Below are 115,343 nucleotides of genomic sequence, written 5' to 3' on the forward strand. Positions count from 1 at the left end.
GCCGGAATTTTGTAGCTTGCCGGGCCGCTGGTCATTAAGCGCCCTTTTTCATTCCACACCAATTCCTCAGTCGTCAGCCAACCCACACCTTGTATGAAGCCGCCTTCTATCTGGCCAATATCTATCGCAGGGTTTAGCGATGCGCCAACATCATGCAAAATATCAGTACGTAGAATTTTGTACTCGCCTGTTAAGGTATCGACAACCACTTCTGAGCATGATGCACCATAAGCAAAGTAATAGAATGGGCGACCGCGAGCTCTTTCATGATCATAATGAATCTTCGGTGTGCGGTAGAATCCCGTACTCGACAGCGATACTTGGTTGAAATACGCCTGCTGGACAAATTCAGCAAATGGGATCAATTGGTCGCGTACTTCCACCACACCATTGTTGAATATGACTTCTTCTGGGGTCACTTTGTAGTGATTTGCAGCGAAATCAACCAAACGTGCTTTAATCGTCATCGCCGCATTTTGCGCTGCTTTACCGTTCAAATCCGTACCCGATGACGCTGCGGTTGGCGAGGTGTTTGGTACTTTGTCGGTATTGGTTGCCGTGATTTGAATTTGGTCAATATCGACACTGAACTCTTGCGCGACAATCTGCGCCACTTTGGTATTCAAACCTTGCCCCATTTCTGTACCACCGTGGTTCAGGTGAATACTGCCATCGGTATAAATATGAATCAGCGCACCGGCTTGGTTTAAGAACGTTGCGGTAAATGAAATACCAAACTTCACAGGGGTTAATGCAATCCCCTTTTTCAAGATTGGACTATTGGCATTAAATTCCGCTATTTCTTTACGGCGTTTTTGATATTCACTGGTTTTTTCTAGCTCTTCTGTGATGTCAAGTAAGCAGTTATCTTCTACTTTTTGATAGTAGTGAGTGGTATCTCGCCCTTCTCCGCCGTAGTAGTTTGCTTTACGAATTTCCAGCGGATCTTTACCGAGATAGTGGGCAATTTCATCCATGATGTGTTCAATGGTCATCATGCCTTGCGGGCCACCGAAACCACGGTAAGCGGTATTGGAAGCGGTATTGGTTTTACAGCGATTACCCACTACCTTGGCATCACCTAGGTAATATGCATTGTCCGAGTGGAACATTGCGCGGTCGACAATTGAATGTGATAAATCAATCGAATAACCACAATCACCTGAATTGATTAATTCTGCGCCATGAATGCGTCCATCCTCATCAAAGCCAATACGATACTGGTTATAAAATGGGTGACGTTTACCGGTCATGATCATATCGTCATTACGCCACAAGCGAATCTTGGTCGGCTTTTGAGTCAAGCTCGCAATTACCGCGGCAATACAAGCTGGCGCATTGGCTTGGGTTTCTTTCCCTCCAAAGCCACCGCCCATACGACGCATATCTACCACGACTTTGTGCATCGCAACGCCCAATACTTCTGCCACCACTTTTTGGATTTCAGTTGGGTTTTGCGTTGAGGTATAAACGATCACCCCACCATCTTCGGCAGGTACGACGCTACTGGCTTGGGTTTCTAAATAGAAATGCTCTTGACCACCAATATTTAGCTCGCCTTCTAATACGTGTTTGGCTGAGGCAAGCGCACCTTGGTAATCACCACGCTGTTGCACATGGGTTTCATGTACGAAGTGTTTTTTCTCGAGCGCTTCTTTAACATCTAAAATAGCCGGTAATGGTTCGAATTCAATCTCAGCCGCTAAGGCCGCTTTACGTGCGGTTTCCATATCTTTTGCTGCCACCGCAATGATCGGTTGGCCGTAATATTCCACGACCCCATCTGCTAATAATGGATCGCCAGGAAATACTGCACCGATATCCAACTCACCCGGCACATCTTTACTGGTGATGGCAATTTCAACACCCTCAAATTCGTAACAAGGATCGGTATTGATGCTGACAATCTTGGCATGCGCTTCGGTGCTTAAACGGCAATAGACATGCAGCTGATTTGGGAACTCTAAACGGTCATCAATATAAACCGCTTCGCCAGACACTTGCTTATCGGCACTATCATGTTTAACGGCTTTACCTACGCCGGTTTTCAGATCTTGATTATATTGTGCGAGTAGCTCGTCATAGCTTAATTTTGGAGAATGATTAGACATAAGACGTGACCCTCGTTTCAATACTATGTTTCTTAAAGTTATGACTGTTTTGCTGTGACATGACCTTGGTTTGTTGCTCTAGGAAAAAACGTAGAAGCATATTGCAGGCGGTTTTAGAGCGATATTCTTTACTGGCCCTAAAATCAGACAGTGGCTCAAAATCTTGATCTAACTGCACCATAGCTGCTTCGACAGTGGCTTTATCCCATGCTTTTCCTATTAAAGCTTTTTCACATAACTCGGCCCGCTTTGGCGTTGCTGCCATTCCGCCAAATGCCACGCGAGCATCCATCACCACATCATTTTCAATGGTGAAATTAAACGCTCCACAGACTGCAGAAATATCATCATCGATGCGCTTTGATAATTTATAGGCGCTGAAAAACTGCTGCTTATTATTATTTTCAAGATCATCAGGCTTAGGAATAATAATTTGTTCGATAAATTCAGATTCTTGCTGAATCGTTACTTTGTAATTAATAAAGTATTCATCAATTTGAATTTCTCGAACCTGCTGCCCTTTTCGTAATTTCAGGCGGGCATTAAGCGCAATAAGGAGAGGGGGCGTGTCACCAATAGGAGACGCATTGGCAACATTGCCCCCAATAGTGCCTTGGTTACGTACTTGTAATGATGCAAAGCGATGCAGTAGGTGACCAAAATCAGGATAATATTTGGCTAGTGTGGCGTAACAATCGCTAATCGGCATATTGGCACCAATCACGATATCTTGTTCAGTTTCATGAATAGTTTTCATATCCGTAACGCCAGTAACGTTAATCAGTGTTTCAATTTCACGGTGGAATTGCGTAACTTCTAGAGCGAGATCAGTACCACCAGCGACCAGTTTTGCTTTTGGATGGCGATCATACAATTCGGCTAATTCATCAATGGTCGTTGGTGAGAAACTCGTTAAATTGCCCAATACTAACGGTGCGGTTTTGGATTCAATCTTCTCAAGTTTGGCGATGGTTTTTTGCTCAAGTTCGGCAAATTGATCAAGCAAAGGTTGGTCTGAACTTAGCGATAAAGCTGCATCAACAATAGGACGATAACCAGTACAGCGGCAAAGGTTGCCTGCCAATGATTCCATCACATCTTCTTTATCCGCACTTGGTTTGTTCTTACTCAAAGCAAACATCGACATAATAAAGCCCGGTGTACAGTAACCACATTGCGAACCATGAAAGTCCACTAATGCCTGCTGTACTGGGTGCAGTGATTGTTTGTTTTTAAGATCTTCGACCGTAATTAATTGCTTTCCGTGTAATGATGACACAAAGGTCAAACATGAATTGACACTACGGTATTGCAACTTGCCATCCACAAGCTCGCCAAGTACCACAGTACATGCGCCACAATCACCAGAACCACACCCTTCTTTGGTGCCAGTTTTATGTAACTCGGTACGTAAGTAATTTAACACTGTCATATTTGGTGAAATATTGGTTTCACGCTTCAGTGTTTGATTGAGTAAAAACGTAATCAAAGTGCTTCTCCTGTGCTCACTTATTCGCTATTGGAGAACGGTTTTTTATCGTGCCGTTTAACCTATAGCTCACTTCCTTTGCATTAAGTATTGGATTTCTTGACTCAATGGTCAAGTTTTGGCGATCACATTTTTTAAACAATTTTGCAACACTTTGATTTTAAGATATAAAAAAACCGCTGATAGACAGCGGTTTTGTTGACTACTCGATTTTTAATCAATATTACAATTCTGAAACCGTTTGATGTTGTGCTTTTGAAGCATTCACCAACAACACACCAACAACCAGAACAATAGAACCACATAATAAGAACAACATACGTCCTGTCATTTCATTTGGTAGTAGCGCCATTGCTAAGACACCAAAACCAGCAATACAAATTAATCGACCTAACATAGAACGCTGTTTAGTATCTAAATTATGTTGCTCCTCGCCGCTTGAAACAACCGGGGTATTCCAGTTTTCGAATAGTCTTTCTACTTCAACTTCACGCTCTGGAGTGCGACCTCTGTAAAAAAGCATCGTCAGTAGGAAGAAACCACCAGTAAAGACAACATGTGCAGCAAGGCTTATTGCTACTTTCAAGTCAGACCATTCACGCCCTGTTAAAGCTTGATCTAAGCCTAAAAAGCGTTCTACATCATGAGCTTGTAACGAGATGCCAAAAATCCAAGAAACGATACCGCCGACAATCAAAGTTGTCCAAGCTGACCAATCTGGTGTTTTACGGATCCACATACCCAATAGAATTGGAATCAACATTGGGAAACCAATCAAAGCACCAACATTTAGAACGATATCAAATAGACTTAAATGACGTAATGAGTTAATGAACAAACCAATTGCAATAATGATAAAACCCATTATTACGGTAGTTGTTTTACTCACCATAACCAACTCTTTTTGAGAAGCATTAGGGCGCACGATAGGACTATAAAAGTTCATTACGAAAATGCCTGCATTACGGTTCAAACCAGAGTCCATTGATGACATGGTTGCCGCAAACATAGCTGACATTAATAGGCCAACCATTCCTGCTGGCATCACATTTTGAACAAAGGCAAGATAAGCTGCATCACTCCCTACCGAAGCATAATCAGTGGCAAAGTTAGGCATAAATGCACCAACATACCAAGCAGGTAAGAACCAAATGACAGGGCCAATAATCATCAATACACAAGCAAGACCCGCTGCTTTACGAGCATTTTCACTGTCTTTTGCACATAAATAACGATAAGCATTAATCGAATTATTCATCACGCCAAATTGCTTGATGAAGATAAACACAACCCAAAGAACAAAGATGCTCATATAATTCAGATTGTTACCAACGAAGAAATCACCTTGGAAGTTACTTACAATGTTAGTGACACCACCACCTTGGAAGTAGGCTGCAACGGCACAAGTAATAGTTACCGCCATGATCACCAACATCTGCACGAAATCAGATGCAACAACCGCCCAAGAGCCGCCAGTTACAGACATCAGCATAAGCACTAAGCCAGTAACGATAATAGTGGCTTCCATTGGGATATCAAATACAGCCGCAACAAATATTGCAAGACCATTTAACCAGATACCTGCTGAAATCAAACTGTCTGGCATTCCACCCCAAGTAAAAAACTGCTCTGAAGTTTTACCAAAGCGTTGGCGAATAGCTTCAATACCTGTAACAACACGAAGTTGGCGGAATTTTGGTGCAAAATACATGTAGTTAACGAAGTAACCAAATGCGTTTGCTAAGAATAAGATAACAACAACAAAGCCATCGCTATAAGCACGCCCTGCTGCACCAGTAAAAGTCCAGGCAGAAAATTGAGTCATGAAGGCAGTAGCACCTACCATCCACCATAACATCTTACCTCCCCCCCTAAAGTAATCACTAGTAGAGGTAGTGAAAGTACGGAACATCCAACCAATCGCAATTAAAAAGAGGAAGTAGGCAGCAACAACAATAGTATCGATAGTCATTTTTTTGGGCCTTTAAAATAATTAAATTAACTGATTGCTAGACTACCTACTTCACCAACCATTTTGTAGTACAAATAACATTAAACATGATCTAGTGCATATTTTTAATGTGCGGTAGATCAATGCATGAAAACAAAAATATCAATACCTTACAAATATGTGTGAGGCAACCTTCATAAAATCAAACATTTATTGTATTACAAATATAAAGAGGATCATTTTAGGAAATATCGATGTATTGACATAAAAAATCCGATATCAAATGGTTTTTGATATCGGATTCATCATGAAGTTAAGCTTAAGCGAGTTAAAGAAAGTTGAAACCAGAATAAATACGCCAAACGAGAATGAAGCAACTCAATCAATACAATCCATCACTTGTCGTATAAGCACTTGTTTATATTGAAGAGTTTATTTAAAAACAAATTGGCCAAAAATAGTGGAAACATATCTCCTTAAGTGTTGCTTGCTGAATAAACGCCACAGCCTTTTAAGATCATTGAGATTAAAAACTGTGCTGCTTCATCATAATCTTTGCGGACCAATTTCTTTTTGTTCATCACCCGACAAATCTGCCAACCGAAGTCCGCATACGTTTGCGTCGCCGCCCATATAGTAAACATTAAGTGGTGTGGAGAAACCGCATCCATTCTGCCCTGCTCAATCCATGACTGAAACTTAGTAATGATCATTTCAGACTGCTGTTGCAATTCATCTTCAATATCTTTGGGTAAAGATTTTCCGCCCGACATCACTTCATTAGCAAATACTTTGGAAGCATATGCATGATCGCGAGAGATAATCAGTTTGGTCTTAATATATTCGGTTAACGCTTCGATAGGATCATCAAGCTCTTGAATAGGCTTGGACGATTGCAGTAAGGGCACAGTGACACTTTCAAGTACCGCACGATAAAGGTTATCTTTGGAATTGTAGTAATAATAGATATTTGGCTTAGGGATGTTGGCTTCTTTGGCAATATCTGCCACTTTGGTTGCCGCGTAGCCATATTTGGCAAAATGCTGGCTGGCCGCTTCAATAATGACGCTTTGATTTCGTTCTCTCACCTTTGCCACTTAGTCACTCCCGTCTTGTTACCAAAATCCGTTGTGATTAGTGTTTTATCATAGCGAGCGAGAAATTCATCCTTTTTTTCCAATCCATAGCTAGAAATGGAGATGTAACCAGAAATACGCTTTACGTCACTTGATGTCTTATGTGTCTGAGTATAGGAATGGGATTAAAAAGTCCCGAGCGGCATCATTACCTCATTAATCCGTCGCACACAAAACTAAGATTAATTTTTCAACCACTCGGGGCGCACTAAAGGAGACAAAAAGTGCGGTAAAAACTGAGTCCTTGCGGAATGAAAGGTTTATTCCCAAATACAAACCAAACATGCCAGTTAAATGCAAACACTCAGCTATACCCTTCGTAATTAAAGCTGCAGCTTTGTTGCCAGCGTTCATTCACCTCAATCACATAGGCAAGCTATGCTCATGAGGATTCATTCACTTGTCGCCTCGCTGCAACTCCAATTACTTTGGGTATATAACGAAAATAGAAATTCAAAGGTATCTAAAGCCGATTCCTCTAAATACCAACAATACTACTCACCACGAATATTATGTTTGCCGCGTGCTTCAATGGCTTTGATTAAGGCAGAGTGATCCCAGTTCGAACCATCCATCTCAGCACACTCGCCAAACAATTGTTGAGCGGTTGCAGTATTCGGTAGATCAAGACCTAATTGCTCAGCGCCGGTTAACGCAAGGTTTAAGTCTTTTTGGTGAAGTGCGATTCTAAAGCCTGGGTCGAATGTGCCTTTCACCATACGCTCGCCATGTACTTCCAAAATCTTCGAGTTAGCAAACCCCCCCATTAATGCATTACGTACGCGCGCAGGATCCGCACCGGCTTTTGAAGCAAAGACAAAGGCTTCGGAAACTGCTTCAATATTTAACGCGACGATAATTTGGTTGGCAACTTTACAGATTTGACCTGCGCCATTATCGCCCACTAGCGTAATGTTTTGTCCCATCACTTCAAATAGAGGTTTGGCACGTTCAAAGGCCGCTTCACTACCACCGACCATGATCGTTAGCGTGGCATTAATTGCTCCCACTTCACCCCCCGAAACCGGTGCATCTAGGTACTCGGCGCCACATTCTTTAATTTGTTTAGCAAACTCTTGAGTTTCAATTGGCGCAATCGAGCTCATATCAATCACTAGTTTACCTGCTGATAAACCTTGTGCGATACCATTGTCACCAAATAGTGCATCGGCAACATCTGGCGTATTTGGCACCATAGTAATAATCACATCAGCTTGCTGTGCGGCTTCTTTACCGCTGTGTACAACGGTCGCACCGCCATCGACGAGCTCTTGAGGTGGCGCAACAAAGTGGTCTGAAACCACAATCGAGTAACCAGCTTTCTGCAAGTTAACCGCCATTGGTTTGCCCATGATACCAGTGCCAATAAATGCAATTGTTGGTGTAGTCATAATCTCATCCTTAAAATTTATTTTTTATGTTCAGTAAATTCAATTACGCCATTTCTTTTAGCCAAATTAGCCCTTCTTGAGTGGTCGTCTTCGGCTTATATTCACAACCAATCCAACCGTCGTAACCGATGGTATCTAAATGGTTGAACAAAAATGGATAGTTAATCTCGCCAGTACCCGGTTCATGTCGACCTGGGTTATCCGCCAATTGAACATGTTGAATTTGGCCAAGATGTTCACTTAAGGTTGGCGCTAAATCGCCTTCCATGATTTGCATGTGATAAATATCGTATTGGAAATTCAAATTATCACTGCCTACCTTCTCAATGATGTCGAGAGCTTGCTTCGTATTGGTTAAGAAAAAGCCCGGAATATCACGAGTATTGATCGCTTCAATAATCAAGCTGATGCCATTTTCTTTCAGTGCTCCAGCGGCAAAGCGTAAGTTGCTCACAAAGGTTTCTTCTGCTTGCTGAGCTGTCACACCATCTGGCACGATACCCGCAAGGCAGTTGACCTGGCTGCAATCGAGCGCTTTGGCATATTGAATCGCTTTAGTGACGCCTTGTTGGAATTCTTCTACTCGACTTGGATCCACCGCAATACCGCGATCACCCGCGAGCCAATCACCAGCCGGTAGGTTGAATAACACTTGTTTTAGCTGGTTTGATTCCAATACACCTTTGATGGTGCTAGCTTCAAAATCATAAGGAAATAGGTACTCTACTCCCTGAAAACCGGCTTGTGCGGCTTGTTCAAAGCGTTGTAAAAAATCCACTTCGGTAAATAGCATTGATAGATTTGCCGCAAACTTAGGCATATCCTTCTCCTTTTTCTGCCACTAAAAATAGATATTCAAGCATTGAAGAAACTGCCAATGTGACAGCCCTTCAATGGTGTTATTATTGGTTAAAAGTAATCGCAGTTGGGGCGTCGCCTTGCTCCCCAGCTAAGCTTTCAAACTCATTAATGCCGTCGATTTCCACACCCATTGCGATGTTGGTCACGCGCTCTAAAATAAATTCCACCACCACTGGTACACGGTGTTTTTCCATCAATTTCTTCGCTTCTTCAAACGCGGCTGGTGCATCTTCAGGAGTACGAACACGAATCGCTTTACACCCTAGCCCTTCCACCACCGCCACATGATCGACCCCATAACCTTCCATTTCTGGTGCGTTTTGGTTTTCAAAAGCAAGCTGAACACAGTAATCAATATCGAACTGACGCTGCGCCTGACGAATCAACCCAAGGTAAGAGTTGTTCACGACCACATGGATATAAGGCAGATTGAACTGCGCACCGGCGGCTAATTCTTCGATCATAAATTGGAAATCGTAGTCACCTGAAATCGCCACAATCGGACGGTTTGGATCGGCCGCGCGAACCCCTAGCGCAGCTGGAATCGTCCAACCTAGTGGGCCTGCTTGACCACAGTTGATCCAGTGACGAGGTTTATACACATGTAAGAACTGCGCCGCAGCAATTTGCGACAAACCAATGGTGCTGACGTAACAAGTATCTTCACCAAACGCCTTGTTCATTTCTTCATAAACCCGCATTGGCTTCATTGGTACTTCTTCAAAGTGAGTTTTACGTAGCATGCTTGATTTGCGTTCGATACACTCACCAACCCAGCCAGAACGATCTTTTAACTTGCCTGACGCTTGCATTTCTTTCGCTACCTCTAAGAACAGCGTTAATGCGGATTTTGCATCAGACACAATGCCTAAATCCGGGCAGAACACGCGGCCAATTTGCGTCGGTTCAATATCCACATGGACAAATTTACGACCTTGGGTATACACATCAACCGAACCGGTATGACGGTTTGCCCAACGGTTACCAATACCCAATACAAAATCAGACGCCAGCATGGTGGCATTGCCGTAACGGTGCGAGGTTTGTAGCCCAACCATGCCTGCCATCAGCTCATGATTATCTGGAATACTGCCCCAACCCATTAGCGTTGGAATAACCGGAACATTTAAGATCTCGGCAAGTTCTTGCAATTCAGCACTCGCGCCAGCGTTAATCACCCCACCACCAGACACAATCAAAGGCTTGTCCGATTCAGTTAACATCGTCAGCGCTTTTTCTACCTGGCTGCGGGTTGCGGTTGGTTGATACGGCTCAAGCGGCTCATAGGTATCAATATCAAACTCGATTTCAGCCAGCTGCACATCAATCGGTAAATCGATTAATACTGGGCCCGGACGCCCTGATCGCATAATGTGAAATGCTTGCTGGAATGCTCGTGGCACTAGCGCAGGCTCTAGAACGGTCGTCGCCCATTTGGTCACTGGTTTGGCAATGGATTCAATATCCACCGCTTGGAAATCTTCTTTGTGCAAACGAGCGCGTGGAGCTTGACCGGTAATACATAAAATTGGAATCGAATCTGCTGATGCCGAATACAAGCCAGTGATCATATCGGTGCCCGCTGGGCCAGAAGTACCGATACACACGCCAATATTTTTATCATTGGTACGGGTGTAGCCTTCTGCCATATGTGAAGCCCCTTCCACATGGCGCGCTAGTACATGATCAATACCACCAATTTTTTTCATCGCTGCATAAAATGGGTTGATTGCCGCACCAGGTACACCAAATGCGATATCCACCCCTTCTCTTTTTAATACTTCCACTGCAGCTTCAATCGCTTTCATTTTAGCCATAACTCAAGTCCCTTTTAATATTGTATACAATTAAAAATACACTATTCAGTCTAGACGCGACAATTTGAATTGTGCAAATAAAAAACAAAAATATTTTTAAATAAAGTGCTTATATTGAGTTAAACCACTGCTTACAAAGCAATTAAAACTGATCCGACCAAGTCTTGTACATTTTGTTTAAGTGCACAAAACGTTAAATAAACTTTGATCTTTTGTGAAAACGAGGATATACCTAGACAAGAAATAAAACATTAATGTACACAATATTGTTTAAATAAACACAAATACAAGAAATATGTAGATAAGATTCATATCAATCAAATTAATGAGTTGATCATTAGTGAGATTGGTATTCAAAACTCAAAATCGCCCCAACGCTTTTGGGTTTACCCATATTGACTGCTCGTACATGTTCATAAAGGAGACGATTATGCACAGCACTGAGGACCGAGAAACAGACATGCAATCCCAGCAATCGCGCGCGATTAATGTGGTTGGTGAATTATCCACAGAACAACAAAAGGCCATTCTTTCAGAACCTGCTTTGGATTTTCTGAATGCCTTAGTGACAACGTTCAGCGCGCCATTAGAGCAAGCGCTACACCTACGACGTGAACGTCAAAAACAATTTGATGCTGGCGAACTTCCTGATTTCCGTGAAGACACCAAAAACATTCGCGAAGATAAAAGCTGGAAAGTCGCTCCGATCCCAAAAACATTACAGGATCGTCGGGTCGAAATCACTGGCCCTGTTGAGCGCAAGATGGTGATTAACGCCCTTAATTCAGGGGCAAAAATCTTCATGTGCTGTTTTGAAGATGCATCTTCTCCAACATGGGAGAACATGCTAGATGGGCAAGTCAATTTACGTGATGCCAATGCTGGCACCATCAGTTACTACGATGAGAAAAAAGATAAACAATATGATCTCGTTGCAGAGCCTGCGCAGTTACTGGCTCGCCCTCGTGGCTTGCATCTACCTGAACGTCATATTGAATATAACGGCCAGCCAATCCCAGGTTGTTTAATGGATTTTGCTTTGTACTTTTTCCATAACTACCAAACCCGCGCCCAACAAGGCGAAGGTGTGTACTACTACATTCCTAAGCTAGAAAGTATGGAAGAAGCCAAGTGGTGGGATGATGTATTCCGCTTTACCGAAGAGTACTTCAAAGTAGACATCGGCACGATTCGCGCGACAGTATTAATTGAAACTCTTCCAGCAGTATTCCAAATGGAAGAAATGCTGTATGTGATGCGTGAACATATTGTAGCAATGAACTGTGGCCGCTGGGATTACATCTTCAGCTACATCAAAACATTGAAAAACCATAAAGACCGCATCTTGCCAGACCGCCACAGCGTAGGTATGGACAAACCGTTCTTGAACGCTTACAGCCAACTATTGGTGAAAACTTGTCATGCTCGCGGTGCACTCGCAATGGGCGGTATGTCAGCATTTATTCCAAATTCCGACCCTGCGGTTATGCAGCAGGTGTTGACCAAGGTAGAAGAAGATAAGAACCGTGAATCTTCTAACGGTCATGATGGTACTTGGGTTGCTCATCCGAAGTTAGTGGATGTGGCAATGGAGATTTTTGATAACAAATTGGGTGGGCAAGTCAATCAAATGGATTTTGACAGCAGCCATGTAGGTAACATTACTGCAGAACAATTACTCGCGCCATGTGAAGGACCACGTAATGAAGAAGGCTTACGTAAAAATATTCGTATCGCGCTTTATTACATTGAAGCCTGGATCAGCGGTGTAGGTTGTGTACCAATCTACGGCCTAATGGAAGATGCGGCAACGGCAGAAATCTCTCGTGCCAGCATCTGGCAGTGGATTAAACACGGCGTGAAACTAGACGATGGCCAAGTGGTAACAGAGGAGTATTTCCGAACTCTGTTGGCAGAAGAATTAATTACGATTAAACAAGAAGTTGGCGAGCAACGTTATGCTCAAGGACGATTTGAAGAAACGGCCAAGATGTTCGATACCTTATCGACCCAAGACGATTTTGCAGAGTTCTTGACTCTACCGAGCTACCCGCTTCTTTGTTAATAACCACAACTTGCCCCCTCGACTTTAACCGAGCCTTTAAAAGCCGAGGGTGGTAAGTTTTATTAATGAGGATCCTGATCATGAGTTTGACACTGCAACAAGCATTAAGTATTACCCAAGGTGCGTTTAGCACCGCATTAGACTTAAAAAGTGCTCCACTCACTGTGGCTGTTTTAGACAGTGGTGGTAAACTGGTTTCCCTACAACGGCAAGACGGTTCTAGCATGATGCGGCCTGATATTGCCATAGCAAAAGCGTGGGGAGCCCTTGCATTAGGATGCTCATCAAGAAAATTGGCGCAAGATGCCGATGCCCGACCAGCCTTTATTTCAGCCATCAATGTGCTAGCTCATGGTAATATGGTTCCTGTGCCAGGCGGTGTGTTAGTTCGCAATGAATCAAACCTGGTTTTGGGCGCAGTTGGTATCAGTGGCGATTTATCAGATTTAGATGAAAAATGTGCTCTGGAAGGCATTTTGCATGCAAAGTTGTATTCACCTGACACTTAGATAAACTATGGTCTATAATGTACAATCTATGGACGTTGTTATTATTTGTGTTGTTAACGCCCACCACTTTTCAGCAGATTAGACCATGACTAAATTAAGTAAGTTATCGAATACCAAAATTCAAGCGAAAGCCAATAATCAAACCCAAGATGATGTGGTGTACTGCCACATCTTTGATGCAATTCTAGAGCAACGCTTACCCCCTAGCACCAAGCTTAATGAAGAATCGTTAAGTGAAATCTTTGGTGTTAGCCGAACCATTATTCGCCGTGCATTATTACGTCTCTCTCTAGAGCAAGTCGTCGATATCAAACCTAACCGCGGCGCGACAGTTTCAGCTCCAACCATAGATGAAGCGACCCAAATTCTAAAAGCACGTGAAATTGCAGAACTTGCAGTAACAGAACTAGCAACCGAAAACTGTCACCCTCAACAGATGCAAGTTTTACGTAATCTCGTGACTAGTGAAGATGAAGCAATTGCCAATGGTGATATTGGTCGTGGTATTCGTTTATCTGGTGAGTTTCATATCGAACTAGCTAAAATGGCAAAAAACGCGCCGTTATTGCACTTCTTGCGCAGCCTAGTTTCTCAAACCTCACTATTGATTGCTCAGTATGAAGGCAGTAATAACAGCAACTGTTCTCAAGATGAACACACCAACCTACTCAATGCCATTGAAGCTGGTGACAAGCAAACCGCTATTCATCTAATGGAACATCACTTACAGCACATCAAAGCCAACCTGAACTTAACCGATGATGCAACCTCAAGTGATTTACATGTAGTGTTCTCAAATGTGATTCGCTCAAGAGCATAATCAAGCGTTTGCTTAGCAGCATTCAATAAAATGATTAAAGGCAGAGTTTAATCGCTCTGCCTTTAATCATTTTGTAGAGAAGTATAAAGAATCATGCTGGTTGTCTTTGGCTACTTACTGAAACTTACTTTTATACAGAAACCGAGTCAATGGCTTTGCAAATTAGCATTTAACGGATTAGCTGATATATAGGAAAGTAAAACACGAACGAAAACCAATTGCTTTAATTCCGTTTAGATGTCTTGTTAGCTTTTGACAACGTAACGGCTTGATATAGCAATTCGGTTCCATAAATTGATTACAACAGATAACCACTGAATAGCAGATAATTCCTTTTCAGATAAATATTTAGCGGCCTCATCATAAACATTATCTGGTACTTGCTTAGTGCTTATTAAGGTGATTTCTTCTAACAACGCAATACTCGCTCGCTCTTTCTCGTTAAAGTAATGGGTGTCACGCCACGCAGATATAATACTTATTTTATCAAAATCAACTCTCTCTTTTTCTGCATCTCGGGCATGTAAACGAATACAAAAAGCACAACCATTAATTTGAGAAGCACGAAGCCTGAGTAAATGAGAAAAACCTATATCGATTCCAGCCTCTTGCAGTAATTTTTCGAGCTCCTTTTCCATCATCACCGCTTGTTGGTACATATTAGGGCATGCTTTACCAATATTAATTCTATCGGTCATAATAAAACTCCTTAAGTTTGGATAAAAAGCTAGACATAATGACTCCCACGAAAGTGCTATCCTCCAATGTCGTGGCTTAGCGAAACCAGAGCCATCACTCGTTTGCTAAAAAACTAAATTAGGAGGCTAGCATAAATAACGATACCACCCTTTTTATTGAGTTAGATACCCATAAATCCTTCACTCAAGTCGCACTTTTAAAAGATAATTGGAGTAAAACGCGTGAGGAATTATGGTTTTTTACGAGGCAATGTCGAACATTACGACGGAAAATCCAACTATTGTTCATACCTAATTCTGCCCCATCGCTAGCTGAACCTAGTATTTTACGGAGCAAAGTCTCTCGGCTTTGCTCTTGCTGTCAGCATGAATGCCATGCGTTGGGATCACTCGAACGAGTTAGCCGAAAGGCGAAAATATAAGGATAATGGCGACCACTATAAAATGGAGGGCTAACCAAAGAAAGAAATCCATTTCAAATATTCAGCACGTGATAAGTAGATTCCTGCTCTCGCCTAGGTTCGGCTGGAATGACGGTTTCAAAAGATACTCACCACGGACTGATTTATTGAGATAAAAATGAAAATAGCTGCGACAAAGACTAGCTCTTCCCCTTGATAGATGAAGCCACTTGGCAGCAGAAGTTAGTATAAGGGGAAATGGGAGCTACTTTTTGAGGGATTACCAAAGCAGATTCGACTCACCAAGAATCAAGAAAACCTCTTTCGAAATTCTCGTGGCGTTAACCCAACAATATTGATAAAAACCTTTCGACATGCACTAATATCTTCATAACCTACTTGGTTAGCTATCCATTCAAATGAACGATTTGTACTTTCCAAATAGTCGCATGCATTTTGCACTCTGAGACGCTGTAAATATTGATTTGGATTGTATCCCGTCGCCTTTAGAAACCGTCTTTGCATAGTACGTTCAGTTAGGTTCACTTGCTTCGCTAATTGATGTATCGATAACGGTGCCGTATAACTTTGATGCATTATTTGCTGAACCGAAACAATCATTAAATCGCCATGAGCAAACGATGGTTTAAATTGTTGATAATAACTCTGTTCTCTATGCGCGGTGTCGATAACAAGTGTTTTACCAAGTAGGCTTACAACCCTAGGAGAGGAATATTTAGAGATAAGCTCAAACCCGAGATCTAACCAAGACATCATACCGCCGGCTGTAACTATATCACCATGATCAATTAATATCTTATTGCTGTTAAGAGGTATTTCCGCAAACATTTTGGTAAATGTGTCTGCTAAGGCCCAATGGGTAGTCGCATCTCTTTTATCAAGCAAGTTAGTTGCAGCAAGAATAAACACCCCCGCACAAGCAGATGATAGAACGGTGCCTTTAGAGTACTGCTCTCTGAGCCAATCAATAAGTTTAGCTTCAGGAGCTAAGTAATAATCATCTATGGATGCAGGTGGTAGCAAAACAACCGTATAAGGACCTTCTATCAGCTCATCATGTGAAATAATGACAGGCTCAAATAAGACCTCAATCCCTTGCTCCCGACAAACTCTACTTGCAAGCAAAAACATCTCTTCAAGACCATAAACCGCTGACTTCAATACTGAAGGATATTCACAAATCCCAATGGATATTTTTGTCATACGACTCTCCATGCTTGTCGATTTTTGCCTTTTTTATGTCATTTTAACCTATAAAAAAAGTGCCGCAAATAGATCATAGTTTCCCTTAACCAACAGTAAAAACAACAGGAAATTAAAAATGAACAAAATTGCATTACTTATAATTGATGTACAAAATGATTACTTCTCTGGAGGTAAGTTTCCATTATGGAATACAGATAAAACATTGATAAACATTAAAGAAATAATTGTTAAAGCTAACCGGAAGCATGTTCCGGTCTTTCTTATCCAACATTTATCTTCGGCCCCCAAAGGAATGGCACCTTTCTTTGAAAAAGGTAGTGAAGGAGCAAATATCCACCCGGAAATAGTGGCGATATGCCCGAATGCTGAAATCATATACAAACAACATGCAGATAGCTTTTATCAAACTCATTTAGAGGAATCCTTGAAAAAGTTTGATATCAAGGAGTTACTGATATGCGGAATGATGACACAAAATTGCGTCACGCATACTGCTATATCAAAAAAAGCAGAAAAATATAAAGTTTCAATTATTGAAGATTGTTGCACGACTACAGATGCAATGATTCATAAAATTGCTTTGAATGCAGCATCACCTCGCATACCCCTGGTTACGTTTACTGAAGTGTTATAAAAATAACCTTATGAAAGTATATTGAAACATCACTGGTACTGGTTGCTAGTGAGTTTCAGCTCTATCGCACAATGGGACGTAAATGGTCTCACACATTGTCCTAGGTGAATGAAGATACAAGGCCTCACTTTCACGTCAGTATTATTAGTGTAATCGATTCCGGAATAACAAGATTGGGAGTCATTTAATCTTTAGATCATAAAATAATTAACCAAGTCAGAACTTCCATTCTAGCAAAAGAAGATCTGACTCGGTTTTATTCATTTTTAGCCGAACAACTTACTCCAAATACTTGGATTACGCTTGTCATGGTATTCCACACGAAGATCATCAACTTGGCGTAATTCTTCTTTAGCCTGCTCAAACTCACCAGCATCAAGATGCGTTTCGACGCTATCTAATGTTGTGGTCAATTTATTAAAGCCTTCTAAGTACAATTCTTGTTTTTCTGATGAGTAAGAGCCTTGTTTAGCTTGATTGACTAGCGCAGTCAGTTTTTCAACGGGCGCTTTCATCTCGTCAATATTCTGCGCTTTTGCGGCATGATTAAATTCAATTTTCATTTCTTTCATTGTCGCTTTCAGGTCAACCCCAGAAGCATACACATTAGCGGTCAATAATAAGGCAATAAATGGAATTAACTTTTTCATTTACAGTTTTCCTAGTATTTAAATACAGTCAGCAGTGTAACGAAAGCCGTCCGTTAGGCACAAGCAAAAGTTACGGTTAAAAGGAGTAAGTCTCTATTTCATATAACTATTTATCTTAAATCGCCCCCAAACTTTCTCAATAACGACAACACTCAGCACGCTAATGATGGCGGCGAGGCAAGTTGAAGCAAAAACATCTTGTGGCCAGTGCATACCTAATAACATACGGCTCGTTCCCATGCTTAAACCCCATAGAAATACCATGATATTTAAGCTTGTTGCGCCAGAGAGAAGTAAGTAATAGCTGGCGATTAACGCTAAAGTAATCGCAAAAATAGTGTGGCCTGATGGAAAAGCAAAACCTACTTCATGTGCCCAGTGATGTTGCAAACTATTGGAAACATTAAGTGGTGGATTGGTATTTAATTGCTGAGGATCAGATTCACTACGGTATTGCTGCAATGCTATTTCAACATTCGCACTACGTTGCTTGTTTTCTTGTTGATAAAAAGTGCTTAAATCAATGGGAGAATCAGTTTGCTGACTAAGCCAAGTAAAATTAGGTCTTGGCTCTTCAAAGTATGATTTCAAACCATGATTAAACGTAAAACTAATTGTTAAGCCAAACAAAGTGGCAAGTACCATTTTCTGCCAGTGAAGCTTGTTCATAAACTTAAAGCTGATCGCCCAAAATACAACGACTGTTAAAATTGCATACGGAGCCGTGCCTGTTGATGTAAGGGCATAAAGTAAATTTGCAAACCAACTCGATAAATCTAACCAAGGAAACACTTGCTGGCCAGTTAACAGCAACCCACTAGGAACTACCACTAAACCTAACCATATTAACGCTAAACGAACATACACTGGATATTGAGATACCACATACACCTCTTAATTAAAAAACGGCTACACAGATAAGCTGAAACATGACCAAGCTAGTAGAGTAAAAAAACACAAACGACTTTTAATAAATAATCTGCCCATATTATTGACTAGATATAAGCTTAAAGGTTTACTTTTTACTCGTAGAATTGCAGCTTCTATGTTACGAAATATTTCTTTGTTACTTATTCCATTTACTAGGGTTTGTTGAACTAGTCTTTTTTGGGGAGGGAGGTAGTTGCACCACCTAATCGCAGTGATGGTTCGAATAGCATGCTCGTTAATACGCGTTATTTTGCCAAAGTACTGGTGCAACGATTGTGAGTGGCTTAAAACGAGTAGTGATTAATCGATCGTTGCTCGTAATTTGAAACCAATACCGAATTACGAGCAACGAAATAAAACAGATTAACGACTAATCCAAACCGCTTCTTGCTCTACCTTCACTTGCCAGGTTTTCACTTGGATTTCCGGTTGTTCAACACATTGCCCATTCTGTAAATCAAAATGTTGTTTATACAAAGGCGAAGCCACACATGGCGTACCTTTAACATCACCGACAATGCCTCGGCTTAACACAAAGGCTTTACCAATCGGATCCCAATTATCAATCGCAAACACTTGTTCTGATGTTTGTGTTTTCTCTGATGGTAAATAAAACAAGGCAACTTGCTGATCATCCACCATAGCACCCGTACCTAGGTAAGCATTCAATTGATTTAACTCACATACTTTATGCCACATAATTAGGCTCCTACTTTTTCTGATTGTTGCTCATCCATGCTAACTTTTGATTCCGCTTGCGTCTCCGTCGCATCAATAAAAGTGGTTGGAATACGTTGTTCGCGAATACGTTTATAAGTCATCGGCACGCCATATTCGCCTTCTTCTTTATTGATAAATGGACGGAATTTGGCACGCTTAATTGGATTCTCAACCGCGGTTTTCCATTCACACTGGTAGGTATCAACGACTAACTGCATTTGTTCTTCTAAAGCATCGCCTAAGCCTAAAGAATCTTCGATCACCACCTGTTGTAGATACTCTAGGCCACCTTCTAGATTCTCTAACCATACCGAAGTACGTTGCAATCGGTCAGCGGTTTTAACGTAGAACATTAATACTCGGTCGATATATTGGATCAGTTGTTCCTTGGTCAGATCGACAGCAAATAAATCTGCGTGACGTGGGCGCATGCCGCCATTACCGCACACATATAAGTTCCAGCCATTTTCAGTGGCAATCACACCAATATCTTTACTTTGCGCTTCGGCACATTCACGGGTACAACCTGAAACCGCCATTTTGATTTTATGGGGCGAGCGTAAGCCTTTGTAGCGATTCTCAAGTTCAATCGCCAAGCCTATCGAATCATCAACCCCATAACGACACCATGTAGAACCGACACAAGATTTCACGGTACGTAATGATTTACCGTAGGCATGGCCCGTCTCAAAACCCGCTTTAATCAGCTCTTCCCAAATGTCCGGTAATTGGCCCATTTGCGCGCCGAATAAATCCACACGTTGGCCACCGGTGATCTTGGTATAAAGGTCGTATTTCTTCGCCACTTCCCCTAGAGCGATCAGTTTATCTGGGGTAATTTCGCCCCCGGCAATACGCGGTACTATTGAGTAAGAACCATCTTTTTGTAGGTTGGCCATAAAGGCATCGTTGGAATCTTGCAAGCTATGATGGATAGGATCCAAGATATGCTCATTCCAAAGTGAAGCAAAAATCGAAGCTGCAGTTGGCTTACATAAATCACAACCTAGTCCGTGACCATGCTCAGAAAGTAATGTATCGAAGTCTTTAATTTCTTCCACTTGGCATAAATGGAAAAGCTCTTGGCGAGAATATTCAAAGTGTTCACAAACATGGTTATTCACTGCCATCCCCATGTTCGCTAATTCATTATCCAGCACAGTTTTCACCATGTTGCTACAACCGCCACAACCACTACCTGCTTTGGTGCAAGATTTCAGTGACGCTAAGTCGTGACTACCCGCATGGATCGCTTCTACCAAGTCGCCTTTCGTGACGTTATGACAAGAACAAATCAACGCATTATCTGAAACTTCGCCGGATAGCATAGCGGTATCAAATAATAGATGGGCGGCATGATCAGGCAGTGGCGTGTCATTCAGGTAGCATTGCAACAAGGCGTCATAATCCGTGTTATCACCGACCAAAATAGCGCCTAATAGTTTGTCACCTTCCGCATTGACCACCAGCTTTTTATAACTGCCAGCAACCGTATCTTGTAGCACCATTTCTTGCGCGCCTTGAGTCATCATTTGTGCGTCACCAATCGAAGCCACATCGACACCAAGCAGCTTTAATTTGGTGCTCATATCTGCACCTTTAAAGCTTTGCGTTGGAATGACGAAATCGCTCAATAAACGACCGCAAGCCACGCGGGCCATTTGATAACCCGGCGCCACTAAACCAAAGATTTTTTGCTCCCACAACGCACATTCACCAATTGCGTAAATGTTCGAATCATTGGTTTGGCAATCATCATTGATCACAATACCGCCACGCTCACCAATCGCTAGTCCTGCCTGACGTGCCAAAGCATCTTGTGGACGAATACCCGCAGAGAATACCAAGACATCGACTTCAATAAATTCACCATTTTTGAAATTCAAACGGTGCTTAGCGGTTTCTCCGTCAGTAATCGAAGTCGTTGCCGTATCAAGGTGAACATGCAGACCAAGTGATTTAATTTTGTCTTCCAATACCCCACTGGCACCAGCATCTAACTGTACAGGCATCAATCTTGGTGCAAACTCAATGACATGAGTATCCACGCCTAACAAACGCAATGCATTGGCGGCTTCAAGCCCCAGTAAGCCACCACCAATCACTGCGCCAGAGCTGGATTTTTCACAAGCTTGGCGAATTTCAGTTAAATCATCCAGCGTTCGGTACACAAAGCATTGCTCACGATCATTGCCTTCAATCGGTGGCACAAAAGGATAAGATCCCGTTGATAGCACCAATTTGTCATAAGCTAACACGTCTTCATCATCCATCACTAAACGTTGGTTATCGGTATCCAGTGTGGTGACTTTGCTGCCTAAGATCAGGCGAATACCATTTTGTTGATACCAATCTTCACTGCTCAGTAATAAATCTTGATGGCTTTGACCGGAAAATACTGAGGATAAATGGACTCGATCATAAGCAACAAAACGTTCTTCACCGATCACGGTAATGGTGTAATGCTCGGTGGCATTAGCTTCCACTAAACGCTCAACAAGGTGATGCCCAACCATACCGTTACCCACGATAACCAAGTTTTGTTTAGTGCTTGGTGAGCGACTCATTAGATTATTCATAGCATACTCCTTATGCGCGTTTGATATCAGAGGCGAAGGTCACTTTCGCACTACTTGATTTAGAGGATGTTGGTTTAGAAGACGTTGGTTTAGAAGACGTTGATTTAGAAGAGGTTGAAATTGAAGCAGATGGCTCAGATTGAGGCATTGGGTGCAATTGCTTCTCATATAAGAATTTCAATACCGACTGACGATAGCCTTGATATTGCGGATCGTTGGCAAGTTCAACGCGATTTCTTGGGCGCTCTAGTTGAATATCCAACACCTCTCCGATAGTGGCAGATGGGCCGTTGGTCATCATGACAATCTTGTCAGACAGCAAGACTGCTTCATCCACATCGTGAGTGATCATAATGATGGTGTTACCTAGGTCGGCTTGAATTTTCATTAATGAATCTTGCAGGTGAGCACGAGTTAATGCATCTAACGCACCAAAAGGTTCATCCATTAATAGCACCTTAGGTTGCAACGCTAACGCACGGGCGATCCCGACACGTTGCTTCATACCACCAGAAATCTCATCTGGCTTTTTATCTGCCGCATGGTGCATTTGAATCAATGACAAATAGTGATCGGTTTGCTCTTTGATCCACGCTTTTCCTTTTTGTTGTTTGTGGGCGCTTTGCTTATGCGCAACTTGCTTAACTGCCAATTCCACATTTTGATAAACAGTCAGCCAAGGCAATAGTGAGTGGTTTTGAAACACTACTGCGCGTTCAGGCCCCGGGCCATCGACTTCGCGGCTATCCACAATTACGCCACCATCGGTTGGCAGAGTCAGACCCGCCACTAAATTCAGCACGGTCGATTTACCGCAGCCTGAGTGCCCAATCAGTGACACGAACTCGCCTTTTTTAATCGTTAAATCTACCCCTTTTAGTGCGATAAAATCGCCTTTAGGGGTTGGGAATCGCATGCCTAGTCGGGTTAACTCGACCATCGGACGGTAATATTTATTCTCAGGAAGAATTTCGTCTTCTTTTAACTGCTCATTGATTTTTAATGCTTCCGATACATTCATCTTATTTTCTCCATCCTGAAGATTATTGTTAAACATGTTGGTGGTTAAATGGCACAGAGTTATCTCAGTTCTTGTTTCTTATCCCATGAGATTTTCTTCTGTAGTAACAACATGCCCTTATCAAACAGTAGGCCGATAAAACCAATCACAATCACTGCCACCATGATGCGGCCTAATGAATCCGAACTACCATTTTGAAATTCATCCCATACAAACTTTCCTAAACCTGGGTTTTGCGCCAACATTTCCGCCGCAATCAAAACCATCCAGGCGATACCAATCGACAAACGTAAACCAGTGAAAATCATTGGCACAGCTGAAGGAAGAACGATGGTTTTCACATGTTGCCACCAAGACAAACGCAGCACTTTGCTCACATTCAATAAGTCTTTATCGACATTGTTTACCCCAACCGTGGTGTTAATTAGCGTTGGCCAAATACAACACAGGCAGACGGTTAATAATGAGTTGATGAAAGCCTTATCAAACATAGGTTCGTCACTCACATAAGTGGCACTCACCACCATAGTAATAATGGGTAGCCAAGCTAATGGGGAAACAGGCTTAAGCAGTTGGATCACCGGGTTAAACGCTTGATATAAAGATTGATTCAATCCCATTACAATCCCGACAGGAATCGCGATGACCGTTGCGAGTAAGAAACCCGCGGCAACCGTCAGTAAACTAGTGGCGATTTGATCAAAGAACGTCGCTTTGCCTGTATAAGGTCGAATGCGTACTTCGGCATTCGGATCTTTAGCAAGCTTGGCTTCATTACGCGTTTCTTGCCGATCGTAAAAAGCCTGCTCTTTCTCACGGCTAGCAAAGTGTTCATCCACTAAACCGGAAAACTGTTGCGCGGTTTCATAAGGCCCTGGTAAGGTTCCTAACGAAGTTTGTACTTGTTTCGCGGCTAAGCTCCACATTAAAAGAAACACCACAATCCCCACGGTAGGCAATAACCATTTTTTCGCTTGAGAAATCGAAGCCTGGCTTGAGTTGTATGGCAATAATGAAAAAACATTGTTCTTCTTTTTGGGTGATATCACTGCTGAATTCGACATAACTTTTCTTCCTTGAATTTGTTGTTCATCGTCTAGGGCATGCTGACCTTTGATGATTAGATCGTATCTTTATCTTTCAGACCGATTGGGAACTTTTCTAAATACGCATTTGGCTGCTTACCATCGAAAGTAATGTTGTCGATAAAGTGTTTTTGCGGCGCTTTAAAGCCATCACTAGAGTTAAGATCTGGGAAGTCAGAAGCTTTAAACGTGCCATCATCAATCAATGATTGAGCCGCTTGCTTGTAGATATCTGGACGGTAGACTTTTTTGGCGATGTCCATGTACCAAGAGTCCGGTTTGTATTCAGGGATTTGTCCCCAGCGGCGCATTTGTGTCAGCGTCCAGACGGCATCACTGTAATAAGGGTAAGTCGCGTTATGACGGAAAAAAACGTTGAAATCAGGGATGTCACGCTTGTCGCCTTTTTCATATTCAAAGGTGCCGGTCATTGAATTCGCAATCACAGCTTTATCGGCTCCGACATATTCACTACGCGCCAGAATGCTTACCGCTTCGTGACGGTTTTTGTTGTTTTCTTCGTCTAACCAATAGGCGGCGCGGATCATGGCGCGAACTACACGTAAGTGAGTATTCGGGTATTTTTCTGCCCATTGTTTTGAAACCCCGAACACTTTCTCTGGGTTGTCCTGCCAAATCTCATAATCAGTCACGACAGGAACCCCAATGCCTTTAAATACTGCTTGTTGATTCCAAGGTTCGCCTACGCTGTAACCATGAATCGTACCGGCTTCCATAGTGGCTGGCATTTGTGGTGGAGGCGTCACGCTAAGCAAAGCATCTGCTTGTAATGTTCCGCTGTTATCGCCTTTATCCGGTGCGTAGAAACCTGGGTTAATCCCACCCGCCGCTAACCAATAACGCAATTCATAGTTGTGGGTTGAGACAGGGAAAACCATGCCCATTTTGAAAGGCTTACCTTCACTGTTGTATTGCTGAATCACGGGCTTTAACGAATCGGCTTTAATCGGGTGAGCGATTTTTCCATCAGCATCTTTTGCTAAGTTTGGTTTCATTTGATCCCAAACATCATTTGAAACCGTGATGGCATTACCATTTAAATCCATACTAAAAGCGGTGATGATGTCGGCTTTGGTGCCAATACCAATGGTTGCACCAATCGGTTGACCGGCAAGCATGTGCGCCCCATCAAGCTCACCATCAATCACACGATCCAGTAACACTTTCCAGTTCGCTTGAGATTGCAATGAAACATACAAACCTTCATCTTCGAAATAGTGCTTTTCATACGCGACAGCGAGCGGTGCCATATCGGTTAATTTAATAAAACCAAAGGTAAGATCTTCTTTTTCTGGCTCTCCAATGGTCACTTTAGCTTGTGTGATTGGGCTAAAAGCCAGTGAAATTCCAACGGCAAGCAATGAAAGTGTTTTCTTCATGTACGACTCCCTGTCTACATTTTTTCAATAAAAAAGGCGCTACCGATCCTAAGATCGCTAGCGCCTTTGCTATGTATTTGTTGATGACTGACCTACCGCCATTGATAGCTCACTTCATCGATAATTTTAATTTTTCTTCTACTTATGAATAATCCAATTTCCATGCCAACTTTTTGTATTTAAGTATTTCAGTGAGTTAGCTTATATTCGAATAAATCATCATCCGTTTTGATTTTTTATGGTGCAAGTTTGCACTCGTTATATCCATACAAAAAATAGATCTACTATTAAAGGCTAATGCTTTTCCTTAGAGATTAATGTTTTCTAATGTGGCAATCAGGTTTTTAGCCACTTGGCCTAAGGTTTGGCTATTCTTCATCGCCGATGTACGAAGGGCTTGATAGGCTTGCTGTTCATCTAAATGATGCAGTTTCATTAGCAATCCTTTCGCTTGATCGACATATTTTCGGTCTTCTAACTTTTGGTTTAATTTTTGAATTACTTGAGTTTGTTTGATCGCATTTAATCGCACATTTTTGGCGTATTGAACCCATCCCAACAGACTTCCTTCCGTTGAAGTAGATAATAATGCATAGCTATTTGACCCAACAAGGTAATGAGCATCATCGTGATTAAGTTGTTGAGTTAACAGTAAAAGAGGGATTGATTTTTTATCGGAAAATTCAATAGCACACACAAGCTCAGCACAAGGCTTTTGCCAAGCCATGATCAAACAAGCATTAGGTTGGTTTAGCACTCGTTCAGGAAGCTGCTTTAAAGCGCAGACCGTAATATCTTCAAAATCTTGTGCCAGTTGAGCGCACAATTTTACCTGCTGCTCAGTACGATCACAGCAGATAATCAATGGGGTGTTTTTGGTAATTAATAAAGATTCGGAATCAAATAAAGATTGAGCCATGACGTTGCATCCTTGCAATAGTCTAAATATCACTCTTTAATACAAAGCAACATACATGCCCATCACATAAAAAACTGCTTACAAAACAACAAAATAACTCTAAAGTGGTAGGCGTGCGTTTTCTTTTAGTTCTGCCATTAACTCATCACGTAAGGCAACCACTTCCCCCACCACAATCAGCGCCGGTGTTAGCCCTTTCAAACGGATAGCCAACATAGGGAGTTCATCTAACGTTGTGATATACGTTGTTTCTTTGGCACTGCATCCATTACCGATAACCGCGACTGACGTGTTTGAGGCTAAACCAGAAGATAGTAGACCTTGTTGAATTGAGTCTGCTTGCTCAAGTCCCATATAAAAGACCACAGTTTGCCCTGAACTCACCAAACCTGACCATGAGTTAAATGCCCCTTCCATAATGCGCCCAGTCACTAAGGTCACACTACGAGAAACACTACGATGAGTCAGAGGAATTTTTGCAGAAGCGGCGCAACCTATCGCGGCGGTAATACCAGGGATCACATCATATTGAATCCCTTGTGCAATTAAAGCTAAAGCCTCCTCACCACCACGACCAAAGATAAACGGATCGCCACCTTTCAAACGAACCACTTGCTTGCCTTGCTCGGCTTGTTCAATCAAAATCTGGTTAATTTCGTCTTGCTTCAAACTCGGTTGGCCACAACGTTTACCAACATAAATTTGTTCACAATGCTCTGGGATCAAATCTAAAACTTCATGACCCACTAAACGGTCAAACACTACCACATCGGCTTTTTGAATGGCTTGATAGGCTTTAATAGTCAACAGCTCAGGATCGTTTGGCCCCGCACCTACCAATAGTACCTTGCCCTTTTTATTTCCCCCGGATGGTTGAGCCTTGTTCATTGTTAAATGGTGAATGTCTTGCGGTGGTTTAAATCCTTCGACAGCGCGATTCACTTTACGACTATGCTTTATAATTTGATTGTTCATCGTACACTTCCTTGTGTCATTCTAGGGGTTATTGGGTTATCGAAACCACATCAATCGATTGAGATAAGTAGCCTTTGACTTCTGGAAGACAAGAGCCGCAATTTTTGCCACAACTTAATATGTTTTGCAGTTCTCTTAACCCCATATTCGGTGCTTGCTCAAGCTGATCGAGAATGTCTTGCTCAGTCACTCGAAAACAGCTACACACCAATTTACTCACTTGTCCGCCTTTGGCGCTGAGTACAGATAACAAGCCACCTAGATTAAATTTTTCGCGAATAAAAGGTTGCAAGGATTCGGCTTGCAGTTCGATCGGCTGGCTTGAAATCATCACTATTCCAATCACCGTTTTAGACACTAAAATCACAACTAGCCATGAATCTTGTTGGTCTAACACCAAGTACTGACTATTGGGATATTGTTGTTGAACTAAGCGTTGAATGTCCGACTTAGTGATCGCGTGTATATCAGCAAATCGCCATACCCCTCGTTGATACAAGGCATTAGAACGCGTTTGATTAAAGTCTACATGTTGCAAACTTTTATAAGGCCAATGGGTTTGCGATTGCTCATCATCACTCAAATCTAACCCGATTGATAAGCCATAATGACTCACTGGCAATGCGGTAATCCTCACTCGTTGAGATTTAAACGCTGGCTGCCCTGAATGCGGATCGGCGAGGCTGGCTAAACTAGCATTAACTTGGCTTTGCCCTCCAAACTTTCCTGCCCAATGCATCGACATGAAGGCTTGATCTTGGGTTAAGCCTGCATCAACCGCTAAACGAGCGATTAAGCTATTTTTATTAAGATCTGTCTTATTAATATCCACTTCATTGCTATTCGTTACATTGTTAACAGAATAGTTAGGATTTTGTATCTGAACCAGTGCGCCCGTTTGCAATTGAGCTTGCTCTGCGGCAATCGGATTAAGATACAGCCTCGGCTCCACTTCACTGGCAGCCAGATGACTGATGTGTCCGGTACGAGTCATGGTATGCCATTGGTCTCGTTGACGACCACTATTCATCCACCATGTGTTTTCACTGTGACGAGCGATGTTGATCTCAGCGGCAAGCACCAAGTTCGCTTTGCCATTGGCCGTCGGGAAAGACAACTCTTGAGCCTGATTGGCTGGGCTTTGCTTATCTTGCAATACAGGCTGACCATTTAAAGGCCAAGCTTGCGGCTGCCAATTGGCGTATTCTTCATCACTCATCTGGCTCAAGCTGGATAAATCGAATTTAAAAGGGCTGTCTCGATTGATACCAGATAATGCCGCGTATTCCCGAAACACATCCGCCGCGGATTCAAACTCAAAGCCCGATGTCACGCTATGCTTTTCGAAAACACCAAGCTTTTGGCATAAAGCTTTACCCACTTCGGCTAGCATCCACCAATCGGGTTTTGCCTCTCCCGGTGGCGCAGCAAATTGTCGTTGTCTGGTTAAACAACGCTCTGAGTTGGTGACCATGCCTTGTTTTTCTCCCCAACCGGCCGCGGGTAAAAGGACATCGGCAAATTGAGCAGTGTCAGTATGAGAGGTAATATCGGATACCACGACATAATCACATACTTCTAAAGCGCGTCTGACTTGCTCAGTGTTCGGCATAGAAACGGCAGGATTCGTTGCAATGATCCACAAGAATTTGATCTCACCTTGCTCAACCGCATTAAACAAATCGATAGCTTTTAAGCCGGGAGCGGTCGCAATATTCGGTGCTTGCCAAAATTGTTCAACTTGCTGAATCGATTCCTGATCAAAACCACGGTGTACGGCCAATTGATTAGCGAGTCCACCGACTTCACGGCCCCCCATCGCATTAGGTTGCCCCGTAATTGAAAATGGCCCACAACCTTGCGCGCCAATTTTCCCCGTCACTAAATGCGCATTAATGATGCAATTGGCTTTGTCAGTACCTGATTCTGATTGATTGACTCCTTGGCAAAAGAGTGTCATTGCGGTCGGTGATTGGGAAAACCATTGATAGAAGGTTTTAACGAATACCGGATCGAGTTTCAGTTGCTGGCTAATCGCATCAATCGAATGGCTTTGTTCAGATAAGGAAGCTTTAAGTTCGTCAAATCCATTCACATATTGTTCGATAAATGATTCTTGAGTTGCACCATGTTGAATAAGGTAGTGCAATAACCCATTAAATAACGACACATCTCCGTCATTGTCAATTTGTAAGTGTAAGTCGGCTTGCTCTGCGGTAATGGTTTTACGTGGATCGATCACCACTAGTTTCACATTTGGATTGGCTTCTCTGGCTTGTTGAATTCGACGAAATAAAATCGGATGCGTCCAGGCAGTATTGGCCCCAACAATCACAATTAAATCAGTATGATCAAGATCTTCATAACTGACAGGCACGATGTCTTCCCCAAAAGCGCGAACGTGAGCGGCCACCGCTGAAGACATGCACAAACGCGAGTTGGTATCGATATTGGCGCTACCAACAAAGCCTTTCATCAGCTTATTGGCGACATAGTAGTCTTCGGTTAATAGCTGACCGGAGACATACATGCCGACGGCTTGAGGGCCATATTTTTCGATGGTGCGGTGCAATTTGTCTGCAATGTTCTCAATCGCATTTGACCACTCGATCTGCTCATCGTTTATTCTTGGGTAGAGTAAGCGAGATGGCATGTCCAAACTTTCTGCCAATGCCGAGCCTTTAACACACAAAGCGCCTTTATTAGCTGGGTGTGCTTGATCGCCTACAATCTGGTTTTTATGATTGATTTCTACGCCACAACCCACGCCACAATACGGACAAGCTGATTTAATGCATTCCTTTGCCATACTTTTCTTTACCATAATAGGCCCTCTCGGTCAGAACCCCTGAAATAATTCAGATACAAAACGAAAAACGCCTCTTAGATCGTCATCACCAAAGTGAATCCAAATCTAAGAGGCGTCTTTGCCTGTTGCGAATCAGGTTTTCTGAATATCAAATGTTATTCATTGATTATAAATAAGCGAATTTCATGCCAAATCACAAGGAAACTATAAATAATTGTTTTAAATGGTAAAAATAATTAATTTACCGATCTTATTTTGATTCGTGCACCATTAATGTTCATTAAAAGTAAAAAATACACCAAAGAAGGTAGCTTCAATGGGGTATCGGTTGTTCTTAATGATGAACTATTATACTCACTCATAAAGGCATTATGTTGAACATACAACCTTGACACAATGTCACTTGAACTCGCTCCATTCTCACTTTGAGCTTTACGTTACATCAAGCAAAAGCTTATTGAACCACTTCCAATGAATCCGCATCAATAGACGTATTATTCCAATCTTTTTCCACTTCACCGCGTATAATGATGGTATTTTCTGGCGTCACAGTACGGCCAAACCAAAGATCATCATCGATCTCCACCGAAATCTCACCGGTTGCATCTTGGAACATGTAATCTTCATCACCTAAAGACATGGTTAAATTACCGGTTAGCTCAACCTTAGTATCATCACTCGCATTTAAAGCGCTGATTACATCTCGAATAATACGTTTTGATTTAGTTGGCCCCTGAAAGCCGCCTTTACTTTGCTGGGCAACAGGTGTTCCATCTGCCGTCACAAGATGATTTTCGGCTAATACTGGTGCTGTGGCAAAACTCAATGCACATACTAATAATAATTTTTTCATCAAAATCCCCTTACTAAAACTGGTTAAAGTGCTTTTCGCCCTTTCAATAACATCATCTTGCATCAACAAACGTGAAGGAAATGTGAAAACTCTTACACAACTCTGATCAGCACACCGCAACTAAAAAGTAACACTCCCCACCCTTATTCAACTTTTTCGAACAAGTTGATGCATTTCTTATACTCAACCGCTGACCACTCCTACACTAAAATTACCTCATTCATTATTCATTAAGCCCTTAGGTCGTTATGTCTCAAACTCAATTTCGTGAAATTCGCTTAGTTATGCAATCTCAACCTACCTCCGATGGAGATGGGGTGAAAATCCAACGAGTTGCAGGCTTTAATAACAAGCACTTTTCGCCATTTCTAATGATGGATGAATTAAAAGCTGACGATCAAAAAGACTATGTAGGTGGATTCCCTCCTCATCCTCACCGTGGTATTGAAACATTGACTTATATGATAAATGGGCATTTTCAGCACAAAGATCATATGGGTAATGTCGGTGAATTGCGCAGCGGTGGTACTCAATGGATGGCAGCAGGACAAGGTGTAATCCACAGTGAAATGCCAATTATGGAAGAAGGTCAATTGCATGGTTTTCAAATTTGGATAAATCAGCCGGCTCGCGACAAAATGCAACCAGCGAAGTACTTTGACTTTCAGCCGGAAACAATCACTGAGAAGCTATTTTCTGAAGGCAACTTACTGCGCCTATTAGCGGGAGATTTAACAATAAATAATGAAGCCCTCAAAGGCCCACTGACAGATACCGGTGTACCGGCTAGCGTTGCTGACTGGAAAGCTAAAGAAAACAGTGAAATATCATTAACGATTCCGAGCCAACATAATGCCATGATCTATGTGTATAAAGGCGCAGTAACCGTTTCGGGTAAAACATTAAAACAATCAGGCTTTGCGATACTGCCGGCTTCGAGTGAGCAAGGTGAAGGGCTAGATGAAATAAGGTTGCGCGCCAATAGCGATAGCGGTTTGCTGATTTTTACCGGTGAGCCAATCAATGAACCTGTCGTGCACTACGGCCCATTTGTTATGAATACAATGAATGAAATAAACCAAGCGATCAATGATTACCAATCCGGCAAGTTTCATCAATATTAATGAGTCATTTCACGCTCATATAGATTGTGCTTCTGATTCGCATCAGCCCGTAAGGGATATAATAAGCCACTCCCTGCTTTCCCCTTATAGCAGGGATTTTTTTGTCTTAAATAAATCGATAAACACTAGATTTTCACACTAAATGTTGTGTCACTAAATTACAGGCAACTGAGGCATTTATAGCACGAATTATTTCATACATTGAATTAATTCAGAATGTGTGACAAAGATCACTATTAATATTGGACTTAGTCATAATAAGTTAAATTTAGTGATATTGATCACAATAAATATCACCACCAGACACCGCAAAAACGTGACCTATATCACACCACGTTTTATTAAAAATGCTTGTTTTGTATTTTGTAATAAAATTACAATCAAATTTTGTGATTAAGATCACATAAAAATTAAAAAAATGACACCCAATGGAGACACCGATCACAAAAAAAGCGTTATCAGTTCATTAATTAATTTGTGTGGTAAATTGATTATGTACTAACAATCAATGCGGTTTTCGCGAACCGTTTACAACAACAAAATAATTAAGAACATCAAACGGGAGTCGTTATGATATCACCTGATGCTAAGATCAAGATACAAAATTTTGGTCGTTTCCTCTCTAACATGGTTATGCCCAACATAGGTGCGTTCATCGCATGGGGCTTTATTACTGCCTTATTCATTCCAACTGGCTGGTTTCCAAACGAGACCTTAGCTTCTATGGTTGGCCCGATGATTACTTACCTGCTTCCCTTATTGATAGGTTATACCGGTGGTAAGCTTGTCGGTGGTGAGCGTGGCGCAGTAGTCGGTGCCATCACAACAATGGGTGTCATCGTTGGAACCGATATTCCAATGTTTATGGGAGCAATGATTGTTGGTCCGATGGGCGGCTGGGCAATTAAAACCTTTGATAAACGCGTAGAAGGTAAAGTTAAAAGTGGCTTTGAAATGTTGGTTAACAACTTCTCAGCCGGCATTATTGGTATGGTTTGCGCAATCATTGCCTTCATGTTGATTGGTCCTTTTGTAAAAGTGCTATCAAGCGTTTTAGCTTCAGGCGTTCACTTTTTAGTTAATGCTCACCTACTTCCCCTTACTTCTGTTTTTGTTGAACCTGCAAAAATCCTATTCTTAAATAATGCCATCAACCACGGTATTTTCTCACCACTAGGTATTCAACAAGCATCCGAAACAGGTCAATCTATTTTCTTCCTAATTGAATCTAACCCAGGTCCTGGTTTAGGCATTCTTTTAGCTTACATGTTCTTCGGCAAAGGTACGGCAAAACAAACAGCTGGCGGCGCCTCTATCATCCACTTCTTTGGCGGTATCCATGAGATTTATTTCCCATATATCTTGATGAATCCACGTCTAATTTTAGCCGCTATTGCCGGTGGTATGACGGGTGTATTTGTTCTGACTATCTTTGATGCGGGTATTGTATCTCCTGCTTCTCCTGGCTCAATTTTCGCCATTCTATTAATGGCACCTAAGAGCTCAATGGTTGGTGTATTGTGCTCTATCTTCTCAGCGACAGCGGTCTCATTTATTGTGGCAACACTGCTAATGAAATCACAACGAGAAACAGAAGAAGATGGTGATGAATCAGCTCTTGAAAAAGCCACGGCTGATATGAAGAACATGAAAGCTTCATCAAAAGGTCAAAGCACGACGGCAATCCAAAATGACCAAATTAATATGGCGGATGTTAATAAGATTATTGTCGCTTGTGATGCTGGAATGGGCTCAAGTGCAATGGGTGCAGGATTGCTTCGTAAGAAAGTTCAAGAAGCAGGTCTAAATATTGACGTTACGAACATGGCTATCAATAGTTTACCTGAAGGTGTTGATATCGTTATCACTCATAGAGATCTAACTGACCGTGCTCGTAAACAAGTCCCTAATGCTTACCATATTTCATTAACTAACTTCTTAGATAGTGAAACATATAATCAATTAGTGTCAGCTTTATTAGCTGAACAGCAAACCAATAATACTAATAATGTTCCAACGGAAAACATTGCGAATGCAGTAGAAGATCAAGTGGAAAATGAGCCCACTTCTGTATTCAATATTGAGGCTAAAAACGTTCATTTAGGTTTGTCAGCTAGCACAAAAGAAGAAGCCATTCGCTATGCTGGTAATCAACTTGTTGAACTTGGTTATGCCGAACCTGAATATGTTGATGCCATGTTTGAACGTGAAAAAATGGTTCCGACTTATCTCGGCGAATCCATAGCGGTTCCACATGGTACTGTTGAAGCTAAAGACCGTGTCATTAAAACTGGTATTATCATTTGCCAATACCCTGAAGGTATTCAATTTGGTGAGGATGAAGATGATATTGCCAAGCTTGTCATTGGTATTGCGGCTAAGAATGATGAACATATTCAAGTTATTACTGCCATTACCAACGCATTAGATGATCCTGATGCCATTGAAAGATTAACAACAACAACGAATGTCGAAGAAGTATTGGAAATCTTACAAGGTAATTAAGTGGCATAACTCTATATGATTTGAGGTCAGCGTGTCCCTATTAACCTGACCTCATCCTAACAAGCGTTATTTTATCGTAGGAATTTATTATGAAAAATGCAGTTCACTTTGGTGCTGGTAATATCGGTCGAGGCTTTATTGGTAAATTACTTGCAGATGCAGGTATACAAGTTACCTTTGCGGATGTTAATGCCCCACTAATTGAGCAAATCAGTCAAAAGAAAGAATATAAAGTTAAGGTCGTTGGTTCTAAATGCCAAGTTGACACTGTCACGAATGTGACAGCTGTTAATTCTGCTAGCGATGATATAATTGATCGCATTATCCATACAGATCTTGTGACCACAGCTGTGGGCCCTAACGTTTTAGATATTATTGCAAAAACTATTGCCACTGGTATCACTAAGCGTTTAGAAACTGGCAACAAAAACCCTCTAAATATTATTGCTTGTGAAAACATGGTTAGAGGTACAACACACCTAAAAGATGAGGTATATAAATATTTATCTCCTGATCTTCAAGATGAAGTTGAAAGATTAATTGGTTTTGTTGACTCTGCTGTGGATCGTATTGTTCCACCAGCAGAAGCCGACAATGATGATCCACTAGAAGTCACAGTAGAAAGCTTCAGCGAATGGATTGTCGATGAAACCCAATTTAAAGGTGAAATTCCTGATATCGCAGGAATGGAAAAAACCAATAACCTAATGGCTTTTGTGGAACGTAAACTATTCACACTCAATACTGGACATTGTATCACTGCGTATTTAGGCTGCTTAAAAGGCCATCGTACGATTCGTGAAGCCATTGAAGATCCTGAGATTTACTTTGATGTAAAACAAGCGATGCACGAAAGTGGCGAAGTATTAATTCAGCGCTACCAATTTGATCGTGAAATGCATGGCGCTTACATCCAAAAAATATTAGACCGTTTTGCTAACCCTTACTTGGTTGATGAAGTTGATCGAGTTGGCCGACAACCTATTCGTAAATTAAGCGCCAATGATCGCTTAATAAAGCCTCTACTTGGCACCATCGAATATGGAACAGAAAACGCAACTTTATTGAAAGGAGTTGCAGCAGCTTGTAAATATCGTAATGATAACGACCCTCAAGCAATTGAATTACAAAAATCAATCAAAGATCAAGGAATTAAAAAAACATTAGCACATTATACCGGACTTAATGAAAACAGTATCGAAGTACAAAAAATCGAAAGTCTTTACTTGCAACTTTAATTCTAATCATCACGGGGGCTTTCCGGCCCCTCCTAACTTAGATAGTCTAATGAGCGAAAAATTAAACGAAACAGAGATCTTGGAACGATTAAACCAAGCACCCACGGTAAGAGGTTTTTTTATCCAAACCGTAGAGATACTTGATAAGTCTATTGATGCTCTCATTAAACGTATTTTTCGTAAGGATAACTTTGCTGTGCAATCCGTTGTCGGACCTTTATTGCAAGATTCTGGTCCTCTCGGCGATCTAGCGGTTCGCTTAAAACTATTGTTTGGATTAGGCGTATTACCTGATGCAATCTATCACGATATTGAAGACCTCATTATTCTACGTAATAAACTCAATAATGATGGCTCCGAATATGAATTTACCGACCCGTTCATCATTAGCAGTATTAAGTCACTTAATCTCATAGAAAAAATGACAATGGTTCCGTTGAATATTACCGAACCCGATGGTGATATCGACCTAAACTTTTACCGGATGCAACTTCAACGTCAGCAACAAGTGATCAAGTCTGGTCTATCACTGGCTATTGTTGATATTTGTGGTGAACTTCAAAAAGATAGTCCGTTCTAAACCAATTCCAACAAGCTTCATTAATACAAAAAACGATGACTATAGAAGCATCGTTTTTTGTTTATACCAATCACACTAATGAGATAGATTTGAGAATTAATCCTTGGGGCTAGTCACCATAAATATCAAAGTTAAAGTACTGAGCGGCAATCTTATCGTAGGTGCCATTGGCGCGGATTTCTGCAATCGCTTTATTAAACGCCTCTGCTAATTGCTTATCTTGCTTACGTAATGCTAAAGCCGTGCCCTCGCCTACATATGCTTTATCTGTTACTGGCTCTCCGGCTAATTCAAAGCCTTTGCCAAGTGGCTTATCAAGAAAGGCTAATTGCAGCTGGTCAGCATTACTAAAGGCGACATCTAAACGGCCACTATCCAAATCAAGATACACTTCATCTTGCCCTTTATAGCGTTTGATATTCGCCACGTCTCCAAACTTCTCGGTGACGTAGTTATCATGAATTGTTCCTAGTTGAACACCGATATTTTTACCGGTTAAGCCTGCTTTATCCATGTTGTAACCTGCATCAATCTTAGCCACAAAACGAGCTGGCGTTTGATAATACTTGTTGGTAAACAAGACACGCTTTTTACGTTCTTCAGTAATACGCATTGATGCCATGATTACATCAGCTTTTCTAGCAAGTAACGCAGGAATTAAGCCATCCCAATCCTGAGAAATCCAAACACATTTAAAGTTGGCTTCTTTACACAGAGCTTCAGCAATTTCAATATCAAAGCCAGTAGGCTCACCATCTTCATTTTTGTAGTTAAACGGTGGGTAGGTAAAATCTGAAGCAAGACGTACTACCTTTTTATCCGCAGCATGAACCGTTCCGACTATCATTGCACAGCATACCGCCGCAAGCGTGATTAATTTTTTCATCATAAATCCTTTTGAGTTAACCTGATATTGCCATCTTTATATAAAGAATAATGGTTAATAATTATTGGGTTATTTATATTCTTTTAGCACTTGTAGTGTTTTCTTCATACTGCTGACAGAGCCAATTGAAATTCTAACGCACCCTTTCACCGTCGGCTCATTAGCAGGATTACGAGCCACAATACCCTTATTAAGCAGGTATTCGTAAAAGTTATTGCTGCCTTTAAAGCGAATGAGAACAAAATTGGTACACGATGGGTAGACTTTATCCACGATTGATAGTTGATTCACTTCATGGCTAAACCAATCTCGTATCTCGGTTAAATGATCGGTTTGTGCTTTCATCTGCATTAAACCAGCGGAATCTAACGCTTTTAATGCAATCTCGGCACTTGGGTCGGCAATTGGATATGGCGCAATTAAACGAGCGACGTAACTCATCACGCTTTGATCGGCAATTAAAAACCCCACGCGAATTGCCGCTAAACCAAATGCTTTTGATAAGGTACGAATCACGATTAAATGCGGATATTGTTCCATTAAATGCAACACACTAGTCTGTGGTGCAAATTCAATATAAGCCTCATCGACTACAACTAGCGATTGATTTTTAGTACGTTCAAGTAAAGTGAATAAGTCTTGCTGGTGTAGCGCATTACCCGTTGGGTTATTCGGGGAACATAAAAATACAATACTAGTACTTTCAAGCTCAGCTTCAATTTTAGGTAGGTTAAGTTGAAACTCAGACGTCAATGGCACGACTGCCGTTTTCACCCCCATTGAATCGGCACAAAACTCATACATACCATAAGTTGGCGGACAAATTAGAATTTGATCATTACCCGGCTGACAAAAAGTACGCACTAATAAATCAATCGCTTCATCTGCACCGCGCACCGCCATGATCTCAACGTTATCACTGAGTTCGTTCTCACTATTTAAGTGAAATTGTTCACAATAACCACGGTAAGCTGCTGCGATATCAAACGGTAAGAAATCTGGATAGCGATTATAATGGCTATTTACTCCCTGTTTCTCATCACCATACTGACAACATGTTTCTAATTCATTGGCATTCAGCCATAGATGCTCTTGTTTATTGGTCATGCCACGCGCAATACGTCTAGCCGATTGATAAGGTATGAGTTTTTTTACCGACTCTGGGACTAACTTATCTACTAATGATGTCATACGCCTCTCTCGCCATGCATAATAAAAACAAAAACCACACTCAATATAACTTTTAATTCTAATTTTTAGCATAAATAATCATTTTGAGTTCAGTATTGATTTTATACAAACAGAGCTTGCAATAAGAAGCGAAAAGTAAGCATACTAGCAATGAGAAAAAATCATACCTAATATCATTACTTGAGAGTGTTTGATTTTATTACGATTGATGAACAAGGTACGCTCATGTCCACTCGACTCCCTTCGACTAAAGCACTATACGCATTTGTGGTAACCGCTGAAGAACTCAACTTCACCGCTGCAGCAAATCGGCTTAACCTCACTCAAGGTGCGGTTAGTCGACAAATCTTATCATTAGAGCAGCAACTAGATGTCATCTTGTTTCATCGACACGCACGAGGTTTATCACTCACGCCCAAAGGTGCAGAATTTCTGCCTTTGGTTGAACATACACTTAATCACCTGCAGCGTTCCATCGAACACATCGCTCATGACAAACGTAAAATAAAGCTCAAAGTTCCAAGTTGCATAACTTCATGGTTACTACCCAAACTAATGAACTTTCAACAGCAAAACCCTGAGATTGATGTTGAGCTCACCTCAACCATTAAACACAGTGTCAACTTTACCAGTGAGCCTTTTGATGCAGCGATTGGTTATGGCGATCTCGATACCTTTAGTCAACAAGATCAACAATTACAGTACCATTTATTATTTGAAGAAATTCTAACTCCAGTTTGCGCTCCTACTTTGTTAGATAAGCCCCAATCACTACAAGCAAACATACTAGAACAACAAACATGGCTACACGCCACACCAGAAAAATCAGATTGGAAGTTATGGTTAAAAGCGTGGGCCACCGAGAAAAACCAACCAGAGTGGGCATCATTGAAAGGAAAAAAGAATCAACATTTTGCCACATTAGATCTATCGGTTAATGCCGCAATACAAGGTTTTGGAATGGCGATTGGTGATACCATACTAGCCCAAGCAGACATAGAACTAGATAGGCTTGTCTCTCCATATCAGCTCAAAGTTCGCTCAGGAAAAGGCTATTACTTTATCCGCCCGAAATCACAAATCAATAATAATATCGAACGTTTAATGGATGAGTTATTAAAATAAATTAACGTCTAAAAAATAAAGTGGGGATCACCAAAATGCCCCACCAGCCCATCGAAAGCAAAGCGATCGCTAAAATAAAGCCTGAAATATTGACCGAAAAATTGAAAGTGGCGAGCATCCATTGCTGATGAAATAAATTGAAGTAAAAAGACATCGTCCACAATACGACGACCACCAAAAAAACAAGCACCGAACCTTTCAATGCATTATTAAAATCTCCCCGGCTAGGAATGCAGTGGAAGCAAATTAAGCAAGCAAGTAGTAGTGTTAATGCATGTTGATGAGAAGATAACGCACTATTAATAAACGTTTCTATTACGTAACCACAATAGTGCAAAACGGCGGCTGAAACAGTATACACATTCGCCACATCCACGTTCAAAACAAAAGGTCGAATGCTTGGCATGGCGAAACAATACTGCAATAACACAATCACTGAAAAGCCCGCCAATAACGGAGCGATTGCAATAAAAAATACACCTATTGATTGGTAAAGTGAACGTTGATTCCAGTTATGATCGACATAACCAAGCCGACCATCTTTTCCCATTTGAAACCAGCTTATCTTATGAATTTTATGACCAAAGATTAATGCTATTATTGCATGTGAAGCTTCATGAATCGGTGTTCCCACCATGGCAGACAGGTAGAATAAACCTTTAGATAATGGGTTTTTGACCACTCTTGCTCCTAGCAACTTCATCAAAATTTGTTGTAAACCAATAACGAATATCACTACGGCCCAAAATACTGCTAGACCAATCATAACCTTTCACTTTCAAAATACTAAAACGCCATTCTAACGTAGAACGATAATCAAGTAACCTTAGCGATAATAGTTGCCAGATTACTATGACTTATTGAAGTAAATCACTCGTCATCATCTACTAACACATGCCCTTCTAAAGAAGACCATTCACTTTTATGCTCTTTTATTTACATCGAATGACCGCGAACTTTTTGCAATACTTTCTCTAATTGACAGGCTTGTTAGTCATCTCCTCCTGCAAACACAGTGTAGATTTGAATTTGAGATATTCCATACGGCTTGGTCTGCCATAACATCTTCCCACTAACTAAAATCAGCTCTAATTCGCTTTCCACAAAAGTGTAGACTAAAGTTAAAAATGTGTTAATTACAATTAAAAACATCTTACATATTAAAATTTAATAAAGTCATCGCCATAAACCATGCTAATATTTTCTGCCTTCATATTTAGTAGTATGATATTAATCTCTAAAATATGAATTAATTCAATAAGTAATATAACGTCTCAACCAGATTGGTTGTTATTAGGGTTACGATAATCAATGTCACATACCATGCTCAGCCCCAAAGCAGTTAAAAAGCTAGCGACAACTTTTCTCCTTCCATTTCCCTTCATTGGATTAATTGTCTTTTTAATTGGAGAAAATGACTTAAAGCAAGAACTACACCGAATTTCTCATTCGTACGTCAATCAAATAGAAGTAATCATCAATAAGCTTCGAGAGAAAAATTTACAAGCGCTTTATGGTGCAACCACTTGCCAGCAAATCCAGAAAGACTTGTTATTTGAAGCGTTTTTAAGAGAAATGCTGATCGTAGAAGACTCTAAAATGACCTGTTCTTCTAAAAGATCAGAAGCAGATTTGGCGAAAATTAAACATCCATTGCCAGTCGAAATGCTGGAAACGGGTGAATACTTATTTGATGTTCCTTATAACGATGGTCCTGTCCGTAGTTTAATAATCGTCGATAAAGATAAAAATGTCCCTTCGCGTTCAGCCATTTCGATTATCGATCAAAGTTATATCGATGTTAGACTAGGTTTAGGCAACGATGATCGTATTATGCATTCCATCATGACAGTTTCTGGCAAAACCTACCCTGCGGGTAGCCACATTGAAGATAACCACTTCCTGACGACCGCTAACTCATATCATTTGAATATTCAAATCTCAATTCAACCAAGCAATAAACTCACAAATGAGCTTTATATAAATTGTGTATTATTCAGCATCCCAATCTCGTTATTCTTATCGATATTTTGGTGTCTGATCAGATACTGGTACCAAACCAAAGGTTCATTATCGGAAAAAATGAAAAAAGCAATTAAAGCAAACGAGTTTTATTTGGTATATCAACCCTTAGTGGATAGCTCCACCACTAGAATTCAAGGTATGGAAGCGTTGATCCGTTGGAACAACCCAAGAACTGGTTTTATTAGCCCGGATATTTTTATTCCAGTTGCAGAACAGCATGGCCTCATCAATAAAATCACAGACTTTGTATTCGAGCGTGCATTAGCCGATTGGCAACAAAACACGCTCAATGGCTTACATATTGGTATTAATGTTCCCCCTAGCTATTTATCACAAAATTCATGCTTAGAAAAATTAGAAGCATACGCCAAGCGCTATCAATCTCAAGGTCTTAAACTCGGCATTGAAATTACGGAACGACAATTGCTTGATAAATCTGACAGAGCGGTACTGACCAATATTCAAAAGCTAGGAATTGATGTCTCTATCGATGATTTTGGTACCGGATACACCTCTTTATCTATCTTGCAGGATACCGAGTTTAATTACCTAAAAATTGACCGCTGTTTTATTAATACCATCGGTATCAAGTCGGTAAATTCTCCGGTGTTAAATAGCATTATTAACCTTGCTAATAGTATGAATGTATTAATGGTTGCAGAAGGAGTAGAAACCAAAGAACAAGTCGATTACCTCAAATCCCGCGGCGTTCAACTACTACAAGGCTATTTTTTCTATAAGCCTATGTCCCAAGAAGACATGTCGGTACTACTAAAAAATGATCAATGAATTATAAGAATAGGTTGATTTCCTTCCTTTTACTAATCGATGCCAAAGTTCAGTGATATAGTCACAACACGCATTTGAACAGCATTAGGTACAAGGAAGGTAAATGGAACTGTCATTAGAGATCATGGCGTTACTCGTCGGTGTGGCGGCATTAGCTGGCTTTATTGACGCGATGGCGGGTGGTGGTGGTTTACTAACCTTACCAGCGTTATTGGCAGCAGGTATTCCTCCCGCTCAAGCATTAGCAACCAATAAGCTTCAAAGCTCGTTTGGCAGTTTTTCCGCCAGTCTATATTTTATCCGTAGCGGTACCGTAAAACTGAAAACGATGTGGCTGCCGATTGCTTGTACATTTATCGGCTCAGCGCTTGGCGCAGAAGCAGTACAAATAATTAAACCTGATTTATTAATGAGCATTATTCCCGTCGTGCTGATTGCTATCTCTGGTTACTTTCTATTTTCTCAATCCGTCACCCCACATCCAGATGATAAACCTAAACTTTCTGAAGCAGCATTTGCCTTAATCATCGGTACTAGTGTCGGTTTCTATGATGGATTTTTAGGCCCTGGTACCGGCTCTATCTTTGCAGTATGTTTCGTGGCAATTGGTCGCTATAGCTTAGTCGCAGCGACTGCCCGCACCAAAATTCTTAACTTCACTTCGAATATTGCGGCTTTATCATTTTTTATTATGGCCGGATTACCTATTTGGGAATTAGGGTTAACCATGGCAGTGGGCAACTTTCTTGGTGCACGTTTAGGCGCCAAAGTAGTATTAGGCAATGGACAAAAAATCGTTCGCCCATTAGTGATCATTATGTCGATGACCATGGCGATTAAGCTTCTGTGGGAACAGCATCAGCAATGGCTGCTATCAATGCTTTAACTCGTTCATTACGATAAGTATTGGGGCGGCAGCATAAATGGACTGGGCGAAATAGAGGTTTTAGCTCATCAAAACTAAAGCAATATTTCGCCTCAATTTTTAATGTTTTAACTATCGATAATGGTACCAAAGCTGGCGCGACGCCACCGAGTGCAAGTTGCGCGGCTGCGGTGTAGGAATCCATCTCCATCAATGCCAAAATACCGAGTTGGGATAACACATCAAATTGGTAGCGATTCGCAGGATTCGATAAATCATTAGTGATAATCTGTTGAGGCAAGGCTTTCAAGGGTTTCTGGCTTACTAACACAAATGGCTCATCACACAAGCGTACGACTTTAAGCCCGTGCTTGGTGGGAATTTCGCCGGCACAAAAGCCTATCGTCGCTTTCCCTGATTGCACCCGCTCAACAATTCGAGGAGTATGGTGCGTACTGATATGTATCGCCGAGTCTTGCTTAAAATATCTCCCCATCATGCTAGATAGATACCCCGCCACCAAGGTTTCTGAACAATCTAAATGAATGACTGTGTCATCATTTAAAGTATGCTGCTCATAAATACGGCCTTGCAGCTCATGAAAAGTTGGTTCGACACTGGCAATCAATTCTTTGGCCGCCGGCGTTAAACGCACATGTCGTCCATCCGGCACTATCAACTTTTTACCTAACTTCTTTTCCAGCAAAGCAATACGCTTACTGACCGCCGATTGACTAATATACAGTTGGCTACCGACACGACTCATGGTTTTTTCATGACTCAAGACCAGCAGAGTTTCAATGCCTTCAAGTAACATATTAAATTAATGCTTATTGGGAATAGGTAGGATGATAATAACCAAGCCGCTAACTCTAATCTACAATACCAACCTAAAACTGCTCAAAGGTTTTGATGTCTTTTGATATTGAAGACTCATCTGTAGTTTTAGAGTGATGAGTCTCTAGATAGAACCAAGAGCGTAATTTAGCCGTAATTCGCCATACATACGCCAGCAAAAATGCATAGACAGCAAATACAGCAAGGAAGCTATAAAACATTATTGATTCTGCAATATTAGTCACTTCACCATAATAGCCAAATCCTGCAAAAACTATGGCTAAACTACAGATAAAGAGTAATGTTTGAACCGAAGAAAACCCTAATCTCTGAAAGATATGGTGTAAATGTTCACGATCTGGCTTAAAGGGAGAATCTCCACGTCGAATACGTCGGATCATAATGGCTGTCATATCCATCAATGGAACGGCAATAAACCATAAAGCAGTAACCGGACGAATTAAAGGTTCACCTCTAATTTGACTGGTGCAAAGTAAGAACCAAACAACCACAAAACCGATCACCATACTACCGGCATCACCCATGAAAATTTTATATCGGCGACCCAAAAGACCTAAATTCAAAAGAACATAAGGTAACATAATCGTTACAATAACAACGGCTACATAAGCAATTGATTCTTGACCATCATAAATTAGAACTAGCCCTATTGCACTGAAGGTTACAATAGATAGCCCCCCCAATAATCCATCAATACCATCCACCATATTAAAGGCATTAATAGTCCCTACGACGCCAAAAATAGTAATGACATAACCAAGCCAGCCTAAATGAATCGGACCAAACCCTAACATGTCCCCTAAATTATGTAACTTCACACCAGCAAACAACATCATTGAAACAGCGATTAAAGCTTGTACTAAAAAACGAATTTTGAAATTAACATCATACTTATCATCCAAAAAACCAATAATAAGTAAGACTAAAATAGAAAAAGAAAAATGTGTGGAGGAAGGAATAGAGTCAGGATTTAAAAAAAGAAATAATATAAATGTTATGCCAATTGCAATACCTCCCACTAAAGGGATAGCACCTTTGTGCATTTTTCTACCCTTTGGTAAATCAACAAGTCGAATTTTTTTCGCAAACTTACGAAGAACAAGTAAGATCCCTAAAGAAAGAGTGAACATAATCAGCAGTTCTAAGACTGGGTATAACACTATATCATCCTTAAATTTTAAACAAATTACCTTCAAGAATTCACCTGAAAGATAAATCAGCATTATTAATCAAACAGTTGTATACATGGTTTCATTAGCTTAATTGTATTACAATAATAAATAAAAAAGAGAAGAATACTAAGATTATAAACGAGCTAAATCATGAGAACGAGATCTTATAAACCAATGATCTTGCAGTCAATACCACTACCTAGCTAGGAAATTTTCACATAATAATAAACTTTTGCAAACAAATGTATATGTTAGCACGATAAATATCGCATATTCGTATTAACGTATTTATTTATCGCCATCTATCAAGTATTATCTTGGTCGCTATTTAAGAGAGATTCACTCTGTTCAATGTCAATTACAATGACTTATGCAGTACTAGTGGATGCGAAATATATGCTCGAGCCTTAGTGTCATAAGGTAAATAGAAAACGATGGATTGTATGAAAACCACTAAAAAATCACTTGCCTTGATATTGACTTTAACTCTTCTATCTGGCTGTACCATGCCAGGCTCCCACCTTAGCCTTTCGGGTAAGAACGTTGTCGAAACGAACCAAGATTCCGATTCAAGCGAAAAAGACGCGCAAGATGACCTCTCTAGTAGAGTGAATGTTTATAAGCTGGCACCAAGTACTGTCGCAACGTTTAAACAAGAACAAGTTTCATCTCGAAGCAATCCTGACCTAGACGTTCAAATTAAACAATATAAATACCATATTGGCCCTGGTGATATATTAAATATTACTATATGGGATCACCCTGAATTAACCATTCCAGCAGGTTCTTATCGGAGCTCCAGTGAATCGGGTAACTGGGTACATTCAGACGGTACCATCTTTTATCCTTATATCGGCACAGTACATGTTGAAGGAAAAACCGTCACTCAAGTTCGAGATGAAATATCGACCCGTTTAGCGAAGTATATTGAGAGCCCTCAAGTTGATGTAAATGTAGCGGCATTCCGCGCTCAAAAAGCCTACGTAACCGGTGAAATTAACCAACCTGGACAACAAGCAATTACCAATGTCCCCCTGACTATATTAGATGCGATCAACCGAGCAGGTGGTTTATCCGCTGATGCTGATTGGCGAAATATCACCTTAACTCGCAATGGCAAAGAAGAAAATATTTCATTATATGCTTTAATGCAAAAAGGCGATCTCACACAAAACCGCCTACTTCAAAGTGGTGACATTATCCATGTGCCACGTAATGATGGGCAAAAAGTCTTTGTAATGGGTGAAGTCAATGAACCTAAGCTACTTAAAATTGATCGTTCAGGAATGAGCCTAACCGAAGCATTAAGTAGTGTTGGTGGTATTAATCAACTTGATGCTGATGCTACCGGTGTTTTTGTGATCCGTTCACTAGCCTCTCATTCAGTGACAAAAGAAGAAACACCTAATGCCCAAGAGCCCATCACGAATGGTGACAAATCTGAAAACCAAGACGATAAAAAACAACCACCAATTGCAAATATTTATCAACTTGATATTAAAGATGCAACAGCACTTGTCATTGGCACTGAGTTTCAAATGCAACCTTACGATATTGTCTATGTCACGGCCGCCCCAATCACCCGTTGGAATCGCGTAGTTATGAAACTCTTACCAACGATCACCGGCTTTAATAACTTATCAGAAGGTTTAAACTACTACACTGACTTAAAATAATCGACATACATACCTAGGCTACTTAGTAATTACTATCTAAGTAGCCTTAATCAGATTATCGACCATTATTTTTATTATCGATTTATATGAAGGACTAGGCAGGAACCCCATGTTTAATAAGGTTTTAGTTGTCTGTGTCGGCAACATTTGTCGCTCTCCCACTGGTGAGCGTCTTTTACAAAGACATCTACCTAATAAACATATTGCATCAGCAGGTATTGGAACAGAAAAAAGTGGCCTGATAGGAAAGCCCGCAGAGAGAAATGCAAGTCAATTAGCAAACCAATACGGCTTGTCATTGGATGGACACCAAGCACAACAATTGACTCGGCAATTGTGTAAAGAGTACGACCTAATACTTGTAATGGAAAAAGGGCATATCGAGGCAGTGTGTCAGATTGCACCGGAAGTAAGAGGAAAGACACTATTATTTGGTCAATGGATTGGTCAAAAAGAAATCCCCGACCCATATCAAAAAAGCCCTGAAGTATTCAAGCATGTCTTTGATTTAATTGAGGCTTCATCTCAATCTTGGGCTAAAAAGCTGCAATAAAAACTTATACATTATACAAATAAAATAATTTTTCAGAGCCAATTTCACTCACTTGCTCATTGATGGAATATACATGACAGTTAATAACAGCACGCAAAAAGCCACTTCTCAACATAGAGAATCACATAGTGATGTGATCGATCTAGGTAAACTATTTGGAATTTTATTAGATCACAAATGGTTTATTATTGGTGTTACTTTCATCTTCGCTGTATTAGGTGTGAGCTATGCTATCCTCGCCACGCCAGTTTATAAAACAGATGCTCTCATTCAAGTTGAGCAAAAAAGCACAGGCATGCCTGCTTTATCCCCTGATATGTCAGAACTTTTCACTTCAGAGTCACCAGCAACAACTGAAATTGAAATCATCAATTCACGTATGGTTTTAGGTGAAACCGTAGATAAATTAAATTTAACAACAATTGCAACTGCCATTCACTTCCCTATTATCGGTAAAGGCATTGCTCGTCTACTCGGTGATACGCAACACATTAAAATCAGTCGATTTAACACACCAGAGTTATCTGAACCATTACAATACACGTTAACTTTATTAGATGAAGAACAAGGCACTTACCAACTTAGTGATGATGAAGAAAACATTATTCTTACCGGTAAAGTGGGTGAACTCGCCCAACAAGGTGAATATCGCCTATTTGTCACTCAAATCACAGCAAAAACGGGTGATCAATTTTCCATTGATATCATTAGTCGTTTAGATGCAATCCAAAAACTCCAACAAAACTTATCCGTCAGTGAAAGAGGCAAGCAAACTGGGATCTTGCAATTATCACTGACCGGTGAAAATCGTGCAGATATCCAAGCAATATTAAATGACATCAGCCAAAATTACTTCTTACAAAATGTTGAAAGAAACTCTGCAGAAGCCGAAAACAGTTTAGAGTTTCTAAAAAATCACCTTCCTGAAATTAAAAAACAACTCACGGTGGCGGAAGATAAACTAAATAGCTATCGCCAAAAGAATGAATCCGTCGATCTCAATATGGAAGCGCAGTCCACTTTAGATGTCATGGTAACGCTTGAGTCTCAACTTAATCAATTAACCTTTAAAGAAAGTGATATTTCAAAGCTATACACTAAAAATCACCCTGCTTACCAATCGCTTCTATCTAAGCGCCAAACCTTATTGGCGGAAAAAGCTCGCCTGAATAAACGCATTGAGAAGCTTCCAAAAACGCAACGTGAAGTATTACGTATGACTCGTGATGTGGAAGTAAATCAGCAAATATACATCCAACTGCTTAATAAAGTTCAAGAACTCAATATTGTCAAAGCCAGTACAGTTGGTAATGTTCGCATCATCGATGGTGCTCAAAGTTTCAGTCAACCGGTGAAGCCGAAAAAACCATTAATTGCAGTACTTGCCACTCTATTAGGTGGAATGCTATCTGTAGCTTTAGTATTGCTTAAAACCGCGATGCATCGTGGTATTGAAACCCCGGATCAAGTAGAAGATATTGGTCTACCTGTTTATTCATCCATTCCTGTATCACAAACTCAACTCGATATTGAAAAACGACAGAGTAAGAAAAAACAACTCTTACCAATAGATCAGTCTCTTCTAACGCTTAATGATCCTGCAGACTTATCTATAGAAGCCTTACGAAGTTTAAGAACAAGCTTGCACTTTGCCATGATGGAAGCAAAAAATAATATTTTGATGATTTCAGGTCCAAGCCCATCACTTGGTAAATCTTTTATTTCCATCAATATGGCGGCTGTGATATCACAATCAGAAAAAAAAGTATTATTGATTGGCGCAGATATGCGTAAAGGTCACATCCATAAAACGTTAAATTGTAATGTGACTCCAGGTTTGTCGGAGTACTTAAGCGGCCAAGCCACCATTGAAAATATCATTCAAACCTTACCTGTTGAGAATTTAGACTGCATTAATCGCGGTAAGATCCCACCTAACCCATCAGAATTATTGATGCACCCACGCTTACAAGCGTTGTTAGAATGGGCGTCAGAAAATTATGATTTTGTTATCATCGATACTCCACCAATTTTAGCCGTTACTGATGCCGCAGTGATCGGTCGTCATGCTGGTACAACTTTATTGGTTGGACGTTTTGAACAAACGACGGTGAAAGAAGTCGAATTAGCACAACAACGCTTTAATCAAAATGGTGTTGATGTGAAAGGTTTCATTCTAAACGCTATCGAGAAAAAAGCGGCTACTGCATATGGTGGCTACGGTTACTATCACTATGAATATAAGAGCGATACTAAGGACCATTAATCATTCGCAAAGTAAATTAGATTGATATATAGGGTGGAAAATTAATTTTTCACCCTTTTAGTATCTAGTATCGAATTGATTCAACAATTAAAAAATGGTGTTAAATCATAAACACACCAAATAAATATCACAATCTGCCTATATATATTTACAAATCCATGACAAATACACTATTCTATTTGTCTAATTAAATTCATAACCCTATTATTACTGAAGTCTTGTTTCTTAATATACATCTACATTTTTTACAATTTATGAGGTAAGGATGAAAAATCATAAATCTAAAGTTTTAGCACTGTGTGTGGCAACCGCACTTTTGTATGGTTGCGGTAGTGATTCAAACTCTACTATGGACGTACAAGCTTACGATGGACCCGTTCGTGGCATGATCCCAAGTTATAGTTGTGATAACGGTTCTAATGGAACAAGCGATGCAACTAATGATAAAGGCATAGCCACTATTGAAGGCTCCTTCGCTGATAACCCAGAAAGCTGCACGATCTCTTTCAAAGGTGGCTCTGACGCAATCGATATGGAAAATGGAAGAGATATGTCTGGTGTTCAATATTCTGCGCCAAAAGGCTTATTTACTAAAGATGGTAAAGTAACCGTTTCTCCTTTAACTACTTTGATTGATAAACAATTAAATGGTGCGGAATACAACGAATCGACTGCAACAGAAGTACTAGCAGATCTCGGCTTAGATGAAATTCCTAACAACGGTGTAAGTATTCAAGAACTACTTTCAGATACTGAGTCAGCCGTTACTAAATTAAAAGGCGATAATCCAACACTTTTTTCGAAACTTGCCGCCACTAAAATGATTTTATCTGATGTTGTACAATCGCAACCGGATCTTGAGCCTGAAAAGCTCGCTGCAGTCACAAAAAAATTGTCTGATTCATTAGTTTCAAGTATGCCTAACTTCCCTCTGGATAACTCGGGTAAAGAAGTAGTTGTTAACTTAAAAGATAAGTTACAAGACACAGATTTTGTTAATAAAGTGGAATCAGGTGAAGTTTCAGCTGATGAAATTAAAGACACACTTGAAGAAAATCTAGATGATGCCACTAAACCAGAACCTACTGATCCGGATACACCAGCAACAGGTGGAACTGGCGGTACGGGAAGTGCAGGAACAGGTGCATAATCCCTTAAGCTAAAAACTATCTAAATTAACGCCGCTAATAAAAAATATTTGCGGCGTTTGTTTATCTGCATAATACCTACAAGGATAGAATGCTGTCATGCAGACGAGAAAAAAAGCGTCATCTATAACCACCACTATTGCTCTAGCACTCATATCACCAGCGATATTTGCTAATACATCAATAGATCACTTACCGTCACACCAAAGTTTCACCGGATTAACGAATACACCCAATGCACAAGTACAAAACACCGGTGATTTTAGCTTATATTACGGGCAAGGCGTTCCTTATAAACAAGGTATTGGTGAACTTGATAACTGGGTAGGAAGCTTTGGCCTATTTCCTGGTTTTGAGATTTCAGGTCGTGTCGTTACTCAAACTTACGATTGCAATATTTATACTGAAACTAATTGTGGTATTAGAGATCTTTCCGCTTCAGCCAAATATCAACTCCCATTTATTTATGATTACACCGGCCTTAATGTTGCAATTGGTGCCCAAGATATTGGAGGGGCTGCCAACAACTTTCAAACCACTTACATTATTGCAGATAAAAGTTTTGATTTTGCTCCTTTAAGGATGAGTTTAGGCTATGGCCAATCAAAAATTGCATCTGGCATTATGGATGGTCCATTTGGTGGGATCGAAATTCAACCCTTATCATTTCTACAGTTCACTGGTGAATATGATGCTACCGAATTTAATTCAAGTATTAAGGCGATGACGCCTGATGGCTTATTACCGTATGACATCCAAGTCAGTGCAAACTACCAAGTTTACACGACACGTGAAGACACAAATCATGACATATGGGGGGTCAATGTCAGCGTACCCGTTTCTGGTTATCAAATGTCTCAGCCATATAATATAAGTCAACATAAGGATACACCTAAAGCAATAATGCAGGCTGGGCTTGCCTCTACAGATAACGCTAGCTTAACACGTCTCAGTCGTGCACTTGAAAACGAAGGATTCCTCAACATCCAAGTTGGTAAGCGTCAGAATACTATCGTCGTCGCACTCGAAAACCGTCGCTATAATCGTAATCAAATAGACGGTGTAGGGGTCGCTCTTGGTATTATTACAGCGAATGCGGGTAAAACATTAAAAGACGATCTTGAAATTCAGTCAGATGATACCCCTATTGAAATGGTAATGCTAAGTAACGGCATTCCTATGATGTCAATATCGTTAGAAGCAAAGTGTTATCGTGAGTTTTTAATCACAGGGATACAATGTTCAAAATTGAAATTTTCAACAGATAAACTCACTCAATCTTTGGATAATATTACATGGCAGCATCATATAATTAATTCTGGTATTGGACGTAGCCAATTCATTGTTTCTCCAGCCACGCGTTACGCTTTTGCGACCGAATATGGCTTCCTAGATTATTCTTTAGCCTTAGCAACTAATGCTTATGTACCTCTCTGGCAAGGTTTCGCTGTCGATATACGATACCTACTCCCTATTGATAATAGTGATGATTATGAACAAGGCCGTATATGGGGGGAATCTCAATTTGAAAATGAAATTGACCGAGCATTAGTTCATCAAGCATTCCGCTTGCCTTTTAATATAATGACCCAGTTTTCAGCTGGTTATGTATATAGTGGGTACATTGGTGCTGCCAATGAAACTACTTGGTATTCACCAGAAGGTCAACATTCCATAAGTGTTCAAACAAGTAAATTCACTTATAAAGATGACGTTAATGAATATGGTGAACAGATTGAAGATAAAAGCACCCTATTGGGTAGCTATACACTTTCGATACCACAATACAATTGGCAATTAGATCTCACAGCTGGTGAGTTTTGGCAAGGAGATCGAGGGTACCAAGTAACCACTAATCATTGGCTAGGGGATGTTAAAGTATTTGCTTCCTATTTAAATAGTGAGGATGAACAATTTGTTACGGCTGGCATATCCATCCCGCTTAACTTTTGGCGTAGTATGAAGCCAGGCTATATCCAATTAAAAGGTATTGAAGAATTTACTTTAGCAACACAAACCCGTATTGGTGAAAATCATAATCAGCTCAATACTGGCTTAGGTTCAAAATTAAGTTTCCAACATGATCTCTCAAAGCAGTACTATAACAGAAGCCGATTTACACCAAGTTACTTTAATAGCAATGTAGATCGTTTAAGAAATGCTTACTTGAAGTATTTAACTCTTTAATAGATCTAGCCCCCAATGTGAATAACTCAGCGGCGGGGGCTAATACTTATATTATTTATTTTAATTAATTCAAATAAATATACATTCTTATCCGTTATTTATCATCCAATTTAATCATTAAAATAATGTGATCTTCCGATCATTTTTCTGCAAATAGGTCAGCTTTCTAATAAGCTAACATGTAATTTCATAACAAAAAAAGTAAAGATTTATCACAGCAAAATTAAGCCAATTATTATCAAAACTAGGAGTTGATGGTCTATTTAGTGATCAAACTCATATAACCCTAGATTGATTAATGATAGCCATCATTTTTATATTTAGCCGCACCTTTTTTTTACAGAAAAAAGCCACACTAAGCGCAAACATGTTAACAAAATGTTAAATCAAAAAGTAAAAGGTTAAATTCTCCGTAAAATTAATAACAAATACCAATCAGAAAACACAAAGTTAACATGAAATTAACACTCTGATAACATTATCGTGTGCGTGTCACAGAATTACTGTTCGTTGTTATTTTATACTTGAAATACCCCCTAACATCTAGTTATCGATTCACCCCCTATATAATAAACAAAAGGATTGATAACTATGAAAAAGGGTTTTCTCAATACTGCTATAGCTGCCATTGCATTATGTACTATAAACGTTCAAGCAAAAGACTATGAAATAGTCAATGTCGTAAAAGTTTCTGGAATACCTTGGTTTAATCAAATGAACAAAGGTGTAGAAAAAGCGGCAAGTGACTTTAATGTCAATGCGAGACAATTAGGGCCATCAACACCCGATCCTGCTCAACAAGTCAAAATAATAGAAGATTTAATCGCCAAAGGTGTCGATGCAATTACCGTCGTGCCGAATGATGTCACCGTACTCGAACCCGTTTTTAAAAAAGCTCGAGAAAAAGGGATCATTGTTCTTACTCATGAATCTCCGGACAAACACGGTGCTGATTGGGATATAGAGACGATAGATAACAAAGCTTATGCTCACGCCACTATGGATGAATTGGCAAAGAATATGAATCAAGAAGGTGGCTATGCCATATACGTGGGTTCATTGACTGTTCCTTTACATAATAACTGGGCTAATCTAGCCATCGATTACCAAAAACAAACCTATCCAAAAATGTTTGAAGTGACATCTCGTATGCCTGTAGCTGAAAGTATTGAAAAATCTTATGCCGCAACAAACGACCTCATGAAAGCACATTCAGATATGAAAGGAATCATTTCTTATGGTTCTTTAGGTGGTATTGGAGCGGGACAAGCCATTAAGAAAAAACGCGCAAAAGATAAAGTGAGTGTTGTCGGGATCATGATGCCAAGCCAAGCAGCTCCTTATTTAGCGACTGGTGATATTGATAAAGGTTTCTTATGGAACCCGGCAGATGCTGGCTACGCTATGGTGGCTATTGCAAAAACAATGCTTGAGGGAAAAGAAGTCTCTCAAGGCATGACAGTAGAAGGCTTAGGCCAAGCAGATGTTGATACAGAAAATCGCGTGGTCAAATTTAACCGTATTTTAGAAGTAGATAAGACGAATGCGCGTACTTTAGGCTTTTAATTCTTTATCGCTGTTGGGCAGTGCATGTAATGGCTGCCCTTTCTTTTTTGGGAAATTTTCATGTCTAATATCCCCTTTATTACATTAAAACAAATTTCAAAACATTTTGGTTCCGTCAAAGCACTCTCAAATATAAATCTAACGTTTAACAAGGGTGAAGTTCATTGCTTAGCCGGAAAAAATGGGTGCGGAAAAAGCACATTATTTAAAGTGATTTCAGGTGTTCATGCTCCGGAAAAAGGGGCATCCATAGAATTAAATGGTCAAACCTATTCACGACTCACCCCACAGCAATCGATAGAGCATGGTATACAAGTCATTTATCAAGACTTATCACTGTTTCCAAACTTGACCGTTGCTGAAAACATCGCCATTCATGATCACATCCATTGGGCGAAAGGACTGGTCAATAAAAAGACAATGGAAAACATTGCTGTCACTGCCATGAATAAAGTCGGTGTGAGTTTACCCTTACATAAGAATGTTGAAGATTTATCTATTGCAGAATGTCAGCTTGTAGCCATTTGTCGAGCAATGGCATCTGACGCAAAACTTATGATCATGGATGAACCAACAGCTTCTTTGACTAGAACAGAAGTAAATCACCTCATCAAAGTCGTTGCCGATTTAAAATCTAAAGGTGTAACTATTGTATTTGTAAGTCATAAGTTAGATGAAGTTATGGAAATATCCGATAGGATCACCGTGATAAGAGATGGTGAAACTGTCGGTACTTATAATGTGGAAGATGTAGATAGTGACGAGCTGGCTTATTTGATGACAGGTCAACGCTTTACGTTTAATCCACTCCCAGCCAATACGGTGCATGGCGACATAAAATTAGAAGTAAAAAATCTCAATAAACATGCTCAATTTTATGATATTTCCTTCTCTGTACGTTCAGGCGAAATACTTTCTATTACTGGGCTTCTTGGATCAGGCAGAACCGAACTGTGCTTAGCTTTATTTGGAATGACTCAGCCTGACAGTGGTGAAATATACATTAACACTAAAAAAGTAACCTTTAATTCTAATCGCCAAGCAATTTCTCATGGGATTGGTTATGTATCAGAAGACCGAATGACAACCGGCCTCGTAATGGAACAACCTATTAATGACAATATTACTTCTGCGATATTAAAAAAACTAAAAAAAGCATCCGGGTTATTTAACCATGCTAAGGCGAAAGAATTAGTCAATAAACTTATCTCTTCCTTATCCATTAAAGTGTCCGATCCTAATTTACCCGTGACAAGTTTATCTGGTGGTAATGCACAACGCATCTCGATTGCAAAATGGATAGCGGTCAATCCAGATATATTGATCCTTGACTCTCCAACTGTTGGTGTAGACGTAGCCAACAAAGAAGCGATTTATAACATTGTGCAAGAATTAGCAAAACAAGGGATGGCTATTATTTTAATCAGCGATGAAATTCCAGAGGTTTACCATAATAGTCATCGTATTATTGTGATGAAAGAAGGTCGTTTTACACATGAATTTTTGCCTACTCATTCTTCTGAACAAGTAATAATGGAGGCAGTCAATGCTTAACTTATCTATTCGTTCACTCACAAAGCATCATGAATTTTATTTATTTTTCATCATTGCGATCATCGTCTTACTACTCGGTATTGTAACTGAAGACTTTTTAACTCTCGGTAATATTTTTGATATGACGACGAGTTCTGCACTACTCGGTATCATGGCATGTGGGTTGTTTGTCGTATTAATTTCAGGCGGTATTGATATTTCATTCCCAGCAACCGCTGCAATTGCACAATATGTGACAGCAACTTACCTATTGAATATAGGCGGTAACTTCATCATTGCATTCACCATCGCATCAGTTGTTGGTGCGCTACTTGGTTTAATCAACGCTCTACTCGTTTATCGCCTAAAAGTGCCCTCTATCATCATTACTATCTCAACATTAAATATATTCTTTGGTCTATTAATTTATGTCACAGATGGCAACTGGTTATACGGTTTTCCAGATTGGTTTATGAATGGCGTTGAATTACTCACTTTTACAGGCAGTGATGGTTATGATTATGGATTTTCACTCCCAATCTTAATGTTAATTGCAGTGATCACTATGACTTCATTTTTAATGAAAAAAACACGTCTAGGAAGACAAATTTATGCTGTCGGTGGTAACGCTGATGCTGCAAGTCGAATCGGGATTAGTTTATTAGGGATCAATTTATTTGCTTACGGCTATATGGGGGCATTAGCTGGTATTGCTTCCGTCGTTCAAACACAAATCACACAATCAGTTGCACCCAACGCTTTAATGGGGTTTGAACTGACAGTATTAGCAGCTGTTGTACTCGGTGGTGCCAGTATGACAGGAGGGAAAGGTACACTCCTTGGCGTTATTTTAGGGGTGATCCTTTTGGCGATTTTAAAAAATGGGTTAACCATCCTTGGCGTTCCTTCCTATTGGCATACTGTAGTGACTGGCTTAATTATTATTGTGAGTATCAGCATGACGGCAATCAATGAAAAGAAACAAGCCAATCAAGTAGGAGAATGCTAATGATTAATATCTTGAAGTCGCCTATCGATAAAAACATTCGTTATTTGTTGATCATTTTACTGGGCATAATTATTACCATGGGCAGTACCGTAGGTGCTTCTTTTTTCTCCATTGATAATTGGCAATCAATGGCTTCACAGATGCCTTTGCTTGGCTTGTTAGCGCTTGCTATGGCTGTTTGTATGCTCACTGGAGGAATTAACTTATCGATCATCGCTACGACGAATGCTTGTGGTTTGATCATGGCTAGCATTCTATCAACCCAGACAGATAGTGGAATGATACTTCTGCTCGCTTTACTGGTTGGCCTATTCGCTGCAGTTTTTATTGGGATAATCAATGGTGCTTTAATCGCGTATGTTGGGGTCTCCCCTATTTTAGCCACCTTAGGAACCATGACATTAATGAATGGTTTAAATGTATTAATCTCTGGCGGTAGTGTGATCTCAGGCTTCCCAGATTTTTTATTAATAATAGGTAATGGCACTATTTTCGGGATCCCAATTCCAATGGTTTTATTTATTACGCTTGCCATTGGTTTGTGGACCATACTCGAGCATACCAGTCTTGGTCGAATCATTTATTTGATGGGATCGAATGAAAAAGCCACTCGCTTTTCTGGTATAGATACACAAAAAGCTACAATTTATGTCTATATCCTTTCTTCCATACTTTGCTGGGTTGCTGCAATTTTGATGATGGCGAAATTCAATTCTGCCAAAGCAGGTTACGGAGAATCGTATCTTTTAATCGCTATTCTCGCTTCTGTATTAGGTGGAGTAAACCCGGATGGTGGTTTTGGCCGGATCATTGGTATTACTCTGGCACTCGTTGTTCTACAAACATTAGAAAGTGGTTTCAATCTACTCGGGATCAGCAGTTATCTCACTATGGCTCTATGGGGCGGTATTTTAATTTTATTTATTTTCTTACAAAAGAATAAAGCTTAAGGGAGAGTAATATGAGTATTTACTTTATCGGAGTGGATGTAGGCAGCGGTAGTGCAAGAGCTGGTATTTTCGATACCTTAGGCAGAAAAATCAGTGAAGCGAAACGTAATATTCTTATTTTTAAACCACAAGATAATTTTGTCGAGCAGTCATCAGATAATATATGGAACGCTGTTTGTATGTCAGTTAAGGATGCATTAGCGCAAACCAATATTGATCCGATCCAAATCAAAGGCATTGGTTTTGATGCGACCTGCTCATTAGTAGTACTAGATAAGGATGGCACGCCTATTACGGTCAGCCCGAAAGGTAGAAGCGAACAAAATGTGATCATGTGGATGGATCACAGAGCCATCAGACAAACTGAACGTATTAATGAGACTCAGCATCCTGTATTAGCCTACGTTGGAAACCGAATATCACCAGAAATGCAAATGCCTAAACTACTTTGGTTAAAACAAAACATGCCAAACACCTGGTCTAAAGCAGGTTACTTTTTTGATTTACCAGATTTTTTAACATGGAAAGCCACTCACACTGCAAGTCGTTCGTTATGTTCAACAGTATGTAAATGGACTTACGTAGGACATGAAAATAAATGGGATAAACACTTTTTAAAACAAATTGGCCTAAATGATTTATTAGAAAATAATGCACAAACCATAGGTAATACCATTCTTCCTATGGGTCATCCTGTTGGTGATGGCTTAACGCCTCATGCGGCTGATGATTTAGGGTTGATTGCTGGGACAGCAGTTGGTACCTCAATCATTGATGCACATGCCGGCGGGATTGGTGTATTAGGCGCCACCGGTATCACAGGAGAAAAAGCAGACTTCAATAAGCGTTTAGCTTTAATTGGTGGAACCTCATCATGTCATATGGCCGTCTCAAAAAGTGCTAAATTTATAGATGGCGTATGGGGTGCGTATTACAGTGCAATGATCCCTAATTATTGGCTGAATGAGGGGGGACAATCAGCAACAGGTGCTTTAATCGACCATATGATAAGCTCGCACCCTCTTTATTCAGAAGCGATAGAGTTAGCCAAAAGTCAAAATAAAACGATTTATCAATTACTCAATGAAAAGTTATTAAAGCTCGCAGGAACACATGAAAAGATTGCTTATCTCACGCAAGATATGCACATCCTTCCCTATTTTCATGGAAACCGTTCTCCAAGGGCGAATCCGCACTTAACTGGCACCATTACAGGTTTAACAATGTCACAAACATTCGATGACATGGCATTACAATATTTATCCACCATACAAGGCATCGCACTAGGCACGCGACATATCATTGATGCAATGAATCAAGCAGGTTATGCCATCGATACCATCATGGCTTGTGGAGGAGGAACCAAAAACCCAATATTCCTACAAGAACACGCAAACGCGACAGGTTGTACCATATTGTTACCAGAAGAAAGCGAAGCCGTATTATTAGGTTCAGCAATGTTAGGTTCAGTTGCTGCAGGCTTTCATAGCGATATTCCGGATGCAATGAGTGCGATGAGCCGCATTAGCAAAGTAGTTATGCCACAAACAGAAAAGATGAAACGTTTCTATAATAGAAAGTACAAAGTTTTTCATATGATGTATGAAGATGACATGAAATATAGATCTACCATGAAAGAATAAAGGTAAGGGATACCATTTATTGTCTTAATCGTCCTGATTCTTATATTTTAAAAATCAGGACTTTTTAGTACGAAACTGACAAAACCTTTCGCTATATAAGTTAACCAGCAGCGTTATCAGTAAGATAGAAATGGAATAAAATAAAAGAATTACCTTTGTGCATATTCCTTAGGTGTACAACCAAACAATTTTTTAAAAGAAGAGATAAAACTGCTCACGCTACTATAACCTAGGTCATGTGCAACCAAGGTCGTGTTATATCCCTGAGAAATCTTCTCCAATGAATTCATCAAACGAAAACGGCTACGCCATTGGCGGAATGTCAATCCCGTTTCAGCTTTAAACAACCTTTCAATAGTACGGACACTTGCCCCTACCTGACTTGCCAATTGTTCAAGCAATAGAGATTGCTCAGGTTGATTAACAATAATACGGATCAAACGTTGCAGACGAGGATCATGTCCTGATGGCATATAGAGTTCCAATGCTTCCAAAGATTCAAGTTCATCAAGAGCAACCAAACCTAAGTTATGCACCCTTTCTTTTGTCAAAGAACTTGAACTTTCTGTAAGCCTGAGTATGACCTCTCGCATTAATGAACTCATCTTCAACATGACGACTTTCTCAGAGTTCTGACGAACACAAAACGAGGGATCAACATATAGATTACGGGTTTGCGTAGCCGTTTCATTACTGACCTGATGAGCATGGCCTCCCGGGATCCATACAGCATGCGTAGATGGAACAACCCAAATAGCTTTTTCACTGGCTACGCGCAAAATGCCTTTACTGCCCCAAAGGAGTTGTCCTCTGGGATGGGTATGCGGCTCAATAGCAGACTCTGCAACCATACTACGACTGTGGGTTAGCACAGGTTGAGCTGGGTCTAAAATAAAAGCAACATCACTAGGCGATAACATTGTCGTGTTAGGAATATGTTTTGACATCCTGTCTCGTTAAAACGTATCAAAAAAAGGTATTTTAGAAACAACTCAACAATATATCTATACCCAGTTGATCTTTTAGATTAACAGAACCTAATTATTATCAAAGTTCAGGAGAAAAAATATATGGTCAGCCGACTAAATATAAAGTCAGTCGCTGTAATTATCACTTTGGTATTTGCACTTGTTATTAGTATTTATCCACTTTTAGGTCACTCCGAAATATTTTCTCGAAGTGCCGCTATTATCTTAGTGACCCTCGTTTTTTGGAGCTCAGGGTTCGTTCCGCCTTTTTTGGCTAGTTTGATTTTCTTTGCTTTAGTCACGATATTAGGTTTGATATCACCATCAATACTATTCGCAGGTTTTGGTTCTACCGCTGTATGGCTCATCATTTCGGGATTCATTATTGGCACAGCAATTTCCAAATCTGGGTTGGGTCAAAAGCTTGCAACACTGATTTCTCCCTACTTAACGGTCAGTTATCCGCGACTTATCACCGGTTTGGTCTTCAGTGCCATGATGCTAGGGTTTATCATGCCTTCTTCGGTAGGTAGAGCGGTGGTTTTAATTCCTATCGGCATGGCATTAGCGGACACCATTGGGCTTAAAAATGGCAGTAATGGTCGAATAGGCATTGCTACAGCCCTCACTATTTCGTGCAATATGCCTAGTTTTGCAATATTACCTGCCAATATTCCAAACATGATCTTAGCGGGTTCAAGTGAAAACCTTTTTAATATTACCTTTGGTTACACCGAATATTTGCTGCTTCACTTTCCCATATTAGGTATCGTTAAATCTTTGGTCGTTATTTGGTTGGTATTACGTATTTTCCCTGACGAAATTTCAGCTCCGTTAATGACTAAAGACACCAACAACGAAAGTGTCATTTCCGACCAAAAGATGCAGAAGAAAGTCGGTATTTTGCTTGCTATCACATTGTTATTCTGGATAACGGATAGCATTCACGGTATCAACCCCGCCTGGGTAGGTTTAGTAACCGCGATTATTCTCCTGTTACCTAAATGGGGGGTGGTAGAACCAAAAGCATTTAATAGCTCCGTTGATTTTGCCACAGTGATTTTCGTTGCAGGTGCCTTAGGGCTAGGAGCACTGGTTAATGAATCCGGCATTGGCTCAACATTAGGTCAGCTATTTGGGCACATGCTTCCAGCAGATCAAGACAACTCATTCCTAAGCTTCATGGCTCTGTCTATCATTTCAACGCTCACAGGATTAATCGCAACAATTCCAGGCGTGCCAACGGTATTAACACCTATGGCAGGAGATTTCGCTCAAATAACCGGGTTCTCTCTACCGGCCGTCATCATGACTCAAGTCATTGGCTTTTCGACCGTAATTTTCCCATATCAAGTGGGCCCACTAGTCGTCGCAATGCAATTATCAAACGAGCCTCTCTCTAAGCTATTAAAAGTTACCCTACCGTTGACGGCTATTACTGTTGTCGTGTTGATGCCTTTAGATTTTCTATGGTGGCAACTACTAGGTTGGATAAATTAATAACAAGCTCCCACTAATCACCACCTACCACTCATACCTTATAGGCTCTTCTCCGCTTTCATGAGTCTGTAAGTAAAGGCTAATTCATCATAATCACATGATTTATAATGCTTATTTTAAATATAAGTCAGTAGCCTATTTTGTCATCTTTATCTTCCTCGTTATTTAGCTTTAAAGGCCAATGTGTTGAATCTTGTTCAGTAGAAGACGTCTCCCAAGCAGTATTCGTTCGCTGTCGTCGAGACCGGAGGTATAAGGTCAAAGAGCCAATATCAGGTACTTCTTGCACCGTCGATCACTACGTTAAAAGACGTCTTCAAGATTTACCTGTGAGTGGACGGCCATGCACGATTGAAGTCGAACTGGCTAAAACACGAGACAAAGAAGGAAGACGGTTGATTGAAGAGACTGAATATGTGGCTAAAGGCGGTCGTTATACCGCTCGCTTTTGCAAGTTCATCAGTGGCTTATGCCGCCATATGAGCATACATGCCGTCTCTCAACATTTAGGAATTCGCTGGGAAACCGTAAAAAACATCGATAGAGAATACTTGCGTTCAAGCTTGCCAGCGTTAGACCCAGAGAAACTGAATAACCTCATTCATATTGGCGTCGATGAAGTTGCCAGAGCCAAGAGACATGATTATATGACGGTTGTTTATGACCTCGTCTCTGGGCATTTGATTTGGGTTGAACATGGCCGAAAAGCAGAAGTTTTGATTTCCTTCTTTGAGCAGTTATCAGAAGAGACCAAATCAGGAATCAAAGCAGTGTCAATGGATATGGGACAGTCTTACCAGTCGGCAGTTAGGAAAATGCTTCCACATGCAGATATTGTTTTTGACCGATTTCATGTCATGCAGAACTACTGCATCTTAATTAAAAAAGAGAGAGCAAAAGCGTTTAAAAATGGCTCTCACGAGGAGAAAAAATTGCTAAAAGGAACGCTTTTCCTCCTACTGAAAAACTCTCACAAATTGGATGATAGACAATCTGACAGACTCGATGACTTACTCGAGAGCAACAAGACTTTATGCATTGTTTACATGCTCAAAGAGCAGCTACAAGCGATATGGGATGAACCCGATTACGAGACAATGGTAGCAGCTCTTGAAGCTTGGTGTCGTCTTGCCAAATCGACCAGAGTACTTTCGTTAAGTAACTTTGCCGATGCTTTATTGGAACGAAAAGTGGGGATATGTAACTACGGGAAATACAAGCTGACTAATGCTCGGGTAGAAGCAGGTAATGTCTCAATTGGCTTACTTAGAAGAAGAGCAAGAGGTGTGAAAGATATAGATTACTTCAAATTGAAGATCAGACAAACATCAGTTCCAGATACTCACTCAACTTTTTACCCAAATATCAAGCTCACCTAAACGGAGAAGAGCCCCTTATAGAATCAAAAAATTATAAAAAAAGAGCCTGATCACATTGACATGGTCAGGCTCTAATTAGCGGCTTACTAACATCTCTAGTTCTTACACACTGCACGTGCACGCTTAGGATTTATCTGTGTTTTTATGCGACCAGCATAGCCCTTAACATCCATGCCGTTTTTTCATGCACGCGCATTCGGTCTGAAATCAGGGCCGCAGAAGATTCATCATCAGCATCCTGAGCCGTTTTTAATATCTCACGACAAGTTCTGATCACTTGTTCATGACTTTGCGTAAGGATTTTTACCATCTCCATTGCAGGTGGGATATCTTCCACTTCTTCAATAGAGCTTAATGCCGCTAACGATTTATATGTACCTGGAGCGACAATATTCAATGAACGAATACGTTCCGCGACATCATCGACAGCGGTTGCAAGCTCTGTGTAATGCTCTTCAAACATCAAATGAAGATCGCGAAACTGTCGCCCAGTCACGTTCCAGTGAAAATTGTGAGTTTGCAGATAAAGAGTATAAGAGTCTGCTAACAAACGCTTCAGGCCTTCAGCAACCGCAATACGGTCAGCTTCATTTATTCCTATATCGATAGTATCCATAGTGACTCCTTGATTGATTAAAATATCCAGCACATAAGTATAGAAAATTCTATAGAGGCTACAACAACCACTCTATAACAGTTCGTTTGGTTAAAACACCGCTTGTCGCATTAGGAATACATCTTGTCATATTTTTAACTAAAAACGTCAATTAGATAAGAGTATATTAGATTCAACTAATGGAAAAAGCGACTAACTGAAAAGGCTTGATATGAACAATTTATCCATAAATCACTCATCCTCTGCAAAAGTAGAAAGCCGATTAATACATTTCCCTATGTCAATGTTCTCTATTGTTATGGGTCTAAGTGGATTTGCAATCGCATGGCAAAAAGCTTTGGGGACCTCCTTTCCTGTGATAACAACATTCACCAGTGCTTTAGCAAGTATCGTTATGTTGTTGGTGAGTGGCCTTTATTTATTAAAACTCGTTCGCTACCCCAATGCAGTGATTGCAGAAACAAAACACCCAATTAAGATTAATTTCTTTGCAGCCTTCTCAATCAGCCTATTACTCCTTTCTGTCGTTTGGCATAGGTTTGAATCATATTCCTATTGCTTATGGGGTTTTGGCGCGATCGTTCAGCTATCGTTAACTTTACTGATCATGCATAGCTGGATACACCACGATCACTATCAACTTGAACACGCTAATCCGAGTTGGTTTATTCCGGTTGTTGGTAACATAATTGCTCCAATCACCGGTGCTCAATTAGGATATATCGAAGTAAGTTGGTTCTTTTTTGGCGTTGGTATTGTTTTTTGGATGGTGCTACTAACCATCATTACCAACCGTTTAATTTTTCATGCAGCTCTGCCAACACCTTTTAAACCTATGCTGTTTATCTTGTTAGCGCCACCATCTATTGGCTTTGTATCCTATAGCTCACTCGTGCCAGAACTGACTGACTTTTCCAGAATACTTGTCTCTGTTGCACTATTCACCGCTATTTTACTGCTGCTCAATATCAATCAATTTCGAAAAGTTGGGTTTTATCTTTCATCCTGGGCTTTTTCATTTCCGGTCGCAACTTTTAATGTCGCGCTCTTTAGATATGCTGAGCTCGCTCATTCCCCTGCATACTTTTACATGGGTATAGCAGTATTAGGATGCTTGACCCTTCTCATTCTGTGGCTTTCACTTAATACATTCAAAGCCATAAAAACCGGTGCAATCTGCAAGCCAGAGTAAGTCAATTCAAATATACAAGTGAGGTAAAGTTATGAATAAAAGTTATACAGATATTAATCAACAACAACGCAAGTTAGGTTCCGCTTTTCGAAAAGAGAGCCCGGATACACTTAACGCTTTTTTAAGTCTTCACAAAGCGGCTTTTGCTTCTGGTGCTATGGAGACCAAGTATAAAGAGCTTATTGCCGTTGCGATTGCCATCAGTGTTCGTTGTGATGGCTGTATCGGTTCCCACGTTGAAGCAGCCGTTAAAGCTGGAGCTTCCAGAGAAGAACTGATTGAGACCATCAATGTAGCGATTTTGATGGGAGGTGGCCCTGCTGTAATTTATGGAACACAAGCGTTAGCTGCTGTGGACGAGTTTAGCCGCTAATCAATTGTATCCGCTCTACTCAAATATAAGTAGGACGGATACATTTTGTTAACCATCATTGGAAGTAGACTCGACACATTGCTGAGGAGGGACACCAAAAAATTTGCTAAATTCTCTAATGAAGCTCGGAATACTCTTGTAGCCGACTTCATGTGCGGCGGCTTTGCTTGTCATTCCTTGTTCTATAAGATCCCGCGCCAGAATCAACTTATACCGACTTTTCCATGCTCTAAACGTCAGTCCTGTCTCTTTGACAAAGAGTCTTTCTATCGTACGCGGACTTGCTCCAACCTTAAAAGCAAGGGAGCACAGTTGATGATTAAAAGAAAACTCGTTAATCAGTAAACTTAGTAATTTTTTTAGACGAGGGTCTGTCCCAGATGGCATCCAATAAGTCGTTTGCTCTAAAGAAGATAACTCTTCTAACACCACAAGCCCCAATAACCGACTGTAGTTTTGATTGGTAGTCTCACTCACAAGCCTTTCCATAACATCTTTCAATAAACTACTAAGTTTCATTACAACGGCTTGCTCATTTCCCGAAAGAACTTCATAAAAAGGATCGACATATAAACTCAACAACACTGTGTTTGTGTCACTGGATAGCTCATGAAAGACATTACTCGGAATCCATATCCCGCATGATGTAGGTACTATCCATACTTTGTTACTACTAAGGATGCTGAAAGTACCAGACTTAGCCCATATAAACTGTCCTCTAGGATGTTGGTGTTCAGGAACACCAGTACCTGCTTCTAGTTGTCTTTTTTCCATAAGCACGGGCTTTGTACTATCAAGGATATATGCCTTAGTGCTTGGCTGAATGTTTGTCGTGTTGGGATAGTTTCTTGTCATTTATTAGTGAGTTTTATGTCAATGTGAATTGTATACTCTAAGTATGGTAGGTCGATTATTCAACAATATACAGTGAGTCAAATAAGTCCGCTTTGTTCCTAAAGCAAATATTAGATCAGACTAGACCGTAACTTTTTCAGTAGCCAGTGATAACTGAACTGATGATAACTAATTGATTGGAAAATGATAGAAGGGTGACCTATGTACGAACATGAAAACCAACTTGTAACAATGCCACAGTTAAACAAACCAGCACCAACATTCAACGCGAAAACAACACACGGAACATTAAAGCTAGAAGATTATAAAGGAAAATGGCTTGTACTATTTTCTCATCCAGCCGATTTTACACCAGTATGTACAACGGAATTTATGGCTTTTGCGAAGGCTAATGATAACTTTAAAGCACTCAATTGCGAATTGATGGGTCTATCTATTGATGGTGTTCATGCACACATCGCATGGGCTCGTAGCATTAAAGATAACTTTGGTGTTGAAATTAACTTCCCGATTATCGCTGACCTGAATATGAAAGTCGCAGGCGCTTACGGCATGGTTCAGCCAGGAGCAAGTGATACCTCTGCAGTTCGTGCCACTTTCGTTATCGATCCTGAAGGTGTACTACGTGCGATGTTGTATTACCCAATGAGCAACGGCCGTTCAGTTGCAGAAATTCTGCGCCTGGTTAAAGCACTACAAACGACTGATGCAAACGTGTGTGCAACTCCGGAGAGTTGGACGCCAGGTGATGAAGTGATTGTTCCACCACCTGCAACCGCTCAAGAAGCCGACATACGTAAAGATCAAGGTTACAATTACGTTGATTGGTACTTCAGTAAAAAAACGCTGTAATCCGCATACCTTAATAACGTTCAACTGAGTTTGTTGTGAACGGGTGCCTCTCGGTTCCCGTTATTTTAACCTTGAGAAACTCACTATTTTATAAAAAAGGAGGGAATATGACTCCCAACGTTTACGAGTTTTTCGATCCAAAAACCTTCACCTACAGCTATGTTGTCGTTGACTCTACTAGCCAACAATGTGCTGTGATTGATTCAGTGCTCGACTATGATCCGGCATCAGGCAGAATTTCATACGAAACGGCCGATAAACTCATTGAGTTTGTTGTGGACAGCGGATTACAAGTAGAGTGGATTCTTGAAACCCATGTCCATGCGGATCATCTAAGCGCAGCCCCCTATATCAAACAGAAACTTGGTGGAAAATTGGGTATTGGTAGCAAAATTACAGTGGTACAGAATACATTTGGCAAACTGTTTAATGCTGGAAGTGATTTTTCAATGGACGGAAGCCAGTTTGATCATCTGTTTTCCGATCAGGAAAGCTTTACTCTTGGTAATATTGAAGGATACGCAATCCATACTCCAGGCCATACTCCTGCCTGTATGGCTTACGTTATTGGTAACAGCGTATTTGTCGGCGACACCTTATTCATGCCCGATTACGGCACCGCACGTTGCGATTTTCCTGGAGGAGATGCAGCGACCCTCTATAACTCAATTCACAAATTGTTCGCTCTACCTGATGAAACACGCGTCTTTCTGTGTCATGACTACAAAGCACCAAACCGCAAAGAGTATATGTTTGAAACTACAATTGGTGATGAGCGCCTACACAATATTCATATTAAACAAGATATTTCCGAGCAACAATTTGTTGAAATGCGTGAAGGGCGTGATGCCACACTAAATATGCCGACTCTGATTTTTCCTTCGGTTCAGGTCAATATGCGAGCCGGAGAATTACCACCAGAAGAAGATAATGGTGTACGCTATTTCAAAATACCATTGAATAAAGTCTAAAACGGAGTTGCTGTTATGCTGAAGCCAATTTATTTAACGGATTCAATGACCGTTTCTTCACAAATTCTTCCCAACGACGTAGCACCTCTAGCGGAGATGGGGTTTAAGTCGATCATCAACAACCGTCCGGACGGGGAGGATAATGGTCAGCCTTTGAATCGCGAAATTGAACGGCTAGCTGAAGAACAGGGCTTAACTTATTTTCACCTGCCAGTGACCTCTGGAAATATTACTCAAGAACAGAGGAAACAGTTTGCTCAATTCTTTGCACAGGCTCCTAAGCCTATTTTTGCTTTTTGCCGTACGGGAACACGTTGCAGTGCACTCTGGTCGATGGGTAGCGACGAATTGGGTTCATTTGATCAACGTATTGCCCAAGCCGCCAAAATGGGTTTTGACCTGAGTTGGGTTAAGCAACCCGATTAATCCAATCTCATTCATTCGATTGGTATAACTAAATTTACTTGCTTAGGATAACCAAGGCATGAAAAATTCCTGGTTGAAATAGCTGCCGATATCATCTTGGTTGCCTAATTATTCGCGTCATGATGCTACGAAAGATGGCTTAGCTACTATTATCGTCACTTTGATGCTAATTCCACAAAGCCTTGCATACGCGATGGTCGCAGGACTACCACCTGTTGTTGGTCTGTACGCCAGCATCCTCCCTCTTATCGCTTATACACTGCTTGGTACCAGTAAAACACTGGCCGTTGGTCCAGTCGCAGTTATCTCGCTAATGACCGCAGAAGCCGTTGCTCCGCTGTTTGAAATGGGGAACCAAGGCTATATCACGGCAGCAGCAACCTTAGCATTTCTTTCCGGTATCGTGCTATTTCTGATGTCGGTACTAAGACTAGGGTTTCTGACCACTTTTTTAAGCCATCCGGTGCTTTCTGGCTTTATGACGGCCTCGGGTATTCCTATCTCTATCGGACAATTTAAACATATTCTTGGCGTACCACTACACGGGGAAAATGTAATTCAACGTCTGACCAATTTGATCCTTGCGTTGCCCCAAACTAATTTCTATACCTTGTTGATTGGCGTATCCTGCTTGATTGCCCTGATTTACGCACGCAAAAGCCTCCGACCCCATTTAATCAAACTAGGACTTTCTTCAGAACTGGCGGGGCTAACTACCTCTCTGGCGCTATTTCTCTGGCGAACCAGTCGCCCACATATTGCAGTGGTTGGTTTAATTGAGGGAACCCAACATTTTCGCAATATCCTACGCTTTAATGTCATCCAAAGTAAAACAGTCCTCAGCCTACGAATTGACGAAAGCTTATATTTTGCCAATGCTCGCTATCTGGAAGATCAGATACCGGAATATCTGGAACAATACCCACAAACCCAAGATTTGGTATTAATGTTATCTGGAGTAAACATGGTCGATGCCAGTGCACTGGAAAGCTTGATGTTAATTCACGACCGTCTGAACGAATCTAATATTCAACTGCATTTATCAGAAGTTAAAGGCCCGGTCATGGATAACATTCATAAGTCAAACTTCTTTGAACGCTTTAAAGGTAAGGTATATGTGAGTCAGTATGAAGCTATGGCTGATTTAGACCATTCAATTTTTAATCACTAATTTATTGCGACTCTATAAAGGTGTGATGGACGAATTTTGCGAATAAATAGATTCCCCTTCCCTAATGAAAACTAGAGGAAGGGGAAATTCTAATGAGCCTTTTTCTCTCAGGTTATTTTTTAGAAAACGACTCTGCATTAGGTGGCAGTAAAAACAAACCTACAGGATTAATACTTAAATACAAATGATCCACACTCTCAGGATCAAAATGAGATGAATTGAGCTGCAATAACAACTCTTTATCGTGCCATTTCACAACCACTTCATACATTGAGCCCATATAAGTAATGTTATCAATTTTACATTGTTGACACTCTTCACCATTAGAACTTAATAAAATGGCTTCAGGCCGAACACCAATTTGATACTGGCCTGCAGGGAAGTTTAACGTTGTTTCATCATCTGCAGGAATTTTATACCCATTAATAATGAGGTTTTGACCGTCATACTCACCATCAAAGATATTCGCTTCCCCCATAAAGTTTGCCATAAACATAGATGCAGGATGTTTATAGAGCTCTGTTGGTGAGCCCGCTTGCATAATTTCACCATCTTTCATCACAATCACAGTATCGGAAACAGCAAATGCCTCAGATTGATCGTGAGTCACATATAACGAAGTAATATTAAATCGTTGCTGTAATTCCCTAATAGTTTCTCTCATGCTTCGACGTAAATTTGCATCTAGATTGCTTAAAGGCTCATCAAATAGCAGCACTTTTGGTTTTAATACTAACGCCCTAGCTAATGCGACACGTTGTTGTTGACCGCCTGATATCTGATCAACATATCGCTCACCAAATCCTTCCAGATCAACTAACTTTAATGCTTCATCAACACGCTGTTTAATTTCATCTTTTCCTAATCCTATCATTTTTAGGCCATATCCCACATTGTCATGTAAAGATAAGTGAGGAAATAAAGCGTAAGATTGAAACACCATACAAATATCACGTTGTTGTATTGAGGTACTGGTAACATCTTCGCCATCAATATAAATCTGGCCACTAGTAGGTTTTTCTAATCCTGCGACTAAACGAAGTACCGTGGTTTTACCGCATCCAGAAGGCCCAAGTAGAGTCACTAAACTTCCTTTTTTAATTTCCAGATCCAAATTGCCAATGACCGTTTTATCTCCAAAGCGCTTGCAGATATTCTTCAGAACGACAAAGTTTTCATTTTTCATGTTTATATCTCCAATCTCTTATTCTTGGTTCTTAGCTTTTGAACGGGAAATTCGAGCTTCCCCTACCATATAATCAAATATCAAAATAATAGACAGCATGACCACAATCAAAATTGTCCCGTAAGCAATAGCTATCCCATATTCCCCATCTTCCACTCGGTTTAAGATATATGAGGTAGCAACTCGAGTTTCTGGGGTCACTAAGAAAATAATGGCACTTACCGTTGTCATCGCCCTTACGAAGCTATAAATCAGCGTAGAAAGAATGGCGGGTCTCAATAGCGGTAGAAGAATATTTTTAATCGTTTTAAATGAGTTTGCCCTTAAGCTTAATGAAGCCTCATCTAATGATTTATCTAATTGTCCAAGACCTGCAATTCCAGCGCGGATCCCGACTGGTACATTACGCATGACCATTGAAATCACAACAATAGCTGCCGTCCCTGTTAAATAAATAGGAGCATCATTAAAAGCAAGTATGTAGGAAACCCCCGCCACCGTTCCTGGTACGGCAAAACAAAGCATGGTAGAAAACTCAATCACCTTCTTCCCATAAAACTGCTGGCGTACCACAATATAAGCGATAAGTAGGCCAAAAAAGGCCGTGAGTGGCGCGGCAACACCAGCATAAATCATTGTTGTGATCAAAGATGGCCATGCCCCTTCACTCATACCCATACCAAAGAGATGGATATAGTTTTTCAATGTTAGGCTGTAATCAACCCCCCAATTAACCGTAAAGCTACCAAAGATAATGCTGCCATAAAGCAAGATATTAAATGCCATCCAAAAATACAGTAAACCCGATACCGTATGTTTTAATAAAGTTGGTAATGCTTGGACATCTCCACGATACGATTTACCTGAAATCGTCACGTAAGAACGCTTGCCTATCCATAAGTATTGAATAACAAAAATCGCTAATGAAAAGAGGAGCAAAACACCACCAAGAGTACTGGCAGAGGCGTAATCTAACTGAGCTCCCGCAATGTAGAAATAGATCTGAGTCGCCAACACATCGAAACTACCACCAAGAACTAATGGATTACTAAAGTCAGCCAAAGATTGAACAAAAATAATCAAGAAACTATTTGCTAAAGCAGGCTTTAATAACGGCATGACGATCTTAAAAAATGTTTGATATCGATTAGCACGTAATGTGTAAGAAGCTTCTTCTAAAGAAGGATGAAGAGATTTCATTGCACCATCCAAAATCATAAATGACATAGGTGCAAAAGCGAGCACTTGGGCTAACCAAATCCCTGTAAACCCATATAACCAATTGGTTTGCTCCAAGCCAAACCAATCCGCCATGATTTCAGTAATATAACCAGAACGACCTAACATTAAGGTCACTCCCAACCCGACAACAAATGGAGGCGTGACGATAGGTAATATTGAAAAAATACGGGCAATAAAAGCGGAACGAATGGCAATACGAGTCGTATAAATTGCAAAAATTAAACCAAAGAAAGTGGCCCCGATCCCAACCGAGACGCCAAGAAAAACAGAGTTCCAGATAATCTGAATGATTTGAGAACGACCCAGAATTTCAAGAAATTGCCAAGCAACAAAATTGCCCATGTCATCTTTAAACATCGGAACAAAAATAGCGATACTTGGAAAAATAATAAAAACAGAAATTAATAAAATTATCGTGATCAAAGCACCAATAACAAAACTATCTCCACCTAGAAACTCTAAGCGAGAAAAGGCGAATGTCATGACGACACTCAGTGTAATGAAAAGTGCAATGGTCGAATAGCCTAAACCTTGATGAGTATAAAAAGAACTCACCACGACAAATAACATGCATAAAGCTGAATAGCTAATATCAAAATAATGTCGAAATTTAGCATGTTTATTTTTCGGTGCAATTGGCCTTATCAGTAACACCGCAGGCAGTAAAAACCACCACCATGAAATATTGTACCCACTCCATCCCATCGCTTCATAGAACTCGTCGGATGTTGATTCAAATAGACCGTAATCTAAAGAGAAAGAAGGTAATAATACAAATGCGCATAATAATGTGAAGATCCAATAAAAAATAGGATCGACTTTTTTTATGCCATCATTTTCCCTTCGTTGTTTATCTGCTATTAATTCATTCATCTTTTGCACCAAAACAATAAGTAAACCATTTAAATCGTTATCACATACCTAAATTTGGGGTGTGTGAATTCACTCTTAAGCTTTAACTTAAAAGTCATCATTTAAATTTAATTAGGAAGTTAGGGTATGAACCTCATAAGAATGATTCATACCCTAAAAAGCAATCAGACGTTTATTCTCCCATTTTTACCACTTCGACCCACTTATTAATTAATCGCTTACGTTCATCAGATGAACCATAAGTATCCATATCGTAATTAATTAATTTTAATTTTGTAGGATCTAATGCATTAGGAGATTGTTCAGCGTGCGTATTGGTCAAAATTTGGAATGATTTCCCTTTCTTCCAAGCCAGTTCCTGTCCTTCTTTCGACATAACCCAATCAACAAATAATTTTGCATTATCGATATTTCGAGCACCTTTAATAATACTCACACCACCAATTTCATAACCGGTCCCTTCACAAGGCGATATTAACTCTAATGGTGCACCTTTTGATTGCTCCAATGAGTAATCATGTAAAAAGCCAACCCCAATAGCAATTTCACCTCTAGCCGCATTACGTGATGGGGTGACTCCTGATTTGGTGTATTGTGAGATATTTGTATCTAAAGATTTAAAGAACTCAAAAGCTTTGTCTTCGCCCCACAATTGAATAAACGTTGCTAGTGCAGTATATGCAGTACCAGAACTTTGTGGATCAGCAATTTGAATCTCACCTTTATATTCAGGCTTAACCAAATCACTCCAACAACGAGGAATTGGAACCCCTTTTTCTTCAAGGCGTTTAGTATTCACACCAAATCCAAGGATCCCCATATAAACAGCCGAAGAATAATTACCTTTACGCTTTGCTGGGTCCTTAAAATTATCCATTACAAACTCAAGCTGAGGCGACTTATAAGGCTGCAATAAATCCATTTCCCCTGCTTGAGATTGTGGATCGAGTGTTCCTCCATACCATACGTCAGCACGAGGGTTATTTTTCTCAGCTTCAATTTTAGCTAAGGTGCTTCCTGAGCCATTTCGAACAAACGATGTTTTTACATCATATTTATCCGAAAACGCTTTGGTTTCCGCTTCACACATAGCATTAGTCGCACTACAATAAACAACCAATCTTCCTTCAGCCAAAGCTTGAGGAGCCGCAAATGTCGTACTTAAAATACAGCTAGCGAGTAATTTTAGACGTAGTCCTTTTTTCATCTTATTTCCTCTTTTTATATTTATTACACAACGTCTTTGTAGGGTACGTTGCACTTTTTCACATCACTGCGAAATTTATTACTAATATAGAAATAAATAAAACAACGAAAAAATAAATAGTTAATTTAAAATGTATTTCGTTGTTGTGCCTTTAAAAAAGGTAAAATCAATAATCCAATCAATGCCGAAGAAAGAGAAATCACTCCAAAGAAACCTTCCCAGCTAAATTGTTCAATAATGATAGACAATGGATAACTCGCCAAAGCAGCACCAATATATCCAAATATACCAACAAATCCTGTTGCCGAGCCTGCTGCGTCTTTATGAGAACATTCTGCAGCCGCCATTCCGATCATCATTTGTGGTCCAAAAATAAAAAATCCAATACAAAAAAAACAAGATGATAAAACCACTAAATTGTTTATAGGCGTCAACCAAAGAGCCATAACTGAAATAAAAATGCCCAAAGAGAAAATTAAATTCATTGGTGCGCGATTTCCTCGAAAAAACCGATCAGAGCCCCATCCTCCAAATAAAGATCCTAAAAAGCCCCCGACCTCGAACATCGCTACCGCGGTATTAGCAGAAAACAAATCATAATGGTGCCTCTCAGTGAGATATAAGTTCCCCCAATCATTGATAGCGATCCGAACGATATACACCAATAAATAAGAACCACACAATAACCAAATATATTTGTTACCCAAGACATAAACTTTTAAAATTTCAGAAAAGTTCAGCCCCTTTCCTTCCGCTTCTTGATGCTGTTCTAAAGCATCTTTTTTCCACTCACCCACCGGAGGAAGCCCAAGCGTGATGGGTTTATCTGTAATGCGAAAACATAAATAAAGACCGACGACCATTGCACCTATCCCCGGTACAATAAATCCATATCGCCAACCATAAGTAACCGAAATAAAGCCAATACTAATTGGGATTAATGCCCCACTCACATTCTGGCATGTATTCCAAAGAGACCACCAAAAGCCCCTCTCACTTCTTGAGTACCAACTGGTCAATAGCTTTGCACAAGGAGGCCAGCCCCAACCTTGAAAAAAAGCATTTAATGCCCAAAGCATCACAAAGGCCATCAACGAAGAGCTCAGACCAAATAAGACATTAATGATCCCAGTGGCAATCAACCCCAAGCCCATAAAATAACTTGGTTTAGATTGATCGCTCACAATCCCCGATACAAACTTAGAAAGACCGTAAATGATATAAAAAAGTGTTCCTAATAAACCAAAATCTGAATGCGCTAACCCCAAATCTTCTAGCATCGCTGGCATGGCAAAATTGAGACTTTTACGCGTAAAATAAAATACGCCATAACCTAAATACATCGAGAGCATTAGGTGTACACGCCAATACTGATAAGTCTCGTCTACTTTAGATGCCTCAACCTTGGACGCTACTGGGGTTACATTAAAAAACGCCATATCAACACTCTCGTTTGGATAAAAAAATGATAGTCGGTTGTGACAAGAAATGAATGAGACAAAGTTATAAATGACTAGGAAATTTTCTTAGATTGATTGTTTTTTGAATGTTTTTGTGGGCAAGTTAACAATTATACGAGTACCTTTAGGCGTACTTTCACTAGCAGAATCTATCGTCAATTCTCCTCCTAGTGCATGGATCCTTTCTTCGATACCAAGCAGCCCTTGTCCTTTGGATTTCCATCCATGAGATAACCCAAGGCCGTTATCATATAATTCAAGATAAAACATACTTCCTGAAAAAATAGTTAATTGGACCTTTGAAGCATCCGCATGCTTACTTACATTATTTAAGAGTTCTTGAACAATACGGTAAACCGTGACAGAAGTGATATCATCGAGCTTATCAGTGTAAGGACCAATCTTGAACTGGCATTCGATATTCCTGTCAGAAAAACTCATTTCATGGGCTAATTGATGAATGGCATTTTTTAACCCTAATTCATCTAATACTTGAGGTCGAAGCTGAGTTAATAATTGCCGAGTGGAAAGGTGTATACGCATCGCGAGCTGATTGATCGTCTCGGCAATATGCTGCTCTTTTTCATCTTTCGCTAAGCGTCCTGAAAGCATAGATTGAATTTGAATCGCCGTAATATTTTGCCCAATCTCATCATGAAGCTCACGTGCGACTGATTTTCTGATTTGCTCTTCTACCGTCACCAATTGGCAAGCCAGTTGTTTTTTACTTGCCAACTCACTCTCTAACTTGTTGTTTGTTGCGATTAAGCGTTGCGACAATAAATACTGTCGACTAATAGCAATCCCCAACCCTAAACCGACTAAAGCTTGAGTGGTAATAAAACTTTGAAGTTCCATTTCGCTTTCAAATGAGCCTATAACTTGTCTACCTGTCGTCAGCAAAATACTGTTTATGACACTGGCGAGCACCCCACCTTGCCAACCATATTTGTAAGCCATAAAAATATTAGGCAAAAGTAATATGAGCAAAACAATCGGTTGAAATTCTTCAATAAAAAAAAGCTCGGCGATAAGCCCAAAGCTAAAGAAAAATAAAGACCATAAAAATGCAGAAGGTCTCAGTGTCACTTCTTGATGGATCAGTGTTGGAGAAAGTGGAGACCAAATTTGTTGATATAAATAATCATAAAGTAAGAACAAAAAAGGCGTTAACAATACCCCACCAGTAATCGTCGAAACGGTAACTTCAGCAACATAATACAAGTCAATGTTTAGTGGCTTTATCAGTAAAAGAATACTCAATCCACATATCATCCCATAGGCAAGCGTGAATCCAGTCAAAGCCAATAATCGTTGCCAATAATCCTTTAAGAGCACCCAAAATCTTTGAAATAAAATGGCCACCCAATAACCAATCAAAGAGAAAAGTAATAAAACATATTCATGCCCACTTATTTCTAATAGATAGCCCACGGAACCAATCAAAAGCATTTCACACATCGTCATCCCCAGCCATAAACGTCTAGGGGATAAAGTAAGCATTGCCAGCTTTAACCCCGTAGGCAAGAGCAAGCCTGCTAATAAAAAATCTGACGTGATATATCGGCTGATATTCCATAAACAAAACCAACATATGGAATAGAAAACGCATGAAAATGCATAACTGAAACAAGATGGAATGGAGGATGTGAGTGGTGAGTTTTTTTTATTAGAAGTAAACATCAACATCATGAACACTCGATAAATTTAATCAACCAGCAAATGATGCGTAATAGCAAAACGGATCAAATCAACATTATTGGATAGGCCAAGCTTATTGAGTATGTTCGCTCTGTGTACATGAATTGTCTTATGGCTTATTGATAATTGGGAGCCGATTTCTTTAGTATCTTTTCCTTGAATGATATATTCAAACACCTCTCGCTCACGCTTTGTTAAAGATTCAAGAACGGAAGGAATGCCAGAAGCGTTACTAAGGTTAACCAAAGCATCAGCACATAAATATCTATTGCCACTTGCTACTACCCTAATGGCTTTAACCAATTCATTCGGCCCACATCGTTTCGATAAATAACCACTAGCACCAGCGTCTAAAGCTTTACTGACAAAAGAAGCTGAATCATAAATAGAAAGGACAATCGCTTTAAAATCGGGGTTAACTTTCCGAAGCCTTTCCAGTAGTACTAAACCACTTTCATCTGGCATAGAAATATCAATGACAGCAACATCAATTGAAGATACAGAGAGCATACGGTAGGCATCACGCGCGTTATCATGCTCACTATGCACAACAATATCTTCTTCTAAAGATAAAAGCTGTGCAAAGCCAGACCGAACCATGATGTGGTCATCAATCAACGCTATTGTAATCAAAACACTAATCTTCCTTAACAAGCACGAATAATTTTTATCCTATCAATCCTTATCATGGATTGTTCAATAAATCTTAAATGTAAAATACAGAACATCAATATAATAGACATCTATTAAATGCCAAATATTAGAGGCTAAGTAGAAATTAATGGATTTGAATAGCTCTGGAGTAAGAGAAACGAGTCGAGTTTAAAGGTTGGCTATAGCACTATACTTCGTATAACTTACTCAACAGTTTCAGCCATCGTATTTGATACCCTTGAACACCGGTTATAAAACTCTGACCACCGAATTCAAGTATGTCGGCCCCATCACATTTTAAAAACACCCAACCTGCCGTCGGTTTCGCTGTTGTTTTGTTCTTCACTATGATTGAAATGAACGCCTCTGTCTTTATTTCTTCATAAGTAAATAGATTAATGACAACTACCTTGAAAATCGTTGAATATTTGATAGCATAGAAGACGATACTTTATATCTATATAGGAAATTATGATGAAATTAAAATTAACACTTGTTTCTGTTGCTCTATTAGCTCTTGCTGGTTGTACTGGTACGACTTACAATGCATCAAAAACTTGCTCGACAGACTACTTACTTATCCCAGCGATTTCTATCCCTGCAGCTATTGGCGCTTGTGATAATAAATAAGTAAAATTATTTTTACCTAGCTTTTAAATTATTACATTTTTTAGATATCAAATATACATTTAAAAGCCAGCATAAAAAGTTGCCATTTCCAAATGGCAACTTTTTTTAGTGATTTATTTGTTATTTTAAAGTGATATTTACTTGTTCATCAAACGCAAACTTTTCTACTTTAGTTAACGAATTAAGAACAACAACCTTAACTAATGGATTTCCACTAAAAGCTTCATTATTTATTTGAATGACAGATTTAGGCACCACCAAATCGATCAAATAGTTACCACTAAAAGCACCACTTTCAATAACCTTAAGTGAATTAGGTAGCTTTAATTGCGTTAATCCTTTCAATGAAAAAGCACTAGAATCAATGACTTTTACTTTCACACCATCTAGCTGTTCAGGAATGATGATATTTTTATAATTTGCATGATATTTTAAAATAGTACCTGAATTTTTATCAAAATCCACGTCAGATAACATTAAAGTAGTCGCTGGCAACTGATTGTAAGCAAACGCTCCTTTACCGACTCTTTTTACGCCATCAGGAAGCGTTAAGCTTTTGAGTTTATTTTTGGCAAACGTCCAATCATCAATAGCAGTTATTGAGTTAGAAAAATCAATATGAGTAATAACATTGCTTGCAAAAGCGGCCTCTCCCACTGCTGTCACTGAGTTAGGAAGTGATAACTCAGTCAATTTGTTACTAGCAAATGCTCCTTTACCAATAGTCACAACAGAGTCAGGAATACTCACTTTTGTTAATGCATTTTTTGCAAATACCCAGGGATTAATATTGATTAATTCATTCGGGAGAACAAGGCTCTTTAAGGTATTGTTAGCAAATGCAGTGTCACCAATATGGATAACAGAATTCGGAATAACAAGCTCTGTTAAAGAGTTGTTGGCAAATGCAGCATCACCAATAGTCGTCACAGAGTCAGCAATGACAATATGGGTTATTCCTTTATTTATAAAAGCATTATTACCGATAGCCGTGACTTTAACACCGTTAATAAAATTTGGAATAATCACATTTTTCTCACTAGAAAGATACCCTGTTATCGTTCCAGTATCTGAATTAAATTTAAAATCACTCGATTTAGAACAACCCGTTAAGACTAAAAAAACGACTAAAAAAGAGAATACCACCCTAAACTTCATAATTGACCTTATAAATACTAAGAATAATTCTTTATGATAATAAATAAGTTAGTCATTATTTTATACCAAAAGTAATTGACATAACAATTATACCCAAGTGACTTCAAGATGCAGAATTCAGAGCTATCATCTAATTCTTTAGGCAAGGAAGATTGGCGAAGGAATGTAAGCACCTTTCAAACCAATCTGACGCGGCATAAAGGTTTGGATGAAGCTCCCGAAGGGCAAGTTAAAACAAGCTTTATGCTACGTTAAATTGAATAGAGATAGAATCACTATGATCATATTCAATTTGTCTTGCCTAAAGCTTGTTTTATTCTTGCTGAAACTCGCATCTTGAAGTTACTTGGGTATAAATACTAGTCTACCAAATCGTATAAGACTTTACTCAATAAAATTACTCTCAAATACGATTGCTGAAACTGTTGTAAAAATTATACGAAACGGTTTATTCCTGCATTAGGTGTGGAAACTCGGATATTGAATTCGCTGTATCACGGGTAAATTATAAGTAATTATTCACCCGCGAGCTATTGACGTGGATTTATACGAAGAATACTGACATCTGATAATCCTCTTTTCTCGACTATTACATTTTGATACAAAATATTTGACTTTGTTACAGGTGGCCTTAAAATGCCACCATTGATGATATTAATTATCATTATCACCGTAAGGACAAAGGTAGTTATGAATTTAAAAAAAACAGGTTTCTCATTGGCATTTATTGCCACGCTTAATATGGCGGCGCCCACTCAAGCTGCGGTCAACATTGATGCAGGTCTTCAAGAATACAAAACATTTTCAATCGATAAAATTGATGATCTTGTGACCCAAACCCAAACATTTGTCGATTATTTACATGCCGGCAAGTTAGAACAAGCTAAAGCTTTATATCCAATTGTTCGTATGAACTTTGAAACTGTCGAGCCGATCGCCGAAAGCTTTGGTGATTTAGACCCTAGAATTGATGCACGTAAAGCGGATTTAGAACCCAATGAAAAATGGACAGGCTTTCACCCTATCGAGGAAATTCTTTGGGTACAAAATACCACCGAAGGCACTGAAAAATATACTGAACAGTTAATGGCTGACGTAAAAGAGTTGCGAGCCAAAGTCTCAACAGTAGAAGTAACACCAGAATTAATGGTGCAAGGTGCCGTGGATTTATTAAACGAAGTATCAACCAGTAAAATTTCTGGTGAAGAAGAAATTTTTTCCCATACCGACCTATATGACTTCCAAGGCAATATCGACGGTGCCGAAAAAATCTATGTGATATTCAAACCACAATTAGCCGACATGGATCCTACTTTAGTTAGCACTCTTGATGACCGTTTTGCGAAAGTTAATCAATTACTTGCACAGCAAAAAGAAGGTGACAAATTCAAAGATTATACTGAACTCAGTGATAATGATATTGCAGGTTTAGCGGAAGCTGTCAATAAATTAGGCGAACCTCTTGCTCAAATGGGCATTATCTTGGAATAAATAAATGACCAGTAAACGACAAATTAAATCATCGATTGAACGTTCAAGCATCTCTCGTCGTCTACTGCTAAAAGGGGCCGCTTTAAGCGGCTCTTCCCTATTACTGGGAAAAGCATTAGCAACGCAAACGACATCAGATACCCAATCCCAAACATTACCTACAAAGCAGCAAGCGACCAACAACCTCGCACCTTATGCTGAAGGATATGTTCCATTTTATGGACAACATCAAGCTGGGATCACCACCATTCAGCAACGTCATATTTATTTCATGGTGCTGCAATTGGACAACACAGACAAGCAAGCGGTTATTCAATTACTGAAACAATGGACAAAACAGGCGGCCTTATTAACGCAAGGGAAAAATGTTGCCAAATATAGCAAAAATAAATATGTCCCACCTTCAGATACTGGCGAAGCGGATAATTTGCATCCATATAATTTGAGCTTAACTTTTGGCGTATCACCATCATTTTTAGACAAACTCGGTCTACAAGATAAAGCACCGGCTGAATTCACCCCGATCCCTCACTTTCCAAGAGACCAGTTGCAAGCACAATATACTGGCGGCGATATTTGCATTCAATCTTGTGCCGATGACCCACAAGTTGCTTTCCATGCAGTAAGACAACTCGTTCGTTACGCACGAACCTCCATGGTTTCTATGTTATGGGCACAAAGTGGTTTCAATTCCTACGACAAACAAGACACTCCTCGTAATTTATTCGGTTTTAAAGATGGCACCGCCAACGCCTTAACGTTAAAGCAAGCCGATAAATACATTTGGGCCGATTCACCAGACTGGATGCGTAATGGCAGCTATATGGTGGTTCGTCGTATTCAAATGCATTTAGAAACTTGGGATCGCACCAGTTATGGCGAGCAAGAAAATACTTTTGGTCGTAATAAAGCAAGCGGTGCCCCTATGGGACAACATCATGAATTCGATCCTATTGATTTATCTTTAACCTCAGAAAAAGGTGAACCGATAATGCCGGTTGACTCACATGTTCACTTGGCTCACAGCACAGGACAACAATTATTACGTCGTTCATTTTCTTATGTGGAAGGCATCAATACCCGTACCAGTCAATATGACTCGGGTTTGTTGTTTGTCTCTTTTCAAAAGTCTCCACAACAATTTATCGACATCCAAAATGCATTTGGAAAAATCGACAAAATGAACGAATACATTACCCATATCGGCAGTGGACTTTTTGCCTGTTTTGGTGGCGTAAAAGAAGGAGAATACCTTGGACAATCATTACTTGAAAGTTAACCCGTGCCCCCTTGTAAAACGCTTTCTTTTTTGTGTTTTAATGTTGGTGAGCTTCTCAACTTTGGCGGCGGATAAAGTCAATTTTTCGCCAGCTTATATTTCTCTTTCCGACGCTATTGGCGCGACTAAAAAGGGAGATACAATATCGGCGAAACGAGATTTACAACAAATGGAGCAATACTTAAATACTCTAGATATTGCTGATACCGCCAATAAAAAGAATGTCACTGACGCTATTATTCAAGCTAAACAAACTCCAAGTGTTGAACAATTGACCTTGGTGTCATCATCATTAATCAAACTTGAAAAATATGTTAATCCAGTGGATTACGCGACAATGCGTAAACAATTTATTAAGCGTGTAATGCCAACTTATCAAGCAATGGCAGCAGCAATTGACCAACAAGATATGAGCCAATTGCAAACCACATTTCGAATGTTCAATCGCGCGTGGGCTAAGCGAGAACGTGTCGTGCATGAAACCAGCATGGGGCATTATGGAAAAATAGAAACTGCCCTTGCTTTATTAAATGTTGAAAAAGCAAGATCCGAACCCTCATGGGAGAAAATTAAACAACAAAGTGATGTATTAGGAGTTACCTTAACCAGTTTTAATAATGGAGAAGTGATTGCAACTAGTAATAGCGATATGACTCTCAATGACGGCATTGGTATTTTGAATACAGCGTTAAGTGATTATCAACAACAAAATTCACTGTCAGGTAATCAAGAGTTGCTAACTTTTATTCAAAACTGGCCAACCTTTGAAAGTATAGTAAGTACCCGCTCTTCTGCTCTTTATACACGAGTAGAAAATCAACTCCCATTGATCATTGCGGCCAACGGAAACCCTAAACACCAACAACAATTACAACAGCTCATCACGGATCTCTCACAATTGAACCCTGCTGGGCATTATAATGCTGTCGATGCTGCTTTGATATTATTAAGGGAAGGATTAGAAGCCTTATTGATCGTTATTGCTTTGTTTTCAGCAATGAAAGCGACACAACAAAAGCGCGGACAACATTGGGTTATTTCTGGTGCCATATTGGGCCTAATTACTAGTTTTATATTAGCGTGGGCTTTGGTTCTATTCTTACCAACCAATATGGCCGGTCATACCAGAGAAACATTAGAAGGCATCGTCGGTTTATTTGCAGTCATCATGATGCTATTTGTAGGGATTTGGCTTCATAGTAAATCTTCTGCCGATTCCTGGAAAAGGTTCTTAAAAAAACAAACAACGCAAGCTTTAACTATGGGAAGTTTTCTTTCTTTAGGTACATTAAGCTTTTTGGCGGTATTCAGAGAAGGTGCTGAAACCATTTTATTTTATGCGGGTATTTTACCTAATATTGAAATCAGTCAATTCTTGTTAGGCATTACTATCGCAGTTTCCATTTTGGCCCTAGTGACCGTTATAATCTTAAAAACTTCAGTCAAGCTACCTATTCCGATCATTTTCAAAGTATTCACATGCCTGATCTATTTCTTAGCGTTTAAAATGTTAGGAGTCAGCATTCATGCTTTACAGTTAACCGGAAATATAAACATCCATGTCATTGGGTCACTGCCAACAATCAACGAGATAGGCTTTTATCCAACGATAGAAACGATCATTGCACATTCGATTTATGTCTTAATTGTTATAGGATCTATGTACTTACAAAAAAATAAGTCAAAAGGATAATTTACAGAAATTATCTCAAGAGGATGAGCAACCTGATAGTTTTCCGCACTGAAAAAATACTTCAGAAACGGCTATGCGACATTATAGAAAGATAATTGGAACAAATCACACACCAGAAAGTTTACCAATCAACGACAGGAAGTGTTAATCAGTTGTTCCATTTAAAATCGTTTTACTCACCTCGGAATGCTCAATAGTGACCGAGTCGCTTAACTGTATCAAAAGATCTCCTAAGTTGAGTATTATAACAAAACCGATATTTGTTAATAAGAACGACTTAACCAGTAAGGCTATGAGAAATCGACTCTTGCTGGTTAGTCTTTTAAAGATGACTCTACCTGTAGTGGTCACTAAAATTGGCCACAGTTATAGAGTTTTCCCAATACAATCGTTCTGACTCATTGGAGGTTATACTGATGTGGTCTGAGTTGGCAGTAATATCCAATGATATAGCAAGTGATCTCTTGCTGAGCCTCAGCAAAGCTACAATAACCCATCGTAGGCACCCATTCCGTCTTCAGACTTCTAAAGAAGCGCTCCATTGACACATTATCCCAGCAATTTCCTATGCGAAATAAACTCTGTTTTATTTGAAAACACCACAACATTTGACGGTATTTACGGCTTATATAATAACTACCTTGATCCCCATGGATCATAACATCTTTAGGTATGTTAGGTTATGAACACTATCAAGAGTAGAGAAATAAGTTATTGAACCGCAGAGAGCAGACATTCCAATAATCACCCAACCAAGATTACAAAGTATCCTCGTGTCGAATATATATAAAGAGAGAGAATAGTGAAAGCACAAACTTTATTACCCCGTCAAACCATCCCCTCTGAATAAGTGTTACTTCCATCACAATATGAACTTAACATTAAAATAAAAACACCATCAAATTTTATTCAAACCAAAAAATAAAAATAAGAAATAAAAAACAAAGACTTAAAAAATAAGCCCCCTCCCATGAATATGACAATGATCACAAAAATAGCTGTTGATTTTTATATTAAAAAAGGAATCGGTGCTGAACCAGTTTAATTTTGTGATTTGATTCAAAAAAATATTCCGAGCAAAAGCCAAAATTAACACATCAACGCTTAGGAGGAATTATGAAAATAGCAATCGCGATCAGTGGAGGAGATGCCGTTGGTATAAATAATTTTCTACTACAAATAGCTAAACTTACCAATTCAGAAATATTCCTTTATGACGGAGGAATAATAGGGTTATTAAAAAACAAGGTTAAAGAGGTTAGCTATTGCGACTTAATTGATTATGCGTCTTCTGCTATGCCTATATTAAATTCAGGAAGAACAGAGGAAATACTCATTGAAGAGGAATATATTAAAATCGTAAAAAATCTCTGCAAAACTAAAATAGATGTATTAATTTTAGCTGGCGGTGATGGGTCCTTACAGTTTCTAAATAAATTATCTCTTTATGGTGTTAATTGTTTTGGTGTCGGTATGACCATCGACAACGATGTTAGTGGTAGCGAATATACCATTGGATTTGCAACCGCTTGTGAGCAAATAAGGATAGAAGTTCAAAAGCTTCGAATGACTGGACGAGCGCTTCCTAACCGAGTTTTTATGGTGGAATTACTCGGGGCATACTCTGGAGAACTCGCATTGCAGTCATCTATAAAATCGAATGCAGATATTGCTTTAATTCCTGAATACCCAATCAGTGATGAAGCGTTAGCTAACAAGATAAATCAGTTACTTAAAGTTCAAAACTCAGTCATCGTTTTGTGCTCTGAAGGCTATACAAAAGAGTACTATCCAGGCTTTCAAGGGGCTGTTGACACTGTTATTAAAAATTTAGAACCACTTGTATGTACTCGAATTCGCAAGGCAATTATGGGCTTCAGCCTGCGTTCAGGAGAACCTTGTTGTGAAGAAATATATCAAGGAACCTTAATGGCAAAAGAAGTCATTCGTTGCCTAGAATCTGGACTCACAAATAAAGCAATAATTATAAACTCTAGCAACAAAGCAATCCCCATTGATTTATCAAGTATACAAAGGAGAACAACAGAAAAGGAAGACCACTATGTAAAATTAGCTAAAGAACTAAATATAATCTAATAAAAGGATATAACATGATTAAAGTACTCTGTGTGTGTGGATGTGGATTAGGCTCAAGCTTTGCAATTGAAATGAGTGCAAAAACCGTTTTAAAGAAATTAGGGGTAGATTTCACAATCGATCATACCGATGTGTCCGGCGCAAGTGCATTTGATTACGATGTAATATTAACTCAAAAAACATTTGCCGATGTTTTAAGTTCTGATGCAACTGAAACCCAAACATCAAAAATAATATCTCTCAACAAATTAACCGACAAAAAAGAAATAGAAGAAAAACTCACTCCTTTTTTAAATGTTTAATTAAAAAAGACCAACAAAAAAATAATACATAGAGGTTATCTATGAACACTTTTTTTAACTTTATAATCCATGATCTATTAGGCCAAGCATCTATATTAATTGCATTTATAGCTATGCTAGGTTTAATTCTACAAAAAAAATCCATAGGCAAAACTGTCGAAGGAACATTTAAAACCCTACTTGGCTTTTTAGTCATGATGGCGGGTATCAATATTATTGTTGAAACCCTTACGTTCTTAAACCAAATATTCACGCAAGGCTTTGGTATGACAGGTTACATCACAGATGTGGCTGCCATAGCTGGTTTAGCAAACAGAGAGCTTGGCTCAGAAGTCGCTCTAACCTTACTCGTCATTTTCATTACCAATATTATCATTGCTCGATTCACACCTTGGAAATACATATTCCTGACAGGTCAGGCTCTTTTATGGATGGCGACGATTGGTGCAGTTATTGGCTATAAAGCAGGTCTAACCGGTCTACCTCTTATTCTTACTGGAGGGATCTTTGGTGGGATCATGGCCGTCGTAATGCCAGCAATCGCCCAACCTATCGTTAGAAAAATCACAGAATCCGATGATGTTGCTTTAGGACACTTTTGTACCATCGGCTATTTAGTTCAAGCGGCTGTCGCCAAAGTAGTAGGGAAGAATTCAAAGTCAATTGAAGACATTGAATTACCTGATGGCTTTAAATTCTTAAATGATACTTACCTATCGATGGCGGTTGTGATGGTACCAATGTACCTAATTCCAGCTATTTTCGCAGGCCCAGAATTTATTGCGCCTCTAGCAAACGGTATTAACTACCTCATGTATGCCTTTATGCAATCAATCACGTTCGTTGCTGGTGTGTTTGTTTTATATGCAGGTGTTCGTCTACTACTGAATGAGCTAGTACCGGCATTCCGTGGTATTGCAATGAAGTTAGTACCAGATGCAAAGCCTGCTCTAGATTGCCCAGTATTATTTCCATACTCGCCAAATGCCGTCATTGTTGGGTTTTTATCCACAACCGTTGGTTCAATCATTGGGATGCTCGTTTTCCCTATGTTTGGCTTAGCCATGATTCTACCCGGCTTATTAACAAACTTCTTTGCCGGTGGTACCGCAGGTATTTTCGGAAACGCAATGGGTGGCCGAAAAGGAGCGGTTATTGGCGGAGTGGTTCATGGATTATTTATTACGCTCTTACCCGCAATACTTATCCCACTGCTTGAAAGCTATGGCTTTGTCGGCGTGACCTTTAGTGACTCTGATGTCATCTCTACAGGATTATTACTTGGTAATGCTTTCAACGGTAACTGGACATTTGTCGCCATATTTACCGCCTTCATCATCGCCGTTACCTATTTTGTTCACCGCAGCATTAACAATGAAAACAAACAAAAGGAATTAACAAATGAAACTGTATAACTTCACTGAATTAAGAGCGATTGCAAAGGAAAGAGGATTCCAAGCGATTGGGTCATTTAATCTTCATTGCCTAGAGATGTTACCGGCATTTTTTAAAGCAGCGAAAGATACAAATTCACCATTGATGATCCAAATTTCAACGGGAACCGCCCAGTTCCTAGGCTATGAACTGATTGTGGATTCAATTAAATCACTATCGAGAACTTTAGATGTTCCTGCTTGTTTACATTTAGATCACTGTTCAAATCTTGATGATATTAAGACCGCAATAGACACAGGATTTAGTTCCGTTATGTATGACGGCTCTCATCTATCTTTAGAAGAGAACATCGCCAATACCAAGCTCATTATTGAATACGCTCACCCACGAAATGTAACTGTGGAAGGTGAATTAGGCGCAATTGGTGGCAGTGAAGATGGAAAAGCCGTAGCGGAAAGTGACATTGCCTTTACAACACCAGAAGAAGTACAAGCTTTTGTTGATGGCACAAATGTCGACATGCTAGCGATTTCAATTGGGACAGTACATGGTTCCTATACCGCCAAGACAAATATTCAACATGAACTACTAAATCGAATTACACAGCTAACCAAAACACCGTTAGTACTGCATGGTGGAACAGGAGTAAGTGATGAAGACATGCGCTTGGTCGTTGCAAGTGGAATAGAAAAAGTTAACGTAGGGACTGAAATGAATGTTCAATGGGTCGGTAATGTTCAAAAGACATGTGCTGAAGGAAAGGTTGATGACAGCGTTCGTAAGTTCTTAATACCTGCGAACAATGCCGTACAAGAAGTACTGAAACAGAAAATTCAACTGTTCCAATAATTATCATTAGACACAGAGTCATCGCTGCCAGTAACCCTGGCAGCTGATAAGGAATATTTATGTTTAAAATGATCCAATCCATATTTCAGACAAAACCTAATCAGGCTCATTCCGAACCTAAGTCATCAAAAAACGATGCGTTTACAGCCCAAGAAATAGAGCAAAACATTCGAGATTTGGAAGTAAAGTTAAAGCAAGATGAGGCTAATTTTGATACTCAAAAAAAACTGATGATTGAGTACAACAAAGCCCTCAAAGTCTTTGCGAAAACTCCAAATTACCAGCATAAAGTCGACGATCTGTTTATCAAAATGGATGAGCTTAGAAACACTACTCGAAAAAATTTTTAGGCCAGATATGAATATAAAAGAATTATTAATCGAATCAGATGCGATTCAAATTGGCATCAATGAATCCAATTGGGAAAAGGTTATTCAGCTAGCAGCTCAGCCATTGATAAAAAATGGCTACCTGACTGAAGAGTATGCTAAGTCTGTCATAGAAAGCACTCAAAGCAACGGAGCTTATTATGTCTTTGAAGAAGGTATTGCGATCCCTCACTCTAGACCCGAGTGTGGAGTCATCCAAAATTGTTTTAGTTTAGTGCTGCTCGCAGAACCAATCTCATTTAATGGAAGCATACCTGCCGATATCATCATCATGTTCGGTGCGACAGATAGTAATGGTCACATAGAACAAGGCATTGGTTCTATCGTCTCTATGCTCGACGATGATGAAAAGATACAAGCCATACGTCGAGTCACTTCCCAGCAACAACTATTGGAGTTAATATGAGCGAAAAGACACACCAAACAGGCAAAACGGTTATTTTGGTTAATGGTGTACCGGCCTCTGGGAAAAGTTCTGTCGCACACAGCATTGCTAATCATTTTAACTTAACGTACCTATCAATTGACACGATCAAAGAGCCATTTATGGCGACGGTCAAAGACTACAATAGAGAGATAAATCGAGAACTTGGCAAAGCCGCTTATAACGTCATATGGGATATTATTAAACAGTCCCCAGACAATCATACCTTTGTTATAGATGCATGGTTTGGATTCCAACCCAGAGAAATGCTAATCAATTACCTAAACTACTCAGGTGTGGAAACGATTATCGAACTCTGGAATAACATATCTGGCTTAACAGCCGCGCAAAGATATGAAGATAGAATTCCATATCGATCAGATAAGCACCCTAAACATGAGTACTTACCAGAACTGGTCTCTTTAGCAGAGAGAGCAAAACCAATGAGCATTGGAGATGTCATCATTGTCGATCAAAACCAACCAATCGAAATGAAAACATTATTCGCCAATGTTTCCAGCCTATTAGCGAACCCGCACAAAAAAAGAGCTTAGGTTCATAACAGCCTCGAATCAACGAGGCTGTTAGAGCAAACAATTCCAAGCTTTATTCACCGATCGCACGGCCAAAAATATAGCAATGTAGTGACCAAATTCACTATGCCACTACATTCTTACATATAATCTTTATTTTAGCTGAGATTAATTTGAAATAACTATAAGGTTACACCAGATTTAAAAAGTGCTAATTCACGAATATCATTCCGTTCATTGTTTGCCTGCTCACCACTTGCAATTGCAACAACTTTATCGATAAATGACTCCAATAAAACATCCATTGGAGTATCTTCAATTAATGCTCCTGCATTAAAATCAATCCAATGAGGCTTTTTACGTGCAAGCTCTGTATTGGTAGCAATTTTCATCGTTGGCACAAAGCCGCCATAGGGAGTCCCACGTCCAGTAGTAAATAAAACTAAGTGACAACCACTTGCTGCTAATGCTGAAGTCGCAACCGCATCGTTACCAGGTGCACTAAGAAGATTTAATCCAGGGGTAGATAAAACTTCACCATATTTTAATACTCCGACAACTGGGCTATTACCGGCTTTTTGTGTACATCCCATAGACTTATCTTCCAGCGTAGAAATCCCTCCTTTTTTATTGCCAGGTGATGGATTCTCGTAAATTGGTTGATTGTGATTAATAAAGTATTGTTTGAAGCCATTTATCATATCTACGGCTTTATCAAAGGTTTCTTTATTAATACAACGTTCAAACAATAAATGTTCTGCACCGAACATTTCAGGAACTTCAGTCAAAACGGATGTACCACCTAACTGAATCAGATAATCAGAAAATCGCCCTAACATTGGATTGGCTGTGATCCCAGAAAGTCCATCTGAACCACCACATTCCAACCCAACTTTTAATTTCCCTAAACTGATTGATGTTCGAGTATCTAGGCGAACCGTTTGATAAATGGATTCTAAATGTGCCACCGCAACTTCAATTTCATCCTGCTCATTTTGAGCGATCATATAATGGACTCGACTTTCATCTACCTCTCCCACCAATGCTTTAAAAGGCTCGACTTGATTATTTTCACACCCCAATCCGATAACTAAACACCCACCTGCATTTGGATGTTTAACCATATTCGCTAATATGGTTCTAGTGTTTTCATGATCATCGCCTAATTGTGAACACCCATAGTTATGAGGAAATAAATGGACACCATCACAATCTAGATCTGGATTATTTCGACGAAAACGCTCAATGGCTTGCTTAGCGATCCCATTGACACAACCAACAGTAGGAATAACCCAAATTTCATTACGTATAGAGACATCACCATTCGCTCTTTCATACCCTTGAAAAAAACGTTCGGGAATGGAAGAAGAAGGGATAGATGGAAAATGAGGAAGATACGAATATGTATCTGTATCAGATAAGTTGGTTTTCATATTATGGGTATGAATCCACTCACCAACATCAATATTTGCAGTGGCGCTACCAATAGAGCTGCCATATTTCACAATATGATCATTAATGACAATTGGCTTTAAAGCTAACTTGCTCCCACGATCAACGTCTTGACGTACAATAATATCTTGTCCATCAACATGAAGATTCCCCCCCTCACTAAGAGGTTGTAAACAAACAGCTATATTATCTTTTGAATTAATTTTAATGACTTTTTTCATGGGTATCCCTAGTAAGTGATTCCCGTCCGACTCATTCATTTTACACACCAGACTGTCTTTTAATCAAATTAAAAACAACTTTTCTGTATCTCCTATGTATAAAACAACCTTTTATCGGGCTAATAATCTTATTTAGTGTTAAAACTGGGTTAAAACCAAAAATAAAAAACACATAAAAAACACATAAAAATGATCACTTACACGTTTGCAAACATTTATTAAACCAATATAGCTCTCCCATCAATACACTCATTCCATATTCGATAACACCTGTCCGACATACAGAAACATATATCGACTAGGGAAAAGTAATGGTGCAATTAAATAGAAAGACTTCAACACAGCCTTCATACACTGAAAAAGTTATTCAGTTTGGAGAAGGTAATTTTTTACGAGCCTTCATTGATTGGCAGTTCGATCTACTAAATGAACACACCGATTTAAATGCAGGTATTACCGTTGTTAGACCGATAGATGCAGGTCACCCTAAGCTCGATGAGCAAGATGGGTTATATACTGCACTTATTCGAGGTATTAATGAGCAAGGTAAAACTGTCTCACAACCAAGGATTATTCGTTCAGTCAATCGTGAACTATTGGCCTATGGTCAATACGATGACGTTTTGAAGATTGCTGAAAATCCTGAATTAGAATGGATGGTGTCCAACACAACAGAGGCTGGCATTGTTTATAATGAACAAGATACTCTCGATGCTTTTCCCCCTGTAAGCTTTCCTGCAAAGCTCACTCAATTTCTATATCGCCGTTTTCAACACTTCAACGGCTGTCATACGAAAGGACTAATACACCTTCCTTGTGAATTAATTGATTCCAATGGCGAAAAATTAAAAGAAATCATTCTCAAATATGTAAATACTTGGGGGTTAGAAACTGAATTTGCGCAATGGATTTCAGAATCTAATACCTTTTGTTCAACCTTAGTTGATAGGATTGTTACTGGCCATCCAAGAGAAGAGCAAAGTGCTATTGAAGCAACGTTGGGCTATAAGGATAACTTTATCGTCACCGCTGAATATTACTATTTGTTTGTGATCCAAGGACCAAGCTGGCTACAAGATAAATTACGATTAAACCAATGTGATCTGAACATTCAAATTGTTGATGATATCAAGCCTTACAAAGAGCGTAAGGTTGGGATATTAAATGGCGCTCACACAGCGATGGTTCCTGTTGCCTATCTCAGTGGTTTAAATACCGTGAGTGAAGCGATGGATGATCAAGAAATCTTAAACTTTTTAGAGTCACTACTCGATCAAGAAGTAATTCCATCACTCAATATGGATGAGAAAAACTTAATACCTTTTAAAAATAGCGTTCTTGATCGCTTTAGAAATCCATACATCAAACATTATCTTATCTCTATCGCTCTCAACTCTATGACGAAGTTTAAAACTCGTTTATTGCCTCAATTAATAACTTATACAAAATCATCCGGCACTGCTCCGAAATACCTGAGCTTTAGTCTAGCTGCTTTGTATTGTTTTTATTTAGGAAAACGTGGCGATGAAGATATACCTTTAAGTGATGACCCTCATTTAATTGAACCTTTCTACGCATGGCGTAACACAAAAGGCAGCCAAGCTCATAACATAAAGCAATTTTTAGCAATGGATAATCATTGGGAGGAAGATCTTACTCAACTACCAAACTTAGAAAACTTAGTCGTATCCTACGTTGAACACATCCAAAAACTGGGTATAAGAAAAGCAATGAAGCTACTGTAATGCCAAAAAATTATAAAAAGGACGATATATTTATGAAAACTTTACCTACAACACTAAAAAAGATCAGCTATACAATTGGTCTAACCTTAGCATTTAGCTTTGGTGCCAATGCTGCAACAGAAGTGATGATCGCTTATGGTAATCAACCAGGTGAGCCTATTGATAAAGCTATGCATTACTGGGCTGAACAAGTTAAAGACAAGTCCAATGGTAAAATTGAGTTTCGTTTATTCCCTTCTAGCCAGTTAGGCAACGAAACGGAAGTCATGGAACAGGCTAAATTTGGAGCAAATATCATTACAATTAGCTCTTATGGCTACTTAATGGATAGCGTGCCCGATCTAGGGATTATAAATGCTCCATACTTAACTCAATCATTCGAAAAAAAATCAAAACTACTACATACAGAATGGTTTGAAGGCTTAAGTAATAAGTTAGCCGATAAAGGGATCAAAATTGTTGTACCTGATGTGGTTTATGGCACTCGTCATCTACTTTCTAAAAATCCAGTCAAAACACCTGAAGATCTCAACGGCGTAAAAGTTCGAGTACAACATTCCCGTTTATTTGTTGCAACGATAAAAGCAATGGGAGGCGTACCAACTCCTATGTCTTTATCTGACGTATACCCTGGTCTATCACAAGGCGTGATTGACGGTGTTGAAAATCCAGCAGTCGTCTTACAAGGTGGCAAATTTTATGAAGTTGTCAAAAACCTTAACCTGACGGCCCATACCAAACATATGTCTCCTTTTGTTGCCGGAACCAGCTTTTGGAACACGCTCTCTTCGAAAGAACAAAAAATCATTTTGGAGACTAGTCGCGATATGGTGAATTATGGCGCTACATTAGTTGCCAAAAGTGAACGACAAGCGATTGATGAGCTAAAGTCTGAAGGGGTGACGGTTAATGAAGTCAACATTCCTGCATTTGAAGAATCAGCTCGTAAGGTCGTTCAAACTGAATTCCCTGAGTGGACACCCAACCTATACAAAGATATTCAAGATAAGCTAGCACAGCTTTAAGTTTCTTAGGGCTCTTAAAGGGCCCTCTTTTTTTAAAGCTTATGGAGTTCATTATGGAAACTCATATGTCATTAGAACAACAAAAAATATTAACAAAAAATAAGTTTATCGCAGTACTCGATAAAGTCAGCATGCTTGATACCATCATCTCTGCTAGCTTGTTAGCTGTTATTGTTTTATTGATGAGCTACGGCGTCATTACTCGTTATGTATTTAACTCTCCTAGCTCTTGGGTGGAAGAAGTCTGTCTAGCATTATTTGTCTGGATGACTTTTATGGGTGCAAGTGCCTTAATGCGAACGGATGAGTTAGTACGTATCGACTATCTTGTTCATAAAATCCCAGCTGCGGCGGCGAATATCTTAGATAACTTTATCCGTCCTTTACTGGTGATATTTGCCTTAGCATTTATGCTCTATTGGGGATTTAAGTTATTACCGTTTTCTGAGGTTCGATTTACCCCTGCTCTTCAGATCTCTTATATCTATATTTACGCAGCTGTACCAGTGAGTAGTGTATTCATGCTTTATCACCAACTTAAGCACCTGTATTCATTCTTTGCATCTCAGCACGAGGAAGCATAGCTATGTCTGTTTTTTTACCAATTTCCGCATTGCTAGTTTTATTTACACTAGGGATCCCTGTCGTATTTTGTATTTTCATTTCGACATTGGCTTACTTTCTGATGAATGACCATTTACCAATGATGATGCTCGTTCAACGACTAGCCGGAGGGTTAGAGTCAGTAACATTATTAGCCATCCCATTTTTTGTAATGGCAGGCGTTTTCATGAACCACTCAGGAATTAGTCAAAGACTATTAAAATTTTCAGAAGTTTTAACCGGCCATATGAATGGTGGGTTGGCACAAGTTAATGTCGTCTTAAGTACTTTAATGGGCGGTTTATCGGGTTCTAATATTGCAGACGCCGCAATGAGCTCTAAGCTTCTCGTACCTCAAATGGTTGATCGTGGATATAGTGCTTCCTTTTCTTCAGCCGTTACGGCAGCATCTTCGCTTATAACCCCAATAATTCCACCTGGCATTGCACTGATTATTTATGGGTATGTCAATAATGTATCCATCGGTAAACTGTTCCTTGCCGGCGTTGTGCCTGGAATATTGCTGTGCGTCATGATGATGGTGTTAGTTTCATTTATTGCCAAAAAACGCAATTATGCTCCACTTAGAGAAAAACGAGCTTCCACAAAAGAAATAGCCTTATCTGCAAAAGATGCCTTCTATGCATTATTGCTACCCGTCATCATCATAGGTGGGATCCGATTTGGGGTCTTCACACCAACCGAAGCTGGTGCTGCCGCGGTTGTCTACGCGTTAATTTTAGGCATGTTTGTCTATAAACAAATGAACAGTCGGTTGTTATGGGATGCGACAAAAGAATCCGTACTATCTTCAGCTAACGTTCTTTTGATCATATGTGTGGCCGTTGGCTTCTCAAAGTTTTTAACCTGGGAAAGTGTTCCTCAACATTTAGCGATATGGTTAACTAGTGCTGTAGATAGCCCACTCACATTTCTATTACTAGTCAACGTATTCTTACTTATTATTGGGATGTTTCTTGAAGGAAATGCTGTCATGATTGTGCTTGCGCCATTGCTTGCGCCTGTCGCCCAATCTTACGGTATCGACCCTGTCCATTTTGGCATTATTTTCATTTTTAATAGCGCAATAGGCACCATTACTCCACCTTTAGGAACAGTCATGTTTACGACATGCTCGATAACCAAAGTATCGATAGAAGACTTCATTAAAGAAGTCATACCTTTTTGGCTCTTATTGATCGCAGCTCTAATAATGCTGACATACATTCCTATCTTGTCTATTGGTTTACCTAACTTAGTGTTTGGGTAAGGGTGAAACAATGAACAAAAAAAATATAGCCATTATTGGTGAGTGCATGATTGAGCTAAATGGTACACCTTTTGGTGACATGAAACAGAGCTTTGGCGGAGACACTCTTAATACTGCAATTTATCTACAACGTATGAGTGAGGAACGGATAAAAACGTATTATGTAACAGCGGTTGGAAATGACAATCTCAGTCGCATGATGCTTCAACATTGGTCTGATGAAGGTCTTGATACTTCTTGTGTAGCTATCGACAACCAGCATACAACCGGTCTTTATATGATTCAGGTAGACAATGAAGGAGAACGCAGCTTTCAATATTGGCGTGGCCAATCTGCCGCAAAGTATCTGTTACAACACGAATCCTTTACATCAATAAAGCAACAATTAGCAAATGTCGATCTTATCTTTCTCAGTGGTATCTCATTAGCTATTTTACCGGAAAATGATCGCTTAACTTTAATCGAGTTATTAGCAAAATATAAACAGAACGGCATAGAAATTGCCTTTGATAGTAATTATCGAGCCGCTTTATGGAATAACTTAAAGACCGCTCAAGACTGCTACCGAGCTATCTTCACTTTCTGCGATCTTGCTCTAGTCACCTTCGATGATGAACAACTGATATGGGGAGACAACACACCTCAAGAGACACTCTCACGCTTAAAAAGTTTTGGGGTCAGAAAAGCCATTATCAAACTGGGAGAAAATGGGTGTTTATCTCAAGAGTTTACCAAACAAGAACATCCTGAGCATATCAACGCAAATAAAGTCAGTAAAGTTATAGATACCACCTCTGCGGGCGACTCTTTTAACGGTGCATTTCTCGCTTTCTACGCGAATGGCGAAACATTAACTCATTGTTGTCAGGCTGGAAATTTACTCGCTAGTCACATCATCCAACATAAAGGCGCCATTATTCCAAAACACATAACTCACCCTATATACCGATCAGTCAAGGAACTATCATGAGCACTTTAAACACTACCTTAACGAACTTAAAAGTTATTCCTGTTATCGCGATTGATAGAGCTGAAGATATTATTCCGTTAGGGAAAGCATTAACAGAAACTGGATTACCGGCTGCAGAAATCACCTTTCGTTCAAAGGCTGCTGCCGAAGCGATTCGTTTATTAAGAGAAACACAGCCAGACATGTTAATTGGTGCCGGTACTATATTAACCAAAGAGCAGGTTATTGAAGCCAAGGATGCCGGCGCGAGCTTTATTGTCAGTCCAGGATTTAACCCCAATACTGTTAAAGCATGCAGAGAATATGATATTCCCATCATCCCTGGGGTCAATAACCCAAGTACCATCGAAGCCGCATTAGAAATGGGACTTAATACTGTGAAGTTTTTTCCCGCTGAAGCATCTGGTGGGATAAATATGGTGAAATCCTTACTTGCTCCATATGGAAACTTACTGATAATGCCAACGGGTGGCATTAATCCTCAAAATATTAATCAGTACCTCGCCATCCCCGGAGTAATTTGTTGTGGTGGCTCTTGGATGGTGGATCCCCAATTAATCAACAATGGTGAATGGGAAAAAATCAATGAACTCATTCGAGAAGTCATTGCATTAATCAATAATTGAGCCCGAAAATACTAAAAGCCAGCATTATGCTGGCTTATCCATGATCAAGCTGTTTTCCATCGTTCGCTTGGCCGTTTGAAGGTGATGCCTTAATTCTCCCATCGCACCAATATCATCACCGCTAAGTACTTTACTTAATATCGCCATGTGTTCTTCAATCGCCACCATATTACGGGTACAAAGGTCGGTATTATCCCATTGATAATGAAAGTGGAAGATAACCGAAATGATCTCATAAAATTGATCCATAAATGGATTGTTTGACGCTGAAAGTAATAAAGAATGAAATTTTTGGTCAAGCCTAGAAAAAGCCTGATACTCACTTACGACAGTTTCACGTAACTGTCTATGTTCATGTAAAAGATACTGTGCCTGTTGCCAACGGTTATCACTTTTAGGTAAGTTCATGAATCGACTCAAGGCGTGACACTCAAGCATTTCTCGAAATTCAAATAAGCTCGCCGCATAACTTTTTTCAAAGCGAATCATACGCCAACGCCCACGATTTACGTTCTCAATTAAATTGAAACGTGAAAATCGAATCAAATACTCCCTGACAACCGTCGTGGAACATTTTGCTTTTTTAGAAAGCTCGAGCTCAGTGAATTCTTGCCCTGGCATAATATGCTTAAATTTAATCGCTTCATTAAAAAAAGCTTCAAATTCTGAACTTTGAATCTCCGTTTCTGAGGTCGTATCTTTATACCCATCATCATCTGAAGGCGCTCGACAGATCACCCATTCATCATGAATCAGCTCTAGAACCCCTTTATCTTTTAAATCAGACATCACATGCCTAATCGTGGTCCGACTCACACTAAACAAATCCGCTAATGCAGATTGAGAAGGTAAAGGAGAACCAATATGCCCAAGCCTGATTGCATCAAGCAGTTGATTAGTCGTCGTTTCTCGTAAATTTTTATTTCTTGCCATTTCACCCTCCTCTTTGAGGATAAAATACCATTAAAAAACACTTAAAATTGATAAATAACACATATTTCTTAGATTTTTACACAATAAAAAACAGGTCAAATACACTGGTAAGACGTTCTAATATCAAAGAGAGCAACACATGAAGTCATTAATTTGTGAAAAACCATACCAGTTAAATTATATTGAAAAAGATATGCCTAAAGTAGAACCAAACGAAGTGCTAGTAAAAGTAGCTTCTGTTGGTATTTGTGGCACCGATATCCATGCTTATACCGGCAACCAACCTTTCTTCAGTTACCCTCGAGTATTAGGACATGAATTGTGTGGGACAGTTTGCGAAAAAGGCGATAAAGTAAGCGATGATTTTGTCTTGGGTGATAAAGTGGCACTTATACCTTATGTGGCCTGTTATGAATGCCCATCTTGTTTAAGTGGAAAAACCAACTGTTGTGAAAATATCTCAGTCATTGGGGTTCACCAAGATGGCGGTTTTTCTGAATATATCACCGCTCCAGCCTCAAATATACTAAAAGTAAATGGCGTAGATAACGCCACAGCAGCATTGATAGAACCTTTTGCTATTAGTGCTCACTCAGTTCGACGTGCTGACGTTAAACCAAAAGAAGCCGTACTGGTCGTTGGTGCAGGTCCTATTGGTCTAGGTGCTGCTGCTATTGCTGCTGCTGATGGTGCCAACGTTGTCGTAGCAGATACTCAACAAGAGCGTCGTAAACATGTGACCGATGAGCTTAAGTTACCAACATTAAATCCACTAGATGACAGCTTTTATGACCAACTAAAGAAGCACTTCGATGGTTCACTTGCACAGACGGTTATCGATGCAACAGGTAACCCACATGCGATGAATGTCGCTGTAAATCATATTCGCCACGGCGGAAAGATTGTCTTTGTAGGCTTATTTAAAGGTAATTTAGAAATCAATGATCCTGATTTCCATAAAAAAGAAACGACACTGATGGGAAGTCGAAATGCAACGGTAGAAGATTTCACTAAAGTACAAGATCTCATGACTCGAGGCATATTAACGGCAAATATGATGCTCACTCATTCATTTGAATTCAATACCATAGGAAAGATTTATGAAGAGCAAGTCATCAATAACAAGCAGTTATTGAAAGGCGTAATCAACTTCATTTAAAGTAAAAATACGATCTAAAGGAAGTTGCTCAAACAACTTCCTTTAGTACTTTACCAAAAATTGAAAACTCATAGCTATCATCTTGAATTAATAAAAAACTTCAAATGTTGAAAAACCATACAAACATCAGATAAATCCCTTTGAACAAATTTAGGTGGTGCTAATAAATAATTGCCTTGACTATCCGTCCCAAAACCAATTAATTTTCCATTAACTCTCACTTCACCTTCATTATACTGCTCAAGAAAATTCATACATCTCAGTATTGTACTTTTTCCAAAACCAGAGCCACCACCACTTCATTTCAATTAACACAAAAATGCCCCCTTTAAGGACTTCACATATCAATTCATTGTTAGCGATATCAAAAGGTATCGTGATGGCTCAAAATATTCACGTTGGAATCATTACCGCATTCATTGATGCTTTCTCTACCAAATACCATATAGATAAACCATTTTAGCCACGGATGAAAAATGTGATCTCTAATACTTTTTTATAAAAACAATGTGACCTAAATCATATTTAATAAATCAATATCTACCCCTTATGAAAAGGTTTTCACATAATAATGAAAACCTTTTCATACTAATCTAACGATCAAAGAGAAATCCTAGAATGGACAACCAAACTATTGCAAAAAAATTACTGGATGCAGTCGGCGGCTATAGCAACATCAAAGCGCTTGAGCATTGTGCAACCCGACTGAGAATAGTGGTCGCGGATAATGATCTTATCCAAGCCGATACCATCAAAACCATCGACAAAGTGGCTGGTTACTTTTACCAATCGGGTCAGCACCAAATCATTCTTGGTACAGGATTGGTGGATAAAATTTATAGTTTGTTAAAACAAGATGGCCAAATAAGTGATGCCAATGTTAAACAATCGGCTTACCAAAACATGAATATTGTTCAAAAATGTATTCGCGCTTTAGCTGATGTGTTCATTCCGTTATTACCCGTACTCGTTGCAACAGGTTTGTTTATGGGTTTGCGTGGCTTTGCCCAACAGCTAGGCGTGCAATTTTCACCAGAGCTGCTGACAATGACTCAAGTTGTCACAGATACCGTATTTATTTTCCTACCCGCACTTGTGGTTTGGTCTGCCTTTAACCGCTTTGGAGGAACGCCCGTTGTCGGTATGGTACTTGGGCTTATGCTCGTCGCACCAATGTTACCTAACGCTTGGAATGTCGCAAGCGGTAACGCACAAGTTCTCACCTTTGGCTTTTTTCATGTTCAAGGTTTCCAAGGTACCATTTTACCCGCGCTGATCACGGGTATTTTAGGGGCCAGCCTTGAAAAGTGGATCCGCACTTGGATGCCTGCCATGGTTGATTTGGTGTTTACTCCTTTTCTTACCATCACGGTCAGTGTCATCATCGCTTTATTTGCGATAGGTCCAGTGTTTAATCTTGTCGAGCATGGCGTGATGCACTCAGCTGAATTTATCATTGCACTGCCATTTGGTCTTGGTGGGATTTTATTTGGCGGCTTACAGCAGCTTCTCACAGTGACTGGATTGCACCACTCTTTGATTGTGGTTGAACTGAACTTCTTATCCAATACAGGTGTCGATCCGCTTAATGCTTTGATCACCGCCTCAATGGCAGGTCAAGCTGGCGCGGCCATTGCCTTTGTTATGTCGATAAAAGATAAGAAAGAAAAAGCACTAAAAGCCTCTTCTATTGTGCCTTGTTTTTTTGGGATCACTGAGCCGCTATTGTTTGGTGTAACGCTAACCAACTCACGTGTGTTTATTTCAGGCATGATTGGCGGTGCGGCCGCAGGTGCTTATGCGGTGATGATGAATATCGCTCCTTCGGTCATGGGCGTCACGTTTATTCCTGCTATCCCCGCTTACTTAGGTCATGGTTTGGTGCATTACTTACTCATGATCATCATCGGCATGTTAACCGGCGGCATCTTAACTAAACTACTTGTAAAAAATGAAGGATAAGGTGAACACAATGACAAAAGTCGTTTGTATTGGAGAATTGCTGATCGACATGGTGTGTTGTGATATTGACCAAGGACTGGTGAAAGGTGAGAATTTTATAAAAAAAGCGGGCGGAGCACCGGCTAACGTGGCTGCTACAGTCAGTAAACTAGGTGGCCAATCAACCTTTATTGGCAAAGTAGGCCAAGATGCGTTTGGCGAATTTCTGATCCAAACGTTGTCCTGTGTCGGCGTTGATACTCAAGGTATCATTCAAGATCCTGTCAATACCACGACCATGGCTTTTGTGGCATTAGAGCAAGGCGGTGAACGAGATTTTCAATTCAATCGCGGCGTGGATGGTTTACTTACCCGTGATGAGATCAACATCGATATTCACCAGCCTGATCTGTATCATTTTGGCTCAGCCACCGCTTTGCTACCAGGACAAACGCACGACACCTACCTCACGCTGATTAATGAGCTGTATGAGGCTGGACAATTTATCTCCATGGATCCTAATTATCGTCATGCATTATGGACTGAAGAAGCGTTTAAAGCACAAATGTACACCTGCCTTCCTAAAGCCAACCTCCTCAAGGTCAGTGAAGAAGAATTGCTGATATTAGGGCAAAGTACATCTCAAACCAAGGCGCTAAAAGCCCTTCATCAACGCGGTGTGCCATTTATTTTGGTCACCATGGGCGCGAAAGGCTGCCTGATTTCATCACATGAAAAATCCACCGTGATCCCTTCCGTTACCATTACGTCAATTGATTCTACCGGTGCCGGAGATGCCTTTATTGGCGCGGTGTTATGGTGGCTTGCAAAACAAGGCGGCGCGCCAACGTGTAACTTTGACACATTGATACATGCCGTTCAACGAGCAAATACCGTTGGTGCCATGGTATGTGAAAAGCTCGGCGCAATTGCGGCCCTGCCCTCATTAAGCGATCTTGAACAAAGAATGGGGACACAATGAGCAATCTTATCGCGCGCGCCAATCCACTGGCTTTGCCAATCGCAAAAGATGACCCTTTTCGACCGCAATACCATGTTAGCCCCAATGTTGGATTAATGAACGATCCCAATGGCGTTGTTGAGTTTAATGGTAAATTTCACTTATTTTATCAATGGAACCCATTTGCCTGCACACATGGAGCTAAATTTTGGGGGCATTTTATTAGCGATGATATGGTCAACTGGCAAGCCATGCCTGTGGCTCTGGCGCCTGATCAAGACTTTGACCGCCACGGTTGCTATTCTGGCAGCGCCATCGTACATAACGATACGTTGTATCTGCTTTATACCGCCAATCTCAAAAAAGCAAACGCTCAACGAGTTAGTTCGCAATGCTTAGTCAAAAGTAAAGACGGTCTTCATTTTGAACGAGTGGGCATTGTGATTGAGGGACCTCCCAGCGGTTATACTGCCCATTTTCGCGATCCCAAAATTTGGCAAGAAAACGACATGTTCTACGCCGTGATTGGCGCTCAAACCACCGAAGAACAAGGACACTGTTTGTTATACTCTTCTCCTGATTTACATCAGTGGCAATGTTTAGGTCCTATTGCCGGCAGTAAACTCAATGGGCTTGGTGAGTTTGGGTTTATGTGGGAGTGCCCCGATATTGTTCGATTTGACGAGAAAACGGTGCTCATTTGCTCTCCTCAAGGGGTTGAGCCTGAACAGTGGCGATATCAAAACCTTTACCAATCTGGCTACTTTATCGGTCAAGGCAATTGGCAATCCCCTTGCTTTGAACATGGTGCGTTTAATGAACTTGATCGCGGCTTTGAGTTTTACGCGCCGCAAACCATGCAAACAAGCGACGGTCGCACGATTTTATATGCTTGGATTGGCATGCCTGAGCATACGCAAGAGCCCAGCATCGAGTATGATTGGCTGCACATGATGAGCCTACCAAGAGAGCTGACGCTTGACGATAATTGTCTTTATCAGCGCCCCATTCGTGAGTTACAAAACTTGCGTCGCTCCCATCATCATTATCACCAGCAATCTTTGACCGCCCATCAAGAAATATCCTTTGATCAGGTGCAAGGACGCAGTGGTGAACTACTTGTTGAGTGGGATAAATTGACGGCGCCGTGTGAATTAAAGCTGCTCGCAAATACCGCTGGTCAATACACATCACTGCGCTTTGATCCCACTAGCGGCATGCTCACTCTAGATAGAAGCCACTCCGGTCAAGGCCATCAAGGTCAACGTCAATGTCAGTTACCGCCAAGCTCAAGCCTTCACCTACACATTTTTATCGATCGCTCTTGTGTTGAAATCTTCATTAATGAAGGGAAAGAAGTCTTTACCGCTCGAGTATTTCCTGATAAAAATGCCACTCGTATCTTATTTGTGAGTCAAGCAGACAGTCAGATCAGCCAACTGGACTACTACACGCTTGAGGCAATTCCTACTGTTAGGTCTTGAGTTGAATATAAAAGAAATCGCCACACTAGCCAACACTTCACCCGCGAGTGTCTCGCGGGTGATCAATTCATCTGGTTATGTCAAAGAAGAAGTTCGTCAACGAGTGCAAAAAATACTTGATGACACTGGGTATCGACCCAATGCATTTGCAAAAGCGCTGCACAGTAAAAAAAGCCATACCATTGGGGTGATTTTACCCAAAATTAACGCCACTTCCTCTAGCGATAATGTCTTAGGTATTGATGAGTATTTTTCTGCCAAGGGCTACAGCTTATTATTGGCCAACACCAATCACAGCCTTGAAAAAGAATTAGAATTTCTTGATGTGTTCAAACAAAAACAAGTGGATGGCATTATTTTAATTGCTACTGAGCTGACAAAAGCGCATCAACAGGCATTTGCAAAATTGGCCATTCCTTTAGTGATCATGGGGCAAACGTCACTGGATGATACGCCATGTGTGTTATTTGATGAAACCCAAGCGGCATACTGCATGACCGAGTACTTGATTGAACATGGCCACCAGCGCATTGCCTTTATTGGTGTCGATGAGCGCGATATTGCGGTCGGGCAGTGTCGAAAACAAGGCTATTTAAATGCATTACAGGCTCACAACCTCGTTATTTGTGATGAGTATTACGCCCAAGGCGACTTTACCCCAGAAGGGGGCTACAAAGCCTGCCAACAGATAATACAAACCTCTTCTGCACTGCCTCATGCGCTTTTTGCCGCCAATGATAAAATGGCCATTGGCGCGATAAATTACCTGATGGAGCAAAATATCCGTGTCCCAGAGCAGATCAGTGTCTGCGGCGTGGGTGGTGGATTATTAGCCCAGTATTACAATCCCAAGCTCACAACATTGTTTTACGACTACAAACAATCAGGGATGATAGCTGCACAAACGTTATATCGCTTAATCCATGGCGACAAAAACACCGAGCCGCGTCAATTTGTGCCCCATCAATTGGTAGTGAGTGACAGCACAAGGTCTGTTCGTTAGTTATTAGCTGATTGTTTTTATCGCAATCTACCGTCATGACTGGGCATCGTATTAAGCGACAACCTCGTTCGTGATTGTACTTACTTAACTCAATGTCTAAAACTGATAGGACGGATCAGTTCGTCCTCTACCCTAATTACCTTTAATAATGGTCGAGTATCCAGTTAGTGGAATAAATCGATAAAAAGATAAGGACAATCAGAAGGACTGGGATCGCGAGTACCATTGCCAATTTTTTCATAATGGTTGGTTTATCAAATACCACACCGGCTTCTTCTCTCACTCTTCTATCTTCATCAAAATGCCATTTAATGGCGAAGTAAGCACCAATAGCTAATACAATTAACTTTAAAGCGCCAGCAAGATACGGAAATACATTAGCCCAATTACCGTTCATTATTTACCTCCATTTAACAAATACAGCCACAATTTTACCACTGTATTGACTTAATAAAAAATTCTCACTTAAAGAACTATCTCAGCCAAATTCGCTATTCCACTGACATTCACGATGCCACTGAAAGTAACCTGTAACACCAAATGGTAGTGATTCGACGTAATGGCATAGGCACGCACATCAATCGCAAAAACTTGGCTTAGCAATCTCATTGCGCTTTACTGGTTGTAAATAAGATAGTTAACTATCATAGTTTATGAAGAAGATTAGATTTTTCGGAAAAGCTGTGCTGTTTAACATTAACTGATGAGTAAAAGAGTAATCAATCGAATAAAAGGCAACTTATCAATCTCAAATTAAGTGGGGAAAATACATGTGTACACGCATCGTTTATCATGGTGACAATGAAATGATAGTGACCGCTCGCTCTATGGACTGGCGAGATGAAATACCAGCTTGTATGTGGGTATTTCCTCGAGGTATCGAACGGAATGGTTCGGTAGGCGAAAATTCTATCGTGTGGACTTCCCGTTACGGCAGTTTGATTACTAGCGCATTTAATATGTCAAGTACGGATGGCATGAATGAAAAAGGTTTAGTCGCAAACTTGTTATGGTTAGCAGAAGCTAATTACCCAGAATACAAAGGTCAAATGCCAGGGTTGTCTGTCTCTGCGTGGGTGCAGTATGTTTTAGATAACTACGCAACGGTTTCAGAAACGGTTGAAGCTCTAAAAAAAGAACCTTTTGTGATTGTGTCGGCTGATATTCCAGGTACTCAACGTTTTGCTACTCTGCACCTCTCGATATCTGACTCTATTGGTGATAGTGCCATTTTTGAATATATTGATGGAAAACTAGTGATTCACCATAGTAGACAATACAATGTAATGACAAACTCTCCTGTTTTTAATCAACAGTTAGCACTAAACGAGTATTGGCAGCAGATAGGTGGTTTTACTATGTTGCCAGGTACTAACCGCGCCGCAGATAGGTTTGTAAGAGCTTCTTTTTATATCGATGTCATCCCCAAAGTAAGTGACACAAGAACAGCAATAGCCGGTGTTTTTAGTGTTATTCGCAATGTATCCGTTCCTCTGGGTATCCATTCAGATAACGAGCCAAACTTATCTTCTACTCGGTGGCGTTCTGTTTCCGATCATAAAAATTTACGGTATTACTTTGAAACAACCTCTAACCCTAATACTTTCTGGGTTGATATGAATGCTTTAAACTTTGATGAAAAACAACCCGTTAAGAAACTGGCTATTAATAATGGTCTCTTTTCAGGAAACATGGCTGATTCGTTTATTGACTCAGACCCTTTTATTTTTGCAGGTATCTAAATTCTAAAAATTAAAAGAGGGAGGCAAAATTAATATTTCTGAAATATTAATTTCAAGCCTCTCACTTGATGAGATCGAGTTCGGTGCGATTCCTACCATTATGTTTAGCTTGATAAAGAGCATCATCGGCACCTTTAAGGGTCGCGCTAATCGGCTTATCTTCTGCTAGCCAATGAGACACTCCGATAGAAATTGTAACATGGCCGACGACCTCAAATTTGTTTGACGCAATAGATTTACGAATTCTCTCGGCAACGAACTTAGCCTGATGTATGTCCATTCCGACTAAGAAAACGATAAACTCTTCACCACCAGAGCGGCAAACAATATCGACTTCTCGTGCCTGAGCCCTGATCATACTTGCCACACTGACCAATAAAGCATCGCCTACATCATGACCAAAGCTATCATTCACTTTTTTAAAGTAATCAAGATCCAAAGCAAGCACAGAAAATGGAATTTTTTGCTCTCGAAAGGTATCAATCGCCTTATTTAGACCTCTGCGGTTTACGAGCCCCGTCATGGGATCAGTTAAAGCATCTAGGTGCAGCTGATCAATAGTGCTGGATACATTATTTAACGTTCTGAGAAATGAGTTTTTCAAATATGACGCTTCAAAATACCAAGGCTTCACTTCATTTAAATCTTGCTTGGTAAAGTTATGGCTTTCAAAACTTTTGACTACACTGGCTAATTGCCATAAAGGTTTCGATATAAAAATCGAAGAAACCCAAATAATCAAAAATATAAGAAAACTAATTGGGAGTGACCCTATAAACATCTGCCACATTTGCTCGTTAAGTATAGGCCAAACAAGCTCTTCTGGCTTCTCTACAATAATACCCCAGCCAGCATGCTTTACGGGAGCATATCCAGAGAGCATCTCAACACCTTGCAAGTTAACGATGGCCTTTCCTCCTTCCTCTCCACTACTTACCGCTCTTATTGCTTCATTCTTAGTAAGAACTTCTCCAATTCGCGTCGGATCAGGGTGATAAATCAACGTCTGATGCTTATCGACAACATATAAATATGACCCATCTTTGTAACTATGCTGTCCCAGAATTGTTCTTAATATATTTTTTTGAGTCAGATAGATGGTTCCCGCAACATAGCCTAAATAATCGCCGTTTTCAGAAAAGATAGGATACGACATGCTTATCAAATAATTACCAACAGGAGAGACAAATGGGTTCGTGATAAGTGGCGTTTTTGCATTTAGCGATTGTAACGCGCGTTCTTCCGTTAATTGAACACCTTTCACTCCAATGGTTTCTGGTGAGACTGATATGATAACCCCGTCCGCATTCACGATTACGACAGAATTGAAAGCATTGGTTTGAGTCCTCAATCGATTCACCTCTTGCTGCAATACAAGCGGATCAAACATTTTGCGGCTGATTATCGATGCGCTGTACTCTAATTGGGATAAAGCAGCATCAATAAAAGTATCCGTCACCTCCGCCATTTTAACCGCATATACACGGTTGGACTCTATGGTATTGTTAACTACTAACTCATGCTGAACTCGATATATGGAGTGAAAAGAATTAAGAAAAGTGACGAGTACACTGAACATACCTAGACACAGAATTAATTTCCTCAGATTTAACTTATCCCTCACCTGTTTCATTTCTTTCATATACTCCATAAGTTAAATCATGACTTTTACATTCGATATAAAATACCTTGTCACTCACCGATCTATATTAACTCAAATACGTGATTCGACAACAAAACGTTAAAAATATGAAATACCCTCTCAACCTTCAGCACCAGCAATCACTGGCTTTTTTAGAGCGCGAGGGACAGAACAGAGAGATAATGAATGGACTCGAAATCTACTGAAAAATAGACCAGAGCGAAATGTAGAACAACTGCAAAGAACTCGACTGTTAATGAACGAAAATGTTGCAGACTGCTTGATTGAAGGGTAGGAATCTTTAATTGATGGCCTTACTTTACCCGATGTTAATGATAGGCAAAACGGTAAAAGAATTGCCCATCAGCATTATTTAAAACGCATTATTCCCTAGCGTCTTACCATCAATCGTTTTTCCATAATAGCCTTGGTGTTGGTGATATTGTTTGGCATTACTTTCCACACTCCCTTTAAAACGTGGGTCTTGTGGCCTTTCATGACTATTTACGTAGGCTGCCACATCCCAGGCTTCTTGCTCAGACAACTGTACGCTTTTACCTAATGGCATATTTTCATAAATAAAATACGCTGCGGTGTTAATACGGTGCATACCAGCTCCCCAGTTATAAGCATTTTTCCCCCAAAGCGGTGGTATGTATGAATGCCCATTCTTATCTTTTATTCCCGAGCCATCTGCGCTATGACAAGTTGCACAGTTTTTTTCATATACAGAGGCCCCTCTCTCTGGGGATGGTGTTTGCTCTGGCGCCGCGATTTTAGGATAACCTCGCCCAGCCAGTTTACTTCGCTCTTCAATAGGTAATGCTTGTGCAATCGCATCGGGAAGTGGGAAGTCTTCTGCCTTACCACCGACTTGCAACGCTTTATCATCTAGCTCTGGGATCGGCGCTTTCTCCATATCATAACCATCTAATAATGCTCCCATTGATAACCAATAAGCGTAAGCACTAAGCGCAATGATCTCAGGCGAGTCATAAGCCGGTGCTTTGCCATTCATTGAATAGGTAAAGCAACCTTGAATACGGTCGGCGTAACTATTGACTTTGTCATTCTTTTTTCGATAAGCAGGATAAGCCATATAAGCGGCCCACAACGGTGCAGCATTGGCTTTTCGGCCAGCGGCCATGTGGCAGTTCACACAATTTTGCTCATTACCTACGTAAGTGCCTCGCATTTGCTGAGAGTTCACGAATAGTGAGTAGCCACGTTTTACTTTGTCACCAAAAGGCGTATTTGGAATGGTACTGAGATCTCGCGGTTGCAAATACTCACCATGCTGTTGTTTTTTTACTGCTGGTAACTCAGTTTGTCGGTCAGGTAATGTGTCATTAGCAACGGCTATAGCCGGAAGAGTCGATACCACGAATAAAGAGGATAAAAGTTTCATGTCTGTTCCTAATAACGTAATGAGGCAAAGTAATAGGCAAGATTCTCGATTTCCTTATCGGTGAGATTCTTTGCGATAGACCCCATAATATTCAATGGATCACCACTACGCGTACCATGCTTCCAAGCCATTAATTGTGCCTTCAAGTAATCGGCATGCTGACTCGCTAATCGAGGAAACTTATCGACACCCATTCCGCTTGCTCCGTGACACGTTGCACAAGCCGGTATATTACGCTTCCAATCCCCTTGAAAGATTAATTTACGATAAGGACTTTGAATGTCGGCTTGATCACCACGATGTTCCAAATTAGTAAAATCATAGCTCGGAAGGTTAGAAAAATACGCCATCACTTCTTCACGATCTTTCGGATCGCTTAATTGCTTTGCCATACCTTGCATAGTGGCATTTTTACGCTCTCCACTTAGGAATAGTTTAATTTGATTATTGAGGTAGTCTGCATTTAAACTTGCGATCATAGGGGCAATGTTGATTTGACCCATGCCATCGGTCCCATGACAACTACTACACATTTGTGCTTTTTCTGGAATGGGTGACGCAATGACATGGGCTGACGGGAGCGCCAGCAAAAAGCTTGCCACTGCTATTGGGATGAATTTTAACATTTTCACTCACATTGTTATTATTTATGAATGACATTGTAAATAGTGTTGAGAGTTAAAAATATTGTGGATTACCACATATTTATATATATCCAAGCCTTCCCACGTTGTGACTAGCAAGATCATTAAAAGCAACTTACTTTTCATAGATCACGGCTGCGTTATCAACACGACCAGAGCAGTCTGCGATAGAATCATGCGTTAGAAATCAGCTTTTAGCAATTGAAAATTCGAGGCAGCCAAACAAGATTTAGTGACAACTTTAGGTTACAGATATTGAGTAAATTATGGTTTATGAGTAGAATAATACACATAATCATTTAGGGGGTTGTTATGGAATCACTAACGATACAAGCCTACATACTCAGAGTATGGTCTGATATTGCACAAATTACTTTTCCTAAAAGTGATCAAGGTAATTTTGTCACTACAGAGATTCACTATCACAAAGAGTATGCACTCGCTCACTTCGAGAAAGATGACATGCATGCCGTTTCAATTAATTACCCGGTTAATTTCTTCTTTGATGATATGGGTCGTTCGGGTTGGTTAAGATTTCTTGACGACATTATGCCAAGCGGTGCAAGTCGACGTTTTTGGGTCAAACAGCTTGATATTGAAGATCTCTCTATTGAACAGCAAAACTTCATTCTGTTGAAATATGGCACTATCTCCCCTGTTGGTAACCTTCGAATAAAAGAATCCCTACCAGAGCGGACTGAGAAATCAGATTCGCTCTTGTTTGCAATTAGTGATGTTATCGACCGAGCCAGTGACTTCTTAGATTATGCCCAAGAAAGAGGTGCTGCGGCTGGCGGTGCAACCGGTGCTGGTGGTGAAGCGCCCAAGTTATTACTACGTTGTTCTAACGACGGTAAAATCTGGATTGATAGTTTTCAAGACGATATTACAAATCAAGATTTACACTATTTAGTAAAATATCCTAGAGGTGCTCGAGGGCAAATAGACTGCAATATTTTACGCGCTGAATTTTACTATTACCATGAACTAACAAACCTAGGCATCGATACCATTCCTATTGAGTCTATGCGGTTGGAAGAAGGTGCCAATTACCCTTCTCTTTGGCTACCAAGATTCGATATATATATTGATGATGAGCAGAATATTCAGCGTTATGCTATGGAATCCGTTTACTCCATTTTGAATAAAGGGCCTGGCAGCCTTCTCGACCATGAAGAGACCATTCGACAGCTGATTTATAAAATAACGAATAGTCATATGGTTACTGAGCAAGGATTTCAATTTGACGTTCAAGGTTTTGTCATTGAATGGGTAAAGCGAGACTTGCTCAATATTCTATTTGGTAATAGTGACAATCATGGGAGAAACACCTCCTTCATTAAAGGAGACGGTTATATCAAACTCGCTCCAATTTATGACTTTGCACCAATGAAAGCCGACCCTGATGGCATACCAAGAACAACCAAATGGAAATCACCTTTAGAAGTCGGTGGTGAGTATGATTTTGATGGTATAGCAAATTCATTATCAGATTTAGTTCCTAAAGAAATATTATTAAACGAACTTAAAGAACTAGCAAAAAACTGCCTTGCTTTAAAAGAAAGGTTAGAAGAAAGAGGCGTACCAAAGCAGATTTTAGATATGCCAGCCATTGGTATGGATTTCATTGCTATAAGACTGACAAAATGGGGGCTAGTATGAGTACTAACAAAAAAAATACCAACGGTTCAAGTAATTCATCAGCAGAATCAGCACATGAGGCTATAGCTCGACTTCGCTCAAGAAATCAACGTTTAAAAACGATAGAGCAGCCACAATCCCCCATTAATAGCTCAATTGAATACGTTGAAACAGAGAAAAAGAGAGCGTCTAAACACGCACCATCAATACCTACATCAGAAAGGCAGTACAAAATAAGTGAAGTTATTCGAACCTTATTAATGGGTGAGCTAACACAAGGACAAGCCCTTAAAGAGCTACGGATCAGTGTATTAGGTGTCAAACAAGATACATTCGCCAAAATGGTTGGTGTTTCAAGAAAAACCATATCTGAGATAGAGAACGACCGTGGAGTTTTTAAAACAGATATTCTTGATAAAGCGTTTAAGCCCTTCGGACTAAAAGTAGGGTTAATACCAGTTTCTAGTAGCTTATTGCATTCCGTATTAAGTAGTCATAATAAATGATATTGAGAATAATTGTGTGCATATGCCAGTATTGGAGGGCCCAACGTTTCGTCACAAAACTTCATAAATACTCGAGTAAATCCTTATACCGAATGAAAAAATAATGTAACGAACTTATCCAGAATTATCCAGAAGAAAGATAATCTCTGTTTCCCCACTGAATTATCCTTTAGACATTTAACCAGTCAGATACAACTAAACTGGTATTAATTTGTTAGGTAAATTAGGGCAAACGTCGATACTCAGGAACGCCGTGAGTGAGGGGACTGAATTGAAATGGGGCATGCTCGTGACAGAAGTGATTGGCCTGACACGAGCGTGGACACTTTCGAGCTAGAAAGTGCCCACGGGTAAAAAATCAGCCTGTAAAGCCTCTGGACAATTTTTAGCTACCGATTCGATTTTACTCATTTAATAAATTACGGATTAGTTGATGTATGGGAAAGTAACTCAGCGTTAAGGTGTGAGCAATACTGATACTTCCGCAGACCACCTTAAACACTAAACTCAACGCATAGTGAAAATACCACGTGTTACGAATAACTCTTAAACAGTTTGTAAGTCTCTCATTCCCAAAGGTTATTGCTTACTCAACAGAAACTTACGTAAATCTCTCTCAGTACGCATAACAAACAGAATAAACACTTTATCACCGTCTTGTTTATAGAAAATACGACATGGATTAACGACAACTTCACGATAACTTAAATGTTCTAGTTCGGGTGGAATACGACCTGATTTTGGGAAAGTTTGTAGGCGTTCGACTTTAGAGAAGATCGTTTGTACTAATTGATTTGCAGCTACGATATTTTCAAGTGCGATGTATTCAGCGATATCGTTGAGGTCAGATAACGCTGGCTCAGCCCAGATTATTTCAACCATTTTGACATTTTGTCCTTGGCTTCATCATGACTTACTACTTTACCGCCAGCTAGTGCGCGTTCACCTCGTGAAATACCCTCAAGAATAGACAAACGATTTTGCATAAACTCGTAATCATCAACATCAACTAGATACGCGGATGGCTTACCATGCTCGGTAATTAACACTGGTTCTTTGGTGTCGTGGAGATCGGAGAGGATCTTAGTTGCTTGACGTTTAAGTGATGTAACTAGTTCTACTTTCATGAAAGCTGCTCCAAAGGAATACTAAAGTGATACTATTCTATCACTTTGAGTATAGCAAGCTCCATGACGGCTAACAGATAATTAGACTCCCTCTCCTCAGCTAAACTTAACCTGCTAATAAATTTTTATTGGGAGTCAAACAGTTATGAATAATTCTACTATTATTGGTGTTGATTTAGCAAAAGATGTGTTTCAAGTTTGTGTGTACACAAACAATAAAGTGCTTTCAAACAATGAAATGAATTTCAGAGAATTAAATATTAGCAACCCATGAATAACTTCAAGTATGGAAAATGGATTTTATGTTGGCTGTACAACACCTTAATCCATACCTGTGATATGTTTTTTTTCCACAAAAAAGCCCACGTGCTTACGTGAGCTTTGAATCAACATAACTCTATTAAGCTTCTGCTAACTCAGAATCGAGCCGTGCA

General features: G+C 40.0%; 97 protein-coding genes and 1 pseudogene. 54 read left to right on the forward strand and 44 right to left on the reverse strand.

Going from position 1 to position 115,343, the window contains the following annotated elements; genetic code table 11:
- From xdhB to gcl, 7 genes are all read right to left on the reverse strand, one after another.
- Positions 1-2,111: xanthine dehydrogenase molybdopterin binding subunit (gene xdhB, locus ACN0T8_RS09825; RefSeq protein ID WP_417880449.1), on the reverse strand; the 2,111-nt coding region annotated here is incomplete at its 3' end.
- On the reverse strand, positions 2,104-3,600 hold the full coding sequence (gene xdhA, locus ACN0T8_RS09830) for a xanthine dehydrogenase small subunit (RefSeq protein ID WP_417880450.1): 1,497 nt from the start codon (positions 3,598-3,600) through the stop codon (positions 2,104-2,106). The genes xdhA and xdhB, both read right to left, overlap by 8 nt.
- Before the next feature lie 223 nt (positions 3,601-3,823).
- Positions 3,824-5,572: a sodium:solute symporter family protein gene (locus ACN0T8_RS09835; RefSeq protein WP_417880451.1), complete on the reverse strand. Its 1,749-nt coding sequence runs from the start codon at positions 5,570-5,572 to the stop codon at positions 3,824-3,826.
- 455 nt (positions 5,573-6,027) lie between these two features.
- The gene (locus tag ACN0T8_RS09840) at positions 6,028-6,648 is read right to left on the reverse strand and encodes a TetR/AcrR family transcriptional regulator (protein WP_417880452.1); all 621 of its coding nucleotides are present in this window, start codon (positions 6,646-6,648) and stop codon (positions 6,028-6,030) included.
- Between the two features lie 533 nt (positions 6,649-7,181).
- Positions 7,182-8,078 carry a 2-hydroxy-3-oxopropionate reductase gene (locus ACN0T8_RS09845; RefSeq protein ID WP_193000825.1) on the reverse strand — a complete coding sequence of 299 codons (897 nt, stop codon included), beginning with the start codon at positions 8,076-8,078 and terminating at the stop codon, positions 7,182-7,184.
- 43 nt (positions 8,079-8,121) lie between these two features.
- Positions 8,122-8,898 carry a hydroxypyruvate isomerase gene (gene hyi / locus ACN0T8_RS09850; RefSeq protein ID WP_417880453.1) on the reverse strand — a complete coding sequence of 259 codons (777 nt, stop codon included), beginning with the start codon at positions 8,896-8,898 and terminating at the stop codon, positions 8,122-8,124.
- An 82-nt stretch (positions 8,899-8,980) separates the two neighbouring features.
- Positions 8,981-10,756, reverse strand: coding sequence for a glyoxylate carboligase (gene gcl, locus ACN0T8_RS09855; RefSeq protein ID WP_417880454.1), 1,776 nt, complete (start codon positions 10,754-10,756; stop codon positions 8,981-8,983).
- A 460-nt stretch (positions 10,757-11,216) separates the two neighbouring features.
- On the opposite strand from gcl, the gene aceB reads away from it, so the two are divergent.
- From aceB to ACN0T8_RS09870, 3 genes are all read left to right on the forward strand, one after another.
- Complete coding sequence (gene aceB / locus ACN0T8_RS09860; protein WP_417880567.1) at positions 11,217-12,821, forward strand: malate synthase A; 1,605 nt, start codon at positions 11,217-11,219, stop codon at positions 12,819-12,821.
- Positions 12,822-12,898: 77 nt separating this feature from the next.
- Entirely contained in the window at positions 12,899-13,330 is a 432-nt protein-coding gene (locus ACN0T8_RS09865; RefSeq protein ID WP_417880569.1) for a GlcG/HbpS family heme-binding protein, read from the forward strand.
- Between the two features lie 85 nt (positions 13,331-13,415).
- Complete coding sequence (locus tag ACN0T8_RS09870; protein WP_417880455.1) at positions 13,416-14,150, forward strand: GntR family transcriptional regulator; 735 nt, start codon at positions 13,416-13,418, stop codon at positions 14,148-14,150.
- A 245-nt stretch (positions 14,151-14,395) separates the two neighbouring features.
- Here ACN0T8_RS09870 and ACN0T8_RS09875 read toward each other — a convergent pair whose 3' ends face one another.
- Positions 14,396-14,848: a carboxymuconolactone decarboxylase family protein gene (locus ACN0T8_RS09875; protein ID WP_417880456.1), complete on the reverse strand. Its 453-nt coding sequence runs from the start codon at positions 14,846-14,848 to the stop codon at positions 14,396-14,398.
- Positions 14,849-15,558: 710 nt separating this feature from the next.
- The gene (locus ACN0T8_RS09880; protein ID WP_417880457.1) at positions 15,559-16,473 is read right to left on the reverse strand and encodes a GlxA family transcriptional regulator; all 915 of its coding nucleotides are present in this window, start codon (positions 16,471-16,473) and stop codon (positions 15,559-15,561) included.
- A gap of 118 nt (positions 16,474-16,591) precedes the next feature.
- Here ACN0T8_RS09880 and ACN0T8_RS09885 point away from each other — a divergent pair, with 118 nt between their 5' ends.
- On the forward strand, positions 16,592-17,110 hold the full coding sequence (locus ACN0T8_RS09885) for a cysteine hydrolase family protein (RefSeq protein ID WP_417880458.1): 519 nt from the start codon (positions 16,592-16,594) through the stop codon (positions 17,108-17,110).
- A 266-nt stretch (positions 17,111-17,376) separates the two neighbouring features.
- On the opposite strand, the gene ACN0T8_RS09890 is transcribed toward ACN0T8_RS09885, so the two are convergent.
- From ACN0T8_RS09890 to ACN0T8_RS09940, 11 genes are all read right to left on the reverse strand, one after another.
- Positions 17,377-17,760 carry a cytochrome b562 gene (locus ACN0T8_RS09890; protein ID WP_417880459.1) on the reverse strand — a complete coding sequence of 128 codons (384 nt, stop codon included), beginning with the start codon at positions 17,758-17,760 and terminating at the stop codon, positions 17,377-17,379.
- A gap of 93 nt (positions 17,761-17,853) precedes the next feature.
- Positions 17,854-18,645: a phosphatase PAP2 family protein gene (locus ACN0T8_RS09895; protein WP_417880460.1), complete on the reverse strand. Its 792-nt coding sequence runs from the start codon at positions 18,643-18,645 to the stop codon at positions 17,854-17,856.
- 408 nt (positions 18,646-19,053) lie between these two features.
- Positions 19,054-19,389, reverse strand: a complete 336-nt coding sequence (gene nirD, locus ACN0T8_RS09900) for a nitrite reductase small subunit NirD (protein ID WP_417880461.1) — start codon at positions 19,387-19,389, stop codon at positions 19,054-19,056.
- A gap of 2 nt (positions 19,390-19,391) precedes the next feature.
- Complete coding sequence (nirB, locus tag ACN0T8_RS09905; RefSeq protein ID WP_417880462.1) at positions 19,392-21,989, reverse strand: nitrite reductase large subunit NirB; 2,598 nt, start codon at positions 21,987-21,989, stop codon at positions 19,392-19,394.
- A gap of 10 nt (positions 21,990-21,999) precedes the next feature.
- Positions 22,000-22,929 (reverse strand): ABC transporter ATP-binding protein, encoded by a 930-nt coding sequence (locus ACN0T8_RS09910; RefSeq protein ID WP_417880570.1) that lies wholly within the window; start codon positions 22,927-22,929, stop codon positions 22,000-22,002.
- A gap of 140 nt (positions 22,930-23,069) precedes the next feature.
- Positions 23,070-24,074 (reverse strand): ABC transporter permease, encoded by a 1,005-nt coding sequence (locus ACN0T8_RS09915; RefSeq protein WP_417880463.1) that lies wholly within the window; start codon positions 24,072-24,074, stop codon positions 23,070-23,072.
- A gap of 56 nt (positions 24,075-24,130) precedes the next feature.
- On the reverse strand, positions 24,131-25,495 hold the full coding sequence (locus ACN0T8_RS09920; protein WP_417880464.1) for a CmpA/NrtA family ABC transporter substrate-binding protein: 1,365 nt from the start codon (positions 25,493-25,495) through the stop codon (positions 24,131-24,133).
- 307 nt (positions 25,496-25,802) lie between these two features.
- Positions 25,803-26,414, reverse strand: coding sequence for an ANTAR domain-containing response regulator (locus ACN0T8_RS09925; protein WP_417880465.1), 612 nt, complete (start codon positions 26,412-26,414; stop codon positions 25,803-25,805).
- A 99-nt stretch (positions 26,415-26,513) separates the two neighbouring features.
- The gene (gene cobA, locus ACN0T8_RS09930) at positions 26,514-27,389 is read right to left on the reverse strand and encodes a uroporphyrinogen-III C-methyltransferase (protein WP_417880467.1); all 876 of its coding nucleotides are present in this window, start codon (positions 27,387-27,389) and stop codon (positions 26,514-26,516) included.
- 28 nt (positions 27,390-27,417) lie between these two features.
- The gene (locus ACN0T8_RS09935; RefSeq protein ID WP_417880571.1) at positions 27,418-30,198 is read right to left on the reverse strand and encodes a molybdopterin-dependent oxidoreductase; all 2,781 of its coding nucleotides are present in this window, start codon (positions 30,196-30,198) and stop codon (positions 27,418-27,420) included.
- A 454-nt stretch (positions 30,199-30,652) separates the two neighbouring features.
- Positions 30,653-31,051 (reverse strand): YgiW/YdeI family stress tolerance OB fold protein, encoded by a 399-nt coding sequence (locus ACN0T8_RS09940; RefSeq protein WP_417880468.1) that lies wholly within the window; start codon positions 31,049-31,051, stop codon positions 30,653-30,655.
- Between the two features lie 248 nt (positions 31,052-31,299).
- Between ACN0T8_RS09940 and ACN0T8_RS09945 the strand changes: the two genes are divergently transcribed.
- From ACN0T8_RS09945 to ACN0T8_RS09960, 4 genes are all read left to right on the forward strand, one after another.
- On the forward strand, positions 31,300-32,175 hold the full coding sequence (locus ACN0T8_RS09945) for a pirin family protein (RefSeq protein WP_417880469.1): 876 nt from the start codon (positions 31,300-31,302) through the stop codon (positions 32,173-32,175).
- A gap of 627 nt (positions 32,176-32,802) precedes the next feature.
- Entirely contained in the window at positions 32,803-34,680 is a 1,878-nt protein-coding gene (locus tag ACN0T8_RS09950) for a PTS mannitol transporter subunit IICBA (protein ID WP_417880572.1), read from the forward strand.
- An 89-nt stretch (positions 34,681-34,769) separates the two neighbouring features.
- Positions 34,770-35,918 (forward strand): mannitol-1-phosphate 5-dehydrogenase, encoded by a 1,149-nt coding sequence (locus tag ACN0T8_RS09955; RefSeq protein WP_417880470.1) that lies wholly within the window; start codon positions 34,770-34,772, stop codon positions 35,916-35,918.
- Between the two features lie 49 nt (positions 35,919-35,967).
- Positions 35,968-36,498: an MltR family transcriptional regulator gene (locus tag ACN0T8_RS09960; protein ID WP_417880471.1), complete on the forward strand. Its 531-nt coding sequence runs from the start codon at positions 35,968-35,970 to the stop codon at positions 36,496-36,498.
- Positions 36,499-36,607: 109 nt separating this feature from the next.
- Here ACN0T8_RS09960 and ACN0T8_RS09965 read toward each other — a convergent pair whose 3' ends face one another.
- Positions 36,608-37,384, reverse strand: a complete 777-nt coding sequence (locus ACN0T8_RS09965) for an ABC transporter substrate-binding protein (RefSeq protein ID WP_417880472.1) — start codon at positions 37,382-37,384, stop codon at positions 36,608-36,610.
- A 69-nt stretch (positions 37,385-37,453) separates the two neighbouring features.
- Entirely contained in the window at positions 37,454-38,575 is a 1,122-nt protein-coding gene (hisC, locus tag ACN0T8_RS09970; RefSeq protein ID WP_417880473.1) for a histidinol-phosphate transaminase, read from the reverse strand.
- A 225-nt stretch (positions 38,576-38,800) separates the two neighbouring features.
- Here hisC and ACN0T8_RS09975 point away from each other — a divergent pair, with 225 nt between their 5' ends.
- Positions 38,801-39,700, forward strand: coding sequence for a LysR family transcriptional regulator (locus ACN0T8_RS09975; protein WP_417880474.1), 900 nt, complete (start codon positions 38,801-38,803; stop codon positions 39,698-39,700).
- Position 39,701: 1 nt separating this feature from the next.
- On the opposite strand, the gene ACN0T8_RS09980 is transcribed toward ACN0T8_RS09975, so the two are convergent.
- Positions 39,702-40,466 carry a hypothetical protein gene (locus ACN0T8_RS09980; RefSeq protein ID WP_417880475.1) on the reverse strand — a complete coding sequence of 255 codons (765 nt, stop codon included), beginning with the start codon at positions 40,464-40,466 and terminating at the stop codon, positions 39,702-39,704.
- A 545-nt stretch (positions 40,467-41,011) separates the two neighbouring features.
- On the opposite strand from ACN0T8_RS09980, the gene ACN0T8_RS09985 reads away from it, so the two are divergent.
- Positions 41,012-42,514 carry an EAL domain-containing protein gene (locus ACN0T8_RS09985; protein WP_417880476.1) on the forward strand — a complete coding sequence of 501 codons (1,503 nt, stop codon included), beginning with the start codon at positions 41,012-41,014 and terminating at the stop codon, positions 42,512-42,514.
- A gap of 103 nt (positions 42,515-42,617) precedes the next feature.
- Positions 42,618-43,400, forward strand: coding sequence for a TSUP family transporter (locus tag ACN0T8_RS09990; RefSeq protein ID WP_417880477.1), 783 nt, complete (start codon positions 42,618-42,620; stop codon positions 43,398-43,400).
- On the opposite strand, the gene ACN0T8_RS09995 is transcribed toward ACN0T8_RS09990, so the two are convergent.
- The gene (locus ACN0T8_RS09995) at positions 43,351-44,196 is read right to left on the reverse strand and encodes a LysR family transcriptional regulator (RefSeq protein ID WP_417880478.1); all 846 of its coding nucleotides are present in this window, start codon (positions 44,194-44,196) and stop codon (positions 43,351-43,353) included. The genes ACN0T8_RS09990 and ACN0T8_RS09995 overlap by 50 nt on opposite strands.
- Positions 44,197-44,269: 73 nt before the next feature.
- A complete protein-coding gene (gene wecA / locus ACN0T8_RS10000; protein ID WP_417880479.1) occupies positions 44,270-45,397 on the reverse strand; it encodes a UDP-N-acetylglucosamine--undecaprenyl-phosphate N-acetylglucosaminephosphotransferase in 1,128 nt (375 codons plus the stop codon).
- Between the two features lie 455 nt (positions 45,398-45,852).
- On the opposite strand from wecA, the gene ACN0T8_RS10005 reads away from it, so the two are divergent.
- The 10 genes from ACN0T8_RS10005 to ACN0T8_RS10050 all read left to right on the forward strand — a co-directional run bounded on the left by ACN0T8_RS10005 (position 45,853) and on the right by ACN0T8_RS10050 (position 59,940).
- Complete coding sequence (locus ACN0T8_RS10005) at positions 45,853-47,085, forward strand: polysaccharide export protein (RefSeq protein WP_417880480.1); 1,233 nt, start codon at positions 45,853-45,855, stop codon at positions 47,083-47,085.
- 109 nt (positions 47,086-47,194) lie between these two features.
- Positions 47,195-47,638, forward strand: a complete 444-nt coding sequence (locus ACN0T8_RS10010) for a low molecular weight phosphotyrosine protein phosphatase (RefSeq protein ID WP_417880481.1) — start codon at positions 47,195-47,197, stop codon at positions 47,636-47,638.
- Positions 47,639-47,711: 73 nt separating this feature from the next.
- A complete protein-coding gene (locus tag ACN0T8_RS10015) occupies positions 47,712-49,904 on the forward strand; it encodes a polysaccharide biosynthesis tyrosine autokinase (RefSeq protein WP_417880482.1) in 2,193 nt (730 codons plus the stop codon).
- A gap of 265 nt (positions 49,905-50,169) precedes the next feature.
- Positions 50,170-51,054, forward strand: coding sequence for a hypothetical protein (locus tag ACN0T8_RS10020; RefSeq protein ID WP_417880483.1), 885 nt, complete (start codon positions 50,170-50,172; stop codon positions 51,052-51,054).
- A 97-nt stretch (positions 51,055-51,151) separates the two neighbouring features.
- Positions 51,152-53,239, forward strand: coding sequence for a YjbH domain-containing protein (locus tag ACN0T8_RS10025; protein WP_417880484.1), 2,088 nt, complete (start codon positions 51,152-51,154; stop codon positions 53,237-53,239).
- 591 nt (positions 53,240-53,830) lie between these two features.
- On the forward strand, positions 53,831-54,805 hold the full coding sequence (locus ACN0T8_RS10030; RefSeq protein WP_417880485.1) for an autoinducer 2 ABC transporter substrate-binding protein: 975 nt from the start codon (positions 53,831-53,833) through the stop codon (positions 54,803-54,805).
- A 60-nt stretch (positions 54,806-54,865) separates the two neighbouring features.
- Complete coding sequence (locus tag ACN0T8_RS10035) at positions 54,866-56,359, forward strand: sugar ABC transporter ATP-binding protein (RefSeq protein ID WP_417880486.1); 1,494 nt, start codon at positions 54,866-54,868, stop codon at positions 56,357-56,359.
- Positions 56,352-57,347, forward strand: coding sequence for an ABC transporter permease (locus ACN0T8_RS10040; RefSeq protein ID WP_417880487.1), 996 nt, complete (start codon positions 56,352-56,354; stop codon positions 57,345-57,347). The genes ACN0T8_RS10035 and ACN0T8_RS10040 overlap by 8 nt, the downstream gene beginning before the upstream one ends.
- Positions 57,347-58,297 carry an ABC transporter permease gene (locus tag ACN0T8_RS10045; protein WP_417880488.1) on the forward strand — a complete coding sequence of 317 codons (951 nt, stop codon included), beginning with the start codon at positions 57,347-57,349 and terminating at the stop codon, positions 58,295-58,297. The genes ACN0T8_RS10040 and ACN0T8_RS10045 overlap by 1 nt, the downstream gene beginning before the upstream one ends.
- Before the next feature lie 11 nt (positions 58,298-58,308).
- A complete protein-coding gene (locus ACN0T8_RS10050) occupies positions 58,309-59,940 on the forward strand; it encodes an FGGY-family carbohydrate kinase (protein WP_417880489.1) in 1,632 nt (543 codons plus the stop codon).
- Between the two features lie 149 nt (positions 59,941-60,089).
- Here the strand turns inward: ACN0T8_RS10050 and ACN0T8_RS10055 are convergent, their stop codons facing one another.
- Entirely contained in the window at positions 60,090-60,887 is a 798-nt protein-coding gene (locus ACN0T8_RS10055; protein ID WP_417880490.1) for a helix-turn-helix domain-containing protein, read from the reverse strand.
- A 123-nt stretch (positions 60,888-61,010) separates the two neighbouring features.
- Here ACN0T8_RS10055 and ACN0T8_RS10060 point away from each other — a divergent pair, with 123 nt between their 5' ends.
- Together ACN0T8_RS10060 and ACN0T8_RS10065 are read left to right on the forward strand one after the other, a co-directional pair.
- Positions 61,011-62,408 (forward strand): SLC13 family permease, encoded by a 1,398-nt coding sequence (locus tag ACN0T8_RS10060; RefSeq protein ID WP_417880491.1) that lies wholly within the window; start codon positions 61,011-61,013, stop codon positions 62,406-62,408.
- A gap of 140 nt (positions 62,409-62,548) precedes the next feature.
- The gene (locus tag ACN0T8_RS10065) at positions 62,549-63,787 is read left to right on the forward strand and encodes an ISL3 family transposase (protein ID WP_417880492.1); all 1,239 of its coding nucleotides are present in this window, start codon (positions 62,549-62,551) and stop codon (positions 63,785-63,787) included.
- A gap of 142 nt (positions 63,788-63,929) precedes the next feature.
- Here ACN0T8_RS10065 and ACN0T8_RS10070 read toward each other — a convergent pair whose 3' ends face one another.
- A complete protein-coding gene (locus tag ACN0T8_RS10070; protein WP_417880493.1) occupies positions 63,930-64,403 on the reverse strand; it encodes a Dps family protein in 474 nt (157 codons plus the stop codon).
- 211 nt (positions 64,404-64,614) lie between these two features.
- On the opposite strand from ACN0T8_RS10070, the gene ACN0T8_RS10075 reads away from it, so the two are divergent.
- Positions 64,615-65,595, forward strand: coding sequence for an SLAC1 anion channel family protein (locus ACN0T8_RS10075; protein WP_417880494.1), 981 nt, complete (start codon positions 64,615-64,617; stop codon positions 65,593-65,595).
- Between the two features lie 31 nt (positions 65,596-65,626).
- The gene (locus tag ACN0T8_RS10080; protein WP_417880495.1) at positions 65,627-65,968 is read left to right on the forward strand and encodes a carboxymuconolactone decarboxylase family protein; all 342 of its coding nucleotides are present in this window, start codon (positions 65,627-65,629) and stop codon (positions 65,966-65,968) included.
- A 48-nt stretch (positions 65,969-66,016) separates the two neighbouring features.
- Here ACN0T8_RS10080 and ACN0T8_RS10085 read toward each other — a convergent pair whose 3' ends face one another.
- The gene (locus tag ACN0T8_RS10085) at positions 66,017-66,742 is read right to left on the reverse strand and encodes an AraC family transcriptional regulator (RefSeq protein ID WP_417880496.1); all 726 of its coding nucleotides are present in this window, start codon (positions 66,740-66,742) and stop codon (positions 66,017-66,019) included.
- A gap of 282 nt (positions 66,743-67,024) precedes the next feature.
- On the opposite strand from ACN0T8_RS10085, the gene ACN0T8_RS10090 reads away from it, so the two are divergent.
- The 4 genes from ACN0T8_RS10090 (at position 67,025) to ACN0T8_RS10105 (ending at position 70,243) form a co-directional block, all read left to right on the forward strand.
- Positions 67,025-67,675: a peroxiredoxin gene (locus ACN0T8_RS10090; RefSeq protein WP_417880497.1), complete on the forward strand. Its 651-nt coding sequence runs from the start codon at positions 67,025-67,027 to the stop codon at positions 67,673-67,675.
- 107 nt (positions 67,676-67,782) lie between these two features.
- Entirely contained in the window at positions 67,783-68,646 is an 864-nt protein-coding gene (locus ACN0T8_RS10095) for an MBL fold metallo-hydrolase (protein ID WP_417880498.1), read from the forward strand.
- A gap of 15 nt (positions 68,647-68,661) precedes the next feature.
- On the forward strand, positions 68,662-69,072 hold the full coding sequence (locus ACN0T8_RS10100; protein WP_417880499.1) for a TIGR01244 family sulfur transferase: 411 nt from the start codon (positions 68,662-68,664) through the stop codon (positions 69,070-69,072).
- Positions 69,073-69,172: 100 nt separating this feature from the next.
- The gene (locus ACN0T8_RS10105) at positions 69,173-70,243 is read left to right on the forward strand and encodes a SulP family inorganic anion transporter (RefSeq protein WP_417880500.1); all 1,071 of its coding nucleotides are present in this window, start codon (positions 69,173-69,175) and stop codon (positions 70,241-70,243) included.
- 112 nt (positions 70,244-70,355) lie between these two features.
- Here ACN0T8_RS10105 and fbpC read toward each other — a convergent pair whose 3' ends face one another.
- The 6 genes from fbpC to ACN0T8_RS10135 all read right to left on the reverse strand — a co-directional run bounded on the left by fbpC (position 70,356) and on the right by ACN0T8_RS10135 (position 78,545).
- Complete coding sequence (gene fbpC, locus ACN0T8_RS10110; RefSeq protein WP_417880501.1) at positions 70,356-71,429, reverse strand: ferric ABC transporter ATP-binding protein; 1,074 nt, start codon at positions 71,427-71,429, stop codon at positions 70,356-70,358.
- Between the two features lie 18 nt (positions 71,430-71,447).
- A complete protein-coding gene (locus tag ACN0T8_RS10115; RefSeq protein WP_417880502.1) occupies positions 71,448-73,544 on the reverse strand; it encodes an ABC transporter permease in 2,097 nt (698 codons plus the stop codon).
- A 172-nt stretch (positions 73,545-73,716) separates the two neighbouring features.
- Complete coding sequence (locus tag ACN0T8_RS10120; protein WP_417880503.1) at positions 73,717-74,751, reverse strand: ABC transporter substrate-binding protein; 1,035 nt, start codon at positions 74,749-74,751, stop codon at positions 73,717-73,719.
- A 125-nt stretch (positions 74,752-74,876) separates the two neighbouring features.
- Complete coding sequence (gene uhpC, locus ACN0T8_RS10125) at positions 74,877-76,190, reverse strand: MFS transporter family glucose-6-phosphate receptor UhpC (protein ID WP_417880504.1); 1,314 nt, start codon at positions 76,188-76,190, stop codon at positions 74,877-74,879.
- Between the two features lie 87 nt (positions 76,191-76,277).
- Positions 76,278-77,894: an MASE1 domain-containing protein gene (locus tag ACN0T8_RS10130; protein ID WP_417880573.1), complete on the reverse strand. Its 1,617-nt coding sequence runs from the start codon at positions 77,892-77,894 to the stop codon at positions 76,278-76,280.
- Positions 77,895-77,918: 24 nt separating this feature from the next.
- Positions 77,919-78,545 carry a response regulator gene (locus ACN0T8_RS10135; RefSeq protein ID WP_417880505.1) on the reverse strand — a complete coding sequence of 209 codons (627 nt, stop codon included), beginning with the start codon at positions 78,543-78,545 and terminating at the stop codon, positions 77,919-77,921.
- Positions 78,546-79,040: 495 nt separating this feature from the next.
- On the opposite strand from ACN0T8_RS10135, the gene ACN0T8_RS10140 reads away from it, so the two are divergent.
- Entirely contained in the window at positions 79,041-79,196 is a 156-nt protein-coding gene (locus ACN0T8_RS10140; protein ID WP_417880506.1) for a DUF4223 family protein, read from the forward strand.
- Positions 79,197-79,316: 120 nt separating this feature from the next.
- Here ACN0T8_RS10140 and ACN0T8_RS10145 read toward each other — a convergent pair whose 3' ends face one another.
- Positions 79,317-80,354, reverse strand: a complete 1,038-nt coding sequence (locus ACN0T8_RS10145; RefSeq protein ID WP_417880507.1) for a leucine-rich repeat domain-containing protein — start codon at positions 80,352-80,354, stop codon at positions 79,317-79,319.
- Positions 80,355-81,044: 690 nt separating this feature from the next.
- Between ACN0T8_RS10145 and efeO the strand changes: the two genes are divergently transcribed.
- Genes efeO through ACN0T8_RS10160 form a run of 3 tightly spaced genes read left to right on the forward strand, consistent with a single transcriptional unit; the run spans position 81,045 to position 84,817 of the window.
- The gene (efeO, locus tag ACN0T8_RS10150; protein ID WP_417880508.1) at positions 81,045-81,845 is read left to right on the forward strand and encodes an iron uptake system protein EfeO; all 801 of its coding nucleotides are present in this window, start codon (positions 81,045-81,047) and stop codon (positions 81,843-81,845) included.
- Positions 81,846-81,849: 4 nt separating this feature from the next.
- Positions 81,850-83,124, forward strand: a complete 1,275-nt coding sequence (efeB, locus tag ACN0T8_RS10155) for an iron uptake transporter deferrochelatase/peroxidase subunit (RefSeq protein ID WP_417880509.1) — start codon at positions 81,850-81,852, stop codon at positions 83,122-83,124.
- Positions 83,099-84,817, forward strand: coding sequence for an FTR1 family iron permease (locus ACN0T8_RS10160; RefSeq protein WP_417880510.1), 1,719 nt, complete (start codon positions 83,099-83,101; stop codon positions 84,815-84,817). Before efeB ends, ACN0T8_RS10160 begins: the two co-directional genes overlap by 26 nt.
- A 334-nt stretch (positions 84,818-85,151) precedes the next feature.
- Here the strand turns inward: ACN0T8_RS10160 and ACN0T8_RS10165 are convergent.
- Positions 85,152-85,488, reverse strand: a pseudogene (locus ACN0T8_RS10165) (integrase core domain-containing protein); the annotation flags it as partial.
- Between the two features lie 445 nt (positions 85,489-85,933).
- Between ACN0T8_RS10165 and ACN0T8_RS10170 the strand changes: the two are divergent.
- Genes ACN0T8_RS10170 through ACN0T8_RS10200 form a run of 7 tightly spaced genes read left to right on the forward strand, consistent with a single transcriptional unit; the run spans position 85,934 to position 90,827 of the window.
- A complete protein-coding gene (locus tag ACN0T8_RS10170; protein WP_417880511.1) occupies positions 85,934-86,914 on the forward strand; it encodes a 6-phosphofructokinase in 981 nt (326 codons plus the stop codon).
- Positions 86,915-86,928: 14 nt separating this feature from the next.
- A complete protein-coding gene (locus ACN0T8_RS10175) occupies positions 86,929-87,216 on the forward strand; it encodes a PTS sugar transporter subunit IIB (protein ID WP_417880512.1) in 288 nt (95 codons plus the stop codon).
- A gap of 41 nt (positions 87,217-87,257) precedes the next feature.
- Positions 87,258-88,631 carry a PTS sugar transporter subunit IIC gene (locus tag ACN0T8_RS10180; RefSeq protein WP_417880513.1) on the forward strand — a complete coding sequence of 458 codons (1,374 nt, stop codon included), beginning with the start codon at positions 87,258-87,260 and terminating at the stop codon, positions 88,629-88,631.
- Positions 88,618-89,460 carry a class II fructose-bisphosphate aldolase gene (locus tag ACN0T8_RS10185; RefSeq protein WP_417880514.1) on the forward strand — a complete coding sequence of 281 codons (843 nt, stop codon included), beginning with the start codon at positions 88,618-88,620 and terminating at the stop codon, positions 89,458-89,460. Before ACN0T8_RS10180 ends, ACN0T8_RS10185 begins: the two co-directional genes overlap by 14 nt.
- 59 nt (positions 89,461-89,519) lie before the next feature.
- Positions 89,520-89,810 carry a hypothetical protein gene (locus ACN0T8_RS10190; protein ID WP_417880515.1) on the forward strand — a complete coding sequence of 97 codons (291 nt, stop codon included), beginning with the start codon at positions 89,520-89,522 and terminating at the stop codon, positions 89,808-89,810.
- Positions 89,811-89,817: 7 nt separating this feature from the next.
- Entirely contained in the window at positions 89,818-90,255 is a 438-nt protein-coding gene (locus ACN0T8_RS10195; RefSeq protein ID WP_417880516.1) for a PTS sugar transporter subunit IIA, read from the forward strand.
- Positions 90,252-90,827 (forward strand): AAA family ATPase, encoded by a 576-nt coding sequence (locus ACN0T8_RS10200; protein ID WP_417880517.1) that lies wholly within the window; start codon positions 90,252-90,254, stop codon positions 90,825-90,827. The genes ACN0T8_RS10195 and ACN0T8_RS10200 overlap by 4 nt, the downstream gene beginning before the upstream one ends.
- A gap of 161 nt (positions 90,828-90,988) precedes the next feature.
- On the opposite strand, the gene ACN0T8_RS10205 is transcribed toward ACN0T8_RS10200, so the two are convergent.
- Positions 90,989-92,479, reverse strand: coding sequence for a UxaA family hydrolase (locus tag ACN0T8_RS10205; protein ID WP_417880518.1), 1,491 nt, complete (start codon positions 92,477-92,479; stop codon positions 90,989-90,991).
- 311 nt (positions 92,480-92,790) lie between these two features.
- Here ACN0T8_RS10205 and ACN0T8_RS10210 point away from each other — a divergent pair, with 311 nt between their 5' ends.
- The 6 genes from ACN0T8_RS10210 to ACN0T8_RS10235 are packed head-to-tail and all read left to right on the forward strand — an operon-like array spanning position 92,791 to position 98,718.
- A complete protein-coding gene (locus ACN0T8_RS10210; protein WP_417880519.1) occupies positions 92,791-94,224 on the forward strand; it encodes a tagaturonate reductase in 1,434 nt (477 codons plus the stop codon).
- 32 nt (positions 94,225-94,256) lie between these two features.
- Complete coding sequence (locus ACN0T8_RS10215) at positions 94,257-95,249, forward strand: C4-dicarboxylate TRAP transporter substrate-binding protein (RefSeq protein WP_417880520.1); 993 nt, start codon at positions 94,257-94,259, stop codon at positions 95,247-95,249.
- A 53-nt stretch (positions 95,250-95,302) separates the two neighbouring features.
- Positions 95,303-95,833 carry a TRAP transporter small permease gene (locus ACN0T8_RS10220; protein WP_417880521.1) on the forward strand — a complete coding sequence of 177 codons (531 nt, stop codon included), beginning with the start codon at positions 95,303-95,305 and terminating at the stop codon, positions 95,831-95,833.
- Between the two features lie 2 nt (positions 95,834-95,835).
- Positions 95,836-97,122 carry a TRAP transporter large permease gene (locus tag ACN0T8_RS10225; RefSeq protein ID WP_417880522.1) on the forward strand — a complete coding sequence of 429 codons (1,287 nt, stop codon included), beginning with the start codon at positions 95,836-95,838 and terminating at the stop codon, positions 97,120-97,122.
- A 10-nt stretch (positions 97,123-97,132) separates the two neighbouring features.
- Positions 97,133-98,092: a sugar kinase gene (locus ACN0T8_RS10230; protein ID WP_417880523.1), complete on the forward strand. Its 960-nt coding sequence runs from the start codon at positions 97,133-97,135 to the stop codon at positions 98,090-98,092.
- Entirely contained in the window at positions 98,089-98,718 is a 630-nt protein-coding gene (locus ACN0T8_RS10235) for a bifunctional 4-hydroxy-2-oxoglutarate aldolase/2-dehydro-3-deoxy-phosphogluconate aldolase (protein ID WP_417880524.1), read from the forward strand. The genes ACN0T8_RS10230 and ACN0T8_RS10235 overlap by 4 nt, the downstream gene beginning before the upstream one ends.
- 24 nt (positions 98,719-98,742) lie before the next feature.
- Here the strand turns inward: ACN0T8_RS10235 and ACN0T8_RS10240 are convergent, their stop codons facing one another.
- A complete protein-coding gene (locus ACN0T8_RS10240; RefSeq protein WP_417880525.1) occupies positions 98,743-99,651 on the reverse strand; it encodes an FCD domain-containing protein in 909 nt (302 codons plus the stop codon).
- 139 nt (positions 99,652-99,790) lie between these two features.
- Here ACN0T8_RS10240 and ACN0T8_RS10245 point away from each other — a divergent pair, with 139 nt between their 5' ends.
- The 5 genes from ACN0T8_RS10245 to ACN0T8_RS10265 all read left to right on the forward strand — a co-directional run bounded on the left by ACN0T8_RS10245 (position 99,791) and on the right by ACN0T8_RS10265 (position 106,199).
- Positions 99,791-100,810 carry a zinc-binding alcohol dehydrogenase family protein gene (locus tag ACN0T8_RS10245; protein WP_417880526.1) on the forward strand — a complete coding sequence of 340 codons (1,020 nt, stop codon included), beginning with the start codon at positions 99,791-99,793 and terminating at the stop codon, positions 100,808-100,810.
- 618 nt (positions 100,811-101,428) lie between these two features.
- Positions 101,429-102,772 carry a PTS transporter subunit EIIC gene (locus ACN0T8_RS10250; RefSeq protein WP_417880527.1) on the forward strand — a complete coding sequence of 448 codons (1,344 nt, stop codon included), beginning with the start codon at positions 101,429-101,431 and terminating at the stop codon, positions 102,770-102,772.
- Positions 102,773-102,782: 10 nt separating this feature from the next.
- Positions 102,783-103,733 (forward strand): carbohydrate kinase family protein, encoded by a 951-nt coding sequence (locus tag ACN0T8_RS10255; protein ID WP_417880528.1) that lies wholly within the window; start codon positions 102,783-102,785, stop codon positions 103,731-103,733.
- Positions 103,730-105,196: a glycoside hydrolase family 32 protein gene (locus ACN0T8_RS10260; RefSeq protein ID WP_417880529.1), complete on the forward strand. Its 1,467-nt coding sequence runs from the start codon at positions 103,730-103,732 to the stop codon at positions 105,194-105,196. The genes ACN0T8_RS10255 and ACN0T8_RS10260 overlap by 4 nt, the downstream gene beginning before the upstream one ends.
- Before the next feature lies 1 nt (position 105,197).
- Positions 105,198-106,199, forward strand: a complete 1,002-nt coding sequence (locus ACN0T8_RS10265) for a LacI family DNA-binding transcriptional regulator (protein ID WP_417880530.1) — start codon at positions 105,198-105,200, stop codon at positions 106,197-106,199.
- Positions 106,200-106,341: 142 nt separating this feature from the next.
- Here ACN0T8_RS10265 and ACN0T8_RS10270 read toward each other — a convergent pair whose 3' ends face one another.
- Positions 106,342-106,596: a hypothetical protein gene (locus ACN0T8_RS10270; protein WP_089138403.1), complete on the reverse strand. Its 255-nt coding sequence runs from the start codon at positions 106,594-106,596 to the stop codon at positions 106,342-106,344.
- A 373-nt stretch (positions 106,597-106,969) separates the two neighbouring features.
- Here ACN0T8_RS10270 and ACN0T8_RS10275 point away from each other — a divergent pair, with 373 nt between their 5' ends.
- Positions 106,970-107,941, forward strand: a complete 972-nt coding sequence (locus ACN0T8_RS10275; protein WP_417880531.1) for a linear amide C-N hydrolase — start codon at positions 106,970-106,972, stop codon at positions 107,939-107,941.
- A gap of 61 nt (positions 107,942-108,002) precedes the next feature.
- On the opposite strand, the gene ACN0T8_RS10280 is transcribed toward ACN0T8_RS10275, so the two are convergent.
- From ACN0T8_RS10280 to ACN0T8_RS10290, 3 genes are all read right to left on the reverse strand, one after another.
- Positions 108,003-109,565 (reverse strand): diguanylate cyclase, encoded by a 1,563-nt coding sequence (locus ACN0T8_RS10280; RefSeq protein WP_417880574.1) that lies wholly within the window; start codon positions 109,563-109,565, stop codon positions 108,003-108,005.
- A gap of 391 nt (positions 109,566-109,956) precedes the next feature.
- Positions 109,957-110,991: a c-type cytochrome gene (locus ACN0T8_RS10285; RefSeq protein WP_417880532.1), complete on the reverse strand. Its 1,035-nt coding sequence runs from the start codon at positions 110,989-110,991 to the stop codon at positions 109,957-109,959.
- Between the two features lie 8 nt (positions 110,992-110,999).
- The gene (locus ACN0T8_RS10290; protein WP_417880533.1) at positions 111,000-111,617 is read right to left on the reverse strand and encodes a c-type cytochrome; all 618 of its coding nucleotides are present in this window, start codon (positions 111,615-111,617) and stop codon (positions 111,000-111,002) included.
- Between the two features lie 330 nt (positions 111,618-111,947).
- On the opposite strand from ACN0T8_RS10290, the gene ACN0T8_RS10295 reads away from it, so the two are divergent.
- The gene (locus ACN0T8_RS10295) at positions 111,948-113,297 is read left to right on the forward strand and encodes a type II toxin-antitoxin system HipA family toxin (protein WP_417880534.1); all 1,350 of its coding nucleotides are present in this window, start codon (positions 111,948-111,950) and stop codon (positions 113,295-113,297) included.
- Positions 113,294-113,782: a helix-turn-helix transcriptional regulator gene (locus tag ACN0T8_RS10300; RefSeq protein WP_417880535.1), complete on the forward strand. Its 489-nt coding sequence runs from the start codon at positions 113,294-113,296 to the stop codon at positions 113,780-113,782. The genes ACN0T8_RS10295 and ACN0T8_RS10300 overlap by 4 nt, the downstream gene beginning before the upstream one ends.
- Before the next feature lie 579 nt (positions 113,783-114,361).
- Here ACN0T8_RS10300 and ACN0T8_RS10305 read toward each other — a convergent pair.
- Together ACN0T8_RS10305 and ACN0T8_RS10310 are read right to left on the reverse strand one after the other, a co-directional pair.
- Entirely contained in the window at positions 114,362-114,664 is a 303-nt protein-coding gene (locus tag ACN0T8_RS10305; protein ID WP_417880536.1) for a type II toxin-antitoxin system RelE/ParE family toxin, read from the reverse strand.
- Positions 114,652-114,909 carry a type II toxin-antitoxin system Phd/YefM family antitoxin gene (locus tag ACN0T8_RS10310; RefSeq protein WP_417880537.1) on the reverse strand — a complete coding sequence of 86 codons (258 nt, stop codon included), beginning with the start codon at positions 114,907-114,909 and terminating at the stop codon, positions 114,652-114,654. Before ACN0T8_RS10310 ends, ACN0T8_RS10305 begins: the two co-directional genes overlap by 13 nt.
- Between the last annotated feature and the right edge of the window lie 434 nt (positions 114,910-115,343).

This window comes from Vibrio sp. (genome assembly GCF_048266485.1).
Lineage (GTDB): Bacteria > Pseudomonadota > Gammaproteobacteria > Enterobacterales > Vibrionaceae > Vibrio.

Coding starts and splice junctions, on each gene's coding strand:
- ACN0T8_RS09835 (WP_417880451.1), bottom strand. CDS start 5,572: ATGACTATCGATACTATTGTTGTTGCTGCCTACTTCCTCTTTTTAATT.
- ACN0T8_RS09845 (WP_193000825.1), bottom strand. CDS start 8,078: ATGACTACACCAACAATTGCATTTATTGGCACTGGTATCATGGGCAAA.
- hyi (WP_417880453.1), bottom strand. CDS start 8,898: ATGCCTAAGTTTGCGGCAAATCTATCAATGCTATTTACCGAAGTGGAT.
- gcl (WP_417880454.1), bottom strand. CDS start 10,756: ATGGCTAAAATGAAAGCGATTGAAGCTGCAGTGGAAGTATTAAAAAGA.
- aceB (WP_417880567.1), top strand. CDS start 11,217: ATGCAATCCCAGCAATCGCGCGCGATTAATGTGGTTGGTGAATTATCC.
- ACN0T8_RS09870 (WP_417880455.1), top strand. CDS start 13,416: ATGACTAAATTAAGTAAGTTATCGAATACCAAAATTCAAGCGAAAGCC.
- ACN0T8_RS09875 (WP_417880456.1), bottom strand. CDS start 14,848: ATGACCGATAGAATTAATATTGGTAAAGCATGCCCTAATATGTACCAA.
- ACN0T8_RS09880 (WP_417880457.1), bottom strand. CDS start 16,473: ATGACAAAAATATCCATTGGGATTTGTGAATATCCTTCAGTATTGAAG.
- ACN0T8_RS09885 (WP_417880458.1), top strand. CDS start 16,592: ATGAACAAAATTGCATTACTTATAATTGATGTACAAAATGATTACTTC.
- ACN0T8_RS09890 (WP_417880459.1), bottom strand. CDS start 17,760: ATGAAAAAGTTAATTCCATTTATTGCCTTATTATTGACCGCTAATGTG.
- nirD (WP_417880461.1), bottom strand. CDS start 19,389: ATGTGGCATAAAGTATGTGAGTTAAATCAATTGAATGCTTACCTAGGT.
- nirB (WP_417880462.1), bottom strand. CDS start 21,989: ATGAATAATCTAATGAGTCGCTCACCAAGCACTAAACAAAACTTGGTT.
- ACN0T8_RS09910 (WP_417880570.1), bottom strand. CDS start 22,929: ATGGTCGAGTTAACCCGACTAGGCATGCGATTCCCAACCCCTAAAGGC.
- ACN0T8_RS09915 (WP_417880463.1), bottom strand. CDS start 24,074: ATGTCGAATTCAGCAGTGATATCACCCAAAAAGAAGAACAATGTTTTT.
- ACN0T8_RS09920 (WP_417880464.1), bottom strand. CDS start 25,495: ATGAAGAAAACACTTTCATTGCTTGCCGTTGGAATTTCACTGGCTTTT.
- ACN0T8_RS09925 (WP_417880465.1), bottom strand. CDS start 26,414: ATGGCTCAATCTTTATTTGATTCCGAATCTTTATTAATTACCAAAAAC.
- cobA (WP_417880467.1), bottom strand. CDS start 27,389: ATGAACAATCAAATTATAAAGCATAGTCGTAAAGTGAATCGCGCTGTC.
- ACN0T8_RS09935 (WP_417880571.1), bottom strand. CDS start 30,198: ATGGCAAAGGAATGCATTAAATCAGCTTGTCCGTATTGTGGCGTGGGT.
- ACN0T8_RS09940 (WP_417880468.1), bottom strand. CDS start 31,051: ATGAAAAAATTATTATTAGTATGTGCATTGAGTTTTGCCACAGCACCA.
- ACN0T8_RS09945 (WP_417880469.1), top strand. CDS start 31,300: ATGTCTCAAACTCAATTTCGTGAAATTCGCTTAGTTATGCAATCTCAA.
- ACN0T8_RS09950 (WP_417880572.1), top strand. CDS start 32,803: ATGGTTATGCCCAACATAGGTGCGTTCATCGCATGGGGCTTTATTACT.
- ACN0T8_RS09955 (WP_417880470.1), top strand. CDS start 34,770: ATGAAAAATGCAGTTCACTTTGGTGCTGGTAATATCGGTCGAGGCTTT.
- ACN0T8_RS09960 (WP_417880471.1), top strand. CDS start 35,968: ATGAGCGAAAAATTAAACGAAACAGAGATCTTGGAACGATTAAACCAA.
- ACN0T8_RS09965 (WP_417880472.1), bottom strand. CDS start 37,384: ATGAAAAAATTAATCACGCTTGCGGCGGTATGCTGTGCAATGATAGTC.
- hisC (WP_417880473.1), bottom strand. CDS start 38,575: ATGACATCATTAGTAGATAAGTTAGTCCCAGAGTCGGTAAAAAAACTC.
- ACN0T8_RS09975 (WP_417880474.1), top strand. CDS start 38,801: ATGTCCACTCGACTCCCTTCGACTAAAGCACTATACGCATTTGTGGTA.
- ACN0T8_RS09980 (WP_417880475.1), bottom strand. CDS start 40,466: ATGATTGGTCTAGCAGTATTTTGGGCCGTAGTGATATTCGTTATTGGT.
- ACN0T8_RS09985 (WP_417880476.1), top strand. CDS start 41,012: ATGTCACATACCATGCTCAGCCCCAAAGCAGTTAAAAAGCTAGCGACA.
- ACN0T8_RS09990 (WP_417880477.1), top strand. CDS start 42,618: ATGGAACTGTCATTAGAGATCATGGCGTTACTCGTCGGTGTGGCGGCA.
- ACN0T8_RS09995 (WP_417880478.1), bottom strand. CDS start 44,196: ATGTTACTTGAAGGCATTGAAACTCTGCTGGTCTTGAGTCATGAAAAA.
- ACN0T8_RS10005 (WP_417880480.1), top strand. CDS start 45,853: ATGAAAACCACTAAAAAATCACTTGCCTTGATATTGACTTTAACTCTT.
- ACN0T8_RS10010 (WP_417880481.1), top strand. CDS start 47,195: ATGTTTAATAAGGTTTTAGTTGTCTGTGTCGGCAACATTTGTCGCTCT.
- ACN0T8_RS10015 (WP_417880482.1), top strand. CDS start 47,712: ATGACAGTTAATAACAGCACGCAAAAAGCCACTTCTCAACATAGAGAA.
- ACN0T8_RS10020 (WP_417880483.1), top strand. CDS start 50,170: ATGAAAAATCATAAATCTAAAGTTTTAGCACTGTGTGTGGCAACCGCA.
- ACN0T8_RS10025 (WP_417880484.1), top strand. CDS start 51,152: ATGCAGACGAGAAAAAAAGCGTCATCTATAACCACCACTATTGCTCTA.
- ACN0T8_RS10030 (WP_417880485.1), top strand. CDS start 53,831: ATGAAAAAGGGTTTTCTCAATACTGCTATAGCTGCCATTGCATTATGT.
- ACN0T8_RS10035 (WP_417880486.1), top strand. CDS start 54,866: ATGTCTAATATCCCCTTTATTACATTAAAACAAATTTCAAAACATTTT.
- ACN0T8_RS10040 (WP_417880487.1), top strand. CDS start 56,352: ATGCTTAACTTATCTATTCGTTCACTCACAAAGCATCATGAATTTTAT.
- ACN0T8_RS10045 (WP_417880488.1), top strand. CDS start 57,347: ATGATTAATATCTTGAAGTCGCCTATCGATAAAAACATTCGTTATTTG.
- ACN0T8_RS10050 (WP_417880489.1), top strand. CDS start 58,309: ATGAGTATTTACTTTATCGGAGTGGATGTAGGCAGCGGTAGTGCAAGA.
- ACN0T8_RS10055 (WP_417880490.1), bottom strand. CDS start 60,887: ATGTCAAAACATATTCCTAACACGACAATGTTATCGCCTAGTGATGTT.
- ACN0T8_RS10060 (WP_417880491.1), top strand. CDS start 61,011: ATGGTCAGCCGACTAAATATAAAGTCAGTCGCTGTAATTATCACTTTG.
- ACN0T8_RS10070 (WP_417880493.1), bottom strand. CDS start 64,403: ATGGATACTATCGATATAGGAATAAATGAAGCTGACCGTATTGCGGTT.
- ACN0T8_RS10075 (WP_417880494.1), top strand. CDS start 64,615: ATGAACAATTTATCCATAAATCACTCATCCTCTGCAAAAGTAGAAAGC.
- ACN0T8_RS10080 (WP_417880495.1), top strand. CDS start 65,627: ATGAATAAAAGTTATACAGATATTAATCAACAACAACGCAAGTTAGGT.
- ACN0T8_RS10085 (WP_417880496.1), bottom strand. CDS start 66,742: ATGGAAAAAAGACAACTAGAAGCAGGTACTGGTGTTCCTGAACACCAA.
- ACN0T8_RS10090 (WP_417880497.1), top strand. CDS start 67,025: ATGTACGAACATGAAAACCAACTTGTAACAATGCCACAGTTAAACAAA.
- ACN0T8_RS10095 (WP_417880498.1), top strand. CDS start 67,783: ATGACTCCCAACGTTTACGAGTTTTTCGATCCAAAAACCTTCACCTAC.
- ACN0T8_RS10100 (WP_417880499.1), top strand. CDS start 68,662: ATGCTGAAGCCAATTTATTTAACGGATTCAATGACCGTTTCTTCACAA.
- fbpC (WP_417880501.1), bottom strand. CDS start 71,429: ATGAAAAATGAAAACTTTGTCGTTCTGAAGAATATCTGCAAGCGCTTT.
- ACN0T8_RS10115 (WP_417880502.1), bottom strand. CDS start 73,544: ATGAATGAATTAATAGCAGATAAACAACGAAGGGAAAATGATGGCATA.
- ACN0T8_RS10120 (WP_417880503.1), bottom strand. CDS start 74,751: ATGAAAAAAGGACTACGTCTAAAATTACTCGCTAGCTGTATTTTAAGT.
- uhpC (WP_417880504.1), bottom strand. CDS start 76,190: ATGGCGTTTTTTAATGTAACCCCAGTAGCGTCCAAGGTTGAGGCATCT.
- ACN0T8_RS10130 (WP_417880573.1), bottom strand. CDS start 77,894: ATGTTTACTTCTAATAAAAAAAACTCACCACTCACATCCTCCATTCCA.
- ACN0T8_RS10140 (WP_417880506.1), top strand. CDS start 79,041: ATGAAATTAAAATTAACACTTGTTTCTGTTGCTCTATTAGCTCTTGCT.
- ACN0T8_RS10145 (WP_417880507.1), bottom strand. CDS start 80,354: ATGAAGTTTAGGGTGGTATTCTCTTTTTTAGTCGTTTTTTTAGTCTTA.
- efeO (WP_417880508.1), top strand. CDS start 81,045: ATGAATTTAAAAAAAACAGGTTTCTCATTGGCATTTATTGCCACGCTT.
- efeB (WP_417880509.1), top strand. CDS start 81,850: ATGACCAGTAAACGACAAATTAAATCATCGATTGAACGTTCAAGCATC.
- ACN0T8_RS10170 (WP_417880511.1), top strand. CDS start 85,934: ATGAAAATAGCAATCGCGATCAGTGGAGGAGATGCCGTTGGTATAAAT.
- ACN0T8_RS10175 (WP_417880512.1), top strand. CDS start 86,929: ATGATTAAAGTACTCTGTGTGTGTGGATGTGGATTAGGCTCAAGCTTT.
- ACN0T8_RS10180 (WP_417880513.1), top strand. CDS start 87,258: ATGAACACTTTTTTTAACTTTATAATCCATGATCTATTAGGCCAAGCA.
- ACN0T8_RS10185 (WP_417880514.1), top strand. CDS start 88,618: ATGAAACTGTATAACTTCACTGAATTAAGAGCGATTGCAAAGGAAAGA.
- ACN0T8_RS10190 (WP_417880515.1), top strand. CDS start 89,520: ATGTTTAAAATGATCCAATCCATATTTCAGACAAAACCTAATCAGGCT.
- ACN0T8_RS10195 (WP_417880516.1), top strand. CDS start 89,818: ATGAATATAAAAGAATTATTAATCGAATCAGATGCGATTCAAATTGGC.
- ACN0T8_RS10200 (WP_417880517.1), top strand. CDS start 90,252: ATGAGCGAAAAGACACACCAAACAGGCAAAACGGTTATTTTGGTTAAT.
- ACN0T8_RS10205 (WP_417880518.1), bottom strand. CDS start 92,479: ATGAAAAAAGTCATTAAAATTAATTCAAAAGATAATATAGCTGTTTGT.
- ACN0T8_RS10210 (WP_417880519.1), top strand. CDS start 92,791: ATGGTGCAATTAAATAGAAAGACTTCAACACAGCCTTCATACACTGAA.
- ACN0T8_RS10215 (WP_417880520.1), top strand. CDS start 94,257: ATGAAAACTTTACCTACAACACTAAAAAAGATCAGCTATACAATTGGT.
- ACN0T8_RS10220 (WP_417880521.1), top strand. CDS start 95,303: ATGGAAACTCATATGTCATTAGAACAACAAAAAATATTAACAAAAAAT.
- ACN0T8_RS10225 (WP_417880522.1), top strand. CDS start 95,836: ATGTCTGTTTTTTTACCAATTTCCGCATTGCTAGTTTTATTTACACTA.
- ACN0T8_RS10230 (WP_417880523.1), top strand. CDS start 97,133: ATGAACAAAAAAAATATAGCCATTATTGGTGAGTGCATGATTGAGCTA.
- ACN0T8_RS10235 (WP_417880524.1), top strand. CDS start 98,089: ATGAGCACTTTAAACACTACCTTAACGAACTTAAAAGTTATTCCTGTT.
- ACN0T8_RS10240 (WP_417880525.1), bottom strand. CDS start 99,651: ATGGCAAGAAATAAAAATTTACGAGAAACGACGACTAATCAACTGCTT.
- ACN0T8_RS10245 (WP_417880526.1), top strand. CDS start 99,791: ATGAAGTCATTAATTTGTGAAAAACCATACCAGTTAAATTATATTGAA.
- ACN0T8_RS10250 (WP_417880527.1), top strand. CDS start 101,429: ATGGACAACCAAACTATTGCAAAAAAATTACTGGATGCAGTCGGCGGC.
- ACN0T8_RS10255 (WP_417880528.1), top strand. CDS start 102,783: ATGACAAAAGTCGTTTGTATTGGAGAATTGCTGATCGACATGGTGTGT.
- ACN0T8_RS10260 (WP_417880529.1), top strand. CDS start 103,730: ATGAGCAATCTTATCGCGCGCGCCAATCCACTGGCTTTGCCAATCGCA.
- ACN0T8_RS10270 (WP_089138403.1), bottom strand. CDS start 106,596: ATGAACGGTAATTGGGCTAATGTATTTCCGTATCTTGCTGGCGCTTTA.
- ACN0T8_RS10275 (WP_417880531.1), top strand. CDS start 106,970: ATGTGTACACGCATCGTTTATCATGGTGACAATGAAATGATAGTGACC.
- ACN0T8_RS10285 (WP_417880532.1), bottom strand. CDS start 110,991: ATGAAACTTTTATCCTCTTTATTCGTGGTATCGACTCTTCCGGCTATA.
- ACN0T8_RS10290 (WP_417880533.1), bottom strand. CDS start 111,617: ATGTTAAAATTCATCCCAATAGCAGTGGCAAGCTTTTTGCTGGCGCTC.
- ACN0T8_RS10295 (WP_417880534.1), top strand. CDS start 111,948: ATGGAATCACTAACGATACAAGCCTACATACTCAGAGTATGGTCTGAT.
- ACN0T8_RS10300 (WP_417880535.1), top strand. CDS start 113,294: ATGAGTACTAACAAAAAAAATACCAACGGTTCAAGTAATTCATCAGCA.
- ACN0T8_RS10305 (WP_417880536.1), bottom strand. CDS start 114,664: ATGGTTGAAATAATCTGGGCTGAGCCAGCGTTATCTGACCTCAACGAT.
- ACN0T8_RS10310 (WP_417880537.1), bottom strand. CDS start 114,909: ATGAAAGTAGAACTAGTTACATCACTTAAACGTCAAGCAACTAAGATC.